At 63.5% G+C, this 113992-nt stretch carries 105 protein-coding genes (2 of these 105 running past the window's edge); 52 read left to right on the forward strand and 53 right to left on the reverse strand.

Annotated elements, in window-relative coordinates; genetic code table 11:
* A protein-coding gene (locus tag CDV44_RS18690; protein ID WP_087689557.1) for an IclR family transcriptional regulator crosses the window boundary here: on the reverse strand, positions 1-338 show its start. Its footprint begins 487 nt before the window's first position; 338 of the gene's 825 nt are visible here — the first part of the coding sequence; the start codon lies at positions 336-338; its stop codon lies beyond the left edge, outside the window.
* A complete protein-coding gene (locus CDV44_RS18695) occupies positions 335-1159 on the reverse strand; it encodes an IclR family transcriptional regulator (RefSeq protein WP_371328785.1) in 825 nt (274 codons plus the stop codon). Before CDV44_RS18695 ends, CDV44_RS18690 begins: the two co-directional genes overlap by 4 nt.
* A 293-nt stretch (positions 1160-1452) precedes the next feature.
* Here CDV44_RS18695 and CDV44_RS18700 point away from each other — a divergent pair, with 293 nt between their 5' ends.
* From CDV44_RS18700 to CDV44_RS18710, 3 genes are all read left to right on the forward strand, one after another.
* Entirely contained in the window at positions 1453-2412 is a 960-nt protein-coding gene (locus tag CDV44_RS18700) for an MBL fold metallo-hydrolase (protein ID WP_087689561.1), read from the forward strand.
* A gap of 97 nt (positions 2413-2509) precedes the next feature.
* Positions 2510-4267 carry an FAD-dependent oxidoreductase gene (locus tag CDV44_RS18705; RefSeq protein ID WP_087689563.1) on the forward strand — a complete coding sequence of 586 codons (1758 nt, stop codon included), beginning with the start codon at positions 2510-2512 and terminating at the stop codon, positions 4265-4267.
* A gap of 57 nt (positions 4268-4324) precedes the next feature.
* Positions 4325-4537: a DUF2783 domain-containing protein gene (locus CDV44_RS18710; protein WP_087689565.1), complete on the forward strand. Its 213-nt coding sequence runs from the start codon at positions 4325-4327 to the stop codon at positions 4535-4537.
* 72 nt (positions 4538-4609) lie between these two features.
* On the opposite strand, the gene CDV44_RS18715 is transcribed toward CDV44_RS18710, so the two are convergent.
* Entirely contained in the window at positions 4610-5410 is an 801-nt protein-coding gene (locus CDV44_RS18715; protein ID WP_087689566.1) for an IclR family transcriptional regulator, read from the reverse strand.
* A gap of 390 nt (positions 5411-5800) precedes the next feature.
* Between CDV44_RS18715 and CDV44_RS18720 the strand changes: the two genes are divergently transcribed.
* From CDV44_RS18720 to pcaF, 3 genes are all read left to right on the forward strand, one after another.
* A complete protein-coding gene (locus CDV44_RS18720; RefSeq protein ID WP_058377322.1) occupies positions 5801-6478 on the forward strand; it encodes a 3-oxoacid CoA-transferase subunit A in 678 nt (225 codons plus the stop codon).
* A 24-nt stretch (positions 6479-6502) separates the two neighbouring features.
* Complete coding sequence (locus CDV44_RS18725) at positions 6503-7153, forward strand: 3-oxoacid CoA-transferase subunit B (RefSeq protein ID WP_058377321.1); 651 nt, start codon at positions 6503-6505, stop codon at positions 7151-7153.
* Between the two features lie 99 nt (positions 7154-7252).
* A complete protein-coding gene (pcaF, locus tag CDV44_RS18730) occupies positions 7253-8455 on the forward strand; it encodes a 3-oxoadipyl-CoA thiolase (RefSeq protein ID WP_087689568.1) in 1203 nt (400 codons plus the stop codon).
* 203 nt (positions 8456-8658) lie between these two features.
* On the opposite strand, the gene leuA is transcribed toward pcaF, so the two are convergent.
* Entirely contained in the window at positions 8659-10371 is a 1713-nt protein-coding gene (leuA, locus tag CDV44_RS18735) for a 2-isopropylmalate synthase (RefSeq protein ID WP_087689570.1), read from the reverse strand.
* 497 nt (positions 10372-10868) lie between these two features.
* On the opposite strand from leuA, the gene CDV44_RS18740 reads away from it, so the two are divergent.
* Positions 10869-12077 carry an MFS transporter gene (locus CDV44_RS18740; protein ID WP_249277661.1) on the forward strand — a complete coding sequence of 403 codons (1209 nt, stop codon included), beginning with the start codon at positions 10869-10871 and terminating at the stop codon, positions 12075-12077.
* A 22-nt stretch (positions 12078-12099) separates the two neighbouring features.
* Here the strand turns inward: CDV44_RS18740 and CDV44_RS18745 are convergent, their stop codons facing one another.
* Positions 12100-12573, reverse strand: coding sequence for an Lrp/AsnC family transcriptional regulator (locus CDV44_RS18745; protein ID WP_058377318.1), 474 nt, complete (start codon positions 12571-12573; stop codon positions 12100-12102).
* 331 nt (positions 12574-12904) lie between these two features.
* On the opposite strand from CDV44_RS18745, the gene hppD reads away from it, so the two are divergent.
* From hppD to CDV44_RS18760, 3 genes are all read left to right on the forward strand, one after another.
* Positions 12905-13978, forward strand: coding sequence for a 4-hydroxyphenylpyruvate dioxygenase (gene hppD, locus CDV44_RS18750; RefSeq protein ID WP_058377317.1), 1074 nt, complete (start codon positions 12905-12907; stop codon positions 13976-13978).
* Between the two features lie 188 nt (positions 13979-14166).
* Positions 14167-15552 (forward strand): amino acid permease, encoded by a 1386-nt coding sequence (locus CDV44_RS18755; protein WP_087689574.1) that lies wholly within the window; start codon positions 14167-14169, stop codon positions 15550-15552.
* 184 nt (positions 15553-15736) lie between these two features.
* Complete coding sequence (locus CDV44_RS18760) at positions 15737-16936, forward strand: amino acid aminotransferase (protein WP_058377315.1); 1200 nt, start codon at positions 15737-15739, stop codon at positions 16934-16936.
* A gap of 91 nt (positions 16937-17027) precedes the next feature.
* On the opposite strand, the gene CDV44_RS18765 is transcribed toward CDV44_RS18760, so the two are convergent.
* Positions 17028-17849 carry an alpha/beta fold hydrolase gene (locus CDV44_RS18765; RefSeq protein ID WP_087689576.1) on the reverse strand — a complete coding sequence of 274 codons (822 nt, stop codon included), beginning with the start codon at positions 17847-17849 and terminating at the stop codon, positions 17028-17030.
* A 327-nt stretch (positions 17850-18176) separates the two neighbouring features.
* On the opposite strand from CDV44_RS18765, the gene CDV44_RS18770 reads away from it, so the two are divergent.
* Positions 18177-18896, forward strand: a complete 720-nt coding sequence (locus tag CDV44_RS18770) for a glutathione binding-like protein (RefSeq protein WP_087689578.1) — start codon at positions 18177-18179, stop codon at positions 18894-18896.
* 166 nt (positions 18897-19062) lie between these two features.
* Here the strand turns inward: CDV44_RS18770 and CDV44_RS18775 are convergent, their stop codons facing one another.
* The 3 genes from CDV44_RS18775 to CDV44_RS18785 form a co-directional block, all read right to left on the reverse strand.
* Positions 19063-20268 carry an NAD-dependent formate dehydrogenase gene (locus tag CDV44_RS18775; protein WP_087689580.1) on the reverse strand — a complete coding sequence of 402 codons (1206 nt, stop codon included), beginning with the start codon at positions 20266-20268 and terminating at the stop codon, positions 19063-19065.
* Between the two features lie 199 nt (positions 20269-20467).
* Complete coding sequence (locus CDV44_RS18780) at positions 20468-20974, reverse strand: GNAT family N-acetyltransferase (RefSeq protein WP_087689582.1); 507 nt, start codon at positions 20972-20974, stop codon at positions 20468-20470.
* A complete protein-coding gene (locus CDV44_RS18785) occupies positions 20971-21831 on the reverse strand; it encodes a helix-turn-helix domain-containing protein (protein ID WP_087689584.1) in 861 nt (286 codons plus the stop codon). Before CDV44_RS18785 ends, CDV44_RS18780 begins: the two co-directional genes overlap by 4 nt.
* 101 nt (positions 21832-21932) lie before the next feature.
* Between CDV44_RS18785 and CDV44_RS18790 the strand changes: the two genes are divergently transcribed.
* Positions 21933-22916, forward strand: coding sequence for a zinc-binding alcohol dehydrogenase family protein (locus tag CDV44_RS18790; RefSeq protein ID WP_087689586.1), 984 nt, complete (start codon positions 21933-21935; stop codon positions 22914-22916).
* Positions 22917-22929: 13 nt separating this feature from the next.
* Here CDV44_RS18790 and CDV44_RS18795 read toward each other — a convergent pair whose 3' ends face one another.
* Positions 22930-23853 carry a LysR family transcriptional regulator gene (locus CDV44_RS18795; RefSeq protein ID WP_087689588.1) on the reverse strand — a complete coding sequence of 308 codons (924 nt, stop codon included), beginning with the start codon at positions 23851-23853 and terminating at the stop codon, positions 22930-22932.
* Positions 23854-24088: 235 nt separating this feature from the next.
* The gene (locus CDV44_RS18800; RefSeq protein WP_371328797.1) at positions 24089-26620 is read right to left on the reverse strand and encodes a penicillin-binding protein 1A; all 2532 of its coding nucleotides are present in this window, start codon (positions 26618-26620) and stop codon (positions 24089-24091) included.
* A 274-nt stretch (positions 26621-26894) separates the two neighbouring features.
* On the opposite strand from CDV44_RS18800, the gene CDV44_RS18805 reads away from it, so the two are divergent.
* Both CDV44_RS18805 and CDV44_RS18810 read left to right on the forward strand, forming a co-directional pair.
* Positions 26895-27608 (forward strand): OmpW family protein, encoded by a 714-nt coding sequence (locus CDV44_RS18805; protein WP_087689590.1) that lies wholly within the window; start codon positions 26895-26897, stop codon positions 27606-27608.
* Between the two features lie 275 nt (positions 27609-27883).
* Positions 27884-28381, forward strand: coding sequence for a DUF2946 family protein (locus tag CDV44_RS18810; RefSeq protein ID WP_087689592.1), 498 nt, complete (start codon positions 27884-27886; stop codon positions 28379-28381).
* A 93-nt stretch (positions 28382-28474) separates the two neighbouring features.
* Here the strand turns inward: CDV44_RS18810 and CDV44_RS28625 are convergent, their stop codons facing one another.
* The gene (locus CDV44_RS28625) at positions 28475-28603 is read right to left on the reverse strand and encodes a hypothetical protein (RefSeq protein WP_256388459.1); all 129 of its coding nucleotides are present in this window, start codon (positions 28601-28603) and stop codon (positions 28475-28477) included.
* 73 nt (positions 28604-28676) lie between these two features.
* On the opposite strand from CDV44_RS28625, the gene CDV44_RS18815 reads away from it, so the two are divergent.
* Complete coding sequence (locus CDV44_RS18815; protein ID WP_087689594.1) at positions 28677-30770, forward strand: TonB-dependent receptor domain-containing protein; 2094 nt, start codon at positions 28677-28679, stop codon at positions 30768-30770.
* 43 nt (positions 30771-30813) lie between these two features.
* Here the strand turns inward: CDV44_RS18815 and CDV44_RS18820 are convergent, their stop codons facing one another.
* A complete protein-coding gene (locus CDV44_RS18820; protein WP_087689596.1) occupies positions 30814-31395 on the reverse strand; it encodes a cytochrome b in 582 nt (193 codons plus the stop codon).
* A 612-nt stretch (positions 31396-32007) separates the two neighbouring features.
* On the opposite strand from CDV44_RS18820, the gene CDV44_RS18825 reads away from it, so the two are divergent.
* Together CDV44_RS18825 and CDV44_RS18830 are read left to right on the forward strand one after the other, a co-directional pair.
* On the forward strand, positions 32008-32841 hold the full coding sequence (locus tag CDV44_RS18825) for an aldo/keto reductase (RefSeq protein WP_087689598.1): 834 nt from the start codon (positions 32008-32010) through the stop codon (positions 32839-32841).
* 152 nt (positions 32842-32993) lie between these two features.
* A complete protein-coding gene (locus tag CDV44_RS18830; protein ID WP_087689600.1) occupies positions 32994-34262 on the forward strand; it encodes an FAD-binding oxidoreductase in 1269 nt (422 codons plus the stop codon).
* A gap of 99 nt (positions 34263-34361) precedes the next feature.
* Here CDV44_RS18830 and CDV44_RS18835 read toward each other — a convergent pair whose 3' ends face one another.
* On the reverse strand, positions 34362-35363 hold the full coding sequence (locus CDV44_RS18835) for an LLM class flavin-dependent oxidoreductase (protein WP_058377303.1): 1002 nt from the start codon (positions 35361-35363) through the stop codon (positions 34362-34364).
* A 169-nt stretch (positions 35364-35532) separates the two neighbouring features.
* On the opposite strand from CDV44_RS18835, the gene CDV44_RS18840 reads away from it, so the two are divergent.
* The 3 genes from CDV44_RS18840 to CDV44_RS18850 all read left to right on the forward strand — a co-directional run bounded on the left by CDV44_RS18840 (position 35533) and on the right by CDV44_RS18850 (position 38603).
* Positions 35533-35913, forward strand: coding sequence for a helix-turn-helix domain-containing protein (locus CDV44_RS18840; RefSeq protein WP_058377302.1), 381 nt, complete (start codon positions 35533-35535; stop codon positions 35911-35913).
* Positions 35914-36083: 170 nt separating this feature from the next.
* On the forward strand, positions 36084-37154 hold the full coding sequence (locus CDV44_RS18845) for a patatin-like phospholipase family protein (RefSeq protein WP_087689602.1): 1071 nt from the start codon (positions 36084-36086) through the stop codon (positions 37152-37154).
* Complete coding sequence (locus tag CDV44_RS18850) at positions 37155-38603, forward strand: GntP family permease (protein ID WP_087689604.1); 1449 nt, start codon at positions 37155-37157, stop codon at positions 38601-38603.
* A gap of 115 nt (positions 38604-38718) precedes the next feature.
* Here CDV44_RS18850 and CDV44_RS18855 read toward each other — a convergent pair whose 3' ends face one another.
* The 5 genes from CDV44_RS18855 to CDV44_RS18875 form a co-directional block, all read right to left on the reverse strand.
* Entirely contained in the window at positions 38719-39702 is a 984-nt protein-coding gene (locus CDV44_RS18855) for a M14 family metallopeptidase (protein ID WP_058377299.1), read from the reverse strand.
* A 138-nt stretch (positions 39703-39840) separates the two neighbouring features.
* Positions 39841-41178 carry an MFS transporter gene (locus tag CDV44_RS18860; protein WP_058377298.1) on the reverse strand — a complete coding sequence of 446 codons (1338 nt, stop codon included), beginning with the start codon at positions 41176-41178 and terminating at the stop codon, positions 39841-39843.
* Between the two features lie 245 nt (positions 41179-41423).
* Positions 41424-42980, reverse strand: a complete 1557-nt coding sequence (locus tag CDV44_RS18865) for a DUF1254 domain-containing protein (RefSeq protein WP_249277620.1) — start codon at positions 42978-42980, stop codon at positions 41424-41426.
* Between the two features lie 12 nt (positions 42981-42992).
* Positions 42993-44522, reverse strand: coding sequence for a DUF1254 domain-containing protein (locus CDV44_RS18870; protein WP_249277621.1), 1530 nt, complete (start codon positions 44520-44522; stop codon positions 42993-42995).
* Between the two features lie 232 nt (positions 44523-44754).
* Positions 44755-46740 carry an alkyl/aryl-sulfatase gene (locus tag CDV44_RS18875; RefSeq protein WP_087689608.1) on the reverse strand — a complete coding sequence of 662 codons (1986 nt, stop codon included), beginning with the start codon at positions 46738-46740 and terminating at the stop codon, positions 44755-44757.
* A 467-nt stretch (positions 46741-47207) separates the two neighbouring features.
* Here CDV44_RS18875 and CDV44_RS18880 point away from each other — a divergent pair, with 467 nt between their 5' ends.
* Positions 47208-47831 (forward strand): response regulator transcription factor, encoded by a 624-nt coding sequence (locus CDV44_RS18880; protein ID WP_087689610.1) that lies wholly within the window; start codon positions 47208-47210, stop codon positions 47829-47831.
* A complete protein-coding gene (locus CDV44_RS18885) occupies positions 47828-49744 on the forward strand; it encodes a sensor histidine kinase (RefSeq protein ID WP_087689612.1) in 1917 nt (638 codons plus the stop codon). Before CDV44_RS18880 ends, CDV44_RS18885 begins: the two co-directional genes overlap by 4 nt.
* 27 nt (positions 49745-49771) lie before the next feature.
* On the opposite strand, the gene CDV44_RS18890 is transcribed toward CDV44_RS18885, so the two are convergent.
* Positions 49772-50290: a hypothetical protein gene (locus tag CDV44_RS18890; protein WP_087689614.1), complete on the reverse strand. Its 519-nt coding sequence runs from the start codon at positions 50288-50290 to the stop codon at positions 49772-49774.
* 4 nt (positions 50291-50294) lie between these two features.
* Positions 50295-51044 (reverse strand): DUF2092 domain-containing protein, encoded by a 750-nt coding sequence (locus CDV44_RS18895; RefSeq protein ID WP_249277622.1) that lies wholly within the window; start codon positions 51042-51044, stop codon positions 50295-50297.
* A gap of 257 nt (positions 51045-51301) precedes the next feature.
* Here CDV44_RS18895 and CDV44_RS18900 point away from each other — a divergent pair, with 257 nt between their 5' ends.
* On the forward strand, positions 51302-51673 hold the full coding sequence (locus CDV44_RS18900; protein WP_087689618.1) for a response regulator: 372 nt from the start codon (positions 51302-51304) through the stop codon (positions 51671-51673).
* A gap of 29 nt (positions 51674-51702) precedes the next feature.
* Here CDV44_RS18900 and CDV44_RS18905 read toward each other — a convergent pair whose 3' ends face one another.
* Together CDV44_RS18905 and CDV44_RS18910 are read right to left on the reverse strand one after the other, a co-directional pair.
* On the reverse strand, positions 51703-53115 hold the full coding sequence (locus CDV44_RS18905) for a DUF2252 domain-containing protein (protein ID WP_087689620.1): 1413 nt from the start codon (positions 53113-53115) through the stop codon (positions 51703-51705).
* On the reverse strand, positions 53100-54599 hold the full coding sequence (locus CDV44_RS18910; protein WP_087689622.1) for a diguanylate cyclase: 1500 nt from the start codon (positions 54597-54599) through the stop codon (positions 53100-53102). The genes CDV44_RS18905 and CDV44_RS18910 overlap by 16 nt, the downstream gene beginning before the upstream one ends.
* A gap of 285 nt (positions 54600-54884) precedes the next feature.
* Here CDV44_RS18910 and CDV44_RS18915 point away from each other — a divergent pair, with 285 nt between their 5' ends.
* The gene (locus CDV44_RS18915; RefSeq protein ID WP_087690728.1) at positions 54885-55802 is read left to right on the forward strand and encodes a hypothetical protein; all 918 of its coding nucleotides are present in this window, start codon (positions 54885-54887) and stop codon (positions 55800-55802) included.
* A gap of 22 nt (positions 55803-55824) precedes the next feature.
* Here CDV44_RS18915 and CDV44_RS18920 read toward each other — a convergent pair whose 3' ends face one another.
* A complete protein-coding gene (locus CDV44_RS18920; RefSeq protein ID WP_141118766.1) occupies positions 55825-57039 on the reverse strand; it encodes a hypothetical protein in 1215 nt (404 codons plus the stop codon).
* A gap of 163 nt (positions 57040-57202) precedes the next feature.
* On the opposite strand from CDV44_RS18920, the gene CDV44_RS18925 reads away from it, so the two are divergent.
* Both CDV44_RS18925 and CDV44_RS18930 read left to right on the forward strand, forming a co-directional pair.
* The gene (locus CDV44_RS18925; protein WP_087689625.1) at positions 57203-58933 is read left to right on the forward strand and encodes a mechanosensitive ion channel family protein; all 1731 of its coding nucleotides are present in this window, start codon (positions 57203-57205) and stop codon (positions 58931-58933) included.
* Positions 58934-59129: 196 nt separating this feature from the next.
* On the forward strand, positions 59130-59717 hold the full coding sequence (locus CDV44_RS18930) for a YSC84-related protein (protein ID WP_087690730.1): 588 nt from the start codon (positions 59130-59132) through the stop codon (positions 59715-59717).
* A 9-nt stretch (positions 59718-59726) separates the two neighbouring features.
* Here the strand turns inward: CDV44_RS18930 and CDV44_RS18935 are convergent, their stop codons facing one another.
* From CDV44_RS18935 to CDV44_RS18945, 3 genes are read right to left on the reverse strand one after another with little or no spacing between them, the layout of a single operon-like run.
* Positions 59727-60545 carry a CoA ester lyase gene (locus CDV44_RS18935; RefSeq protein ID WP_170936040.1) on the reverse strand — a complete coding sequence of 273 codons (819 nt, stop codon included), beginning with the start codon at positions 60543-60545 and terminating at the stop codon, positions 59727-59729.
* A gap of 20 nt (positions 60546-60565) precedes the next feature.
* A complete protein-coding gene (locus tag CDV44_RS18940; RefSeq protein ID WP_087689627.1) occupies positions 60566-61744 on the reverse strand; it encodes a CaiB/BaiF CoA-transferase family protein in 1179 nt (392 codons plus the stop codon).
* Between the two features lie 40 nt (positions 61745-61784).
* Entirely contained in the window at positions 61785-63155 is a 1371-nt protein-coding gene (locus tag CDV44_RS18945) for a 2-hydroxycarboxylate transporter family protein (RefSeq protein ID WP_249277623.1), read from the reverse strand.
* 219 nt (positions 63156-63374) lie between these two features.
* Between CDV44_RS18945 and CDV44_RS18950 the strand changes: the two genes are divergently transcribed.
* Both CDV44_RS18950 and CDV44_RS18955 read left to right on the forward strand, forming a co-directional pair.
* Positions 63375-64364 (forward strand): LysR substrate-binding domain-containing protein, encoded by a 990-nt coding sequence (locus CDV44_RS18950; protein WP_087689629.1) that lies wholly within the window; start codon positions 63375-63377, stop codon positions 64362-64364.
* A 75-nt stretch (positions 64365-64439) separates the two neighbouring features.
* Positions 64440-64931 (forward strand): Spy/CpxP family protein refolding chaperone, encoded by a 492-nt coding sequence (locus CDV44_RS18955; protein WP_249277624.1) that lies wholly within the window; start codon positions 64440-64442, stop codon positions 64929-64931.
* A gap of 170 nt (positions 64932-65101) precedes the next feature.
* On the opposite strand, the gene CDV44_RS18960 is transcribed toward CDV44_RS18955, so the two are convergent.
* On the reverse strand, positions 65102-65410 hold the full coding sequence (locus CDV44_RS18960) for a hypothetical protein (RefSeq protein WP_212677132.1): 309 nt from the start codon (positions 65408-65410) through the stop codon (positions 65102-65104).
* Positions 65411-65570: 160 nt separating this feature from the next.
* Between CDV44_RS18960 and CDV44_RS18965 the strand changes: the two genes are divergently transcribed.
* Together CDV44_RS18965 and CDV44_RS18970 are read left to right on the forward strand one after the other, a co-directional pair.
* Entirely contained in the window at positions 65571-67901 is a 2331-nt protein-coding gene (locus tag CDV44_RS18965) for a mechanosensitive ion channel family protein (RefSeq protein WP_087689633.1), read from the forward strand.
* Between the two features lie 259 nt (positions 67902-68160).
* Positions 68161-68751 carry a hypothetical protein gene (locus tag CDV44_RS18970; RefSeq protein WP_141118767.1) on the forward strand — a complete coding sequence of 197 codons (591 nt, stop codon included), beginning with the start codon at positions 68161-68163 and terminating at the stop codon, positions 68749-68751.
* A gap of 27 nt (positions 68752-68778) precedes the next feature.
* Here CDV44_RS18970 and CDV44_RS18975 read toward each other — a convergent pair whose 3' ends face one another.
* Entirely contained in the window at positions 68779-69672 is an 894-nt protein-coding gene (locus tag CDV44_RS18975) for a LysR family transcriptional regulator (protein ID WP_087689637.1), read from the reverse strand.
* Between the two features lie 100 nt (positions 69673-69772).
* Between CDV44_RS18975 and CDV44_RS18980 the strand changes: the two genes are divergently transcribed.
* From CDV44_RS18980 to CDV44_RS18990, 3 genes are read left to right on the forward strand one after another with little or no spacing between them, the layout of a single operon-like run.
* Positions 69773-71077: a CitMHS family transporter gene (locus CDV44_RS18980; protein ID WP_087689639.1), complete on the forward strand. Its 1305-nt coding sequence runs from the start codon at positions 69773-69775 to the stop codon at positions 71075-71077.
* 25 nt (positions 71078-71102) lie between these two features.
* On the forward strand, positions 71103-72461 hold the full coding sequence (locus CDV44_RS18985; protein WP_087689641.1) for an acyclic terpene utilization AtuA family protein: 1359 nt from the start codon (positions 71103-71105) through the stop codon (positions 72459-72461).
* 1 nt (position 72462) lies between these two features.
* Positions 72463-72795 carry a hypothetical protein gene (locus tag CDV44_RS18990; RefSeq protein ID WP_087689643.1) on the forward strand — a complete coding sequence of 111 codons (333 nt, stop codon included), beginning with the start codon at positions 72463-72465 and terminating at the stop codon, positions 72793-72795.
* 4 nt (positions 72796-72799) lie between these two features.
* Here CDV44_RS18990 and CDV44_RS18995 read toward each other — a convergent pair whose 3' ends face one another.
* The 7 genes from CDV44_RS18995 to CDV44_RS19025 form a co-directional block, all read right to left on the reverse strand.
* On the reverse strand, positions 72800-73954 hold the full coding sequence (locus CDV44_RS18995) for a hypothetical protein (protein ID WP_087689645.1): 1155 nt from the start codon (positions 73952-73954) through the stop codon (positions 72800-72802).
* Between the two features lie 280 nt (positions 73955-74234).
* Positions 74235-74648 (reverse strand): RidA family protein, encoded by a 414-nt coding sequence (locus tag CDV44_RS19000; protein ID WP_087689647.1) that lies wholly within the window; start codon positions 74646-74648, stop codon positions 74235-74237.
* 6 nt (positions 74649-74654) lie between these two features.
* Positions 74655-75413, reverse strand: coding sequence for an amino acid ABC transporter ATP-binding protein (locus tag CDV44_RS19005; RefSeq protein ID WP_087689649.1), 759 nt, complete (start codon positions 75411-75413; stop codon positions 74655-74657).
* Positions 75410-76393, reverse strand: coding sequence for an agmatinase (locus tag CDV44_RS19010; protein WP_087689651.1), 984 nt, complete (start codon positions 76391-76393; stop codon positions 75410-75412). Before CDV44_RS19010 ends, CDV44_RS19005 begins: the two co-directional genes overlap by 4 nt.
* 44 nt (positions 76394-76437) lie before the next feature.
* Positions 76438-77100 (reverse strand): amino acid ABC transporter permease, encoded by a 663-nt coding sequence (locus CDV44_RS19015; RefSeq protein WP_087689653.1) that lies wholly within the window; start codon positions 77098-77100, stop codon positions 76438-76440.
* Positions 77090-77770: an amino acid ABC transporter permease gene (locus tag CDV44_RS19020; protein WP_087689655.1), complete on the reverse strand. Its 681-nt coding sequence runs from the start codon at positions 77768-77770 to the stop codon at positions 77090-77092. The genes CDV44_RS19015 and CDV44_RS19020 overlap by 11 nt, the downstream gene beginning before the upstream one ends.
* 11 nt (positions 77771-77781) lie before the next feature.
* Positions 77782-78633, reverse strand: coding sequence for a transporter substrate-binding domain-containing protein (locus tag CDV44_RS19025; protein ID WP_087689657.1), 852 nt, complete (start codon positions 78631-78633; stop codon positions 77782-77784).
* 167 nt (positions 78634-78800) lie between these two features.
* On the opposite strand from CDV44_RS19025, the gene CDV44_RS19030 reads away from it, so the two are divergent.
* Positions 78801-79673, forward strand: coding sequence for a LysR family transcriptional regulator (locus CDV44_RS19030; protein WP_087689658.1), 873 nt, complete (start codon positions 78801-78803; stop codon positions 79671-79673).
* 9 nt (positions 79674-79682) lie between these two features.
* Here the strand turns inward: CDV44_RS19030 and CDV44_RS19035 are convergent, their stop codons facing one another.
* Positions 79683-80144, reverse strand: coding sequence for a GNAT family N-acetyltransferase (locus CDV44_RS19035; RefSeq protein WP_087689660.1), 462 nt, complete (start codon positions 80142-80144; stop codon positions 79683-79685).
* A gap of 74 nt (positions 80145-80218) precedes the next feature.
* On the reverse strand, positions 80219-81127 hold the full coding sequence (locus tag CDV44_RS19040) for a LysR substrate-binding domain-containing protein (protein ID WP_087689662.1): 909 nt from the start codon (positions 81125-81127) through the stop codon (positions 80219-80221).
* Positions 81128-81347: 220 nt separating this feature from the next.
* Here CDV44_RS19040 and CDV44_RS19045 point away from each other — a divergent pair, with 220 nt between their 5' ends.
* Positions 81348-81902 (forward strand): heme-binding protein, encoded by a 555-nt coding sequence (locus CDV44_RS19045; RefSeq protein ID WP_087690737.1) that lies wholly within the window; start codon positions 81348-81350, stop codon positions 81900-81902.
* Positions 81880-83505: an MFS transporter gene (locus tag CDV44_RS19050; RefSeq protein WP_087689664.1), complete on the forward strand. Its 1626-nt coding sequence runs from the start codon at positions 81880-81882 to the stop codon at positions 83503-83505. The genes CDV44_RS19045 and CDV44_RS19050 overlap by 23 nt, the downstream gene beginning before the upstream one ends.
* A 5-nt stretch (positions 83506-83510) precedes the next feature.
* Here the strand turns inward: CDV44_RS19050 and CDV44_RS19055 are convergent, their stop codons facing one another.
* Positions 83511-84359, reverse strand: a complete 849-nt coding sequence (locus CDV44_RS19055; RefSeq protein ID WP_087689666.1) for a LysR family transcriptional regulator — start codon at positions 84357-84359, stop codon at positions 83511-83513.
* Between the two features lie 119 nt (positions 84360-84478).
* Between CDV44_RS19055 and CDV44_RS19060 the strand changes: the two genes are divergently transcribed.
* Together CDV44_RS19060 and CDV44_RS19065 are read left to right on the forward strand one after the other, a co-directional pair.
* Entirely contained in the window at positions 84479-85189 is a 711-nt protein-coding gene (locus CDV44_RS19060) for a haloacid dehalogenase type II (RefSeq protein ID WP_087689668.1), read from the forward strand.
* Between the two features lie 40 nt (positions 85190-85229).
* Complete coding sequence (locus CDV44_RS19065; protein WP_087689670.1) at positions 85230-86033, forward strand: aldolase; 804 nt, start codon at positions 85230-85232, stop codon at positions 86031-86033.
* 13 nt (positions 86034-86046) lie between these two features.
* Here CDV44_RS19065 and CDV44_RS19070 read toward each other — a convergent pair whose 3' ends face one another.
* Complete coding sequence (locus CDV44_RS19070) at positions 86047-86490, reverse strand: cupin domain-containing protein (RefSeq protein WP_087689672.1); 444 nt, start codon at positions 86488-86490, stop codon at positions 86047-86049.
* A 125-nt stretch (positions 86491-86615) separates the two neighbouring features.
* On the opposite strand from CDV44_RS19070, the gene CDV44_RS19075 reads away from it, so the two are divergent.
* The 11 genes from CDV44_RS19075 to CDV44_RS19125 all read left to right on the forward strand — a co-directional run bounded on the left by CDV44_RS19075 (position 86616) and on the right by CDV44_RS19125 (position 99213).
* Positions 86616-87563: a LysR family transcriptional regulator gene (locus tag CDV44_RS19075; RefSeq protein WP_087689673.1), complete on the forward strand. Its 948-nt coding sequence runs from the start codon at positions 86616-86618 to the stop codon at positions 87561-87563.
* 188 nt (positions 87564-87751) lie between these two features.
* The gene (locus CDV44_RS19080; protein WP_058377261.1) at positions 87752-88612 is read left to right on the forward strand and encodes a VOC family protein; all 861 of its coding nucleotides are present in this window, start codon (positions 87752-87754) and stop codon (positions 88610-88612) included.
* Positions 88609-89724: a M14 family metallopeptidase gene (locus CDV44_RS19085; protein ID WP_087689675.1), complete on the forward strand. Its 1116-nt coding sequence runs from the start codon at positions 88609-88611 to the stop codon at positions 89722-89724. Before CDV44_RS19080 ends, CDV44_RS19085 begins: the two co-directional genes overlap by 4 nt.
* A gap of 178 nt (positions 89725-89902) precedes the next feature.
* The gene (locus tag CDV44_RS19090) at positions 89903-90919 is read left to right on the forward strand and encodes a zinc-binding dehydrogenase (protein WP_087689677.1); all 1017 of its coding nucleotides are present in this window, start codon (positions 89903-89905) and stop codon (positions 90917-90919) included.
* Positions 90916-91353 (forward strand): PaaI family thioesterase, encoded by a 438-nt coding sequence (locus CDV44_RS19095; RefSeq protein WP_087689679.1) that lies wholly within the window; start codon positions 90916-90918, stop codon positions 91351-91353. The genes CDV44_RS19090 and CDV44_RS19095 overlap by 4 nt, the downstream gene beginning before the upstream one ends.
* Positions 91354-91466: 113 nt before the next feature.
* Positions 91467-93128, forward strand: a complete 1662-nt coding sequence (locus tag CDV44_RS19100) for an ABC transporter substrate-binding protein (protein ID WP_087689681.1) — start codon at positions 91467-91469, stop codon at positions 93126-93128.
* Between the two features lie 24 nt (positions 93129-93152).
* Positions 93153-94145 carry an ABC transporter permease gene (locus CDV44_RS19105; protein ID WP_087689683.1) on the forward strand — a complete coding sequence of 331 codons (993 nt, stop codon included), beginning with the start codon at positions 93153-93155 and terminating at the stop codon, positions 94143-94145.
* 53 nt (positions 94146-94198) lie between these two features.
* Positions 94199-95110, forward strand: coding sequence for an ABC transporter permease (locus CDV44_RS19110; protein ID WP_087689685.1), 912 nt, complete (start codon positions 94199-94201; stop codon positions 95108-95110).
* Positions 95111-95159: 49 nt separating this feature from the next.
* Complete coding sequence (locus CDV44_RS19115) at positions 95160-96722, forward strand: class I adenylate-forming enzyme family protein (RefSeq protein ID WP_087689687.1); 1563 nt, start codon at positions 95160-95162, stop codon at positions 96720-96722.
* Positions 96719-97504: an SDR family oxidoreductase gene (locus CDV44_RS19120; protein ID WP_087689689.1), complete on the forward strand. Its 786-nt coding sequence runs from the start codon at positions 96719-96721 to the stop codon at positions 97502-97504. Before CDV44_RS19115 ends, CDV44_RS19120 begins: the two co-directional genes overlap by 4 nt.
* A gap of 50 nt (positions 97505-97554) precedes the next feature.
* Positions 97555-99213, forward strand: coding sequence for an ABC transporter ATP-binding protein (locus tag CDV44_RS19125; RefSeq protein ID WP_087689691.1), 1659 nt, complete (start codon positions 97555-97557; stop codon positions 99211-99213).
* 13 nt (positions 99214-99226) lie between these two features.
* Here CDV44_RS19125 and CDV44_RS19130 read toward each other — a convergent pair whose 3' ends face one another.
* Positions 99227-99985 (reverse strand): GntR family transcriptional regulator, encoded by a 759-nt coding sequence (locus CDV44_RS19130; protein ID WP_058377251.1) that lies wholly within the window; start codon positions 99983-99985, stop codon positions 99227-99229.
* A 5-nt stretch (positions 99986-99990) separates the two neighbouring features.
* Positions 99991-100938: a glyoxylate/hydroxypyruvate reductase A gene (locus CDV44_RS19135; RefSeq protein WP_087690739.1), complete on the reverse strand. Its 948-nt coding sequence runs from the start codon at positions 100936-100938 to the stop codon at positions 99991-99993.
* 557 nt (positions 100939-101495) lie between these two features.
* Between CDV44_RS19135 and CDV44_RS19140 the strand changes: the two genes are divergently transcribed.
* The gene (locus tag CDV44_RS19140) at positions 101496-102815 is read left to right on the forward strand and encodes an MFS family transporter (protein WP_058377250.1); all 1320 of its coding nucleotides are present in this window, start codon (positions 101496-101498) and stop codon (positions 102813-102815) included.
* Positions 102816-103008: 193 nt separating this feature from the next.
* The gene (locus CDV44_RS19145) at positions 103009-104034 is read left to right on the forward strand and encodes a MerR family transcriptional regulator (protein WP_087689693.1); all 1026 of its coding nucleotides are present in this window, start codon (positions 103009-103011) and stop codon (positions 104032-104034) included.
* 48 nt (positions 104035-104082) lie between these two features.
* Here CDV44_RS19145 and CDV44_RS19150 read toward each other — a convergent pair whose 3' ends face one another.
* From CDV44_RS19150 to CDV44_RS19200, 11 genes are all read right to left on the reverse strand, one after another.
* Positions 104083-104991: a LysR family transcriptional regulator gene (locus CDV44_RS19150; protein ID WP_058377248.1), complete on the reverse strand. Its 909-nt coding sequence runs from the start codon at positions 104989-104991 to the stop codon at positions 104083-104085.
* 37 nt (positions 104992-105028) lie between these two features.
* Complete coding sequence (gene ruvA, locus CDV44_RS19155) at positions 105029-105610, reverse strand: Holliday junction branch migration protein RuvA (RefSeq protein ID WP_058377247.1); 582 nt, start codon at positions 105608-105610, stop codon at positions 105029-105031.
* 144 nt (positions 105611-105754) lie between these two features.
* A complete protein-coding gene (locus CDV44_RS19160) occupies positions 105755-106717 on the reverse strand; it encodes an amidohydrolase family protein (protein WP_087689695.1) in 963 nt (320 codons plus the stop codon).
* Positions 106718-106780: 63 nt separating this feature from the next.
* Entirely contained in the window at positions 106781-107719 is a 939-nt protein-coding gene (locus CDV44_RS19165) for a VOC family protein (protein ID WP_087689697.1), read from the reverse strand.
* A 25-nt stretch (positions 107720-107744) separates the two neighbouring features.
* Positions 107745-108665 (reverse strand): fumarylacetoacetate hydrolase family protein, encoded by a 921-nt coding sequence (locus CDV44_RS19170; RefSeq protein ID WP_087689699.1) that lies wholly within the window; start codon positions 108663-108665, stop codon positions 107745-107747.
* 59 nt (positions 108666-108724) lie between these two features.
* Positions 108725-109126, reverse strand: coding sequence for a RidA family protein (locus CDV44_RS19175; protein WP_058377243.1), 402 nt, complete (start codon positions 109124-109126; stop codon positions 108725-108727).
* A gap of 31 nt (positions 109127-109157) precedes the next feature.
* Entirely contained in the window at positions 109158-110231 is a 1074-nt protein-coding gene (locus CDV44_RS19180; protein ID WP_087689701.1) for an Ldh family oxidoreductase, read from the reverse strand.
* A complete protein-coding gene (locus CDV44_RS19185) occupies positions 110221-110643 on the reverse strand; it encodes a cupin domain-containing protein (RefSeq protein WP_087689703.1) in 423 nt (140 codons plus the stop codon). Before CDV44_RS19185 ends, CDV44_RS19180 begins: the two co-directional genes overlap by 11 nt.
* Positions 110644-110757: 114 nt before the next feature.
* A complete protein-coding gene (locus CDV44_RS19190) occupies positions 110758-111528 on the reverse strand; it encodes an ABC transporter permease (RefSeq protein WP_087689705.1) in 771 nt (256 codons plus the stop codon).
* Entirely contained in the window at positions 111516-112376 is an 861-nt protein-coding gene (locus tag CDV44_RS19195) for an ABC transporter ATP-binding protein (protein WP_087689707.1), read from the reverse strand. Before CDV44_RS19195 ends, CDV44_RS19190 begins: the two co-directional genes overlap by 13 nt.
* Positions 112373-113404: an ABC transporter substrate-binding protein gene (locus CDV44_RS19200; protein WP_087689709.1), complete on the reverse strand. Its 1032-nt coding sequence runs from the start codon at positions 113402-113404 to the stop codon at positions 112373-112375. The genes CDV44_RS19195 and CDV44_RS19200 overlap by 4 nt, the downstream gene beginning before the upstream one ends.
* Positions 113405-113965: 561 nt before the next feature.
* Here CDV44_RS19200 and CDV44_RS19205 point away from each other — a divergent pair.
* Positions 113966-113992 carry the 5' portion of a GntR family transcriptional regulator gene (locus CDV44_RS19205; RefSeq protein ID WP_170936041.1) on the forward strand. 720 nt of this gene lie beyond the right edge of the window, so the window shows 27 of its 747 coding nt (coding positions 1-27); the start codon lies at positions 113966-113968; the stop codon falls past the right edge of the window.

Consider the following 113992-nt stretch of genomic DNA (forward strand, 5'->3'; position numbering starts at 1 on the left):
GGACCCAGCACGGCCATCGCCGCCGAGAGACCCGTGGCCTGTGCCAACGCCAGAATCTCGGGCTCGGCTTCGCCCGTTGGCGAGAGACGTTGCAAGGCCATCAGGCCCAGTTCGAGACTGAGCGCGCCGGCTTCGAAGTTGCCGTTCGCGTCGCGGCTGAGCAAGCCGGCGCGCTGAAGGCTCACCAGATGCGGATGCGCCTTGGCCGGGGCCATGCCCGCATCGCGCGCCAGACCGTTGAGTGGCAACGGGCGCGCCGCCGCGACCAACGCCTCAAGCAACGCGCCGGTGCTCTCCAGTGCCTGAATGCCGCGTTGTGGCTTCGTCGGCTCGCTCATGCCAGTTCCTCGTTGACTTGTCTTGCGATGGCGTTGGCCGTCTCGCGCAATGCCGTCGCGGCAGCCCCCTGCCAATCGACATCGAGTGCCGCCGTCGGACCGATGGCGGTGAGTGCGAGCCGCAAGCGGCCGCTGGCATCGAACACGGGCACGCACAGGCTGCTGACCGACGGGCTCGGCGTGTTCACGCTGCGTGCCATGCCGTGCGCGCGCGTCTCGTCGAGGAGTTCGGCAAAGTGGTGTTGCTCATCGGCGTTGCCCGGCATTTGCTCATGCCACGCGAGCGGCCAGCCGGCTAACGGCGTGAACGCGCAGAACGCGCGGCCGGTAGACGTCGTCGTGAGCGACATGACCGACCCCACGTGCAAGTTCACATGCAGCGGGAAGGCCGCGCGCTCGAAGTGCACGACGAGCGGGCCTTGCGGTGCCGGGGTAGAGATCGCCACACAGAAGCCGGTTTCACGCGCGAGCGCCACCACGCGCGGGACGGCGGCGCGATACGCGGGATCGTTCTCAAGATGGAGCAACGCCAGCCGCAACAGCATCGGCCCCGGCGCATAGCTGCCTGACATCGGATCGCGCTTGAGCAACCCCAGCCGCGTGAGACTCACTAGGTAAGGGTGCGCCTGCGCGGGCGGCAGACCGGCCAGCGCCGCCAGATCGCCCGGTGCCAGCGGCCGCCGTGCCTGTGCAAGCGCCTGCAACACGCGGGCGGCAACGTCCACGCTTTGCACGCCGCGCGAGACACGTGCGGGCTGGGCGCCATCGTCGTCGAGGCTGTCGGAGGCACGCGCCATGTCGCCCTTTGGAATTCGGTTCATGCAGAGGGGGAGCGGACTCCCGGAGAAAAAGTGGCCTAGATTCTAAACAAGTCGCCGCAGCATGCCCGGAAATGGGCATCTCAGGGTTCTCCCGGATGTTTCGAATCACCTGCGGCGCACTTGTCGCAACATTAGCAAATAACAACTATATTTGTCATTGACAAAAATTCAGCCCATTTCGTAAGATGGCTGCACCCTGACGCCGATCGGCCGACAGAGCATGCTTTCATGACGTGCGAGCTGCCACCCGTCGTCGGTTCATCCCCACAGACAAGACACGAGAGAGAGACAGCATGGCTAAAGCATTTGCCTCGCAAGCCGACCTGGAAGCGAAAAAGGTCACCTTCACCCAACTGTCGGAACACGCCTGGGCCTACACGGCAGAAGGCGACCCGAACTCGGGCGTCATCATTGGCGACGACGGCGTGATGATCGTCGACACGACGGCCACGCCGGCCATGGCGCAAGATCTGATCGCCAAGATCCGCACGGTCACCGACAAGCCGATCAAGTACGTGGTGCTCTCGCACTATCACGCCGTGCGCGTGCTGGGCGCGTCGGCTTACTTCGAAGAAGGCGCGCAGCAGATCATCGCGAGCCGCGGCACGTTTGAGATGATTCAAGAACGCGGCGAAGCCGACATGAAGTCGGAGATCGAACGCTTCCCGCGTCTGTTCGCCGGTGTCGAGACGGTGCCGGGCCTGACGTGGCCGACGCTCGTGTTCGAGAAGGAAATGACGCTGTTCCTCGGCAAGCTCGAAGTGAAGATTGCGCATCTGGGCTCGGGCCATACGAAGGGCGACACGGTCGTGTGGCTGCCGTCGGACAAGGTGCTGTTCTCGGGCGATCTGGTCGAGTACGACGCCGCCTGCTACACCGGCGACGCACAACTCGCCGAGTGGCCCGCCACGCTCGACGCGCTGGCGGCACTCGGTGCCGAGAAGCTCGTGCCGGGCCGTGGCCCGGCGCTCACGACGCCCGCTGAAGTCGCGAAGGGTCTCGCCTACACGAAGGACTTCGTGACGACGCTGTTCGAAGCCGGCAAGAAAGCCGTCGAACAGAAGCTCGATCTGAAGGGCGCGATGGCACTCACGCGCAGCCAGATGGACCCGAAGTTCGGTCACGTTTTCATCTACGAACACTGCCTGCCGTTCGATGTGACGCGCGCCTTCGATGAGGCCAGCGGCATCACGCACCCGCGCATTTGGACGGCGCAGCGCGACAAGGAAATGTGGGCCGCACTGCAAGACTGAGCCCACTGACCCGGTAGCAAATCAAAAGTAGAAACGGTGCCCGCCCGCGCGACGCTGACATGGCGCGCGGATGAGGCACCGGCGACGGAGACATTGCATGAGCAGCATCGATTACCAGCGCCTCACGTTCACGTACCAGCCTTGTGCCGAACAGTCGGCAGCTACGAATGGCGCGAATGGCACGAATGACACCGGCCGAACCGCCGCACCGCACCCGGTCATCGTCGTGGGCGCAGGCCCTGTTGGGCTCGCGACCGCCATCGATCTCGCCCATCAGGGTGTGCACGTGATCGTGCTCGACGACGACTGCACGCTCTCCACCGGCTCACGCGCCATCTGCTTCGCCAAGCGCACGCTCGACATCTTCGACCGGCTCGGCTGCGGCGATCGCATGGTGCAAAAAGGCGTTTGCTGGAATGTCGGCCGCGTGTTTCTGCGCGATCAGGAGGTCTACAACTTCGATCTGCTGCCAGACGCCGGACACCATCGTCCCGCGTTCATCAACTTGCAGCAGTACTACGTCGAAGGCTATCTGTTCGAGCGCGCCAGCGAGCTGCCGAACATCGAAATCCGCTGGAAGAACAAGGTCTCGGGACTCGTGCAGCACGGTACGCCCGGCGCCGCCGATGCGAGCGTGACCCTCACGGTCGACACGCCCGATGGCGCGTATCAAACGACGGCGCGCTACGTTGTCGCGGCCGACGGTTCACGCAGCCCGGTGCGCAAGCTGATCGGTGTGGACAGCCACGGCCGCACGTTCAAGGATCGCTTTCTGATTGCCGACGTGAAGATGACGGCGAACTTCCCGGCAGAGCGCTGGTTCTGGTTCGACCCGCCCTTCCATCCGAATCAGTCGGTGTTGCTGCACCGTCAGCCGGACGACGTCTGGCGCATCGATTTCCAACTGGGCTGGGACGCCGATCCCGAAGCGGAGAAGACGCCCGAGCGCGTGATTCCGCGCGTGCAGGCCCTGCTTGGCCCCGATGCCAAATTCACGCTGGAGTGGGTGAGCGTCTACACGTTCTCGTGCCTGCGCATGGACAGCTTCCGCCACGGCAATGTGCTCTTCGCGGGCGACTCGGCGCACGGCGTGTCGCCGTTCGGGGCACGCGGTGCGAACAGCGGCGTGCAGGATGCGGAAAATCTCGCGTGGAAACTGGCCATGGTGCTGGATGACCGTGCGCCCGATACGTTGCTCGATACCTATGCCCGTGAGCGCGAGTTCGCTGCGGACGAAAACATTCTCAACTCGACGCGCGCGACGGACTTCATCACACCCAAGAGCCCGGTGTCCCGCGTGTTTCGCGACGCTGTGCTGACGCTGGCACGCGATCATGCGTTCGCCCGTCAACTGGTGAACAGTGGCCGCTTGTCGGTGCCTGCGGTGTTGCACGACTCCACGCTGAACACTGCCGATCGCGACACGTTTGTCGGGCGCATGGTGCCGGGGGCAACCTGCCTCGACGCGCCGCTCTCGCGCAATGCGCAGGATGGCTGGCTATTGCCGCGTCTCGGCGGGCGCTTTGTCGCGCTGGTGTTCGGCTCGCCCGCCTCGCTGGATGCGGTGGCACTGGCGGCGTTGCAAGCGATGGCGAATGACCGCGTGCCCGTCATGCCGGTGTTCGTCACGAACGACGCCTCGCAAGCGCAAGGTGACGAGAACGTTTGGCACGATGCCCAAGGACTCGCCGCGCAGCGTTACGACGCCACGCCCGGCACGGTCTATCTGGTGCGCCCGGATCAGCATGTCTGTGCACGCTGGCGCACCCTCGATGCTGCGGCCATTGCGCAAGCGCGAGACCGAGCGCTCGGACGCGTGTCGTCAGCGCAGGCGACGATGCCGTGCGCGGCGTGAGCCGGCGCTGACACTATTCTCAACAACACACATGAATTCAGCCGGGAGGAGACACCCATGGCACTCGATACACAACCGCGCCTGACGCGCCCCGACGACTTCTACGAAGCGCTTATCGATATGCATCGCGATCTCGACGACGCACAGAGTCAGGCCGCCAACGCCCAACTGATTCTGCTGCTCGCCAATCAGATCGGCGATCACGAGACGCTGCTCTCTGCCATGCAGTTGGCGCGCGCCGGGGCATTGGGCGCCGCCGCCCGCGCTTGATCGGTACGCAGCACCAATAAAAACGGGGCGTTCGCATGGCGACGCCCCGTTTGTTTTTCTGTGGTGATTGATTTACACGACCACCATCTGCGAAATCTTCTGCGCGGCTTGTTGCAGCGGCGCCAGAAACTTCGTCTCCATCTCCGCCGCCGACGTCCGGTTCGCTTGACCGCTCACATTCATCGCGGCGATGACCTGCCCGGCCCGGTTGCGAATCGGCGCAGCAATCGAGATCAAGCCCTCTTCCAGTTCCTGATCGACCACGGCCCAGCCTTGCGCCCGCACTTGCAGGATGCGTTCGCGCAGCGCGTCCACGTCCGTCAGCGTGCGGCGCGTGTGCTGACGAATATCGGCGCGGCGCAGCGCAGCGTCGAGTTCGTCGTCGGGCAGTGCGGACAACATCACGCGCCCCATCGACGTACACCACGCCGGCAAGCGGCTGCCGATCGACAGGTTGATCGACATCACCTTGCGCACAGGCACGCGCAGCACATAGACGATGTCGTCGCCGTCGAGCACGGATGCCGAACTGCTCTCCTGCACCTGCTGAACCAGCGCTTCCATAAACGGCTCGGCCAGATTCCACAGCGGCATCGACGTCAGATACGAGAAACCCAGATCGAGAATACGCGGCGTCAGGCGGAATAACCGCCCCTCGCTGCGCACGTAACCGAGCGCTTCGAGCGTCAGCAGAATGCGCCGGGCGCCCGCGCGGGTCAGGCCGGACGCCTGCGCCACTTCTGACAGCGTCTGGGCCGGCCGCGCCGCATTGAACGCCTTGACCACCGCAAGCCCGCGCGCAAACGACTGCACATAAGAGTCGCCCGGCTTCTTCTCGGTCGGATCGCGGGAGTCGTTCGGCACAGGTGTCATTGGGTAGCTATCGGCAGGTCTGGCGGGTTGCAGGGTGGTTTGTCGGGTGACTTCTTATCAAGCGTGATTGCGCGGGTCACCGGGTGTCCCGGCGATGCACCACGATCGCGCAGACGGCAAGCGTAATGGATTTGTGCGAGCGGTTCCACCGTGCGGGACACACAGTCTCACCGAATGCGTCTCGCGCCTCCCCTGTCTTGACGCCCGACATCGGAAAGCTTACGCTGTTCTTATAGCGAATATTTGTTCGCTATAAGAACATTGTGAACCAGACGATGCCGCCGGACAAGACGTCATCGCCGCGAGACAACCGCACCGGACGGCGCGCAGGCTCTGGCTAGTCAGCCCGAGACCGCAGGTTCGTTCGACGGAACTGCCCAGGAGGCACGTGTGATCAACAAGATTTACGAATCGCTCGCCAGCGCGGTCGCCGACGTCCATGACGGCGCCACGATCATGATCGGCGGCTTTGGCAATGCCGGTATGCCCTCGGCGCTCATCGACGCCCTGATCGAACAAGGCGCGCGCGATCTGACCATCGTCAACAACAACGCCGGCAATGGTGAGACGGGCCTCGCCGCGCTGCTCAAGGCCGGGCGCGTGCGCAAGATCATCTGCTCGTTCCCGCGTCAGACCGACTCGCAGGTGTTCGACGCGCTCTATCGCGCCGGCAAGATCGAACTGGAACTGGTGCCGCAAGGCAATCTGGCCGAACGCATTCGCGCTGCCGGTGCAGGCATCGGCGGTTTCTTCACGCCGACCGGCTACGGCACGCTGCTCGCCGAAGGCAAGGAAACCCGCGTGATCGACGGCAAGCCGTACGTGCTCGAATCGCCGATCCACGCCGATTTCGCGTTGATCAAGGCGCTCAAGGGCGACCGCTGGGGCAATCTGGTGTATCGCAAGACCGCCCGCAACTTCGGCCCCATCATGGCGACCGCTGCGAAGTGCGCCATCGTTCAGGTCAGCGAAGTCGTGGAACTGGGCGAGCTCGATCCGGAAGCCGTGGTCACGCCCGGCATCTTCGTTCAACGTATCGTCGCGGTGCCCGGCACCGCGAGCGCCTGACGTCCCCTATTCCGGAGCTACGACATGAACCGACTGACCCGCGACCAGATGGCCGCCCGCGTCGCCCAGGATATTCCCGACGGCGCCTATGTGAACCTCGGTATCGGCCTGCCCACGGCAGTGGCCAATCACCTGCCGGCCGAGAAAGAAATCATTCTGCAAAGCGAGAACGGCGTGATCGGGATGGGCCCGGCCCCCGCCAAGGGCGAAGAGGATGAAGACCTCATCAACGCCGGCAAGCAGCCCGTCACGCTCAAACCGGGCGGCGCGTATTTCCATCACGCCGACTCGTTCGCGATGATGCGCGGCGGCCACCTCGACTTCTGCGTGCTGGGTGCGTTCCAGGTCTCGAAGACCGGCGATCTCGCCAACTGGCACACGGGCGCGCCCGACGCCATCCCCGCGGTGGGTGGCGCGATGGATCTCGCGACCGGCGCCAAGCAGGTGTTCGTGATGATGGAACATCAGACCAAGCAAGGCGAAAGCAAGATCGTCGACGCGTGCACCTACCCGCTGACGGGTGTGGGCTGCGTGACGCGCATCTACACGGACCTCGCGGTCATCGACGTGACGCCCGAAGGGCTGCGCGTGCGCGATATGGTCGAAGGGCTGACGTTCGACGAGTTGCAACGTCTGAGCGGCGTGACGCTACTGCCCTCGCCGGCCGTCGCCTGATATCTGCATTGCACACGATCGCCGGGAGATTCCCGGCGATTTGCATTGTTCGGCATGCATTGAGTGAATTCGAAATCCCCCATTCGGTGAGGTAGACAAATGAGTGAAGTCTTTATCTGCGACGCGATCCGCACCCCTATCGGCCGTTACGGCGGCGCACTGTCGTCGGTGCGTGCCGACGATCTCGGCGCGATTCCGATCAAGGCGCTGATGGCGCGCAACGGCAACGTCGACTGGACCTTGGTTGACGATGTGATCTACGGCTGCGCGAATCAGGCCGGCGAAGACAACCGCAACGTGGCCCGCATGTCGGCGCTGCTCGCCGGGCTGCCGCAAGACGTGCCGGGTGGCACCGTCAACCGTTTGTGCGGCTCGGGCATGGATGCCATCGGCACCGCCGCGCGCGCCATCAAGGCAGGCGAAGCCGGTCTGATGATTGCCGGTGGCGTGGAAAGCATGAGCCGTGCGCCGTTCGTGATGGGCAAAGCCGCCAGTGCGTTTTCACGTCAGGCAGAGATTTACGACACGACCATCGGCTGGCGTTTCGTCAATCCGCTAATGAAGGCGCAATACGGCGTGGATTCGATGCCCGAGACGGGCGAGAACGTGGCGACGGAATTCGGCATCAGCCGCGAAGATCAGGATCGCCTCGCGGTGCGCTCGCAAGAGAAAGCGGCGCGTGCGCAGGCTAACGGCACGCTGGCGGAAGAAATTACGCCGGTGTCGATCGCCCAGAAGAAGGGCGAAGCCATTGTGGTGGACCGCGACGAACATCCGCGTGCCACCAGCATGGAAGCGCTTGCCAGACTCAAGGGCGTGGTACGCCCTGATGGGACCGTGACCGCCGGTAACGCTTCTGGCGTCAACGACGGCGCCTGCGCGCTGCTGTTAGCAGACGAGGCGAGCGCGGCGCGTTTTGGCCTGACGCCGCGCGCCAGGATTCTGGGCATGGCGACGGCAGGGGTAGCACCGCGCATCATGGGCATCGGTCCGGCGCCCGCAACAATCAAACTGTTGGCGCGGCTCGGCATGTCACTCGATCAGTTCGATGTGATCGAACTCAACGAAGCGTTTGCGAGCCAGGGCCTGGCCGTGCTGCGTCAGTTGGGTGTCGCTGACGACGACCTGCGCGTCAATCCGAACGGCGGCGCGATCGCGCTGGGCCATCCGCTCGGCATGAGCGGCGCACGTCTGGTGACGACGGCGATGTATCAGCTAAAGCGTTCCGGTGGCCGCTTTGCGCTGTGTACGATGTGCATTGGGGTCGGCCAAGGCATCGCTATCGCCATCGAAGCGATCTGACCGGGCAGGACTTGTTCCCCCTACCCTGTCACACCGCTTGATTTCTGTGGCCGGGGCGGTCGCACGACACTGGGTAAGTGTCGTCGCGCCGCACCGGTGTCCCGCTCGCACGATCAGCGCTCAGCGGTACACGTCTGCCTCAAATTCCCTGCTGGACTACGTGTCTCCTCAGTTCCTGCCTGAGTTTTCTGTTTGAAAAAGCCTCAGACGGCCTTGGCGACATCGCGCATCACGGCGTCGAAGAACGTGGCCTTCGCATCGGCTTCGCTGCGGTCATAAGCGCGGTTGATACCGCTGATGACCGCACGGATCGAGGCCGTCGTGAGATTCGCATCGATACCCACACCGAACGCGCTGCCGACAATCGTTTCGCCCGCCATTTCAGCAATGGCGATGGCACGGGCATCGGCACCTTGCGTCAGCGCGCGCTCTTCGTAGTGCTGCACACGCACCGGCGTACGCATGGCGTTCATCAGTGCGTCGAGGGGACCGTTGCCGGCACCCGACACCGTCGTGCGTTGCCCATGGATGTCGATGGTCACGGCGATCTGTTGACGGCCGTCGCGCTCCGAGAGTGTGTGACCGACATAAGCCACCGGTTCGGCCGCTTCCACATATTCCTTCTGGAACAGTTGCCAGATCTGCGCTGCCGTGACTTCGGCACCGGTCTCGTCGGTGTAGCGCTGCACGGCCGAGCTGAAATCAACTTGCAGGCGGCGCGGCATTTGCACCCCGTACGACTGTTCGAGCAGGAAGGCAATGCCACCCTTGCCCGACTGGCTATTCACGCGAATGATCGAGTCGTAAGTGCGGCCCAGATCGCTCGGATCGATCGGCATGTACGGCACTTCCCAGAAGGTGTCCGGCTTCTGTGCGGCGAAGCCCTTCTTGATAGCGTCCTGATGCGAGCCCGAGAACGCGGTGAACACGAGATCGCCCACGTACGGGTGGCGCGGATGCACCGGCAATTGCGTGCATTCTTCCGACGTGCGGGCAACTTCGTTGATGTTCGAGAAGTCGAGGCCCGGGTCCACGCCCTGCGTGTAGAGATTCAACGCGAGCGTGACGAGATCGACGTTACCGGTGCGCTCGCCGTTACCGAACAGGCACCCTTCGATACGATCGGCACCGGCCATCACGGCCAGCTCGGCGGCGGCCACTGCCGTGCCACGGTCGTTGTGCGGGTGCACCGAGAGAATCAGCGAATCGCGATGCTTGAGGTTGCGGTGCATCCACTCGATCTGATCGGCGTAGTAGTTCGGCGTGCCGATTTCAACGGTGGCGGGCAGGTTGACGATGCACTTGTGGTCCGGCGTCGGCTGCCAGACATCGAAGACCGCGTCACAAACTTCTTTGGCGAAATCGAGTTCGGTGCCCGTGAACGTTTCGGGGCTGTATTGCAGGGTCCAGCGGGTATCGGGGGCGGCGTCGGCGCAACGCTTGATGGTCTTGGCGGCTGCGACGGCCAGCGCTTTCACGCCCGGCTGGTCGAGGTTGAAGACGATGCGGCGGAATTCCGGGGCCGTGGCGTTGTACAGGTGAACGATGGCGCGCGGTGCGCCCTTGAGGGCGGCGAAGGTGCGCTCGATGAGATCGTCACGTGCCTGCGTGAGCACTTCGATTGTGACGTCGTCGGGGATGTGACCGCCCTCGATCAATTCACGCACGAAGTTGAAATCGGTTTCGGAGGCGGACGGGAACGCGACTTCGATTTCCTTGAAACCGATCGCGACCAGCATCTTGAACATGCGCATCTTGCGCTGCGCGTCCATCGGCTCGAACAAGGCCTGATTGCCGTCGCGCAGGTCGGTGCTCATCCAGATCGGTGCACGCGTGATGGTGCGGCTCGGCCACTGTCGGTCCGGAATGTTGACCGGAGTGAAGGCGCGGTACTTGGTAGCGGGGTTGTTCAACATGGCGTGTCTCGATTGTCGGAAAAAGTGGCAACCGGACGACGCTTGAGCGCAAAAAAGCTACGACCTCCGGTTGGATGAACCGGGGCTCAGATCGGCGTAACTGGGGAAAATCAGCGGTGCTTCAGAGGAAATTCAGACGATGCACGCGCGCAGCAACGGACCAAGCCCGGTGGAGCGGGCTAGTAGTCGTAGCGAGAGGGAGAATTGCGCGGTGATCATGTGCTGCATAAGATCACAGATATTCCCGGGCTGTCAACTATCGTGTGTCGCCTTGCGATAATCCCCGGCGGCCACGTCGGCGGCCCCCGGTTGCCGCTTTGCGTCGATTCCGATAATGTTCCGGCGATGGGATAACCGAAGCCTAGCCTCGAAACCCGACGGATCGATACGCTCAACCGTCGCGCCAATCCCGGTGTCGCACGGTGCGTGTCATGACATCGGAGTCTTCATTGGCCTCCCCCACTTCATCGACGTCACCAACGACGGCACTCGCGCCCATGGCGGCAACGCCGCATAGCGCCGCCAAAGTCTGGCTGCTCGCGCTCACGGTCTTTCTCGTGGGTATCGACGAAAACATCTGCATCGGCATCTTGCCCGCGATCTCGCAAGGGCTCGGTGTCTCGATGGCCTCGGCCGGCCAACTCACCACCATCTTTTCTGCGGTCTTCGCGCTGTGGGCCTTCACGATGGCCGCGTGGCTCTCCCGGCATGCCCGGCGCCCCGCGCTGATCGTCGCGTTGCTGGTCTTCACGCTCAGCAACCTCGCAGCCGCGGCCGCCCCGGGTTACGCCGCGCTGTTCGTGGCACGCATGGCCATGGCCGCGAGTTGCGCCACCATCGTGCTGCTCTGCTCGCGGCTGGCCACCGAAATCACGCCGCCCGAGTTTCACGGGCGCGCCGTGGGCATCATCTTCATGGGCATCAGCGGGTCGCTGGTGCTCGGCGTTCCGCTCGGCATGACGCTCGAACACTGGGCGGGATGGCGTGCCGTGTTCGCCGTCATCGGTCTGGTCAGTGCGCCGCTCATGATCGTGCTCTGGCGCGCGTTGCCGCTCACGCAGCCCGCGACTGCGCTGACGCTGCGAGCGTATGTAAAAGCGCTGGCGCAGCCTCGCTTACTCGCCGCGCAAGGCGTGTCGATTGCGATGCTTGGCGGGCACTTCACACTGTTCGCGTATCTCGCACCGTATCTTCAGAAAACCCTCGCGCCGTCGCCCGATGGCCTGAGCCTGCTGTTCGTCGCGTTCGGGGTGGCAGGCGTAGCCGGTGCATGGCTCGGCGGGCTGGGCTCGGACCGGGCAGGCGCCTCGCGTGCGCTGCTCGGATGCCCGCTGCTGTTTCTCGTCGCGATGGCCGGTGTGCCGCTGGCCGCGATGCTGGGCGCCGGGAGCGGTGGCATGGGTGTCACGGGTATCGATAACGCGTGGCACGTGGCGATCTTCGTCGTCGCGATGATGGTCTGGGGCTGTCTGTCGTGGTCGATTTCGCCCGTAGTGCAGAACTTCCTGATTCGCAGCGCGCCGCAGCAAGCCGATGCCAACGTCGGCGTGAACGTGGCAGCCATGCACGTCGGCGTGGCGCTCGGGGCGGGCGCAGGCGGTGCGCTTGTCGATGCGAACGCGTTGATGCTCACCCCGTGGGCCGGATGCGCGCTCGTCGTGGTGGCCGTGGCGCTCGCGGCATTCGCCGTGCGGGCGCGGCGATAGCGATAGCGAGATCAGGGGTCGCTCAGGACGCCAGCGGCACCGCCGACGTACACTTGATTTCATCGAGGCAAACGCTCGACTTGACGGCGCTCACGCCCGGAATCCGCATCAGCGTATCGAGCAGAAATTCGGACAACCCCTTCAGGTCGCGCGCCACCACCTTGAGCACGTAATCGATATCGCCGGTCACGGAAAAGCACTCCTGTATCTGCGCCAGCTCCGCGACCAGTCCCTTGAAGTTCGACAGGTCACGAATATGCCCGCGCTCCATCGTCACGTGGACAAACGCCACGACGCTGAAACCCAGTCGCTGCGCATCGAGCCGCGTGTCGTATCCCTTGATCACCCCCAACTCTTCGAGGCGGCGATGGCGGCGCAATGTCTGCGCCGGCGACAGCTTGATGGCCTCGGCCAATTCCAGATTCGAAATCCGTCCGTGCGACTGCAAAATCGCCAGCAGCCGGACGTCGATCCGATCGATCTCGATGTTATGCACTTTCCCCTCCTTAAACCCGTCAATTTAGAAATATTAATGCATAACATAGGGTTTCCCTGTGCCTTTTACGAAATCCTATTTTGCGTTGACGCACTTACACTGGGCCCCTCAAATCGATGCAGTGCACGCACGATGGCTGGCACTACGCAGGTTTCGGGAATTAAAACGGCAGGGGACAAAATCCCGACCGGGCGGTCAGCGATTCACAATTTTATTGCGTAAATTGTGAAGCGGGACCGGTTCGAGAAATCCGTCTTCCGAAGCCAGGCGCACAACCACCGGGCCGGGCACGCGTCCAACGAAACATCCACCTCACAAAGCCGAGACGATCATGGCCGACCTGTTTGACAACCCGATGCAATTGATGGGCTTCGAATTCGTGGAATTCGCGTCGCCCACCCCGAACCTGCTTGAGCCGATCTTCGAGCAGATGGGCTTTACGCTCGTGGCCCGCCATCGTTCGAAAGACGTGGTGCTTTATCGTCAGGGCGAGGTTAACTTCATCGTCAACCGCGAGCCGAACAGCCCGGCGGCCTACTTCGCCGCCGAGCATGGCCCGAGCGCCTGCGGCATGGCCTTCCGCGTGAAAGATTCGCATCAGGCCTACGCCCGCGCGCTGGAACTCGGCGCCCAGCCGGTCGAGATCGCCACCGGCCCGATGGAACTGCGTCTGCCGGCCATCAAGGGCATCGGCGGCGCGCCGCTGTACCTGATCGACCGCTTCGAAGAAGGCAAGTCGATCTATGACATCGACTTCGAATTCATCGAAGGCGTCGATCGTCACCCGGTCGGCCATGGCCTGCGCCTGATCGATCACCTGACGCACAACGTCTATCGCGGCCGTATGTCCTTCTGGGCCAACTTCTACGAGAAGCTGTTCAACTTCCGCGAAATTCGTTACTTCGATATCTCGGGCGAGTACACCGGTCTGGCGTCGAAGGCGATGACCGCACCCGATGGTAAAATCCGCATTCCCCTGAACGAAGAATCCGCCAAGGGCAGCGGCCAGATCGAGGAATTCCTGATGGCCTTCAACGGTGAAGGCATTCAGCACATTGCATTCCTGACCGACGACCTGATTCAGGTCATCGACAATCTGCAAATGGCCGGCGTACCGCTCATGACGGCACCGAACGACTTCTACTATCAGGCGCTCGAAACGCGTCTGCCGGGTCACGGCCAGCCGGTCGGAGAGCTGAAGTCGCGCGGCATTCTGCTCGACGGCACGACCGAAGGCGGCAAGCCGCGTCTGCTGCTCCAGATCTTCTCGAAGACCCTGCTGGGTCCGGTGTTCTTCGAGTTCATTCAGCGCCGGGGCGACGACGGCTTCGGCGAAGGCAACTTCAAGGCGCTGTTCGAATCGCTCGAACGCGACCAGATCGCGCGCGGCACGCTCAAGGTCTGAGTCCAGGGGAGACAACCGGCGCCCCGTGCGCCGGGATGACGGTCACCTCTTCGGGGGGTGACCACCAAGAACACGGCGACGGTGTCATAAGCACCGCGCCGTGGCGGCTCAACGCTTCCGGTCCGTTCCTACCGAACGGAGACAGAGAAGCGCGCCGCATGGCATCGAAGGTAGGGTAAGGAACAGACATGTCCGCCAATGCAGCACAAGAAGGCTCGCTCCACCGCGGCCTGAAGAATCGTCACATTCAATTGATCGCCCTCGGTGGCGCGATCGGCACCGGCCTCTTTCTCGGCATCGCCCAAACCATCAAAACCGCTGGACCGTCCGTACTGCTTGGCTACGCCGTTGCCGGTATCGTCGCGTTCTTCATCATGCGGCAACTCGGTGAAATGGTCGTCGACGAACCCGTCGCCGGCTCGTTCAGTTACTTCGCCAACAAGTATTGCGGCCAGTTCGCGGGCTTCGTCTCGGGCTGGAACTACTGGGTGCTGTACATCCTCGTGTCGATGGCCGAACTCTCGGCCGTCGGCATTTACGTGCAGTACTGGTGGCCGGCGATCCCGACGTGGGTCTCGGCACTCGTGTGCTTCGGCATCATCAACGCCATCAACCTGTCGAGCGTGAAGTCGTACGGCGAGATGGAGTTCTGGTTCGCCATCATCAAGGTCGCCGCCATCGTCGGCATGATCGGGTTTGGCGGCTATCTGCTCTTCTCGGGCAATGCCGGCCCCGACGCCAGCGTGGCCAACCTCTGGCAGCACGGCGGGTTCTTCCCGAACGGCGTGTCCGGCCTTGTCATGGCGATGGCCGTGATCATGTTCTCGTTCGGCGGGCTCGAACTGGTGGGCATCACTGCGGCCGAGGCCGACGACCCATCGCGCACCATTCCGCGCGCGACCAATCAGGTGATCTACCGCATTCTGATTTTCTACGTCGGCGCCCTCGGCGTGCTGCTCTCGCTGTATCCGTGGGAGAAGGTCGTCTCCGGCGGCAGCCCGTTCGTGCTGATCTTCCATGAACTGAACAGCAACTTCGTCGCCAACGTGCTCAACGCCGTGGTGCTGACCGCCGCCCTGTCCGTCTATAACAGCGGCGTGTATTGCAACAGCCGCATGCTCTACGGTCTGGCCGGTCAGGGCAACGCGCCGCGCGCGCTGCTCAAGGTCAACGCCCGTGGCATTCCGCTCGCCGCGCTCGGTGTGTCGGCCGCAGCGACCGCACTGTGCGTGGTGATCAACTACTTCATGCCCGGCAAGGCGTTCGAACTGCTGATGGGTCTGGTCGTCTCGGCCCTCATCATCAACTGGGCCATGATCAGCGTGATCCATCTGGTGTTCCGCCGGGCCAAGGCGCGTGCCGGTGAAACCACGGTCTTCAAGAGCCTGTGGTACCCGTTCACGAACTACGTGTGCCTCGTCTTCCTCGCCGGCATTCTGGTCGTGATGTATCTGATCCCCGACCTGCGCATCTCGGTCTATCTGATCCCGGTCTGGCTGGTCGTGCTCACGCTCGGCTACCGCCTGCGCCAGAAGCGTGCGGCCGCTGGCGTGCCCGCCACGGCGGCCCGCTGACGCGAAGCGTCACCCACGCAAACGAAAGCCCACCCCGCGCGCACGCCGCGCGGGGCATGTCCCGGACCCCGGACACACACGGGGGCACCGCACTAGCGGTATCATCGACGTTTGCGCTCGCGCGCCGGCCAGTTTCCCGTCTTACCGAATCTCTCTCGTTATCTCCGTTATTCCAGGACCTGCCATGTTCGAACATATCGATGCCTATCCCGGTGACCCGATCCTCTCGCTCAACGAGAATTTTGCGAAGGATCCGCGTACCGACAAGGTCAACCTGAGCATCGGCATCTATTACGACGACGATGGCCGTCTGCCGGTCATGCAAGCGGTGCGTCAGGCCGAAGCCCTGCTGCTGGCCGAGGTGGGTCCGAAGCCGTATCTGCCGATGGCAGGCTTCGCCAACTATCGCGACGCCGTGCAGGCCCTCGTGTTCGGCGACGACTCGCCGGCCCGCACCGAAGGCCGCATCGCCACGGTGCAGACGCTCGGCGGCTCGGGCGCGCTGAAAGTCGGTGCCGACTTCATCAAGCGTTACTTCCCGGGCGCACAGGTCTGGGTGAGCGACCCCACGTGGGACAACCACCGCTTCATCTTCGAGCGCGCCGGTTTCACCGTGAATACGTACCCGTACTACGACGAAGCCACGGGCGGCCTGCAATTCGAAGCGATGGTCGACGCCATCGACAAGCTGCCGGCACGCAGCGTCGTGCTGCTGCACGCTTGCTGCCATAACCCGACCGGTGTCGATCTGAACGACGCGCAGTGGGTGCAGGTAATCGAGGTGCTCAAGAAGCGCGAACTGCTGCCCTTCGTCGACATGGCCTATCAGGGCTTCGGCTCGGGTCTGGACGCCGATGCGTTCGTGATTCGCGAACTGGCCCGTCAAGGCGTGCCGGCCTTCGTGGCCAATTCGTTCTCGAAGAACTTCTCGCTGTACGGCGAGCGTTGCGGTGGCCTCTCGGTGATCTGCGAATCGGGCGAAGCGGCCGAGCGCGTGCTGGGTCAGCTGACGAGCGCCGTGCGTTCGAACTACAGCAACCCGCCGACGCATGGCGCGAAGATCGTCGCCAAGGTGCTGAGCACGCCGGAACTGCGCAAGTCGTGGGAAGACGAACTCACGCAGATGTGCCAGCGCATCACACGCATGCGCGGCGCGATCCATGAGGGTCTGCGCGGTCACGTGCCGGACAACATGCTCTCGCGTTATCTGGAACAACGCGGCATGTTCACGTACACGGGCCTGTCGGCGGCGCAAGTCGACGTGCTGCGCGACGAACACGGCGTGTATCTGATTCGCTCGGGCCGTATGTGTGTTGCCGGTCTGAACGAGAAGAACGTCGGCGTCGTGGCCGAGAGCATCGCCAAGGTGCTGAACAACGCGTAATCACGCGTCGCGCTTTACCGCTACAAACACAGAGGGACGGCAACTGCCGTCCCTTTGTCGTTTCACGCCAGCGTAAATCGCCGGGCGTCGGCTACTTCCGCAGAAACGCCAGCAGATCCGCGTTGACCTTCTCGGCTTCCACCGTGCACATGCCGTGCGCGCCGCCCGGGTAGATCTTCAGCGTGGCGTCCTTGATGATCTTCGCACTCAGCTTGCCCGCGTCGTCGATCGGCACGATCTGATCGTCGTCGCCATGCAGGATGAGCGCCGGCACGTCGATCTTCTTCAGATCGTCGGTGTAGTCCACTTCCGAGAATTCCTTCACGCACAGGTATTGGCCCAGATGCGAGCCCCACATGCCCTGTAGCCAGAACGCATCGATGACGCCCTGCGACTTCTTGGCATTCGGCCGGTTGTAACCGTAGAACGGCACGGCCAGATCCTGATAGAACTGCGAGCGATTGGCGGCCACATTGGCGCGAATCTCGTCGAACACACCGATCGGCAGCCCGTTCGGATTCTTGTCGGACTTGACCATGATGGGCGGCACGGCGCCGATGAGCACCGCCTGTGCGGCACGGCGCGTGCCGTGACGGCCGAGATAGTGCGCCACTTCGCCACCGCCCGTCGAATGGCCGACGAACGTCGCTTCCTTCAGATCGAGCGAATCGACCAGTTCCGACAGATCGTCGGCGTAGGTGTCCATATCGTTGCCGGTGCCGGGCTGATCCGAGCGCCCGTGGCCGCGGCGATCATGGGCGATGACGCGATAGCCGTGCTGCACGAGGAACAGCATCTGCGCATCCCAGGCGTCGGCACAAAGCGGCCAGCCGTGTGAGAAAACGACCGGGCGGCCTTTGCCCCAGTCCTTGTAGTAGATCGTGGTGCCATCTTTCGTCTTGAATGTGCTCATGGTTCGGTCCTTGCGCGAATGCTTTGAAGAACGACAGAGAGAACAACAAAGAGACGACGACGTGCGTGCCGTTCGCCGGTCAGACCCCATCCACCTGCGGGGCGAGATTTCTCGAAAGTGAAGGCTTTCCATTTAAGTCTCCATCCGCCGCACATTCAAGCTGAAATTTCTTGTCGGCCGAATGCGCGTTCTTCACCGAACTGCCGTACGTCTGTCACATCCAGTGCGCCCGCGCCGCCGTCTGCAAGCCTTTTCACTTGGCGTTATATTGGCTGTCCTGCGGTGACATCCGCCGCCCATTCAGCCGCCTTCGAACGCCTCGATCCCATGACCGACCAGTCCGCCGATTTGTCCCAGTTTCCGATCACCCGCAAGTGGCCCGCCGCACACCCCGAGCGTCTGCAACTGTATTCGCTGCCCACGCCCAATGGCGTGAAGGTCTCGATCATGCTCGAAGAGATCGGCCTGCCCTACGAGGTGCATCTGGTCAGCTTCCAGACCGACGATCAGCTCACGCCCGAGTTTCTCTCGCTGAACCCGAACAACAAAATTCCCGCGATCCTCGATCCGAACGGCCCCGACGGCAAGCCGCTGCCGCTGTTCGAGTCGGGTGCGATCCTCTGGTATCTGGCCGAGAAGACCGGCAAGCTGCTGCCCGCCGACCCGGCCGCGCGTTATCAAACGCTGCAATGGCTGATGTTCCAGATGGGCGGCATCGGCCCGATGTTCGGGCAGGTGGGTTTCTTCCATAAGTTCGCGGGCAAGGACTTCGAAGACAAGCGCCCGCGCGACCGTTATGTGAACGAAGCCAAGCGTTTGCTCGCCGTGCTCGACGCGCATCTGGCCAATCGCACGTGGATTCTCGGCGACGAGTACACGATTGCCGATATCGCCACGTTCCCGTGGATTCGCAATCTGGTCGGCTTCTACGAGGCTGGCGATCTGGTCGACTTCGCGCAGTTCAAGAACGTGAAGCGCGTGCTCGACGCCTTCGTTGCGCGTCCGGCCGTGGTGCGCGGACTCGATATTCCGAAGCGCCCCGCCTGAACCAGCGCAGGAAAAAAAAGGCCGGTGCATCGCGAAGATGGCCGGCCTTGGAACGAGACTGAGCTCGAGGAGATACTGCCACCGCCGGACGTCGACCGACGACCCGGCGGTTACTGCGGAACAGCGGAACTGCGGAACAGCAGGAACTACAGGAAGCGATGAAGGATTACGCCGACTTCTTGAAGCGAGCCGCTTCTTCCGAGCCGCCCGTGGCGTTGCCTGCGCTGTACGAGTGCGCACCGACACCGGCAAGCTTGCCGCCCTGCACGATCAGGTACTCGTTGCGGATCGGACGGTTCTCGAAATAGCACTCCAGAATTTCACGCGTGCCTGCGGCGTAGCGCGTTTGTGCCGACAGGCTCGTGCCCGAGATGTGCGGCGTCATGCCGTGGTGCGGCATCTGGCGCCACGGGTGATCGGCCGGGGCCGGTTGCGGGAACCACACGTCGCCACCGTAGCCGGCGAGTTGGCCGCTTTCCAGTGCGGCGGCCACCGCGTCGCGGTCGCACAGCTTGCCGCGTGCGGTGTTGATCAGGTACGCGCCGCGCTTGAAGTGCTTCAGGCTGTCGGCGTTGATCATGTGTTCCGTTTCCGGGTGCAGCGGGCAGTTCAGCGTCACGACGTCGCACGCCTTCGCGAGGCTTTCCAGACTCGTGTGGTGCGTGAGGTTCAGTTCCTTCTCGACCGATTCCGGCAAACGGTGACGATCGAGATAGTGCAGATGCGTGCCGAACGGCTTCATCAGGCGCAGCACGCGCAGACCGATACGGCCAGCGGCCACCGTCCCCACGTGCATGCCTTCCAGATCGTATGAACGCTCGACGCAATCGGCGATGTTCCAGCCGCCCTTGAGCACCCACTGATACGACGGGAGATAGTTACGCACGAGTGCGAGCGTGGTCATCAGCACGTGCTCGGCAACGCTGTTGCTATTGCAGTAGGTCACTTCCGCGACCGTGATGCCGTGTTCCATCGCGGCTTGCAGATCGGTGTGGTCCGAGCCGATGCCGGCCGTCACGATCATCTTGAGTTTCTTGGCGCGCTTGATGCGCTCGGCGGTCATGTACGCGGGCCAGAACGGCTGCGAAATCACGATTTCCGCATCGGCCAGCTCACGGTCGAGCACGCTGTTGTCGCCGTCTTTGCTCGACGTCACCACCAGTTGGTGACCGTTCGATTCGAGATACTTGCGCAGGCCCAGTTCGCCGGACACGCTACCGAGCAGAGCGCCCGGCTGGAAGTCGATACCCTTGGGCGTCGGCAGGGTCTGACCGTCCGGGTAGCACTCGATCTTCGGCAGATCGTCGCGGGCGTAGGTCTTGGGGTATCCGGTGACGGGATCGTCGTACAGTACACACACAATCTTGGCCATGATGTCTCGCTCCTGAGGTTGTTGTCTGCTTAGGCGACGTAACCAACGTAGGGTGTCGTCGCTGCATTGAGGCCAATGATCGGTGCAGGACGCATCGATGGAAAATCGTTCCGACCGATCGGTTGATCGGTCCGGCCTATCAAACTCAGGGGAAATCGCGGGAACTGGCGAGCGCGGCTATCTTGCAGCCGTCATGGGGTCACGATGTGGCGTTGAACGCGTCGTGATAGCGCACGGTGCCCGATGGCGTCGAACCGTCGAACGACACCGTCTGGAAATTCTCGGGCGGTACGCCCGGCAAGATCACGCCGGGGTTGGCAGCAAAGCCGAAGCGCCCGTAGTACAGCGGGTCGCCAAGCACGACGCAACCGGCCGCGCCGCGTTGCCGCAATGCGTCGAGTGCCGCGTGCATCAGCCGGCTGCCGATGCCTTGACCTTGACGGTCAGGTGCCACGGAAATCGGCCCCAGACCGTACCAGCGCGGGCTGCCGTCGGAGATCGTCACCGGTGACACGGCCACATGCCCCACGATGACGCCGTCCTCTTGCGCAACCAGCGATACCGACAGTTGCTGCGCGCGACGCAGTGCGTTGACGATGAACTGCTCGGTGTGATCGGTGTGCGGTGCGTCGAGAAACGCTGCCGTCGTCAGCGCTTCGATGGCGGCCGCGTCGGCGGGCGTTTCGTTGCGAATATGAAGTGTCATGGGCTGGATTGTAGACGCTCGTCGCTCGCATATCGCCCCGGCGTCGTTCCCATCGCGCGGCGGAACATGTCGATGAATGCGCTGACATTCTCGTAGCCGAGATCAAGGGCGATGGTCGTGACGGACACGCCCGCTGCGAGTTGTTCGAGCGCGCGCAGCAAACGCGCCTGCTGGCGCCACTGCGCGAACGTCATGCCCGTCTGCGTCATGAAATGCCGGCTCAGCGTGCGCGGCGCTACGCCAGCCCACGCGGCCCACTCCTCCAGCCGCCGGGCATCCGACAGGTCGGCCGCCAGCGCATCGGTGATACGCACGAGTCGCGGGTCTTCCGGCAGCGGCAGCCCGAGCGATGCCGGCGGTGCCGCTTTCACCTCGTCGACGATCACTTCGGCGATACGGGTCTGCGCAGCGTCGAGCCCATCGCTCGCTGGCGTGCCGGACCATGTCGCAGCACGCCGTACCGCTTCACGCAGCAGCGCAGACGTGCGGATGGCTCGCGGCGCGGGCGGTAGTTCACTACAGCGCGCCTCCTGAATGAAAACACTCCATCCCGAGAACGGACCGTAAGAGCGCACCGAGTGCACGTAGTGTGGCGGAATCCAGATCGCATGGATCGCAGGGACGACCCACTGGTGTTTATCGAGCCCCACCGAGACCAGACCGGTCAGCGCGCCCATCAGTTGCCCGTGCGCGTGACGATGCGGCGACTTCTCGCGCGCTTCCGGCTGCGTCAATTCCCCGGCCGCCAGAAATGGCGCGGCGGGTGAAGTCAGCAGATCCGGGCGAACGATGGGGATGGGGGCGGGCTTAGGGGCGGGCTTAGGGGCGGGCTTAGGGGCGGGTATAGACGCAGGCATGGCCGAAACTCCGTATCGAATGACATTTATACCGGAGTCGGGTCGCATCCGCACGCCTAGACTGAGGCCGATATCCCTATCGTCACCGTGAAGGAACTGCCATGAAAGCCGCTATCGTCAAAGAAATCGGCCACCCGCCCGTCTACGCGGATTTCGGCGCACCGCAGCCGTTGCCCGACCATCATCTGATCGACGTCAGCGCCGCCGCATTGAGCCGGGTCACGCGCTCGCGCGCCGCCGGGGCGCATTACTCGTCGTCGGGCGGCTATCCGTTCGTGGCTGGCGTCGATGGCACGGGGCGTCTCGAAGATGGCCAGCGGGTGTACTTCTTCGGGCCACCTGCGCCATACGGTGCCATGGCGGAACGCAGCCTCGCCCGCGCGTCGCAGTGCATTGCGCTGCCGGACGATCTGGACGACGTCACCGCAGCGGCCATCGCCATTCCCGGCATGTCGTCGTGGGCCGCGCTCACCGAGCGGGCGAAGTTCGTCGCGGGCGAGACGGTGCTGATCAACGGCGCGACAGGCGCCTCGGGGCAGTTGGCGGTGCGCGTCGCCAAGTATCTGGGCGCAGGAAAGGTCATCGCGACGGGGCGCAATCCGATCTCGTTGGCTGCGCTCAAACAGGCCGGTGCCGATGTCGCGGTTTCACTGGTTCAGGACGACGATGCGAAAGACGACGATGGCTTGAGTCATGCGTTCGCACCGCACTTCGCGCAAGGCGTGGATGTCGTGCTCGATTACTTGTGGGGTGCCAGCGCGCGGGCGTTGTTGATCGCCGCCGCTAAACACTCGCCGGAAGGGCAGCCGGCCCGCTTCGTTCAGATCGGGTCGGTCGGTGGCAGCGACGTGGTGTTGCCGGGTGCCGTGCTGCGCGCGAGCGCGATCACGTTGATGGGCAGTGGTATCGGCAGCGTGCCGTTGCCACGGCTGCTGCACGCCGTGAAAGAAGTGCTGCATGCCGCATTGCCCGCCGGATTGCGCATTCCCACGGCGGCGATTCCGTTGGCCGAACTGGGTCAGCATTGGGCGCAGGTCGATAGCCCCGTGCGTACCGTCTTCACACTCGACGCGTCGGCAGGCTGACGTTGCCGTATTCCTACACAAGCGCCGGCGCAGGCAACAAGCCATCGAGCCGCGATTGCAGATCCACCGAGCGGAACGCGGTAATGGCCGCGTCCAGCAGCGGCGGACGCGGCTGACGCTCACGCAGAATCAAACCGATCTCGCGATGCAGCGCAGGCTGCAATGGCACCGCGTGCAACTCGTCGCGCATCTCCGCCAGACACAACACACTGTGCGGCACGATGCTGTACAACCCGGCGCAACGTACATGGGCATAGAGCGCCATCAGCGAATCTGTTTCGACACGCGGCGACGCCGATGTCCCGGCGCGCGCCAGCGCCGCATCGATGCCCTGACGGCACTGCATATTGCTGGTGAGCAGACAAAGCGGCAGCTTCGCGGCTTCATGCCATGAGAGCGTGGTCCGGCCTGCCAGTGCCGTCTCATCGCGAGCGATCAGCACGTAGCGCTCGCGAAACAGCGGGATGGTTTCGAACTCGCGCAGTCGCGGATCGTCGAGATAACTGAGTCCGACATCGAGATCGAGCTCGGCGAGCTGGCGCAGCGCCTGCGTCGCCGACAGCGTGTAGACCTCATGGCGCATGCCGGGAAATTCCCGCAAGCACGCATCGGTGAGCAGCGGTACAAGCGGCAACGCCGTGGGAATGGCGCCGATACGCAGGCAACCGGCCACCTCGCGACGGCTCGCACTGGCCTCTTGCCGCAACCCTTCACAGTCGGCCAGCACCTGACGCGCCCAAGCCAGCACACGCTCTCCCTCGGGCGTGAAGCCTTCGAAACGGCGGCCCCGCCGCACGATGGGCAGGCCGAACTCCTCTTCGATGCTGCGGATCGCGCCCGACAACGTGGGCTGCGACACGTTGCACAACTCGGCCGCGCGACGGAAATGCTGCGCCTGCGAAAGCGCGACGAGATAACTCAACTGCCGGATAAACATGGCTGACGTCCTCCCCCGATGTGGCCGGGGAGGCTCGTTTCATCCCCGCTATATCGTCATGAATATAGCGCATGCCATGACGCGGCAGTCATGAGAATCTGGCATAACTGTTATGGCAATTTCGGCCGACCGGGCGGCAAGCCCGGTGGCCTGGTCGAGTCCATTACTGGGCCCCGTATTGAGCGCACTGCTGAGCGCACTACTGAGCCCTGTACTGAACCTCTTACTGAACCTCTTACTGCGCCGAGGCGGGTGCAGAGCCGGACGGCGTTTGCGGGATGACCGGAACCGACATCGGCGGCGCAACGCCCGAGGTCGCGCCCGGGCCGTCCCACTCGCCCGGTACACCGGGGATCGTCGTGCTGCGCGGTGCGATGGCGGCCGACGCGGCGTCCGGCTGTGCCAGCACCGCCGAGGCCACCGGCACCGGCAGCGGGCCGCTGTCGAGCGCCGTGCTGGCCGCGCCGGGTGCCGATGGGGACGGCGCCGGGGCAGGCCCCGCCTGACGCTTCACCGGTGCTTTCGGCTTAGGCTCCGGCGCAGTTTTCTTCGCGAACAACGCCGTCACCCAGTCACTCGCACGCGTCCACCAGTCGCTGTACCAGTGATGATTGTCCGGCGCTTCGAAGCGGGCGTTCGGATCGATGAGCTTCGCGCGCAGCGCACGCGAGACCACATCGCCCACGATCGGCAGCGCACTGTGCGCGCCCTGCCCCCAGTAGTCGCTGCGCAACGTGATGCGGCTGTCATTGAAGCCCACCCACGCCCCGGCCACCAATTGCGGCTGCATGAGGATGAACCAGCCGTCGGCGTTGTCTTGCGTCGTACCGGTCTTGCCCGCCACATCCGCGCGAATGCCGAAGCGCGTGCGGATGGCGTTGCCGGTGCCGCGATTGATCACGCCGCGCATGGTGTCGAGCAGCGTGTAGTCGTCGGCTTCGGAGAGCGCGCGTTCGGGACGCGCCGGGGAGAACGTGGCCAGCACGTCGCCCTCGCTGTTGGTGATCTCGGTGACCATGGTCGGTTCGCGATACTCGCCGCCGTCGGCAATCGTGCCATAGGAGACCACCATCTCCTTGAGCGACACCGGGCTCGTGCCCAGCGCCAGCGACGGCACCGGATCGAGCTTGCTTTCACGCACGCCCATTGCACGGGCCAGCCCGACCACGCGCGACGGCCCGACTTCCTGCATCAATTGCGCCGTCACGGTGTTGCGCGATTGCGCGAGCGCATCGCGCAATGCCATCGGCTTGTTCGTCGGTGCCGTATCGTCGCTCGGCCGCCAGATTTCGCCACCGGCCAGCGGAATTTCCACCGTCTGATCCACGATGGTGTCTTCCGGCTTCGCGCCCTTGATGAACGCCGCGCCGTACACGAAAGGCTTGAACGTCGAGCCCGGTTGACGACGTGCTTGCTGCACGTGATCGAAAGGATCGATCGTGAAGTCGCGGCTGCCTACCCACGCGCGAATCGACCCCGAGCGCGGGTCGATAGCGAGGAAGCCCGCCTGCACACGCGTCTTGGTCGCGCGCAGGTTCTGCATGAACGTCTTGTCGGCGAGCAGACGCTTCATGGCGGCGTCGGGCGCTTCGCCACCGGCCACCGCATTGCGATACTCGGCGGACTCGCGCACGAACGACTGCACCAGCGCCGTACTGTCACGCCAGCCACCGCGTGCCGACCAGTTCGCGTCCGCGATGCCTTGCAGCTGGTTGGCCTGACGCGTCAGCGCCTGCGTGGCCATCGTCTGAAGCCGCGAGTCGATGGTGGTGTGCACCACCAGCCCGTCGGAATAGATGTTGTAGTCGTTGCGATCTGCCCATCCGATCAGCCACTTGCGCAACTGCTGCGCGAAGTGCGGTGCCGGGCCCGGCTCTTCCGTCTGACGCTCGAAGTTGATGCGCAGCGGGCGCTTTTGCAATGCCGCCAGTTTCGACGCATCGAGATCGCCGTACTTCACCATTTGCGCGAGCACGGTGTTGCGACGTTGCAGCGCGCGCTCGGGATTGATCACCGGGTTGTAATAGCTGTTGCCCTTGAGCATGCCGACGAGCGTGGCCGCTTCGACCACATCCAGTTGGTCGGCCGACTTGTCGAAATACGTGCGCGCCGCCATCTCGATGCCGTACGCGTTGTACAGGAACGGCACGGTATTCAGATACGTCTCGAGAATCTCCGGCTTGGTGTACAGCGCCTCGATCTTGAGCGCCGTGATGGCTTCCTTGAGCTTGCGTGTCAGCGTGGGCGCGCGGCCGATCGCATCCGGATACAGATTACGGGCGAGCTGCTGCGTGATGGTGGAGCCGCCCTGCCGGTCGCCCGAGAACGTATGCAACGCCGCCGACGCCGTACGCTTCAGATCGATACCGTGGTGTTCGTAGAAGCGATGGTCTTCGGTCGAGACCAGCGCCTTGATCACGTTGGGCGATACGTCCTTGAGCGCGACCCATTCCCGATTGGACGGCCGGAACTCGGCGAGCAGCCTGCCGTCGGCAGACAACACCTGCGCGGGCTGGTCGACCTTGGCGCGGCGAATGTCGCGGATACCGGGCGTGAACGGAATCAGGATCAGCGTGTAGGCGATGAACAGCGCCGGGACTGCCGCAATGGCGATCAGCACGCCACGGCGCGTGGGATGGCGCAGGTGGTGCCAAGCGCGGGCAGCGAACGGTTGCAGGCGTTGCAGCAGCGGTTGCAGCAGACGAAGACCATGCCGGCCCGCTTGGGCGATGGCATGCAGCAGCGACGAAATCAGGCGCTTCACGATGGGGGAACGCGTGGCAAAGTCCGCATCCTACCAAAACGGGGAGGACGGCCGGCGTTGGCGGGTTCGAGCGGCGTGCTCGCTCACGAGGCAAAGGGAGACACGCGCGGTGCTCTCGGTGACGGCGATGTTGCGCCCGCGCGACTGAGCGCACACGAATGCGCGACAGTTTGTCGCACTGCCATGAAGGGTTTTCGCGCGCTTGATACGCATCAAGTTCCCCGCAGAGAGGCGCTTCTACCATCGGTCGTGCTCACTCACGACTTTGGAAATCATCATGAAGCACTCCCTCGGCACCACGGCCATCGCCGCCGCAGTGGTTGCCGGTGCCGCGTTCTTCAGCGCAAGCGCTAAGGCACAGGCTACCGACACCACCAGCACCAACAACACCACGAGTGCCGTACAGCCGAAGACGTTCGGTTTCATCAAGGACAGCTCGCAAGGCATCTACGCCGGCGACATCCTCGCGCGTGTTCGCGCCATCGGCATCCTGCCGGATTCGCATGCGAGCGGCAGCGTGCTGCCCACGCTGGGCGTCACGGTGAACAACGCCATCGTGCCGGAGCTCGACTTCACGTACATGATTCTCGACAACGTCGGGGTCGAACTGATTCTCGGCATGTCACGCCACCAACTCACGTCGAACCTCGGCCATCTGGGCGGCGTGAACGTGCTGCCGCCGACGCTGCTGTTGCAATACCACTTCAACCACGCGGGCAAGGTGCGCCCGTATGTCGGCGCCGGTATCAACTACACGCGCTTCTGGAACAGCAGCCTGAACGCGGGCGGCACGCCGATCTCGATCAAGAACCATAGCGTCGGTCCGGCCCTGCAAGCGGGTGTGGACATCCAGATGACGAAGAACATGTTCTTCAACATCGACATCAAGAAGATCTGGATGAAGACCGACACGTCGCTGGCCGGCACCGATCTCGGCACGCTGCACATCGATCCGCTCATCGTCGGCGTGGGCGTCGGCGTGAAGTTCTGACGCGCTGGCGGACGAACAAGGGACGAACGATGCACGGATAGCAGGACCGATTCCGGTGTAAGGTGCCGCTTCTGCCGGGGGGCAGGCGGCACCTCTTTTTTGGCCGGTATTACCCTGCAACTTCCCGCGCTGTCGGCCCGAGGAATGCGATGCGTCAAATTGTCGCGTCCTCCCTACATGAGAACGCAAAACATTTACGTGCCGCGACGACAGCCCCTACAATGCCTGGTTCCCTGAACGTACACTTTACGTAACTACGTAACTTCGGCCCAGACATGCGCAAGCTCCGCCAGCATCGCGTCGCTATCGGGATCGCCTTACTGGCGATCCTGCTGGCAGCGCTCATGCCGGCGATTGCGCAATGGCGTGCGGCCATGCAGAAAGACCCTTTCGCGGTCTACTGCACGGTACAGGGCACGCAGGCTGCGCTTGGGACAAACAGCACCCCGCGCGCCGACGCACAGCGCGCTGCGGTGCACGATGGCCATTCCGGCCACGACGACGCCCAGGCACCGCCCGCGACGGGCGACGCGACCCAACTTCACAGTGCGCATGACGGCCCGGATCACTCGCTGGCGTCTGCCGAACACTGGGAAAAGTGCGGCTACTGCTCGCTCTGGTCGCACCAGACGCTCGTCACCACCGATTTCATCACCCTCCCCACTGCCGCGCCGACAGGCACCGCCGACGCCCCCCGCGTGCTGGTGCCGTTCTATCCGCGCGCCCGTTTCTCCGCAGCTCTGGCGCGTGCGCCACCCTCTCTGACCCTCTGATCACGTCGTATTCCTGCTAACTGGCGAGCTGCCGGCTGGTGGTGATTTTCGACGGACTGCTTCCGCCGTATTGCTGTCGACGTACTGCTGTCGTCACACGTCATGCCCCGGCAACGACGCTCGATCCGTCGCGCCCTTTTCGCTCGTTACGTGAAGGTGCGCAGGATCGTCGTCGCTCGCGCTGCGCTGCTTGCGCGAGCCGTCGGCATTCGTGCGCGACATGCATTACCTGCGCCATTGCACACGGCAATCTTGATCATTGAGCGACGGCTTACCCGTCGCCAGAGAGACACTCATGCTACGTCCCATCACACAGAAGCCGTTGCAAACGGCCATCGCACTCGCCCTCGCTTCGCTGGGCGGCAATGCACTCGCCCAGACATCCGGCGCGCCGGTCGCCACGCTGCCGACCACCACGGTCAATGCGCCCGCTGAATCGTTGACGTCCCCCAGCGTTGAAGAGCAGAAGGCCAACCTGTTCCAGACGGCGGGCTCAGTCGCCTTCGTCGACGCCGACGCGTACCAGAACACCTACGCATTCAACCTGCGCGACGTGCTCAAAGACACCCCCGGCGTCTACGTGCAAAGCCGTTACGGGCAGGAACTGCGCCTGTCGATTCGCGGCTCGGGCATCGCGCGCGGCTACCACGTGCGCGGTCTCGACATCCTGCAAGACGGCATCCCCACGAATCTCGCCGACGGCAGCGGCGACTACTACCAGATCGACCCGCTGGGCCTGCGCTCGACTGAAATCTACAAGGGCGGCAACGGCCTCGCCTACGGCGCCACCACACTGGGCGGCGCACTGAACTTCGTCACGCCCACCGCCTACACCGCCGAGGCACCGAACCAGTTCCGCATCGATGGCGGCAGCTTCGGCAATGTGCGCGCCAGCGGCCAGATGTCGCGCATCTTCGGGCCGCTCGATGCGCTCGCGACCATTACCGTCAACCGTGCCGACGGGTATCGCGATCATGACAAGGGCACGTATGCCCAGTTCAACGCCAACATCGGCTACAAGTTCTCGCCGCGCGTTGAAACGCGCTTCTTCTTCGGCGCCTATATCGTCGATCAGAAGCTGCCCGGCACGCTCTCGTTGTTCGACGCACTGAACAACCCGACCAAGGCAGCGGCATCGGCCGTCTCGGGCGATCAGGCCCGCAACACGCGCACCGAGCGGATCGGCAACCTGACGACCATCCGTCTCGACGTCGGCCAGTTGGACATCGCCTCGTGGGTGATTCACAAGAGCCTGTACCACCCGATCTTTCAGGCGCTGGATCAGGACGGCTGGACGTACGGCATCGCACCGCGCTATACCGCCAACCTCACGCTTGCCGGCATGCGCAACGACCTGATCGTCGGCGCCCGCTTCTTCGGCGGCAACACGCAGGCCGATCAGTACGTCAACGTGAACGGCAATCGCGGCGCGCAAACACTCAACTCACGGCAAAGCGCGTACAACTATGAGGCGTACTTCGAAAACCGCCTGTTCTTCCTGCCGACGGTCGGCCTGATGATCGGCGCCAAGGCGTATCGCGATGTGCGTCAATATGTCGACTACGGCGGCCTGCCCGGCGATCCCAACTACCGTTCGACGAGCGCCGCGTACTCGGGCGTGAATCCGAAGATCGGTCTGCTGTGGGAACCGCGCAAGGATGTGCAGGCGTTCATCGACATCACGCGCAGCGCCGACGTGCCCGACTTCACGGACCTGTCGCAGACCTTCGGCGCGACCTCACGCTTCGTGCCGCTGGCGGCGCAGCATGCGTGGACAGTTGAAGCCGGCACGCGCGGCAAGCTCGGCGGCGTCGCGTGGGACGTCACGGCCTACCGCTCGCTGGTGCGCGATCAACTGCTGCAATACACGACGTCACCCGACATTCCCGCCTCGACGTTCAACGCGAACAAGACGGTGCTGCAAGGGCTGGAAGTCGGCGCATCGTTCGATCTGTTCAAGGACGTCGTCGCAACCGGCGATCGCATCACGCTGTCGCAGATCTGGAACTACAGCGACTTCCGCTTCCGCAACGATCCGCAGTACGGCAACAATCACATCGCCGGGGTGCCGACCAACGTGTTGCGCACGACGTTGGGCTACGCGCTGACCAATCGCTTCCAGATTGCTGCGTCACTCGACTGGGTGCCGACCGGTGCGTGGGTCGATTACGCGAATACGATGCGGGTGCCGGGCTACACGCTGATCGGCTTGCAGGCGTCGTACCTCGTGCAACGCGGCGTCACGTTCTACGTCGATGCCCGCAATCTGACCGACAAGCGCTACGTGTCCGACTTCAGTACCGTGACCGACGCGCGCACGGCCAACACTGCCGTGTTCTACCCGGGGGATGGGCGCAGCGTCTTCGCCGGCGTTCGCTTCACCTTCTGATGCGCTGATGTTCTGACACCTGGCACCTGCGGCGCGCGCTGAGTCAGAGCATGCGCCGCAGGGTGTTGTCCCGGCGGAAGTAGTGATGCCACAACGCGGCCAGCGCATGCAAGCCGATCACCCAGTAGAACGCCGTGCCGATCGTCTCGTGAATCTCCTTGATCGAGCGCCGCGTCGCCACGTCTTTGTCGATGAATTGCGGCAGTGCGATATCCAGCCCCGGAATCGTCAGCACATGTCCGCCTGCGTTGAGCGTCAGGAATCCCAGAATCGGCTGCGCGAAGATGAACAGGTAGAGCGCAAGATGCACAACGGCCGACCCCGTGCGCACCAGCCAACCCTGATCGGGTAGCGCGGACGGCGCGCCCTTCACCAGACGCCACAGCAAGCGCGGCACGGCCAGCACCAGCGCCGTCATCCCCGCCCATTCGTGAATCACCATCGACAGCGCCCGGGGTGCACTGCCACGCGGCAGATAGCCCTTGGCAATCACGGCGGCGTACGCCACTACGATCAGCAAGGCAATCGCCCAGTGAAAAAAGATGGCGGGCGGCGTATAGCGGTCAAACGGCGCGAGCGCTGCGACGGATTGGCGGGACGGATCGGACTTGATCGCCTTGTCCATATTCGGGGGACTCCTTTTCTGACGACGGCAAAAACATTATCACTTCGCACCTGTGACGCGAAAAGGTCTCAATTGTTACTTCAAGTTTCTCCTAAAGATTAAGAATCCTCCTCCTCACCATTGGGTCATCCATGCTGAAAATACGCCTCGCGAGTCGGCAACCGCATTACCCCTGCTGGCGAGCACGCAAGGCACCTGCCGTGCCATCGCACCGAATAACCCTCCTTGGCCGGCTTCCACTCGGCCGGCCTTAAGCCCCGCTTGCGGGGCTTTCTTTTTTGCCGTCTGCCCGAACACAGGCCCCTTCACCGGCCCCCACTTCAGGTCCGACGCACACAGCCAAAGCCACTCCCGAGCCGTCTCGCTGCGTAGCAACATTTGCCGTGCGCATCGGTGAGGCAAGCGTATCCCGACGACGCAGCCAAAAGTCTGTGAACTATCCGAGAGAAATCGCGACCGAAGGGAATAGCGGTGTTTTCCGTATCGTGTTTCGGAGTTATCCGAGCAAAACACTCGGACAGCGCCGCAAAGTGTTGCGAGAACCCCTCATTGCGCTGGTCATGCCTCGACATCCGGGTCGATAATGGCCATCAAAACCATGGAGGACACGACATGCGAACGGTCACTTTTCAGAACGGAGAGGCAGTGCCCGTGCTGGGACAGGGCACCTGGATGATGGGAGAGAAACCGGAGCGCCGCCGCGAAGAGATTGCGGCACTGCGTCACGGCGTCTCGCTTGGCATGACGCTGGTCGACACCGCCGAGATGTATGGCGAAGGTGCCACCGAGCGTCTGGTCGGCGAGGCACTCGACGGCCTGCGCGATCAGGTCTTTCTCGTGAGCAAGGTCTATCCGCACAATGGTTCGCGACGCGGCGTAATCGCGGCCTGTGAGCGCAGTCTCGAACGGCTGGGCACGGATCGCCTCGATCTCTACCTGCTGCACTGGCGCGGTACCGTGCCCCTCGAAGAAACGATCGAAGGTTTCGAAGCGTTGCGCGACGCCGGCAAGATTCGGCATTGGGGCGTCAGCAATTTCGACACCGACGACATGGAGGAGTTGTTCGATACGCCGGGCGGCGACGAGTGCGTGACGAATCAGGTGCTGTACAACCTGTCGCGGCGCGTGCCGGAATACGACCTGATTCCATGGCTTGCCGAGCGCGAGTTGCCGGTGATGGCGTACTCCCCCATCGAACAGGGACGCCTGCCGACCAGCGGCATACTCGGTGACATTGCGCGCGCGCACAACGTGGCACCGCTTCAGGTCGCGTTGGCGTGGGTGTTGCATCGACCGGGGGTCATCGCCATTCCCAAGGCGAGTTCCGAAGCCCACGTCGGCGCGAATCGCGCTGCCCACGATCTCGTACTGAGTCCCGAAGAACTCTCGGCGCTCAACCATCATTTCGAAGCGCCATCGCGCAAGCGGGCACTGGAGATGATCTGAAGGATCGACCTCGGCGTCCACTCAGCGTCCGCTCGGTGTCCGCTCAGCGCCCGGCCACGCAGGTGTGCGCCGGGCGCTATTTTTGACGGGCGCCGGACACGCGTATCCGACGCAGTACACTAGCCGCTTTCGTGCTTTCGCAGGACTGCTTCATGAATGATTCGCGTCCGGTCGTCGTCATCGGCGGCGGCCTGGTCGGCGTGTGCACCGCCGCCTATCTCCAGCGAGCGGGTCTCCCCGTCGTGATTGTCGATCGACAGTCGGCACGTCAGGCAGCGTCGCTCGGCAATGCGGGCTGCATCAACGGTTCCTCCGTCGTCCCCATCGCCATGCCCGGTGTGCTCTGGCAGGTGCCCGGCTGGTTGCTGCAACCGGATGGCCCGCTGGTGCTGCGCTGGTCGTACTTGCCGCGCATGGTCCCCTGGTTGATGCGATTTGTGGCGGCCAGCCAACCCGCCCGGGTGGCAGCGCAAGCGCGCGCATTGCGTGCGCTGCTCGGTCCAGCGCTCGACGCCTATCAGCCCTTGCTCGATGATGCCAACGCGAACGATCTCGTCACGCGACGCGGGTATCTCATCGCCTACTCCAGCGAGAGCGGCATGCAGGGCGACGAAGGCGGCATGGCGTTGCGCCGCGAGAATGGCGTACAGATCGAGACACTGAACGCCGCTGCGTTACGCGAGTTCGAACCCACGCTATCGAATGACTTCGTGGGGGCCCGCTACATCAGCGAGACGGGCCACACGTCGGACCCGGGGGCGTTGCTCGCCCGTCTGACGGCGCAAGTCGTCGCACGCGGCGGACGCATCGTCGACTCGGCGGCCAAGGCCATCGAGACCAACGGTTCACAAGTCGTTGCCGTTCACACCGAAGCGGGCCGCGAACAAGCACGCGCGGTGGTTGTGGCAGCGGGTGCATGGTCCGCGCCCTTCGTCCGGCAGTTGGGCGACGGCATCGTGTTCGACACCGAGCGCGGCTATCACGTGGAGATACCGGCGCCGGTAGAAATGCCGTCGCGTCCGGTGATGTGGGCAGAGGGAAAACTGTTTGCCACGCCGATGACTGGCCGCCTGCGCGGTGCCGGCACGGTCGAACTGGCTGGCCTGCAAGCGCCGCCGAACTGGCGTCGCGCCGACTTGCTGCTGCGCCAGTTGCACAAGATGTTTCCGGGGGCTGTGGCCGGCGAAAAGTCGACGCAATCGGTCGACGGTGCGCGGTGGCAAGGTTTCCGGCCCAGCACGCCGGACTCATTGCCAGTGCTGGGTGCCGCATCGAAAGTACCGAACGCCTTCTACGCGTTCGGCCACGGCCACGTCGGTCTGACGGCCGCCGCGTCGACCGGACGCGCCGTCGCTGCGCTGGTGGCCGGCGAGCGTCCGTTGCTGGACCTCTCGCCGTTCTCGATCGGGCGCTTCCGCTGATCGATTCGCGAGGATCGGCGGCGGCCGATCCTCGTTGCGCGCACAGGCGACGTCACGCGTAACGCTGACGCCATCGTCCGCATCGCACCTCTCCCGTCATCAATCCTTCCAGACCGACGCCACGATGTCGCACGACCGCAGGCGCAACGCCGGATCGTAGATATCGGTCACGAGCATGAGTTCGTCGGCCTGCGTGCGCTCGACAAGCTCCGAGAGCCCGGCCTTCACTCGCTCGGGGCCACCCACCACCGACACGCCGAGGAATGCCTCGACCGAGTGCTGCTCGGCGGGGTCCCAACGTTGATCCATGTCGTTGACCGGCGGTTGCAGCTTCAGGCTCTGCCCTCGCATGAGCGCCAGAATCTTCTGCTGCGAAGACGTCGCAAGGAAGGCCGCCTCCTCATCCGTCGGGGCCGCTATCACCGGTGCCCCGATCATCACGTAAGGCTTGTCGAGCACCGCAGACGGACGGAACAGCTCGCGATACAGGCGCAGCGCGTCAAAGAGGAAGCGCGGCGCAAAGTGCGAGGCAAACGCATACGGCAGCCCCAGATGCGCCGCGAGTTGTGCCGAGAACAGTGACGAGCCCAGCAACCACACGGGAATATCGCTGCCGGCACCGGGGGTCGCCACGAGCCGCTGCCCCGGTTGTGCGGGCGCGAGCAATGCACGCAGCTCGGCCACCTGTTCCGGGAAATCGTCGCCATTGGACAAGCGGTCGCGACGCAACGCGCGCATGGTGGCCTGATCGGCACCGGGCGCACGTCCCAGTCCGAGATCGATACGTCCGGGGTACAAGGCCGCAAGCGTGCCGAAATTCTCTGCGACGACCATCGGCGGGTGGTTCGGCAGCATGATGCCGCCCGAGCCCACGCGAATGCGCGACGTCTTGCCCGCGACATGGCCGATCAGCAACGCGGTCGCCGAGCTGGCAATGCCGTCCATGTTGTGATGCTCGGCCAGCCAGAACCGGTTGAATCCCAGCCGCTCGACATGCTGTGCCAGTTCGGCGGATTGCTTGAGGGCTTCGGCCACCGTGCCACCGGCGCGCACCGGCACCAGATCGAGGATCGAAAGGGCCGTTTTCGACAAACTGCTCATGAGGGTCTCCATTCACGTGACGTGTCGGATAAGCGCAAGCGGCCAGCCTTCCAGCCGTAGGCCCGGCGCTTTGCAATGGGTGACACGCACTATCGGCTCAAAGTATAGTGACGAAGGGCCGAAATCCCCAGTAGGCACCTTTCAGTTGAATAGTCACCATTTGGTTACCATGGGCAAGTCCGAACCCTTCGTTTTTGAAGAAACCTGCGTGCCGCGCCGCGTGCTGGAGCTGTTCAGCGTCAAATGGACGAGCATGGTTCTGTACGCGTTGCAGTGCGGCACGACGCGCACCGGCGAGTTGCAGCGCCGCCTGCCGGGTATCTCGAAGAAGATGCTCACGCAGACCTTGCGCGAGCTTGAGCGTGACGGGCTGATCCATCGCGAGGTCTATGCCGTCGTGCCGCCGAAGGTCGAATACTCGCTCACGCCGCTGGGCGAGCTGTTCATCGAACCCATCGAAATGCTCTACCGCTGGGGCAATCAGCACGCCGACGTGCTGGCCCAACTCAGCCTGCGCCGCGGCAAACCGCCGCAGATCGACGAGGCGTAACCGCCCGCGTCCAACCTTCCCAACGTGTCCACCCGTAAGGTTGCCGATTTCACGGTTATCTGAGACAGTGGCTTTGTTGCACCGCAAACAACGTAGCGTCTGCAACCGTACTCTCGTTCCGACCCACGCGGCCAGCGCCCGTCAGCGCGGCGCCGCATCGCCGAGGGATCATGCCGCGCGCTCCACGAGACAGTACCCCGCGTCACCCGAGTACCACCTCACCACTTCCCATTGACCTCGCGCTGCAAGGCGGGGGCGCCCACGGTGCGTTCACCTGGGGTGTGCTCGACCGTTTGCTCGAAGCAACCACCCACACGGCATCGCTGCGTATTGAAGGCATCTCCGGCACATCCGCCGGCGCGATGAATGCCGCCGTACTCGCGACCGGTTTCGCACGCGGCGGCCCCGATGCCGCACGCGGCGCCCTTGAGCAATTCTGGCGAGACGTTGCGCACGCCGGCCGCTTCAGTCCACTGCGCCGCACACCGCTCGACGTCGTGCTCGGCCGCTGGTCGCTCGACAACTCCCCGTTCTTCGTCCTCTTCGATCTCGCCGCACGTGTGGTGTCGCCCTACGATCTCGCGCCGCTGGAATACAACCCGCTGCGCAGCCTGCTAGCCGATCACATCGATTTCGACGCCATCGCCACTTGCCCGATCCAGCTGTTCATCACCGCCACCAACGTGCGCACCGGGCGAGGACGTGTCTTTCGCAATGCCGAAATCACGTCGGATGTGCTGCTCGCCACCGCGTGTCTGCCGATGCTCTACCGCGCCATCGAGATCGACGGTGAAGCCTATTGGGACGGTGGCTACGCGGGCAATCCGACGATCACCCCGCTCGTTCGCGAAACCGTCTCGCGCGACACGATTCTCGTGCAGGTCAACCCGGTCGAGCGCGCAGAAGTCCCACGCTCCGCGCGCGAGATTCTCAACCGGGTGAGCGAAGTCTCGTTCAACGCCACGTTGCTCAAGGAACTGCGCATGATCGCGGTGCTGCGCCAAGTGGTCGATGCCGGTACGGCAGAGGGCCGCCGCTGGGCGCAAATGCGCATGCATCGCATTGCGAGCGACATGATGACCTCGCTCGGCTACTCGTCGAAACTCTCCGCCGAGTGGGACTTTCTGGTGATGCTGCGCGACGAGGGACGCCGTTGTGCCGAGACCTTCCTCCAACAACACGGCACGGATCTGGGCGAACGCTCGTCGCTGGATCTGGACGCGCTCATGGAGTCAATCTGAATGGAGCTTGCCGGCATTCTCATTGGTCTGTTGCTGCTGGTCTGGCTGGCCTATCGCGGTTGGAGCGTGTTGCTGCTGGCCCCCGCCGCCGCCATGCTCGCTGCGGCGCTCTCGGGCGAACCCGTGCTCGCGCACTGGACCCAGACGTTCATGCAGAACGCGGCACGCTTCGTCGCGCAGTTCTTCCCGCTGTTCCTGCTGGGCGCGCTCTTCGGCAAGCTGATGGAAGACAGCGGCGCGGTACGCGCCATCGCTGCCTTTCTCACCGACAAGCTTGGAGCACGTCGCGCCATGCTGGCCGTTGTGCTGGGCGGCGCGCTGGTGACCTACGGCGGCGTGAGCCTGTTCGTAGCGTTCTTCGTGCTGGCACCGATGGCACATGCGCTATTTCGTGAGGCAAACATCCCCGTACGTCTGATGCCTGCCGCGATTGCGCTGGGCACCTCCACGTTCACGATGTCGGCCATGCCGGGCACGCCCGCCATCCAGAATGCGATCCCGATGCCCTTCTTCGGCACCACGCCGTTTGCCGCGCCGGGGCTGGGACTGATGGCGTCCGCCATCATGCTGGCCGTCGGTCTGTGGTGGCTGACATGGCGCGAGGCACAGGCTCGCCGTGCAGGCCATGGCTATGCCGATAACGAAGTGTGGGACAAGCGTGCCGACCCTACTGTCGTGCGCGAGCGTGCCAGCGTTGCCCGTGAGTTCGACCCGGCAGAAATCGAACAGGGACATCGCAACGAAGCGCTGCCCGGCATCCTCACTGCCGCGTTGCCCCTCGTCGTCGTAATTGCCGGCAACTTCGTGATGAACGTGCTGGTGTTCCCGCGCCTCGATGCGAGCTATCTCGCCGAACCCCGCTGGGGCGGCATTACGCTACAGAGCGTCGCGGGGGTCTGGGGTGTTTGCGTCGCACTCGCGAGTGCAATTCTCGTGTTGATCGCGTTGCAGTGGCGACGCCTTCCCGCACTTCGCAAAACCATGGACGCGGGCGCCAACGCGTCGGTGCTGCCGATCATGTGTACGGCAAGCCTCGTCGGCTATGGTGGCGTAATCGCCGCGATGCCCGGCTTCGAACTCGTACGCGACTGGGTGTTGTCGATCGACGGCGGCCCGCTCGTCTCACTCGCGCTTTCGGCCAATCTGCTGGCGGCCATCACGGGCTCGGCCTCCGGTGGTTTGACGATTGCCCTCGACGCCCTCGGCCCCGCGTATGTGAGCCTTGCCGCACAGCACGGCATCGATCCAGCGCTGATGCACCGCGTGGCGGTCATGGCATCGGGCACGCTCGACAGCCTGCCGCACAACGGTGCCGTGGTCACGCTGCTGGCCGTATGCGGCAGCACGCACCGCGACAGCTATCTCGACATCGTCATGACCAGCATCGTGAGCGCGCTGATCGCGTTGGTCGCCGTGATCGTCGTCGGCTCACTGGCCGGGTCGTTCTGACGGGTTCTGCTGTCACTTCGTCCGCCGTCAAACGACAAAGGGGCCGGCAAATTTGCCGGCCCCTTGTCACATCCGATCGTCAGACAATCGGCGGTGCATCACACGTCGTGTTCGCTCAGCGATCCAGCAAGCGGCCGAGTCGCATCATCGTGACGTTCACGCCAAGGTGGCGCATCGACGGCTGCACGATCACGCAGTTGTCGTAAGGCGTGACGATGACCTCGTCGCCATCGCGGGCGATTTCCGTCCCGGCCTTCTCGATCACTTCCAGCCCCGTGAACGGCTGCGAAAAACGGAAGTCCATCGAACGTGCCACGACCGGCTGCGTGATCTCGACAAACTTCTGCTTGGCCGGCTTGGTCTGCGTGAGAAATTCGGCAACGTCGGCTTCCGCCACCACACCCGCGTGCAGCAGGAAACGCACTGCCGAATCCAGCGCCACATCGCGTGCGCTCTTGGCGAAGTGCTGGCCCGTCTCGATGAGCAGCGCGTTCTTCGGGCTGGCCGTGTCGCCAAAGCCGCCGTAGTCACGCATGCGCGTGCCGTTGGCGTGGCCCTTGTCGATGATCACGTGCTCCGGCGTGCCCAGCTCTGCTGCCAGCGCAATCGCCTTCTCCAGCGGGCCGGTCATCATCAGCGGTGCCGAGGCTTCGTGCATCGAGTGGATGTCGAGCAGCAGATCGACCGTGTCGATAAACGGACGCATGGCGCGGGCACGCGTGAGTTCGCGGCTCTGACGCTCACCGTCGAGTGCCGACGGCGTCCAGACACGGTTCATGTCTTCATCGAGAAAACGCGTCGCGTCGGCGTTCTCTGCGCTGAACTGTTCGTAGGCGTCGATATTGCCGAAGCCCAGCGACAGGCGGCCCGTGACCGGACGCAAGCCCGATGCGAGCAACGTATCGACGGCAATGGCGCCGCTCACTTCGTTGCCGTGCGTGAGCGCGAGAATCATCACGTGCTTGCCGGGCTTGCCGCTATCGAACGTATGCAGATAGTCGATGCCGGTGTTGCCTTCGCGCCAGCGGGTAATGTCGGGGAACGAGACTTCGATGGGGTACGCCGGCAGGGCGGCGCGGATCGCTTCGAGCGTGGTCATGAAAAGACTCCACAGGGGATGCCGAAAAAGGCCGACGACGCTGCCACAGGGGAGGCGGCAGGCGTCGTCGTTGCGGCAAAAATCAGTACAAGAAACTCAGTACGACAAACTCAGTACAACAGACTCAGTGCAACAGACTCAGGCAGCCTTCGACGCACGCGAGGCGCGGTGCGGAATACCGGCAATCTTGCCGGCACGCACGCGGCGGCCCAGCGCGATCACGGCGCTGATACTGAGCACAGCGGTGGCCATCACATAGAAGCTCGGCGCGAGCTTGCTGTGGGTGGCGTCGATCAACCACGTGACGATCAGCGGGGCAAAACCGCCGAACAACGTCACCGAGAAGTTGTACGACAGGGCCAGACCGGTGCCGCGCGTGCTCGTCGGGAAAATATCCGCCAGCAGGGCCGGCAGCGGCGCGAGGCTGACCGCGATGAGCAAGCCCACCAGCGCCTGCACCATGAGCAACGTCTGGAACGTCGGATACAGGTTAAGCAGCACGAACAGCGGGTAAGTCGTCACACCCACGAGAATCAGCGCGATCAGCATCACGCGGATACGGCCGAAGCGGTCCGACAGATGGCCGACCACGGGTGCGGCGAGCATCAGCATCAGGCCCGTCACTACCGCACCGACAAACGACGACGTCGCCGGAATGTGCAGTTGCTTGACGGCATACGTCGGCATGTAGAGCTTGTGGACGTAGTTGAACGCCGTCGCAGCGGCCACCACACCGGCGCCGAGCAGCATATTGGCGCGGTCACGGCCGAACACTTCACGCAGCGGCGACTTCTCGCGTTGCTGTTGGCTCAGCTTCTTGAAGTCGGCCGTCTCGTCGATATTGCGGCGAATGTACAGACCGACCGGGCCGATGAGCAGACCCACGGCGAAGGCGACACGCCAGCCCCAGGCACTCAGTTGATCGGCGGTGAGCAGCATGCTGAGCAGTGCGGAGACACCGGCGGCGAGCACCGTGGCCAGACCTTGCGTCGACATCTGCCAGCTGGCGAAGAAACCGCGACGCTTGGCGTCGGCATGTTCGACCATGAAGGCGGTGGCGGCACCGAATTCACCGCCCGTCGAGAAGCCTTGCAGCATGCGGGCGACGATGATGATCAACGGCGAGGCGATACCGATCTGCGCATACGTCGGCGCAAACGCGATCATGGCGGTGCCGAGCATCATCAGGCCGATCGACACGGTGAGCGAGGCTTTGCGGCCGGCGCGGTCGGCGTAGCTGCCGAGCACGATCGAGCCGAGCGGACGCGTGACGAACGAGATACCGAACGTGCCCACGGAGAGCAGCAGCGAGGTCGTGGCGTCGTGTGAGGGGAAGAACAACTGACCGATCACGATGGCGAAGTAGCCATAGATCAGCAGGTCATAGAACTCGAGTGCGTTGCCGATACTCGCGGCGCAGATTTCACGCCACGGGTTGTGGGGCGCCGGGGTGGCGGCGCGGGAATTGCTGGTCATGCCTGCTCCTCTGGATCCGCTGGCGTTGGGGATAGTGTAGGTGCCGTGCGCGCGTCGCACGCGGACACCGAGCCAGTCTCAGGAAGCGGAGTGTAGGCGGCATAAAAACGGTCTTCGTGCCGTTTCGGCACGCAAACGTGCTGATTGGGTGGCGGGGGGGCCATTGATGAAAAACAACGAACGCCGTCAGGGATTTCGGTAAATCTCCACGCAGAGCCCCCGCCCCTTGTTACCTTGTCACCCAGTTATTGAGAAATGCGTTTGACGTCGTCAGGCTTCCACGTTTGGTCGAAGAACGCTTTCTTTGGGCTATAGAGCCGCAGGATGATGAAGTACCCCTTGTCCGGGACGGTCTGCACCCAATTGGCCTCTTTCCCGGGCGGTGCCTTAGGACCAAAGAAGAGGTCAAACGAGCCGTCGGCATTCGGCGCCGGTTTGTCCATCGAGTTCAGGGATGGCAACGGCTGTCCGTTGTCGAGCCCTGACGCCGTGATCGGGTCATACACCGTGACGGACCAGAAGTTGGCTGCCGGCACGTTGGGCGGCAAATGGAGCTGATACGTCGCACCGCCTTGCAGGTAGTTGCCGTCTGAGTCCCGCCACGTCGAAGGATACTTAGCGCCCTTCTCGACCATATCCACCACCATGCCCGGACTGGCCGCATACGCCGTTGTGAAATAGGCATTGCGCTGAATCAGGTTGGTGAACGTTCCGCTTGCCTGGAATTGCGGATTCTGTCCTGCGAATACGTTTTCCCACTGCCGATCCGAGTAATACCGTCCGCCCGGCTGGGTACTCAGACCGTCCCAAATCTCCGTCTTGCCCATCTTGAACGCCGTGCGGGCCGCCTTGTCCAGAAGCGCGCGTTGTCGCGCCGTCGGCTGAAACGGTTTGCCCTTCTGTATGCCGATCGCCGCCATCATGCCGCGCCAATCCATGTCTGCCGGGTCGACACGCTCCTGCTCGACAAACCGCGCCAGCATGTCGAAGTAGGCGCCATCGTGAGCGAACAACATGTCAGCCGGCTCGGTCGATCCGTTCGGAAACTTCATCGGCGTGGCCGACTCCCGTTTGCCGTACGGATAAATGCGCGCCGCGGCAACCAGATCATTAGCCGGCTTCAGATCCTTGGGGTCCGAGAAGAACACGCGGAAGAATACGAGCACGTTGTCAGTCCGAGATCGATACACGTAATAGCCCTTCGGTATCGGACGATCGTAGTTCCAGGGGACGATCAGATACTTCCCCCCCTTGCCACCGTCCGGACCGACAAACCCGAAGTCGCCGCTGTACGCTTTGCCGGCGATGGTTGGGCCGGTCAGCGGGCGCTGGAAAAAGTCGTCCAGAATACCCTGCGTATTCGGCGGCACCTCAACGACGATCGGACCGTCCTTGGCCAGGTTCACGTACCCCATCGCGTAGAGACAGTCCGAGTTGGGTGTGGTCACCTTCGTCTTCGCGTTGAGCCGCTGCTTCCAGACAGGCAACACGTTGTATCCCGCACCGTAAGTCTTCTCCGACCCTTCCTTCATCGCGTACAGATTCACGGCCGGCAGCGACCACAAGTAGACCTGGACCGCCCGTTGAAAATACAGCTCTTCGCTGAGTGCCTTCGCCGACTCTGCGGTAGGAAAGTCCCCCGCGAACGGTGCCGAGGCCAACGCGTCGCGACTCGCCTCCAGCGTCTGTGCGAGCGCGCTCTGCGCAGACGCGTTGGCAGCGTATGCAGTCATGCCCGTCAAGAGGACAGTAATGGCGCCCGCCAACAGACGCGACGACTGATTTTGCTTGTTCGATTTCATTTGTCCACCTGATCAAGAGGCCAGTTGAAAGTCAGCTAATCTGAAGGTCTTGTTGTTCAGCGCGGCCGTCGGCCCATAAAGGCGCATGGCAGGCAGCGGGCGCTTTCCGGAGGTCGGAATCCAATTCGATTCAAGCCCGGCCGGGGCGCGGGGGCCGACGTAAAGCGTTACGCCGCCATCGGCATTGCGCTTCATGGTGTCCAGATCGTAGGAGGAAAGCGTCGTGCGGTTCGACTCGCTGTAAATGAACGCGTTGGTTGCGCGGTCATAGACAGTGAGCGCCCAGAATTGCTTGACGGGCATCTGCGCGGGAACGTCGAGCTTGTATAGCTTTCCCGCCTCGAGAAGATTGCCGTTGCTGTCCGCCAGCGCCATCAAATACTGCGTCGCCGGGTCAGCGCCCAGCACCTGTGGCATGTAAGTGCACCAGAAGTACTCTGCCGCGCGATTGATCAGATCAATCCGGTCGTCGTAGACGAAGGTGAACCGCTTGTTCTCATCGCCCTGTAGCAGCGAGGCGTAGTGCCGGTCGGGCCAAAACAGCTTTTCCCGCGGGAAGTGGTCGTACCAATATTGCAGGTAAAACCAAGCGTCGATAGCCGCCTGACGCATGGCCTTCTTCGTGACGTCGTCCGGCGCAAATGGCTTGCCCTTCTGAATGCCCAGCGACGTGAGCATTCCCATCATGATCTTGTCCTGCGGGTTGACGGGCTCTACGCTCATGATCGCGTGCATGTCGTCGAAATGACGCTCGTCGAAATACGGCAGCGTCGGGTAGCGCTCTGAAATGGGATCAATGAAGCGCTGCTTCGGGGGACTTTCTGCCTCGGACAAGTAATACATCCGCAACCGCTGCGCATATCGATAGGCATCTGTCGCGCTCTTGCCCGGTGCACGCACCGAGCGGAACGCCAGCGCGATTCGGTAGCTGGGCGAGGCGACATGGAGATAGTGCTTGGGCACCGCGCCTTTGTAACCCGGGGCAGTGAACAGAAACTTCGCCCCTTTGCCCTTGTCCAGTCCCGAAGGGCCGACGTCTGCGATCGTAAATTGCCAGGCGTCGACGACTTGCCCATACACACTTCCTTCGGCGCCGGCCGCAGGCACCTCCAGCACCACGGGCCCCTTTCTCAGGTCGGTAAAGGCCGTGATGTACGGCGTCGTGCTATTTGCCGTGATGGCTTCGAGCTTCGGGGTCGCCGGGGCCGAATAGGAGATGATGTCGTTGTCTTTGACGCCAAGATTCTCAAAGGCTGCCCGCCGAAAGCTATAGATGGCGATCGCGGGCATGTTCCAGAGCACCGCTTCAAATGCCCGTTGATACTTGATCTGGTAGTCGAAGTCCTTGATCGACGGGGACGAGCCGGCCGGCGGCTGACCGCCCGAGGGCTCCATCGGACTGCCCGCCCCAGATGCCAGACCACCCGGCGCTCCCTCTGCGGCGACGGTGGGCGCCCCGCCTGTTGCGGCCAAGCCGGCGACGACGGCCATACTCATGCGGTGAAACTCTCTGCGCGACACGGTCATTGCTCCGCTCTCCATGCAGTCTCCACCCTCCGGCGGATAAGTCATTGACTTGACGGTCCAGCCTGCGCAAAGCATCAAATACTTTGCAAGGCGCTGCCATTAGGAGAAGGGGCAACCAAGTTGCACTTTGGGGCAATATCGGCGTATTGCCTTTGAAAACACGCCGATATCCCATTGCAGAAAAAAAGCCCGTACGCACATCGCATACGGGCTCAGGAGACTCACTACCAGCCTTACACCGGGTTGATCACGGTTCAGCGATCGTGAACCAGAAGTCGAACTTGTCGTACAGACCGAGCATCTCCTTGAACTTCGCCCGGTCGCCATCGAACTGCACCTGCCCGCTTTCCGCGAGATTCCCCAGCTTCAGCTTGCCCAGCGCAATGTCGTCCAGCGTCGTGCGATTCAGCGAGATGTTGGCATCGGCCTTCTGCAACACGGTGTCCTTGCTGTAGTTCATCACGCCGTTCTTGACCGTCAGCGCGTACTTTTCCTTGGTGTCCGGGAAAGTCACGTTGAACGCATACGCCTTGTCCGCTGCCTTGGGTCCGTTCAAGTGAATCGCGAGGAAGTCCAGGAACATCTCGGTCGTCATGCCACGAATGATGTCGGGCGAGGACGTATTCGGCGTGGCCACCTTATGCACACCGCCTCGAAGTTCCTGTGCGCCGCTCAGGTAGAAGTTGCGCGCCGGCCCCGATTCCGCCTGATACCCCAACTGCTCCAGCGCAGCGGCTTCGAGATTGCGGGCGGCCTGATTCGTCGGCTGCGCGAAGACCACCTTGTTCGTCAGTTCGGCAGCCCAGCGATAGTCACCCTTGTCGAACGCCGCCTTGGCGCCCGTGAGCATCTTGTCCGCACCGATCAGGTCCACGTACCGCTTCGCTTCATCGGTCGGCGCATACGGGTCGAAATTCGCGGGATTACCATCCCACCACCCAAGGTAGAGCTGATACGTCGCGCGCACGTTGTGCTTCAGATTGCCGTAATAGCCGCGGCTATAGAATTCTTTGGCCAGCGAATCGGGCAACTGGAACTTGTCCGCGATCTCGTGCATCGTCATGCCCTGATTGGCCATGCGAAGCGTCTGATCGTTGATGTAACGATAGAGGTCGCGTTGCTTCTCAAGATGCTGCACCACACGATCGTTACCCCATTGCGGCCAGTGGTGGCTGCTGAAGGACACGACAGCGTCGTTGCCCCAGAGGCGAATCGTCTCGTCAAGGTAATGGGACCACTTCTGCGCGCTCCGGACCTTCGCACCACGCAACGTGAGAATGTTGTGCAGCGTGTGCGTCGCGTCCTCGGCCAAGTCGATCGCCTTGAACTGCGGGAAGTAGAACAGCATTTCCGCAGGTGCCTCAGTACCTGGTGCCATCTGGAAGACGATGTCGACGCCGTCGATATTCAGCGTCTCGCCCGTTTTCTTGATGAGCTTGCTCGGCTCGAACAGCGTAATCGTGCCGGCTGCCGTCGTGAGACCGAGGCCACCGCCGACGTTACCCTTCGGATCCTTCGGCAGCAAATTGCCGTACATATACGACGCCCGTCGACTCATGACGGTGCCGGCGAACACGTTTTCGCTGACCGCTTCTTCCATGAAGCCCTCGGGCGCCACCAGCGGCACCTTGCCCGAGCGCACGTCCTTTTCGTCGACCACACCGCGCACACCGCCGAAGTGATCGACGTGACTATGCGTGAAGATCACGCCGGTGACCGGGAGCTTCTCCACCTTGCTGTTGACGAGATCGAGTGACGCTTTGGCCGTCTCGACGGACGTCAGTGGATCGATCACGATCCAGCCGGTCTTGCCACGCACGAACGTGATGTTGGCCAGATCGACGTTGCGCACCTGATAGATACCGTCGACCACCTTGAACAAGCCTTGCGCCGACAGCAACTGCGATTGCCGCCACAAACTAGGGTTGACCGTCGGGGGCGCCTCACCCGCCATGTTCTTCTTTAGGAAGTCGTACTGAGAGAGATCGATCACCGTGTTGCCTGCGGCGCCCTTGACGACAGGATTCGGGAGTTCAGCAATGAATCCTCGTTGAATGTCCTCGAAGTCCTGCTTGTTGGCGAAGGGCAGGAAGTTCAGCAACTTCTGATTCGCGTCGCGCGTGGCCGCCGTTGCATCGGCAGGCTGCGGTGGCGACGACTGCGCATGCGCCACGGTCCCGGCAAGGGTCGCGGCAACAAGCGCCATCACGGCAACTACGAACTGGCGTTTCATGAGTCCTCCGCAAAGACATTGGGTGAGCGTTATGACATCCGGCCAAATAACCACGGAAGTCATTCTCAACATTTGCCTGCGGCTAAAACATAGGTACATGGGGCAAAAATCATGTCCATTTTGGGCAATCAGAAATTAATTCATCTGCAAAATTTTCACTCGGCGAGAATCACAAGCAGTGAAATCGCGAATCACCAAGCACCTGTCACTTCACGCCAAAAGCCACGCCACCACACCGCCCCATGCCGAACTCTCTTTACGAATTTATTCAGAGATGCTATCAATTGAACTATCTTGAAATTCTAGATATGGCGCCTCTGGATCACCCCAAAAAATTGAATCGTTATTTATTATTCAAAACACAATAATTTAAATTACCCACGTCGGAATTATTCCTACACACCGGCGAACATTCTTTCAACTCCCGGGGGAGATTTCTTTCAGCGCGCGAGCCAAGCGGAGATACCATGAATGCCAGTCGTGAATCGGTTGTGCATGTTGTCGATGACGACGCCTCCATGCGGTCGGCACTGACACGCCTGTTGTGTGTGTCGGGTTATGACACAAAGGAATATGCGTCCGCGGGAGAATTCCTCGTGAGTGAACCGGACGATCGCCCCGGTTGCGTTCTCCTCGATCTTGAGTTGGGTGGCCCCAACGGCCTCGACCTGCAACGCGCGCTCCGGCGTCAGGCGTCGGACCTGCCGGTCGTGTTCATGAGCGGCTACGGCGACGTGGCGCGCTCCGTCGAAGCCATGAAGGCCGGTGCCGTGGATTTCCTTATCAAGCCGTTTGAGCGCGATGCCCTGATGCGCGCGGTGGAAACCGCCATCAGCCTCGTGCCGCGTAAGTCGACACCGTCTTGTACGGACGACGTCCAATCCACGCTGAGCGGACGTGAACAGGTGGTGCTGCAAGGCATCACCAAGGGGCTGCGCAACAAACAGATCGCCGCAGAACTGGGGCTCTGCGAGCGGACCGTCAAAACGTGCCGCGCGGAGATCATGCGTAAATTCCGCGCCACGTCACTGGCAGAGCTGCTCCGGCACACCGAGAAGCCAATCTCCGGCGTGGCCGTACAAATGTCGTGACCGGCATCGCCGGCCGCGCCATCCGGGGGACCGTATCACTGGTGATATTCACCATGTGCGGTCTTGTGACGCCCACGGCGTCAGGCGCGGAGCCGCCAAAAGTGGTGTTGCTCACCGGCGGTGACCCCCTGCAAGCGGCGGTGCTCATGCAGGCGCAGGCAATCCGCACCGTCTTGAACGCCGAATTGCCGCTAGGCAGCGAAACCTTCCTTGATACGCTCGACGGTCTTCGATTCGGTGCCGACCGGCTCACGCCAGAACTCGTTGCCCTGCTGCGCAAGAAGTACGACAGCGAGCACATCGATCTTGTGATCGCCATCGGCAACTACGCGGCCGAGTTTGCCCGCACACATCACGCGGCCATCTGGCCGGGAACGCCTGTGCTGGTCACCAGCGTCCCGGAAGCGTGGCTAAGACGGACGGGCGAATTCCCGTCTACGTTCGTGATGATGCCGTACCGCATCGAGATCGGAAAAACACTGACCATCGCCGAGTCGCTTCAGCCCGAAGCCTCCCATTTGGTTGTCATCGGGGGAAGCGCAGAGGTGGACGCGCGGTTCTCCGACGAAATCGTCGAAACGGCGGCACAGCGCCGCGAGAAATGGAGGTCGATCGAGCGATGGGAGGGATTGTCGGTGCCGGAGCTTCGCAGCCGGCTGGCCAAACTGGATAAGCGCACCACCGCAGTCCTGTATGGAACCCAGTACCGGGACCAGGGCGGCAGGCGTTACTTTCCCTTCGAACTGGTCAACCGAATCGCCGAGGACGCCCCGGTGCCCATCTACGGGTGGTACGCCAACTATATCGCCCAAGGGGCGGCGGCCGGCGCGGTGTATGACCTCGAAGAAAACGGCCGCATGACGGGCGAGATAGCCGCGCGCATGCTCATGGGGGACAAGACCCTCCGAACCGGCGCAGTAGCACCGGCGTTACCTGCACGATGTATCGCCAACATCGCAGTGCTACACCGTCTCGGCATCTCCGAACGGTCTCTCGGCCCGGACTGCAAGTGGCTCAACGTCCCACATCCGCCCTATCGGGAGTACTGGAAGGAAATGGCGGTGGCGCTTTTCGTCATTGGCGCGCAGGCTTTTACGATTGTCGCCATGCTCAGGCAGCGACGCGAGCGGCGCATCGCCGAACGAAAAGCCGCGACGCGTCATGCCGATCTCACGCGGGCATCGAGAATTGCGACTGTGGGCGAACTCAGTGCATCGATCGCGCATGAAGTCGGGCAGCCGTTGGGGGCCATTCTCAGCAACGTTGAAGCGGCGGATTTGATGATGCAGGCCTCCGGCAACAGTGACACCGAGCTGCGTGAGATTCTGACCGACGTCAGACGCGATGCCCTGCGCGCCAACGACGTGATCGTGCGCTTGCGCGCGTTGCTCCAAAAGCAGGCCATCACGTTCGCACCGGTCACATTCGACACCGTGCTCGAGCGCGCGACTTCGCTAGTACGCCCGGAAGCGCGTCGCCGCGGCATCGTCGTGCACACCCGGTTCGGCACGAACGAGGCGCAAGTGTTCGCGGATCAAGTGCAGTTGCAGCAGGTACTGCTCAACTTGGCAATCAACGCGTTGGACGCGATGGAAAATGCCGAGCAGCAGGATCGCGAGCTGTCGATCACGACACGTGCCGCCGGCGAGGGTCTCGAACTCGTCGTTTCGGATCGAGGCATCGGCATTCCGGAAGACAATGCCGATCAGCTATTCGAAGCGTTCTACACGACCAAGGAGCGCGGCACCGGGCTTGGCCTCTCGATCGTGCGCTCCATCGCCGAAGCCCACCGGGGGGGGGTGTCTGCACGACGCAGAACCGGCGGCGGCACCGAATTCGTTCTCTGGCTCCCGCTCGCCTCCGAGATGCTCAATCCTGCGCATCGCACCGACATCGAGACGACGAGCGCCTGATCAGCCAGTGCGCTCGCCCTCGTCTGCTCAATACGGTGCGGCAACCACCACGAACTGCGTGCCTTGCGGCTGATACCAGGTGCCGCCGCATTGCTGATAAATCATGCCGCGATAGTTGACGGGCACACAATTGGCCGGCACTGATCGCACCACCGATCCGATCACGGCAGCGGTCACGCCGACGGCCGCGGTGACCGCTACGGCAGTCGCCACCGGATGATAGTCATCGTCCCATCCGCCGTGATAGCCACCGTGGTTGTCGACGTTCACGTTCACATTTCGATCGACATTCACGTTGTTCACGCTGGTATTGCGCACGTTGCGCGTTCGCGCATCGGCCTGACGATTGCCTGCATTCGGACGCTGTGCGTTGCGCTGCCCGGCTTGATGATCACCGGCGCCCTGCCCGCGCGCATGCCCGCCACCACCACCGCCGCCATGACCACCACGGCCCGCCGCGATCGATGGCGAAATCGCGAGGGTGGAAAAGGCCAACAGCGTCGCGGCAACGCACGCCGTCAGAGAAGGGGAGAGATTTTTTTTCATCTTGTCACCCCTTGCTGGCCGGCAGCTTGAGCGCTTCGATCTGCTTCGCGCCGGGCGGCGGGCGGAATTGGAACGTCGACGGTGTCATGGAAGCGCTGGGTTTCCATGACAGAACAGACACCGACTGCGGCCGAGCATCGTCGTCCGTGCGAGTCACGACGATCTTGCGCGGCAACGGCTTGTCCCCGCTCGTGATCCATATCTGCCAGTCGATACCCGCTTGCCGATAAGCGTAGTGATCGCAAAGATCGTTGCCGACATAGTCTTGTCCCGCAAACATGGCGGAATCGAATTTCCGGGTCTGCGCTTCAGGCGTTCCCCATGCGAACAGATCAGCGAGCGGAAGCTCTACGCCATAGCGCGAGCGCAGCTCCTTGATGAGATCGGCCAGCGTTCCCTTGAAGGGCACGGATGCGTAGTACTTCTGCTCGGGGGCATACAACGTGGCGGTCTTGCCGTCATAGATGATCTCGCGCTCGCTGCGCGCGCTTCTCATGATCGCGCGCAGATGCTCCGGCCTGTCGACTTCGAGCGTGGCCTGCGCGCCATGTTGAAGCTTCTGCCCATCGGCCAGCACGCGCTCGCCCGTCAGATCCGTAGACACGCGAAAGCGCTTGAGCGATTGCAGGTAGCTTCCCATCGTGTGAAGTGCCTGCACCGCCTCCGGGTCGACGGCATCGGCCTGCGCCGAAGCCGCACTCGCGGGTGTGCCTTGTGCCCATGCGGCGGGTGCCGCGCCTGTCGTGAGCAACATCAAAATTGCCAATGCCTGTCGTCTCATCGTCGCGCCTCAAATCAAGGAGATATCCGTGGCTTCAGAGTGCCGGACACGGTGGATCGCGCACGCGAAACTCGACCGCAACCGCCCTAAGGTCAATGTAGCGGGCAAGGTCCGCCATGCCTAGGCGATTGCCCCAAATTGCCCGACAGGGTATTAGCGTTGCCCCAAGTCCCGATGGCGGTTGCGTTGCATTCCAAAGAAAAATGCCTCCATAGGGACACGACCGCCTCATGAACACACCAAGGAAACTCATCGCGATTCTGGAGGACGACACCGGCATGCGTCGCGCCGTCGAGCGCCTGTTGAAACTCTACGGATTTCGCACGCGGTCGTTCTCGGGAGCCGACGACGTGGGGTTGGTCCAGTGCGTCGGCAGCGCCTATTGCGTGATCTCCGACGTACAACTGCCGGGCACGTCCGGGCCTGCGTTCTTTGCAACGCTGCCGCCCCCGCGTCCGCCTGTCGTATTCGTCACGGCATACGACAACGCCAAAACTCGTGCCGACATCCGGCGTATCGGTGTCGCCGAAGTCCTGACCAAACCCTTTCTCGGCAGCGATCTGCTCGCGGCCATCGAGCGGGCGGCACACATCTCGTCGTGATTCGCCCGCGCCGCCGCTTTGGATCCCCTTCAGATACGAAAATCGGCGGCCATGTCTTCGTCGCTACGTGCGACAAGCTTCCCCGAACGGATGGCGCGCATGAACGCGTCGTAGTCTTTTTGGTTTTGCCCGGCGTAGTCCAGCGCATACGACGTCATGGATTCTGCCAAACGCTTGGCGTCGCCGATGTATGAAGAAATCTCTACGGCGAGCCCACCCGACTTTGCATGCGCTCGCGCGAGCGCCCAGCCGCAGATGCGGGCATAACCCTGCAAGATCGTGTCGTTCATCCGCTCGACTTCGGCCGAGACCTTCATATCGCGCAATTGCCGAAAGTAGAAATGTCTCCCGTTCGGACCGCTCGTCCATCCGAGAAAGGCGTCACTCGCCGCCTGAAGCAGTCGCTGCCCGGCCACCACGCGCAGGCCTTGGTGATGTACCTTCCCTGCGGGGAAGTACCGGGAGATCACCGATTCCTTGGCTTCCTTGACCTGAAGGAACAGCGGCTTGCCGTGGGCGTCGACGAACAGCATTACCAGACAGAACGTGCCGACGCTGCCCACACCCACGACCTTGAAGGCGATGTCCTGAAGCTGGAACTGATCGATGAGCGCTCGCCGGTCCACCGGCAGCGTGCCGACATATTCATTGAACGCCTGTGCGAGTTTTCCCTTCCACGCTTGCGTGTCCGACCACGCGTGCGAACTGCCTAACAGCGAGCTCGGCCCAGACGGATGAAACAATGCCGGGGGGGCGTCCTGAATCACCCATCGCCCGTCCTGCTGCACCGCCATCTTGTCGAGCATCGCCTCGTGCGAGCGCCCCGCGGCCTTCTCGGCCGTTTTGCGAATCAGCCGTCGCCCCTCCGCTGTCACGGCCGCTTCGGCCATGCGGTCGAACGTCACGATTTCGTGCCAAAGATCGAGGGCGCTATAGCCCGCGTACTCCTGCATGCGCTCGCCATATTCACGCACGGCCGATGTCACGACATCACGGATCGTGCCGCGATCGATGCCCATGTGGTCACCGGCAATCGCAAAGCTGGCGGCAAGCCGTTTGAGATCCCACTCCCAGGGCCCCGGCGCCACCTCGTCAAAGTCGTTGAGATCGAAAACGAGCTGCCGCTCCGGCGTGGCGAAACCGCCAAAGTTCATGAGGTGCGCATCACCGCAGATGGGGAACGTGAAACCCGTGGTCGGCGTTCTGGCCAGATCGTGCGCTTGCAGCACTGCGCTGCCCCGATAGAACGTGAAGGGCGAGACTGACATGCGCCCGTATCTCAGCGGTACCAGTGCATCGACACGGCCGGCGCTGTTCTGCCGCAGCAGTGCGACGGGATCGCGGTCCACGTTGCCGATTTCGCCTTGCCTCGAGCGAGGCGTACGCTCACGCGCGAGTTTGCCTGCCGCTCTCCTTTGTTCCAGTGTCAAATCGCCGGGCATGGGTCACCTCCAGAGTTTGCGTGGATGAATACGCGATCGCGCCCCTCGCGCTTCGCCGAGTAAAGCGCTTCGTCCGCGGCTTGCAGGAGCAAATCCGGGGTGCCCGTCGGCATCGCCCCTGTGCCTGCAATACCGATGCTGATGGTCACGCGTCCGTGCTCGCTGCCTTCGTGCGCAATCGCAGCGGCACGCACGGTCGCTCTCACACGCTCGGCGACGTCGCGCGCGCCGCCGGCATCCGTCTTCGGCAAGATCACCATGAACTCTTCGCCGCCGTACCGCCCGGCAAAATCGCCGGGACGCCGGATCGAGTCCGAGATCGCATGAGCGACGGCTACGAGCGCGTCGTCGCCCGCCGGGTGACCGTACCGGTCGTTGAACGTCTTGAAGTGATCCACGTCGATGAACAGCAGCGACAGCGGCGTTCGCTCGCGTACCGCGCGCCGCCATTCCCTGTCATAGGCCTCATCGAGAGTGCGCCGGTTGGCGAGTCCGGTCAGCGGGTCAGTGCTGGCCATTTGTTGCAGCGCGGCTTCGGCCTGCTTCCGGCGCTTGCCCTGACGCCTCAGCAAAATGCTGAGCACCACGCACGCGGCACCCAGCCCGGCAGTCAGACCGGCGACCCAGAACGCCCGCTTTCTCCATTCGGCATAGATCTCGCTTCGGGGCGCGCGAATGTCGATCTGCATCGGCACCCCCGGAAGGGGCTGCCGAATGTATAGGAAATCGCCGTCGGCACCTGAGGACGTCTGTGCATCGCCGTCATCTCTCGCATCCCCGGGCTCCCAGCCATTGAGCACGGCGCCATCGCTACGAAGGAGCGAGACGACGCCCTGCTTCCCGGGGGCGAGCCCGGCGAACAGGTGCGCGAAGTAGTCGGCGTCGACAGTCACGATACTGGCGCCCGCAAAGCCGCCATCGGCACGACGAATGCCGTGCGTCAGCAGCAGCCCCTTGCCGCTGCCCTCGGGACATAACGGTGTAGACATGGACACCGTCAACCCACCGGCCTCTTCCCGCCGCTCAGCGTCGACGATCTGCTGCACCCGTGTGCGATCGAAGCATGTCGCCGATGGCAACGCTTCGAATACCGCCTCGCCGGCGTCATTGACGATGACCGCTTGCGCGTAAGTCGACGCCTGCACACCCGTCGACCGGTCCGTGGACACGACACGACCGAAACGTCCGAGGCAGTTGGCCAATTGCGCGCTGGGATCCGCGCGCCCCGCAACGCCGAGCGCATCGAGCGCCTGCGTGCAGGCCGAAATGTCGCCGCCCACCACGCGTGCGGCGAGAAGTGCCACGCGCGCGTTCGCATTGCGCGCGTCGTCGCGCACCGCCACGCGTCCCTCATAGAGCAAGGTTGCACGTACGCCGATAACCATCACCACCGCGATCCCCACCGCTACGAGCGTCAGGCCGAGCGGTCCGAACCGTTGACCAAACCTTCGTGACGAAGCCAGTGACGTGTGGGGGGAATTCATGTGCCTGCGAACCCTGTGATCGACGCGCCCTCATTCTTTTCGCTATCGGAGCTCGGGGCTATCGGGACTGAGGGCAAGTCATCTGCCCATCGGGGCAATGCCATTGCCCTCCCCACCGATGGCCCAAGCGCGAGGCGAACGCGACAATGACGCACGATGGCGAATGCAACGCGATTTCCACCGCGCAAACCGGCGATGTCAATGACGGGACTGACGAGAACGAAAAGCAACGGATGCGCGGTGCCGGTGGCTAACGGCCGCCGGCACATTGCCTCGCTCGTGACGATGGCTTGCCTGACATTGACCGCGCCAGCGGTGCTCGCGCAATCGCCGCCGCTTCGCGTCGGAACCGATGTGAAGAGTCATGCGAACAGCGTGCTTGCCATCATGAGCTACACCACCGTGCCCGACGTGACGACGAGTTCGCTCTCCATCAACAACGGCTCCACCGGGAACCCCGGGTTCTGGCAGACGCAGTTGGGCGGCGGCTTCACGCTCAGCCGCTCGTTTCCGCTATATCTGGAAGGTACGTTGGCCTATAGCCGGTACGACCCCACGTTCGTGGCCTCGGACGGCACGGAACATCGCTCACTCCCCGTACGCTGGAACACCTTGAGCACGACCATCGGCGTGGGGTGGGATTTCCGGCTCTCTGACGAACTGGTGCTCCGCCCGATCTTCAACAGCAGTCTCGGGCGCGTTGTCAGCGATCTTCGGGTGGGCGAAACGTTGCTCAATCGTGCAACGGACCTCAATGCTCAGTTTCTCGACAGCGGTGCGTTGAACGCCTACGGACTCGGCGGCTCGCTCATGCTCGATTTCGAGCACTATCGCGAGGCGTACGAAATCGATGTCGAATTGCGCCTGACCAATATCCACCTGCGCAGCTTCGGGAGTTCGGCAGCGGGCGTTCAGGGCAGCGCCAATGCGCAGCAGGTGAGCTTGTGGTCGCGCTGGCGGGCGCCAACGGGTTTGCGCGCGCTCGACCGCCCGGTCCGCTACGTGCTGGAAGCCGCTTACTCACAATACTTCGGTGATAGTGCCGGCGTGCTGGGTTTTAACAATCTGACGTCGCTCGGTGTGGGACTGGAACTCGACAGTAGCAAGTATCCGGTCGTCGTGACCCGCACGCGGCTGATGGCCCGCTACGTATTTGGCCATAACGTGCAGGGTGTCTCGTTCGGATTCGCCATGAGTTTCTGACGCCGCTCGACGCTCAAGTCCGTCAAATCAACGCCTTGAAGACCTTGCCCAACACGGCGGACAACGGCAACTGCATCGCCGCGACATAGAGCATCGGCAACGCGGCCGGTACGACGATCGCAACGACGGACAACTTGCTCAGCGGGATCGAGCGCATGTGGACCACGGCGTCGTAGATGGCATGGACGTCGGCCACGGGCCCCAATTCCGGTGCATCGAGTATTTCGGGGCGGCCGACGTCGCGATGCAAAATCCAGCGCTGATGCACGAGCCGGTCGTGATGCGCCACCAGACTGCCGTATTCGAAGGCCGCCCGGCGCTTGAGCCGGCCGAGCGGGATACCCAGCGGCAGCAACGGAATCAGAAAGACGACCGAAATCAGCACGGCACTGGATATCAGTAACACCTTCATCTGCAAGGGATTGGCACCGTGATACACGACCTCGTGGGCAAACGACGAGGCGACGACAGCGGAAATGGCAAACGCCACCGGGCTGAACATGAATGCCATGTGCTCCACGAAACTGAGGCCGCCCACGCGATCCGGGTGTGACGGCACGAGTGCCAACGGAAGCTTGCCGATCTTGAGCAACAGCACGAACAGCAGACATACGCGCCATAGCCACGCGAGCAGCAACACCGTGAACAGCGGACGAATGACGAGCACGAACCACCAACCGCCGAAGGTGATGTCACGCACCCCCTCGCCTTGATTCATCCACGCCAGATCTTCCGCGCGACCGTACAGCGCGCCGATGGTCGAGCAAGCGATCGCCGCGGCGAAAATAACGACCCACGGCAGTGAGCGATCACGCAGCTGCGCCACACGCGACAACTGCCGCCGAAATTCCGGGGCGGTCTGCTCGGTGACAACGCCGCTGTCGATGAAGTATTTGAGCAGCGGCGGCATCATCTTCTGCGCCACACCTTCCGCAGCCACCATCAACGGAATGGCGACGAGGCACCGCACATGAATGCCGAAATGCGCGGCGAGGGTGTCGTCGCCGGTGCCTTGCAACGCGCGGCCTGTGAGTACCGCCCACACGGCCAGCGGCAACCAGGTGACGGCGGCGAAGATCAGCGCTCTGCGCCATGCCCCCATGCCGACAGCGGGAATGAGCCGCACACGCCGTTGCAGGTGAAAGCCCAGATCGCCCTGCACGAGAGACATATCCACGTCCGGCGTTGGGTCGGACTGCGAGGATTGCGCGTCGGCAGGCCGAATTCCATTCCCCATGAATACCTCCTTGCCGGGTGTGCCGTGAGGTGGTGCAGGCCCGTAGTCTTGCGCCGGATGCGCGAGCGCGCCATCGGGGTTTAGGGCAAGCATTTTGCCCCCCGGGGCACGTCGGTTCGCGCGAAAATCGCCACAGGTCCGCTGTGACAATTCAGGAGCGCCCATGATGACCTGCACTGTCGCACCCGCGACTCTCCCTGGCATCTCGCGCGACAAGACGATACGGTCGTCCTGCCGGAAACTTGTCTCGCGCTCAACGTTCTTCCTGATGTCGTTGGCCATCTGTCTGGCGATGGCCTTGGCTTCGCCAGTGGTCCACGCGCAAGCGTCACGGCCTGCCGCCGCATCGGACGCGTCTGCCGCCGACCTCCGTTACATGGATCGCCCCATCGCGACATTTCGCGCGTCGCTCAGTGGCGCCACACCGCAGCAGCGGGCCGATCGCTCCTACGCCGTGCTGGACGGGTTGCCAGAGAGCGTTCTGAGTCTTCCCACGCAAGCCGTTCAGGCATCGATGGGACAAAACCACGGTGTCGTATTCCGTCGCGGCGACCGCATTCTTTTCGCGCTGCTGGCGGGCGATGTCGACGAAGCCGACGACCGCCCGTTCGAGGTCATCGCTCAGGAGACGCAGGTGCGCCTTGATACTGCGTTAGCCGCCAGACAGGCGCAATTGCACTGGCCGAACATCATTCGCGGCATCCTGTTTTCCCTGCTCGCGACGGTCGTGCTGGGCGTCGTGGTCTGGATCGCCGGCCGGCTGCAAACCCGGCTCCAGACGCGCATCCAATATGCCGTCGAGGCCCATTTGCTTCGACGCACGTCGCAAACTTTCGACTGGACCGGTTCGGCGTTCCAGTTGGCGCGGCAGATCGTGCAACTGCTTTTTCTCTTCTTCGTGGCCGCGCTGATCTATGTCTACCTCATCTATGTGCTGGAGCGCTTTCCCGTCTCCGAACCCATGGGCGAGCGCTTGAGCAGCTTTCTCTGGGACTTGTTGAACACGTTCGCGCTGGGCATCGTCAATGCGATTCCCGGACTGATCGCCATTGCCGTGATATTTCTTCTCACGCGCGCGCTGCACAATCTCATCAACAACGTCTTTTCAGCGATTCAGCAACGTCATCTCAATATCCCGGGTCTGCATCCCGACACCGCGGGCGCGTCCCGCCGCATTGTTGCCATCGTGGTCTGGGCGCTTGCACTGACGTTTGCTTATCCTTACTTTCCGGGCGCGCAAAGCGACGTGTTCAAAGGCTTGAGTGTGCTGCTGGGCCTCATGATTTCGCTCGGTTCGGCGGGCATCGTCAATCAATTGATGAGCGGCATCGTCGTGACATACAGTCGCGCGTTTCAGGCGGGCGACATGGTGCAGATCGGCGACACGGCCGGGGTCGTGGTGAGCGTGGATACCTTGTCGGTCAAGCTGACCAATGTGCGCCGGGAAGAGGTCACCATTCCGAACGCCGTCGTCGTCGGTGCCATCGTGCACAACTTCTCGAGCCGCGACGGCAAAGCGCCGGCACTCGTCGTCACATCGGTGACCATCGGCTACGACACGCCATGGCGGCAGGTGCAGGCAATGCTGAGTCTGGCGGCGGCACGAACGAAAAGCGTTGCCCAATCGCCGGCGCCATTCGTTCTGCAACGCTCGCTCTCGGACTTCTATATCGAATACGACTTGCATGTCGCGCCGGTGAATCCTGCGCAGCGCCTCGTCATGTTGAGCGAACTGCATAGTCAGATCGTCGATGTGTTCAACGAATATGGCGTGCAGATCATGTCGCCCCATTTCGAAGAACAACCGGAGATGCCGGTCGTCATTGCGCGCGAAGGTTGGGCGCCTTCCCCCGCACAGGAGAGCGCCGGTCCCCATGGTGCAAACGAGACCTGACGTCGAAATCTTGTGCTGCCCCGACGGGCAATCGGTGCTGCCCCAACTACCAATGGCAACTCGCGGTCACAAATCTGACACTCTCAGACAAGTGCCCCTGAGATGAATGGCAGGGACACTTCCGCCGTTTCCGTGGGCACTGGCGCGCGGGGCTCGGCTCAATCTGCGGGCGCATCAAAAAAATTCGGAGATCACCATGCAAACTCGCCGTCAATTTGTCGGGGCTTCTGTTGTCGCAGCAGCGCTGGTTGCAGTCCTCTCGGGATGCTCGACGACAGGCAACTCGCCAGCCACACCCGAAGCCAACAATTCACGCAAGCAGTCCATCGACGCCGCAGCCGACGGCACGCTTTCGCGACTGTTTTCGACGGTTTCCGGTTCGCGCGAACTGGTGGGCAAGGCACAAGGCGTGCTGGTGTTTCCCTCCGTCATTCAGGCCGGTGTGATCGTGGGGGGACAGCACGGTGACGGTGTTCTGCGCGTCGGCACGCGCACGAGCGGGTATTACAGCGTCTCGTCGGCTTCCGTAGGCGCCCAGTTGGGGATGCAATCGAAGTCGATGGTTTATCTGTTCATGACACAGGAAGCGCTCGACAAATTCGTCAATTCGAACGGCTGGTCGGCCGGTGCCGACGCTTCTGTGGCCATCGTCAAAGTGGGCGCCAATGGTCAGATCGATACGACGACGACCAGTCACCCGGTCGAAGCGTTTGTCATGACCAACAGCGGACTGATGGGTGACATTTCGCTTTCCGGGACCAAGATCAGCCGATTGGATCTGTGAGCTGACACTTCACCCCGGCAAGCTGACCAAAATCTCCCGCGCCTTCGCCAGTACGGGCGCATCCACCATCTTCCCGTCGAGCGCGACGGCGGCCCCACCGCTCGCCTCGGCCGCCGCGACCACGCGCCGGGCCCATGCGATGTCGTCGTCGCGCCACGCAAACGCGGCGTGCACGGCAGCAATCTGTTTCGGATGAATGCACAGCTTGCCGCGAAAGCCGAGACGTCTCGCGCGGCGAGCTTCCTGCTCGATCACGTCCGCGTCATCAAACACCGTGGTCACGCCGTCCACCGGCGCGCCAATGCCTGCCAGCCGCGACGCCAGCGTCAGTTGCGAGCGGAAGTAGAGCAACTCGTCGCCGTCGCCTTCGATGCCGATATCGAGTTGAAAGTCGATTGTGCCGAACATCAGCCGTTCGACTCGGGGCGACGCCGCGATGGCATCGAGCCCGCCGAACGCACGGGCGCTCTCGATCAACGGTACGATGCGCAACGCGTCGTGAGCACCCGTGGCTGCTGCGATCAACGTGGCGGCGTCTTCCGCCTTCGGCACCACCAGACCGGCCACACGCGGCAACGCCGCGAGCGCGCGCACGTCGTCGGCGAACCAGTCGGTCGTCACCGCATTGATGCGCACATAGATGGGGATGTTTCCCGCGGCTGCCTCGCCCGCCAGCCACTCACGCACCTGCGCACGGGCAGTGATTTTGCCGGCAAGCGGCACGGCATCCTCGAGATCGACGATGACGGCGTCGGCGCCCGCAGCAAGCGCCTTTTCGAATCGCTCGGGACGATTGCCCGGCACAAACAACCACGAACGCAATGACATGATCGGTATCTCCTTGCGCGTCAGACCGCGTGCCCGGCGTGCATCTCGGCGATCTGCGCGGCCGTGAGACCCAGCTCGGCGAGAATCGCGTCGGTGTGTTGCCCCAGCGCGGGAATCGGGTCCATGCGCGGCGCGAACGACGCCGGCACACCCGGCGGCAGTGGTGCTGTCACCGGACCGTTCGGCGTCTGCACTTGTGTCCAGCGACCGCGTGCCGCCAATTGCGGGTGATTCCACACGTCGTGCATCGAATTCAGATTGGCATTGGCAATGCCGACCGCATCAAGGCGCGCGACCAGCTGCGCCGCGCTCAACTGCATGAACACGTCATTGATGATGGCGCGCAAGACCTCGCGATTCTCAAGCCGCAGCGGGTTCGAGCGGAAACGGTCATCGTCGGTCAGTTCGGGCTTTTCGAGCACCTTCTCGCAGAAAACCTTCCACTCGCGCTCGTTCTGCAATCCGAGCATTACCGTCTTGCCGTCGCCGGCCGCGAACGGCCCGTACGGGAAGATCGTGGCGTGCGCGGCACCGGCACGCGGCGGCGGGTTCTGGTCGTCGATCGCGTAATACAGCGGAAAGCCCATCCACTCGACCATGCACTCCAGCATCGATACGTCGATGCGGCAGCCGCGTCCCGTCTTCTGGCGTTGCAGCAGCGCCGACAGAATGTTCGTGTACGCGTACATCCCCGCCGCAATATCGGCGATCGAACAACCGGCTTTTGCCGAGGCCTCAGGCGAGCCCGTCACCGACAGGAAGCCCGATTCGCTCTGGATCAGCAGGTCGTAAGCTTTTTTGTCGCGATACGGGCCATCCGGGCCGTAGCCCGAAATGCCGCACACGATGATCTGCGGATACTTCTCTGCCAGCGCCTCATAGGACAGGCCGAGCCGGTCCGCCGCGCCCGGTGCAAGGTTCTGCACCAGCACGTCGGCGTCGGCCAGCAGGCGGTGCAACACGTCCTGCGCGGCGGGCTGCTTGAGGTCGAGCGACAGACTCTCTTTCGAGCGGTTGGTCCACACGAAGTGCGACGACATGCCTTCGACGCGCGCGTCATAAGCACGGGCGAAGTCGCCGACGCCAGGGCGCTCGATCTTGATGACGCGGGCGCCGAGGTCGGCCAGTTGACGGGTGCAGAACGGCGCCGCTATGGCGTGTTCGAGCGCGATGACCTTGATGCCGTCGAGTGGCCTCATGACAACGATCTCCGGAGGAAAGTGAAAAACAGGTAGCGCGTCAGACGATCTTGGCGAGCACGATCAGGCTCAGCGTGATCGTGATCGCGCCGCCGATACGGGTGGCAATCTGCGCAAACGGCATCAGGCGCATGCGGTTCGCGGCGGTGAGAATCGCGACGTCGCCGGTGCCGCCGAGGCCGCTGTGCGTGCCCACGACAATCGCGGCGTCGATCGGGTGCATGTTCATGCGGCGCGCCACCACGAACGCAGTCACCATCAGCGTGGCCACGGTCGCGACAATGGTCACGAGCGTCGGCACGTTGAACGAATCGATGATCTTCTGCCACGGGGTAATAACCACGCCGATGGCGAACAGCAGCGGATAGGTGACTGCCGTCGCGAAGAATTTGTAGACCACGCCCGCGCCCCGCTCCAGACGCGGCGAGAACACGAAGAACACTTTGGCTGCGACCGCGAGCACCAGCATCATCACCGGCCCCGGGAGGCCCAGCGTGTTCTGCGCGAGCATGCCGACGAAGTACAGACATACGGCGATCATGCCGGCGGCGGCAATGTCGGTGGCGTCGATTGGCGCGGTGGACTTGGTGGTTTCCGGCAGGTCGTCGTCCCCCGAGCGCATCAGTTGGCCGTTACCCGTCAGCGACGGATAGCGCTTGCCGATCGCATTGAGCACGCCGGAGAACACAATCGCCGTCACGTTGCCGAGCATCACGGCCGGCAACGCTTGCGCGAGCAACTCACCCGCCGGTTGGTGCAGCACTTCGGAGTAGCCGAGCGTGAGCGGAATGACACCCTCGCCCAGACCACCGGACATGACCGGAATCACGACGAAGAACACGGTGTGGAACACGCCCATGCCGAGCAACGTGCCCACGGCCGTCCCGACCGCACCTGCGAGCAGCGAACCGGCAACCAGCGGCACGAAGATGCGCAGGAAGCCGCCGATCAGCACCTTGCGGTCCATGCTCAGAATGCTGCCGACGATGATCGCGGGAATGAACAGATACAGGAAGTTGCCGGCCTTCCAGAAGTCGACGATCGGCTTGACCACGGCAGGCGGCAGCGCATGCGTGAAAACCAGATAAGACGGCAGGAACGTCACCAGAATCACCGGGCCACCGATGCTGCGGAAGATCGGGATGCGTTGGCCGATTTCCATGCACGTGAAACTGCACACGGCGAGCAATGCAATGATCGGCGAGAGCTCTGCCGAGAGTTTGCCGGTGGCGGCGGTCGCGATCAGGGCGAGCGCCAGCACGATATGCACGGGTAGCGGCACAATGCCGATACGCATATCCATAAGGCGCCACCAGGCGTCGCGAAACCGATGAGCCGTGCCGGTCGGGGAAAGGCCGTCCGAGGGCGCATGCTCGGCCGTGCCAAGGGGGGTGCGTTCACGCATCTGCATTTGTTCTGTCTCCGATTTATGCGTTTTCCTGCCGCACTATAGGCGCGCGAAAAGCCGGAGAGGAAATACTGAATTCGGATACGGGCATAGGCTAAACCTATGGCCAAACGCCAAAATAGTTCTCGCGGACTAAGAATTTCGACTTCGATCGCCATTTCATCGGAACGCATATAGGGGTACGCTATGACCCACTCCCCCTACTCCTTGCCCCCAAAGCTCATGGATGTCCGGCAACTGCGCAACTTCGTGGCCATCGTCGATAGCGGCAGCCTCTCGAAGGCGGCCGAACGGCTGCTGATCGCTCAACCGTCGCTGAGTCAGCAGTTGCGCACGCTCGAAGAGGAATTGCAGACGCAGTTGCTGATTCGCAGCGCGCAAGGCGTCGTGCCGACCGATGCGGGCAAGACGCTGTATCGCCATGCACGCGTCGTTCTGCGGCAGATGGAGCAGATTCGCGAAGAGGTTCGCGAGGGGGGCGGCAGCGAAGCGGGTCCAGTGGCTGTGGGCTTCCCGACGACGATTGCCGCGATTCTCGCCGTGCCGCTGTTCCAACGCGTGCGCACGCAATATCCCGGCATTCGGTTGCAGATTTTCGAGAGCATGAGCGGCTACATCAGCGAGTTGCTTGCCAACGGCCGGTTGGATCTCGCGATGCTGTTTCGCGATTCGGAAACGCGCGGCATCTCGGTCATGCCGTTGTTCGACGAGGAACTGTATGTGATGGGCGGACATCTGGTCTGCCCGGAGATAGACGCTGACGCAGACACCGCCCCCGGTGCCCGCGAACATAGCAACGATGTCGCGAGCGGCACCTGTGAACTGGCGCGGCTGGCGAATGTGCCACTGGTAGTCCCGAGCGCGTCGAACGGCTTGCGCCTGCTCATCGAGCGCAGCTTCTCGCAGGCCAACGTCGAGTTGAACATCGTTGCCGACATCGATTCGCTGCCCACGCTGATCGATATCGCGCGCGCCGGCGACGCGTGTGCGATCTTGCCTGCGTCGGCACTCGCCCCGCGCGACCCCGCGCTACGGCCGAAGGCGCTGCGCATTGTGTCGCCGCAGATGGTACGACCGGCCAGCGTGTGCTGGTCGAACTCGCTGCCGGTAGGCTCAGCCACGCTGGCCGTGCGGCAATGCATTGCCGACCTGATCCGGGAATTACAAGCCGACGGTCATTGGACAGGGATTACCCTGCGTGCACCGGCGTAACTTCGTCGGTTACCGAACGGACCGGCGGCGATATTGCGGGCATCGTGGGTCTGTAAAGTCACACGGAGCCCCGTCATGGAACAACCGTCATCCCCCGATTCACCGAATACCACCCGTTGGATTGCCACGACTACGTGTCTCACGCTCGCGATGGCTACCCCCTTCGCACAAGCGGCCCCGATGCAAGCGGGCGCGGGCACACCGGGACAGCCGCACCTCATGAACATGGCCGCGCGCTCACGTATCGAAACCCGTATTGCCGATCTCCACACGAAGTTGCATATCACGCGCACTCAGGAAGGTCCGTGGAAGGAGTTTGCAGACGTCATGCGTGCCAACGCAGACGCCATGACGACGCTGGCGCAATCGAGAAAGGACAATCAGAACCGGATGACTGCGCTCGACGACATGAAGTCGTACCGTGATCTCGCGCAGATGCATGCCGACGGGGTCACCAAACTAGTGCCACCGTTCGAGGCGCTGTACAACAGCATGACCGACGCGCAGAAGGCGAATGCGGACGCCGTCTTCAGATCCGCAGAACATCACGCATCGCCGGCAAAATGACATGCCAACGCACGGGCATGACTCCCCGTGCGGGTGGACAACCTGCTTGAGCCTGCGAACGTCAGATGAATTGCGCTGATACGGTAATCAGCATGAGTGTGATGAACAACAGCGTTTCGTAAGACATGACGACCTCGCCGAACGATACCTGCAAAGGCAACCGTTCGTTGTCAGTGCTTACGGTTTTGCTTGTGATGATCCTGTGAGCGCGTCTTGCCGTCGTCGACATGTGCCGCCTGATCGCCAGCGGCGTCCAGAGGCGGTGTGTCGTGGGCATGCACGGGCGGCGTCGCGGGTGACTTCCCGGCGCGTTTCGAATGGGTAATTTCCGGGGGATGTTGATTCGACCACATCTTTTCGGGGAACTTGTTCTTTTGCCCGGGAGGCGCAAGCATTCGCTTGTCCCTTTTCTGCCCGGTGCGTTGTTTGCCTGATTTGTCCATAGTGCTCTCCAGCGTGACGGCCACCGAGATCGACAACCGTTGATGTCGTCGATACTGACCGGCTTGGCAGGCGGCGTCTGTACGCCACCGTGCGCTAAGCGTCGAACTATTTGGCAGAAGTCGTGGTCATGTTAAGTTGTGCCCATCGCCCCCTATGACGGGCTTGCGCTTCGGCGTGCCCCGTTCTGTCAAACCAATGCGACACGTCTTTTTCGGCTGGCTGCTTACTTTCTTCGTCACGGCTGCACATGCGGCCACGCCTGTCACACCTGCAAGCGCGCCCGCGGCGCTCCAGCCAGCATCGGCGGCGCAGGCCAACACGGCACCCGCGCTGACCCCGCAACAGGCCCAACAGGCGCTCTCCGTGCTGGAGAATCCGCAAGATCGTGCGCGAGTGGAAACGACGCTGCGGGCCATTGCCGCCGTCGGCGCCTTGAGCGCACCGCCCGCAGTGGCGAGCGCCCCCGCCGCTGCATCGTCTTCGGCGGCAGCACCAGCCACCGCTGCGCCAATCGCCTTGCAGTCGAATGGACTGGCGTCGATGCTGGTGCATCAAGGGTCTCGCTGGGCGACGCAAATCGGCGCCGGGTTGCGTGAGTCGCTGCACTCGCTGCTCGACGTCGGTTCCGTCAACGGCTGGTGGCGCGACACCGTGGGTCATGCCGACGCGCGTGCCGACCTGCTGCATGCGGTGCTGATCATTCTCGCGGTGCTGATGCCCGCGTTCGCGATCGAATGGGTCGCAAGGCGGCTGTTACGCCGTTTGCTGAACGAACTCGCTGCACGCCACGATTCCGCGACACCATCGGACACATCATCTGCGACCGAGAGCCCGGAGTCACGAGGCCAAGGCCACGCGCAGCAACACAAGAACCTGCTGGGGCGCATGCCGCGCGCGTTCGTCACGCTGCTGCTACGCCTGTTGCCACTGCTCGTCTTCGCGGGCGTTGCCAGCCTGATGATGTCGTTGCTCGTCGTCGACGGTACGCCGGTGGAAGCAGCACTCGGTTCGCTCATCGATATCTATGTGATCTGCCGACTCATTACGCTCGTCAGCCGGTTGTTCTTCCAGCCCGACGCGCCGCAACTCCGGCTGCTGCACATGGGCGACACCGGGGCCGCGTTCGCTCAACGCTGGATCATGCGTATCGCGTTGGTTGTCGGTGTCTGCACGGCATTGGTGGAAATCGCCGCCAACTTCGGTCTCAGCGATGCGGGCCATGTGGCGTTGCTCAAGACCGTCGCCCTGATCGGCCACCTGCTCGTGTCGGTACTCATCATTCAATGCGCGCGCCCCGTCGCGACACGCATTCGCACTTATTGCGCAAAGCATCCGTCACTCGCCATGGTCGGTGGCACGCTGGCGAGCGCATGGGCACCCGCGTCGATCTTCGTCGTGATGGCGCTCTGGTTCATCTGGGCGCTCGACGTGCACAACGGCTATCGCGTGTTGATTACGCTGGGCGGACGCACGCTTGCCGTCATCATCGGCATGCGCCTGCTGTCCATCGTCCTGTTCGGCGCACTCTCACGCGCGTTCGAGCGGCGCGACGAAGACCGCACGCTCGTCCACCGCCACGCCTACCGTTATTACCCGCTGGTCCGGGGCGTCATCTCGGTCATCGTCGGCATCATCAGTGTGGCGCTGTTGTTGCAGGTGTGGGGCGTGCCGGTCTGGCAGACCTTTGAATCGAGCACCATCGGCCATCGTCTGGCCTCGGCCCTGATCACCATCGCGGTGGCCGCCGCCATCGCACTCGTCGTGTGGGAAGCCGCGAACATCGCCATCGAGCGGCGTCTTCAGCAATGGACACACCAGGGCGACGTGATGCGCGCTGCCCGCCTGCGCACGTTGTTGCCGATGCTGCGCGCGTTGCTCTTCTCGTGCATTGCGCTCGTGGTCATCCTCACAGGCATGAGCGAAATCGGTGTGAACATCGGCCCCCTTCTCGCCGGTGCCAGCATCTTCGGCGTCGCGCTCGGCTTCGGCTCGCAGAAGCTGGTGCAGGACTTCATCACCGGCATCTTCCTGCTGATGGAGAACGCATTGCAAGTCGGCGACTGGGTCACCCTCGCGGGCGTCTCGGGCACCGTGGAATACCTGTCGATCCGCACGGTCCGGTTGCGCGCGAGCGACGGTTCGCTGTACACCGTACCGTTCAGTTCGGTGACCACCGTCAACAATACGAATCGCGGGCTGGGCAACGCGGCGGTGAAAGTTAGCATTGCCTACGGAGAAGACATCGACCGCGCGGTCGCCACGCTCAAGGAAATTGGTGCTGCACTGCGAGAGGATCCCGCGTACCGCGACGGCATCAAGTCGGACTTCAGCTACTGGGGTGTCGATCAGGTCGATGGCGCGGCCATCGCGCTCAGCGGACAAATGCAGTGCACCGACACAACGCGCTGGGGCGTGCAACGCGAATTCAACCGTCGCATTGCCGAGCGCTTCCGCGAGCAAGGCATCCGTATCGCCAACCCGCAGCGCAGCATGGTGGCGTTCGAGGACGGTGCGCCGCATCAGTAAATTCCCGCACTCCTAATCCCGCGCATCACGCCGGAGGCAGGCACCACGGGCCTGCCGGCCCGGCGTTCGGTTCGAGCACCGACGCATCAGCACAAATTGGGGTGGCGAAGCGCGATTGGCTGACTACAATTTGTACGTGCAGTCCACAAGATAAGCACTGATACGAAGCAAAACATCCGGACGCTCGCTCGCAAGGGCGATCAGTCAGGAAGCAGGGGCCCTCACGTGACGTTTCAACCGCTCCAGGGGAGGCATGTCCATGACGTGCCTAAACGAAACGATTGTCGGCGCAATGCTCTTTTCGCTCGGCGGATTCGCGTTCGCTGGCGGACCCGGCACAGACTCATCCGAAGGGATGATGGTGGCAAACATTGCCCCTATCGCCTCGATGTCGCCGGAGACCGCTGCGTTGGCTCCCGAGCCTCGCCACTTCCTCCACCGCTTCGAGACGACGCCACAACCACCGGCGCCCACTGCCTCGAACGAGGGTCCTGCACTCTTCCCCTTCACGCCGTCAGTCGCGCGCATCGACGACACTGTCGACAGTGCGTATGTCGTGCCGCCGGGTTACGACGTGCGCCACCTCACAGGGAACGCCACTGCATCGCCGGGACAACCTCCCGGGCAGGCGACGGGATCCACCGGGACCAGCGCGCTTCGCGGGCTGCCGTCATCGGTCGCGCAAGTCTCCATCGTTCAGTGGAACAACGAAGACTCGAAGCTCGGCTCATCGCCCCAGCGCGGCTTGCAAGTGCGCACTGACGACTGGGTCGTCTCGGCGAGCGCACGGGTTGCCCTGTTCCGCTCCCACGACACCGGCGCCACCATCTACGTGCGACGACGCTTCTGAACGCGTCGCACCGGTCAGCATCACGGCTCAGTTCGACGAGAGCCGGTCGATCATCATTGCGACGAAGGTATCCGCCACTGGCGGCAGCGTGCGTCCACGCTTCTTGATCAAAGCAATCGGACGCAGGAACGCGGGATCGTCAATCGTCTTCACGCGCAACTCAGGCTCGGCCCTCACCTCACGTGCCGACGCGGGCAGAATCGTCACACCGAGTCCGGCACGCACCATCGCGACGGCCGTCATCATGTAAGTCGCTTCGCAGGCAATCTCCGGCGTGTGACCCGCGTTGGCGAAAGCACTGTCGACTACCGCCCGCACACTCGTGCCTTGCGATGTCAGGACAAGCGGTTCGCCCGCAAGATCGGCCAACGTGATGCGTCTGCGGCGTGCCAGCGAATGCTGTTGCGGCAACACGGCCACCAGCCGATCGCCGCCCGCATGCAACACTTCAAACGCGGGGTCGTTCAACTCACCGCCTGTCAGGCCGATATCGACTTCTTCATTACGCACCAGCGTATTCACCACACCGGCGACCGCGTCGCGCACATGAAACCCGGCGCGCGGCACGACGGCCTTCACTTCCTGAATCAGCTCGGGCAACACGCTCGCCGCGAACGTGGGCAAGCACGCGATGCGCACTGTACCGGTTGATCCATCGCCCAGCGAGCGCGCGTCGACCAGCACCTGCTCCATGTCTTGCAGTGACTTTTGCAACAGCGGCAACAGATCGCGTCCCGTCGGCGTGAGCGCCACATTGCGACTATTGCGATCGAAGAGCCGCACGCCCACCGTCTCCTCCAGCCGACGGATCTGCACGGTCAGTGCCGGTTGCGACAAGTGCAGCCGTGTGGCCGCCCGCGTGAAGCTGCCGGTCTGTGCAACCGCGATAAAAGCACGAATGTCCCGAAGGTTCAGATCCATTATGGTTTGCAATGACTGCAATCAAATCATTTCAATTGATTTATCACAGCCCCGAACTTACGCTCCATCGCATTAAAAGACAATATTTGGAGACAAGCACATGCTGCCATTACTGGGGCTGGCGACCATCGTCGTGCTGCTCGGCGCGATTCTCTCGAAGCGGATGTCGCCGCTCGTAGCACTCATCATCGTGCCGATCGTGGCGTCGCTCATCGGCGGGTTCGGCTTTCAGACCAGCAAGTTCGTGATCGACGGGCTCAAGAGCCTGGCACCGGTCGTGGGCATGTTTGTCTTCGCCATTCTTTATTTCGGCACGATCACCGACGCGGGCACGCTCGACCCGATCATCGACCGCATTCTGCGCGCTGTGGGTACACGCCCCAGCCGCATCGTGGTGGGTACGACGTTGCTGGCGCTGTTGATTCACCTCGACGGTTCGGGTGCGGTCTGCTTCCTTGTCACCATCCCCGCGATGCTGCCGCTCTACGATCGCCTCGGGATGGACCGGCGCGTGCTGGCCGCCGCCGTGTCGATGGCCGCAGGCATCAACTTCCTGCCATGGACGGGGCCGATGATTCGTGCGTCGGCATCGCTGCATCTGCCCGTGTCGAGCCTGTTCAATCCGTTGATTCCCGTGCAGGCGGTCGGACTGGTGTTCGTGTTCGGCATGGCGTACTGGCTGGGCCGTCGCGAGGAGAAGCGTCTGGGTCTGACTGGCGGCAGTGCTTCGGTGCCGGTACCCAAGCGCGAACTCACACCAGAAGAACAGGCGCTGCGCCGACCCAAGAACTTCTGGTTCAACATCGTGCTCACCCTGATCGTGCTCGGCACCATGGTCGTCATGGGCGAGAAGATTCCGCCGGCGATCATGTTCATGGTCGGCCTGTGTATCGCGCTGATGGTGAACTATCCGAACGTCGACATGCAGCGCAAGCGCATCGACGCCCATGCGCGTGCCGCCCTGATGATGGCGGGCGTGTTGCTCGCTGCCGGCGTCTTTACCGGTGTGATGCAGGGCAGCGGCATGCTCAAGGCGATGGCGCAGGCCGCCGTCGGCTTTGTGCCGCCGGAGATGGCCGGACACATTCCCGTGGCGCTCGGGCTGATGTCGATGCCGCTGAGCATGCTGTTCGACCCCGACTCGTTCTACTTCGGCGTGTTGCCCGTGATTGCCGAAGTGGCCGGTCAACTGGGTGTACCGGCGGTGCACGTCGGTCAGGCCGCCTTGCTGGGTCAGATGACGACCGGTTTCCCGGTCAGCCCGCTCACGCCGGCCACTTTCCTCGTCGTGGGCTTGTGCGGCATCGACCTCGCCGATCATCAGAAATTTACGTTCCCGTTGTTGTTCGGTGCGTCGATCGTCATGACGATCGCGGCCGTCGTCCTCGGCGTTTTCCCTATCTAAGCAGTCATCACCGGATGCTATTCGCATGACAGCCCATCAAGACACTGGCCGCATCCGGATCGGCGCGGGCGCGGGATATTCCGGCGACCGCATCGAACCGGCCGTCGAACTCGCGGAACATGGCGCCCTCGACTATCTCGTCTTCGAATGCCTCGCCGAACGCACGATTGCCATCGCGCAACAGGCACGGCGCCGTGACCCGCAACAAGGCTACGACCCGCTGCTCGAAGCGCGCATGCGCGCAGTGCTGCCCGCCGCAATGCGCAACGGCGTGCGGATCATCTCGAACATGGGCGCGGCCAATCCGTTGGCGGCTGCGCAAAAGACGGCACAAATCGCCCGCTCGCTCGGACTCGATAACGTGAAGGTCGCTGCCGTCACCGGCGACGACGTGCTCGACGTGGTCATGCGCAGCGACCTGAATTTTGAAGAGTCCGGTGAGCCTGTCGCGGCCTACCGTGATCGCATCGTGTCGGCCAACGCCTATCTGGGCGCTGCGGGTATCGTCGACGCGCTCGCCGCGGGTGCCGACATCGTGCTGACCGGCCGCGTCGCGGATCCGTCGCTCTTTGCCGCACCGCTGATTCACGCGTTCGGCTGGCGCATGGATGACTGGCACACGCTGGGTCAGGCGACCGTTGTGGGCCATCTGCTGGAATGCGCGGGGCAAGTGACCGGCGGCTACTTCGCCGACCCGGGTGTCAAGGACGTGCCGAATCTGGCGCGTCTCGGTTTCCCGATTGGCGAGGTGTCGGCCGACGGCTCCGTGGTCATCACCAAGGTGCCGGGATCGGGGGGCCATGTGACGCCCGCGACTTGCAAGGAACAACTGCTGTACGAGATTCACGATCCGCGCCGGTATCTGCAACCCGACGTCGTTGCCGATTTCTCTGAAGTCGTCGTGAGGGAAGAAGCCACAGACCGCGTGCGAGTCACTGGCGGGCAAGGCACGCCGCGCACCGGAACGCTGAAGGTGTCTGTCGGCTATGTCGACGGGTTCATCGGCGAAGGCCAGATATCGTATGCCGGCCCCGGTGCCGTGGCACGGGCGAGGCTCGCCCTCGATATCGTTCGTGAACGACTGGCGTTGACCGGCGTGCAGACGAGCGAACTCCGCTTCGACCTGATTGGCGTGAACGCCCTGCATGGCGAAACAGCAGGTTCACACCATGCGCAACCCTACGAAGTGCGGGTGCGCGTGACGGGACGCACGGCGTCGGCCGAACAGGCCGTACGCATCGGCAATGAAGTGGAAACGCTGTACACGAATGGCCCGGCAGGGGGCGGTGGCGTGACCAAGTCGACGCGCGAAGTCCTCGCCGTGCAATCGGTGCTGTTGCCGCGCGAACACGCGACACCGGCGTTCTCCTTTGTCGAGGCCTGAGATGAAACTACGTGAACTGGCGCACTCGCGCACCGGCGACAAGGGCAACACGCTGAACGTCTCCGTCATCTGCTACGACACGCAGCACTACGAGCACTTGCGCGCCGCGCTCACCCCTGCCTACGTGAAAGCCTTCCTGAGCGATGTCGTGCACGGCGACGTGGTTCGCTACGAACTGCCCCGTCTGGCCGCCTTCAACTTCGTGTTGGGCAACGCGCTGGGCGGAGGCGTCACGCGCTCACTCGCGCTGGACGCCCACGGCAAGTCGCTGAGTTCGGCACTGATGGATATTGAAATCCCGGACGTGCCGGCAGCACCGGCGGCACCGGCATGAGGCCTCAGTAGTCGTCTTCGTCCGTGTCATCTTCCGAGAGATCTCGCTCGTCGTCGGAGGTATCGCTGGTATCGTCCTCGGAATCGTCGCCGAAGTTCAGCTTCAGCGGGCGGAGGTCTTTCGACGGTATCTTGGTGGAAGAGAACCCGTGGTGCGTCTTCACGTGCCCCACTGGAACGCGATGATCGTCGGTGGTTACGATGTACCTGCCGTCGCTCGTCGTGGCGATGCCCTTGCTGATGCGGTGTGGTGACATGCTGTAGGCCGCCTTCGTCCCCGGGGTCATGGGACCGCCGCTGAGAAAGTGGGAATGAAGACGGTCACTGACGCGGATATTGTTGGTCGAGTGGCTGCCGAGATCCGGAATATTGCCGTGCAACGCGTTCACCTTTGACAGGAACGGGCGCAACAACGAGACATCCTTCGTCGACTTGGACGATGACCATATCTTGACGACACGATCCCGTTCGTCGCGGAAGTCCTCGATTTGCTCTTCGACCATCTGCTTGTAACGTGATGGCAAAAGGCCCTTGACGTCGCCTTTCAGATTGAGCCGCTTGCGCTGCTCGGTCGCATCAACGAGCCGGTCCGTCCAGCGGACCAGATCCAATGCCGTCTCCTTTCCGGTCCCGAACAGCAGCACGCTGGAGCGAATGTCGGAGAACGGCATGCGATGCGGCATGGCGAGGTCGAAATCGCTGAGACTGATATCGCTTTTGTCCTTGCCGCTTTGTACCGACGCCGTGCCCTTGGCAAGCTCATAGGCCTTCTTGGGAAACGAAGGGCGCGAGAGCTCGCCGTCGTCATCTTCCTTTTCATACTCCTTGGCGAGGGTTGTGATGAATTCGTCGAGGTCGTCGTATTCGTACGGCGCCCCGCCCTCGCCCGCCATGTCCTTGATGTGCGAGCGCCAACCGCGCCGCCACAATTCGGAACGCTCATCGCTGTCGATCTCTTCGATCAACTCCCTCGTGGTATTACCCCCCGGCTTCGTGAATTCGTCCTCGCCAATCTTGATGACGCGCTGAATCACCGGCATACGACTCACCGCGCCAACCGGAGGACCGCCGACAACGCTTCGCTGCGCGGTCGTACGGGGGCTGCCCTCGATCAAACTGGCCAACGCCCGGCCAGCTTCACCGCGCGCACTGCGATCCATCAATTGCCGAATCCGGCCTTGGGATTGACTCTCAGGGCGAAGATCAGACTGAAAGGAGGCACGACCGCCCGCCGGTCTGTCGGCCGGCCGTCCCATCCCATGGCGTGCGTCACGCTCGGACTCGGTTGCCCTTTTCATTCGACGGTGTCCTCGTGGTTATCTGCCCGCATCCGGCGCATCGCGCCAGAGCCGGCTCCCCGCGACAATACCCCGGCTTACCGATAAACCAGCGAGGCAAACCACTGTTTGAATGGTTTGCTCCACCGCGCCGCCCGCAGGCTTATGCGCCCGGCTTCACCGCCGTCACGTCGATCTCGACCAGCCATTCCGGGCGCGCCAGCGCCTGCACCACGATGCCGGTCGACACGGGGAATACGCCTTTGAGCCACCGCCCCATCACCAGATAGACGGCCTCGCGATAGCGCGGGTCGATGATGTAGACGGTGACTTTGCAGATGTCCTCAAGCTTGCTGCCGCATTCTTCGAGCAGCATTGCCACGTTGGCCATCGCCTTCTCGGTCTGCGCCGTGACGTCACCAATGCCGACGGACTCGCGTGTGTCCAGATCCTGACCGATCTGGCCGCGCAGATAAATGGTGTTGCCCGCGACTACCGCCTGACAGAGATCGTTGTCGAGCTTCTGCTCCGGATACGTTTCGCGGGTGTTGAATTTGCGGATTCGGGTGTGCGTCATGAGCGTTCAGTGCGTCAGAATTTTCGAAAGGAAGCGTTTGACGGCCGGGTTGGCGGTGTCCTGAAAGAACGCGCCGGTCGGGCAGTCTTCGACGATGGCGCCGTCTTCCATGAAGACCACGCGATGGGCCACGCGCCGGGCGAAGCCCATCTCGTGCGTGACCACCATCATCGTCATGCCGTCGCGGGCGAGTTCCACCATCACGTCGAGCACTTCGTTGACCATTTCGGGGTCGAGCGCCGAAGTCGGTTCATCGAACAGCATCGCCTTGGGGTCCATCGACAACGCGCGCGCAATCGCCACGCGCTGTTGCTGACCGCCCGATAACTGGCCCGGATACTTGTGCGCGTGCGCCGACAGCCCCACACGATCGAGTAACGCACGCGCTTTGGTGCGCGCGGTATCGGCGTCGCGTCCCAGCACGATCTGCTGGGCCAGCGTGAGGTTGCGCGTCAGGTCCAGATGCGGGAACAACTCGAAGTGCTGAAACACCATGCCGACCTTGCTGCGCAGGTTCGGCAGGCGTGTCGTCTTCGCCATGAGCGACACGCCATCGACCACGATGTCGCCCTTTTGAATCGGTTCCAGCGCATTGACGGTCTTGATCAACGTCGACTTGCCCGAGCCCGACGGCCCGCAGACCACGACAATCTCGCCCTTGTTCACTTGCGTCGAACACGCCTTCAACACGTGGTGCGTGCCGTACCACTTGTCGATACCCCGGATGTCGATGACCGGCTCGGCTGAACTCGCTTGCGGGTTCATTTGCCGGCCTGCTTGTCGGTGGACTTGTCAAAATACCCCGCACGGATCGAAGCGCCGATCAGGTTGAGGATCAACCGTCCGGCCGTCACGCACGAGATCAGATTCGCGTCGTCCTTCTCGGGCTGAATCTCCACGATGTCCATGCCCACGACGCGCCCCTTGCGCACCAGCCCGTGAATCAGCTTGCGCGCCTGTACGAAGGTCACACCGCCCGGTGCCGGTCCTGCCACGGCGGGCATCGTCGACGGGTCCAGCCCATCCGCATCGATCGTCAGGTAGTAATTGCCGCCATCGGGAATCCGGTCGAGCACCGCATCCATCCCGATATCGTGCAACTCGTAGGCCGTGACCAGCTCGGCACCATAGGCGCGTGCGGCCACCAGTTCGGCTTCGCGCCCGCTGCCCTGAGCGCGCAGGCCGATCTGGATGATGCGATCCACGTGCGCCATTTCCGAAGCACGGCGAATCGGGCTCGACAGCCCTTCACGCACGCCGTTCACTTCGTCGCGCCAGTCCAGATGCGCATCGATATGCACCAGCGTAATCGGCCCCTTCTGATCGAGCCCGCGCAGCACCGGCGTGGTGATGCCGTGATCGCCGCCGAGCACGATGGGCATGGCACCGCCCGCCGCGATCTTGCGAACGGCCGCTTCGGCACGTGCATAGTGCTCGCCCGGCTTCGTCAGGTCGGGAATGATGTCGCCGCAATCGACAAACCGCACGTCGGTGCGCCCCTGCAACAACGGCCCATCGATGTCGAAGTCGTAGTGATCGGGTTTGCGCGCCACGCGATCCGTCGCCTGACGAATTGCGGAGGGCGCATTGGTCTGGTCGTTGCTGAAGTCCGACGCTGCATACGGCGCGCCGTACGGCATGCCGAGCACGGCAATATCGGCCTTCAGGTTGTCGATGTCGAGATCGAGTTCCGAATACAGCAACGTCGGGTGGCCGATTCGCGGCGCAACGGTATAGGTAGTCATCGTGTTGTCCTTGGTGGTGACGTTCGAGAGAGGTCGCAGTGCCGTCAGACGTGGCGGGCGCGTCGTCCGATCACGGTCTCCAGACGCCGCCCCACGCTGGCCAGCACCACACTGCTGACCCAGTAGAGCAACGCCGTGGTGCCGAGCACTTCGACGTAAGCAAAGGTATTGGCGGTGAGCAGATTGCTCTGGTAGGTCATCTCCGGCAGGCTCATCACCGAGAAAATGGCCGAGTCCTTGAACATCATGATCACGAGGCTGGTCGTCGGCGGCACGAGAAAGCCGAACAACTGCGGCGCGACGATGTGGCGCTGCGTCTGCCAGTACGTCATGCCGAGAGAGAGCGCCGCATGGGTCTGGCCACGCGCCACACTGCGCAATGCGGCGCGCAGGATTTCGCAGAAATAACCGCCGGTGTAGAACGCCGTGCACCCCACTGCGACCGTCATTGCCGATGCGCCGATGCCGAGCTTGGGCAGCCCGAAGAACGACAGGTAGACGAGAATCAGGTAAGGAATGTTGCGCACCAGTTCCACGTAGGCGAGCGCCACGGGCTTGAGCAACGTGCGGGATTGCGTGGCATACGCGGCCACGATGCCGATGAGAATGCCCAGCGGAATGCCGATCACGCTGACCAGCGCGCTGACACGCAGCCCTTCCAGCAAGACCGGGACAGCGTCTCTGACGATGGTGAAATCAATGACCATGGGGCAGCATCCTCGACACCCGGCGTTCGCACATGCGCGACGCTGCCGAGATGCAGAACAGAATGACGAAGTACACCGCTGCGGTGACCGCGAACACTTGCAACGGCAGATCGGTTTGCAATGTCGCGTTGCGCGCCACGGTGGCCAGCTCGGGCACGGCGATGATCGACATCAGCGACGACGCCTTGAGCAGAATCGTGAACTCGCTCGTGAGCGGCGGAATCGCCCGGTAGATCACCTGCGGCAGCAGCACGTGACGCCAGACGTACGGCGCACGCATGCCCAGCGCATACGCGGCGGCACGCTGCCCCGGCGAGATCGTGCCGAGCGCACCGCGCAGAATCTCCACGATGTAGGCGCTCGTGTTACACGCCAGCGCGGCGATGCCTGCGGTGATCGGCGAGATCGAGATATCGAGCATCGCCGGCACCATGTAATACGCGATCAGCATGTGAATCAGCGCTGGCGTTCCACGAATCAGACTCACCCACAACACCACGAACGAGCGCACGGGCGCGAAGGGCGCGATGCGCGCAATCAGCAGCACGATGCCGAGCGCCATCCCGATCACGAACGCCACAGCCGACGCGCCGATGGTCACGGCCGTGCCCGAGACCACACCCTCGAGAAACGGAGCAATGACGCCGCTTTTATCGATCCAGTCCAGCATGGCGGCGGCCGTCAGATCGCGCCAGCAGGCAGATAGTTTTCGCGCGGCGTTTCCATCGGTGCGCCAAACCACTTCTTCTGCAAGACGGCCAGTTTGCCGCTCGCCCGGAACTCATCGAGCGAGTCGTTGATGAACTTGCGGATTTCAAGATCGTTGGGGTTGGCGACCCATGCGAGCAGCTTGGGCTGACCGATTTCACCCGCAATGCGAAACACGTTGGGTTGCTTGCGCATCTGCACGGCGGCGATGTTCGAGGGCATCAGCGCGACGTCCACGGTCTTGTTCGACAGCGCATTCGAGACATCCGGGTACGCCTGAAACAGCTTGGTCCCCGCGTAGCCCTTGCCGGTCTTTTCTTTCAGTTCCTTTTCGAACTCGTCGGCGACCGGCTGGGACGATGAGCCCATCTGCGTGCCCACGGTCTTGCCGCCGATGTCCATGTCGCGTTTGATCGACATGTCGTCGGCGCGCACCATCAGCACCGAGCGCACGACACCCACCGGCTGGCTGAACGCAAAGCGCTTGGCGCGCTCGGGCGTGATGCCCACGCTCGTCGCGACGAAGTCGAACTTGTGCGACATCAGGCCCGGCAGCAAGCCTTGGAACGGCAGATTCATCTGTTCGAGCTTCACGCCGAGTTTGGCGGCCATCAACTCGAGCACGTCGTGACCGTAGCCGACCACCTGCCCGTTTTCGACATATTCGAACGGCTCATACGCCGCTTCCGTGCCGACGGTGAGCTTGCCGCGCTTCTTGATGTCGGCCAGCGTGCCGCCCTCGGCAAACGCCAGCGTCGGCAGCGCGAACACCGCGCCCGAGGCAAGCGTCGCCTTCACAAAGGATCTTCTGGACCAGGTCTTCATAGCGTGCCTCGCGTTGTGGGGTGTTGTTGAATCTGTCCGGCCGTACGGGTCATGACGACCTCATGTCAGGGGCCTTGCAATTCACTGTATGCGGGCAAAAAGATCATGAAAAATGATTTTTTTATTGGTATGGTTGCAAAAAACGTAACCTCTCCAGGAACCGATTCATGGCAGGACGGGACTTCAACGAACGGGACTTGCGCTCCCTGCGCATCTTCTGTGCCGTGGCGCAGGCCAACGGCTTCGCGGCGGCGGAAAAGCAGTTGAATATGTCGAAGGCGTCGATCAGCCGTCACATCCGCGACGTGGAAGAGACGCTGGGCGCGCGGCTTTGCGAGCGCGGCCCATCGGGTTTCGTGCTCACCCACGCGGGCAAGGTGGCGCTGGAACTGGCGCGTGATGCGCTCAAGTCGCTGGAGCGGATTCGCCCCGAGATCGACGCGGTGCGTGGCGTGCTGTCGGGCACGTTGTCGATTGGCATGGTCGAGCACATCGTGTCGGATGTGGGGTGCCATATCCCCGAGGCATTGGCCGAATTCAAGGCGCAGGCGCCGGACGTCAAGGTCGAACTCACGGTGATGACCTTCAACGAACTCGACCTCGCCTTGCGCGAGCGCCGGGTGCAGATCGCCATTCGGGGGATGTACCGGCGCGAAGCCGGCTTCAACTACCAGCGGCTCTTTATCGAACGCCATCAGCTATTCGTGGCACGCCATCGCTTGCGCGATGCGAGCACGTTACCGCTTGTCTATCGCTCGCAGCCGTTCGTGCACGAGGCACTCAACACACTGGGGCTCACACGCGGCCCGGCGGCGTCGGGGCTGGAAGCCGTCGCAATGCTGGTGCTATCCGGGCATTACGTCGGGCTGTTGCCGCAGTATTACGCGTCACTGTTTTCGAAGCGGCACGCGCTCGTGCGGGTGCCCTCGGGGCCGGAGTACGAGAACACGATCAGCGCCATCACCGAAACCTCACGGCCGCACACACGCGCGCTGGACTTGTTTCTGGAACTGCTCGCCCGCTTTCATCCGGACGAATGACGGCAGGCGTCAGACCGTCGGCGCGAATTGGCGGCGGTACTTCACGAACCCGCGTTTGATATCACCGGCAAACCCTGAGCGCTCGAAGAACCGGTGCGCCTCGGCCCGGGCGACGGAGCTGAGCAGCATCATCTTCGAGCAGTGCTGCGCGAGACAGAATCGTTCGACTTCACAGAGCAGCGCACGGCCGACACCACTGCCACGGCACTGCGTATCGACCACGATGTTCTCGATGACGGCAAACGGTTGATCGGCATACATCGCGTCCGGGCAGACGGTGACGATCACCGTGCCGCGCACCATGCCATCCACGTCAGCGACGAAGAGCCGCGTGCGCGTGTCTTGTGCAAGCGCCTCGATTTGCGACGTCGTGACGTTCACCCTGTCGTCGTCGACCAATTGGCGATAGAGCGTCTGAAGGGCACCGCGATCGGCGGGTGTGGCAATACGAACGAGCGGCGCGGAAGGCATGACGGATCAATACGTGAACGGCAACGCGAATAGCGAGAGCAGAGACGATACCGACCCGATGTGACAATCGCCACTCACTCTGCCCGATCGAACAGCGCGTACGACGTAATAGCCGGTGTCCGGGTGATTTGGGCAATCAGGCGCGACACCGCGAGCGACGGCTCGAAGCTGCGGAAAACGGCAGAAATTTCAGAGTGAATCGGCGGTCCGGCCAACGGCTTGAAGACCACGCCCGGAATCGCCGTCGCACCGACCAGCACGTCCGGCACGATCGCCACGCCCTCGCCCAGCGCCACTTGCGAGAGCACCGCTACCAGCGAGCCAGGGGTCGTCGTGCCGACGGGCGTAAAGCCACCCCGTCGCGCCACTTCGTAGGTGCCCAGCGGTTGCTCGGGCACGATGAAGCGCTCGTTCTCCAACGCATCGGCATCGACGGCACCGGGCGGCGCGGCCAGTGCATGACCGGCGGGCAACGCCACGCAAAAGCTGTCGCGAAACAGCACATGCGCGCGGTGGCGGGTATGCAGATTCATCGGCATGCGCAGCAGTGCAATGTCGATACGGTTCTCGACAAGCATCATCGGCAACTCGCCCTGCGGGACTTCACGCGCGGTGACGATGACACCGGGCCACGCCTGCCGAAACGTCGCGAGTTGTGACTGCAACACGCCGGAGAAGACGGCCGAGCCTGCATAGCCGATCTCCACCCGCCCGGTCTCGCCACGGCCCGCCCGCTGCCCCGCGAGTACGGCCCGCTCGGCTTGTGCAAGCACCTGTCGCGCTTCCAGCAAGAACATCTCTCCGGCCGGCGTCAGCCGCACGTCGCGTCGACTGCGCACAAATAGCTGCACGCCCAAATCGCGCTCGATGTCCTGAATCTGCACGGTCAGCGTGGGTGCGGCAATGTCCAGCGCCTGTGCAGCGCGGCCGAAATGCAGCGTCTGGGCAAGCGTCACGAAGTAGCGAAAGTGCCGAAGTTCCACGAAGTCCTCATCGTTGGCAAGGGTTGCCCGCCATGCTACCGCGCCCGCCGTTCACCCGTCACCGTGCATTTCATTAGGCTGAACCTAATAACTTCGCCGCCGCCCGGCAATGACTCCCGCGCCCTCGCGTGATCGAATGACGACATGCGAATCGCCCACAACTAACGTCGCGCGTTCGCATGCTTTTGTCACCTTTGCAGGGAGTTTCATGATGATGTCGATGTCCCGTTTCAACACGCTCAATACCACTAAGACCCGTCGTGCAGCACAAGCCATTGCCGTGTCGATCGCCTTGTGCGCGGGCGCAGTCCCCCTCGTCGCGCGTGCCGCCGAACTGCCCACGCGCCCGGTGCTCACGCTCGACGCAGCCCAGAACGTCATTCGCGCCGCGCAAACCAAAGCCGCAGCCGAAGGCTGGCCGTGCGTCATCTCGGTCGTCGATGCCGGCGGCCTGCCCATCGCGCTCGTGCGCATGGACAACGCCGCCGTCCCGGCGGGCGTCGATCTCGCACCGGGCAAGGCGCGTACCGCCGCCCTGTTCCGCCGCCCGAGCGGTGTGCTCGAAGATGCGCTGAACGGCAGCCGTCGCGCAGTGGGCACAGCACCCGGCTATGTGCTGATGCGCGGCGGTCTGCCGCTCGTGGTGAACGGCACGGTCGTGGGCGCCATTGGCGTATCGGCCGACACGCCGCAGCACGACGAAGAAATCGCCAAGGCCGGTGTCGACGGCCTGACACAACCGGATAGCAACCATGGCAACGTCCAAGTCCGCTAATTCAGGCAGCGCCGCCACGTCGCCGGAAGGCTCGGCGACGGGCAGTCTCGCGCTGTTGCTGACGGCCTCGACCGGCTGCGCGATGACGGTGCTCGACACCAACGTCGTCGGCGTGGTGCTGCCCACGATCTCCGCGCAGTTGCACGCGAGCTTCGCCGACGTGCAGTGGGTCATCGGTGCCTATGTGCTGTGCTTCGCCGCGTTGTTGCTGCCCGCCGGGTCGATTGCCGACCGCTTTGGCCGCCGCCGGGTGTTTTTGTGCGGCATCGCCGGTTTCGCGCTGGCCTCGCTCGCGTGCGGTCTCGCGCCGACCGCGCAATGGCTCTATTTTTCTCGTGCCGCGCAAGGCGTCGGGGCCGCCTTCCTGCTCGCGCCCGCGCTCGCCATCATCGGTCATGGGTTTCATGAGAAAGAAGCCCGTGCCCGCGCATGGGGCTTGTGGGGCGCGGTGATGGGTCTGACGATGGTGCTCTCGCCGCTCATCGGCGGCATCATTGGCGACACGTTGGGCTGGCGCTGGGCGTTTCACGTCAACGCGCCGATTTGTGCAGCGCTGGCGTTTGCCGTCGTGCGCATCGTGCCTGAATCGAAAGCGCAGGTGCAGCGCCCTGTCGACGTGCCCGGCATCGCGTTGTTTGCCTCGGCGATGTTCTGCGTGACATGGGCGTTCATCGTCGGCCCGGCGCAGGGATGGACCAGCCCGGGCATTCTGCTGCGCATTGCAGCGGGCGGTGCGTTGTTCATCGTCTTCGCGATGGTGGAGCGCGCACGTGAGCATCCGATGCTCGACCTGTCGCTGTTCCGCTCGTGGCCTTTCGCCGGTGCCACGCTCGCCATGTTCTCTTACGCCGCGTGTGCGCAAGTGATGGCCTCGTTGTTGCCGCAGTTTCTCCAGAACGCGCGGGGCGAGACGGTGCTGGGTGCCGGTATTGCGATGCTGCCGTTCGCCGTGGCGATGTTGCTGCTGCCGCAAGTGGGAAAACGTCTGGCGGCATGGCTGCCGTCGTACCGGATTCTCGTGATCGGGTTGGGACTCACCGGCGTGGGCAATCTGGCGATGTCGTATGTGTCGTCGCAGGGTCTGGCTCATTCGACGTTATCGCTGATGCTCGCGATGTTCGTACTCGGCAGCGGTGGCGGTTTGCTCAACGGTGAAACGCAGAAGGCCATCATGGGCACGATTGCGCGCGAGCGCGCGGGCATGGCCTCGGGCATCAGCACAACGTTCCGCTTCTCGGGGATCTTGCTCGGCTATACCGCGCTGGGCGCCGTCCTCACGGCGGGCGTGCATCGCAGCGTCGCGGCGCATTTGCCGCAAGTGCTGAGTGCAGCGCCGGCCGCTGGCGTCCACGACGTGGCCACCCGGCTCGATTTCGCCGATGCTATTTCGGCAGGCGACTTTGCGCAGGCCCTGCATCTGTATCCGGCTGCACTCAACACTGCGCTGCTCGATGCAGGTCGTGTGGCGTACAGCAGCGGCTTCAGCGGCGCATTTCTTGCCGCTGGCATCTTCGCGTTCCTGTGTGCGCTGGCCGTGCAAATGAGCATGGGCCCCGCTGACGCGCGCGAGCGCCGGGGCGAGTCGGCGTCGGAGGCAGCGTGATCGCGTTACGCCATCACCGTATGACGTAGAAAATCGGCCAGCACGCGTTGCGACGCCGATGCCGGACCGCCACCGTCGATCAACGCGATTTCCGACGGCGGTGGCGGGGGCAGCGTGTCGCATACCGTGTGATCGTCGAGCAGCGCACTCTCGGGCAGCACCGATACGCCGAGTCCTGACGACACCGCCGCCTGAATCCCCGTCAGGCTGTGACTGCCGAACGCAATGCGCCACGGCCGGTGCTGCGCATCCAGACTGCGAATGGCGCGCTGCCGATAGATGCATCCCTGTGGAAACAGCGCGAGCGGCACCGGCGCATCGGCGAAGGCCTGCGCCCCTGCATCGGCCGCTATCGCCCAGACCAATCGTTCGGGCCACGCGGCAAGACACTCCCCTTGTCCGGGCTCGCGTTTCACAAGCGCCAGTTCAAGATCACCCGACGCGAGCCGCTGACGCAGATCCGTACTCATCCCCGCCAGCACTTCGAGCCGGATATCCGGCTGCGCCCTCACAAACTGCGACAGGATGTCGGCCATGCGTCGCGCGTCGAAGTCTTCAGGCATGCCCACCCGTACCGTCGTCACGCGGTTATCGCTCTCCATCGCATCGAGCGCCTCGGTCGAGATCGCCAGCAACTTGCGCGCATATTGCGCCAGCAACTCGCCACGCGGCGTGGGCGTGACCAGCACACCGGAGCGATCACGCATCAGCAGTTGCCGGCCCAAATCGTCTTCGAGACGGCGAATCTGCTGACTCACGGTCGACTGCGTGCGGTGCACCCGCTCGGCCGCGCGCGTGAAGCTGCCCTCGTCCACAACGGCGACGAGTGTTCTGAGCAAGCCAAGATCGAGCATGGCGGCACCATATTTACATTATCGATAAGTGATGCATTTTAATTTAATTTCAAAATATGATGCAGTCGCCATACGCTGGCGGTGTTCCCATCGATAACGCGCTTCCCCCGCCACCCGCCATGTCCCTTTCGCTCAAGCAAAGCTCCCGGCCGCAATGGCTCACCTTCGACTGCTACGGCACCTTGATCCAATGGGATGAAGGCTTGCGCAATGCCGTCGAGTGCATTCTCGCGAGCAAGCCGGATCACCGGATCGCCACGCGCGACCTGCTCGCGCGATTCGATCATCACGAGCACCGGCTCGAGCAAACGCCGCCGTTCCAGCGTTTTCGCGACGTGGCCGGTGAAGGCTTGCGGCTTGCCCTGCAAGACCTCGGGCTGCAAGCCTCGCCGCAAGACATCGAAGTGCTGACCGGCAATATTTCGGCGATGCCGCCGTTCCCCGAAGTCGTCGCCACGCTGGCCGCACTCAAGGCGCGCGGCTACCGGTTGTGCATCGTCTCCAACACGGATGACGACATCATCGCGGGCAACGTAGCGCAGCTCGGCGGCCATATTGATCGCGTGATCACCGCGCAGCAGGCCGGGGCGTACAAACCGGACCGGCGCCTGTTCGACCACGCGCATGCGCAGCTCGGCGTGACGAAGGAGGATGTGGTGCATATCTGTGCCAGCCCGCATCTCGATCATGCGGCGGCACGCGACATTGGCTTCCGCTGCGTCTGGATCGATCGCGGCACGGGCCGCCAGCGCCTGCCCGATTACACGCCCGACGCCACACTTCCCACGCTCGACGCCGTGGTGCCGTTATTCGACGGATGCGGCTGGTAACGCGCGCGACGCCAGCCCCTTCGCTCATGGAGACGACGACATGGCACACACGCTGACCCTGAACAACGGTGCGACGACATCCCCGCACGGCCGTACGACAGACATTGATCTCGACGCCCCCGCCGTACGCACCGCCCGCGAAGAACTCGCGGCGTGCTTTCGGCTGGCGGCCGTGCACGGTTTCGAAGAAGGCATCTGCAACCACTTCTCGGCCATGCTGCCCGGCAGTGACCGGTACTTTCTCGTGAACCCGTTCGGGCTCGCGTTCGAGGAAGTCACGGCGTCGAGTCTGCTGGTCTGCGATCTTGACGGCAGTGTCGTCGCAGGCGACGGTGTGCCCGAGGCCACGGCGTTCTACATCCATGCGCGGCTGCATCGTGCCAACCCGCGCGTACGCGTCGCCTTCCACACGCACATGCCGTGGGCTACCGCACTCGCAATGAGCGAAGGCGAGCCGCTCGTGTGGGCGGGGCAAACGGCGCTGAAGTTCTACGGCCGTGTAGCACTCGACACCGACTACAACGGGCTCGCGCTGGGCAATGAGGAAGGCGACCGCATCGCCGCAGCAATGGGCGACGCGGATATCGTCTTCATGAAACATCATGGCGTGATGGTCGCGGGGCCGAACATCGCAGAAGCGTGGGACGACCTCTACTACCTCGAGCGTGCCTGCGAAGTGCAATGCAAGGCCATGAGTACCGGGCGCGAACTTCGCCCGGTGCCCGAAGCCATTGCACGCCGTACCGCCGCCGAGATGCGCGCAGGCGACCCGCACAGTGCGCGGGCCCATCTGGATAGCGCCATGCGGCGGCTGCGCGCAGCGGGCGTGCCGTTCGACCAGTAATTCGGGGGCGGGATTACAACCCCAGAATCACCTGCCGGTAGGTCTCGCATACCCTACGCACCGCCTCGGGCTCGTGCGGCACCGGCAGCGCCGCCATGGCGCGGAAGAACGCGTCGTGACGCGCGGGCGTCGACACCAGCAGCATGCGGGCGGGCGTGTCGGCGTCGTTCGTGAAGCCGTGCACGTCGCCCTTCGCGACGTTGACGGTGTCGCCAGCGGCGACGTCTTGCGTCGTCTCGCCCACCGTGAATCGCAAGCGCCCCTGCGTGAGAACGAACGTCTTTTCCTCATCGAGCGAACGATGCATCGGCGCACCGCCGTTCGGGTTGACCGTCATGTCCATGATGGTGAGATCGCGCGCGCTGCCGTGGCGGGGCGTGCTCACGCCTTCGATCAGGCGGACCTCCATGTTGGCGAACGACACGGTGTCGGCATGCGGATTGAATTCGGATTGCATGAAACGTCTGGCTCCTTTTGCGGAAAGTTAAGCTCACGCACGGTGAGATTCACCTGCATTCTGCCGATTCGCCATCTGCACGATAAGCCGTCTAAAATTGGCAAGACTTGCCAATTGAATGGACAATGGATCTCAACGCCACCCTCGCCTTCGTGACCGTCGTAGAGTGCGGCGCCTTCTCGGGCGCGGCGCGTCAGCTGGATATTCCCCGCTCAACGGTCAGCGCCCGTGTGGCGGCCCTCGAAGCGCATCTCGGTGCGGTGCTGTTGCGCCGTACGACACGGCGTATCGCGTTGACCGACGACGGGCGCGCTTACTACGACCGTGTCGCCCCGGCGATTGCAGCGCTGCGCGAGGCCGAAGATCAGGGTGTCGCGAGTGTGTCGGGTGTGACCGCGCTCGCCGGGTCGATCCGCATGAGCGTGCCATTCGACTTTCCGTTCGATACGTTGAGCGAAGCCGTCGTCTCGTTTCGGGCCGCACACCCTCAGATTCGCTTTGACATTCTGGTCGACGACAGCGTGAGCGATTTCGTGGACGACAACCTCGATATGGCGATTCGCGGCGGCAACCCGGGCGGCGATCACGTCATCGCGCGGCGCATTGCCTCCTTCCGCTTCGGGAGATTCGTCAATCCGGCCTATGGAAAGGCTGAGACGCCCGACGCGCCTCAACTGGCATTCAGAAGCCGCGCCGCCCCCGCCGCGCTGCCCCGCTCAGCTGCGCTGAATGCGCCCGCTCATCCGGCGGTGGCGACCAACAGCTTCGCTTTGCTCAAGCAGTTGGCCCTCAAGGGGGCCGGCGTCGCCGTCCTGCCCGAACACGCCTGCGAGCCCGAAGTTGCGCGCGGTGAACTCGTGCGTTGGGCGCTCGCCACACCGGCGGACAAGTCCTCGCCAACGTCCTCGCAAGCGGGCCTCTATCTCGTGTACCCTTCACGGCGCGAACTGAGCCCCCGCGTCAAGGCGTTCTCCGACCATCTCGTGAACACCCTTGAAGCTCATGGCGCCCATGAAGCCCCTGCCGAGGCGCCCGGCGTCGTGAGCGCCTCACGATCCCGCCCGCGTCGCTAAGCAAAGCAAAAACGGTCAGTTTGCCCGGCGGACACTTCCTCCTAGAATGGACGCGTCGTCCTATTTCTGCCGGGAGCTGTCGTGTCCAGTCGTATTGATCAAGGCGTTGCCTTCGCCGCCACCCTCGTTTCGTTCATTTCATCCCCGCTGATCCAGCGCCGCCAACGCCACAGCAACGGGGGCCGCGCATGAGCCAGATCCCTGCCCCGGTCCTCGATCACGTTGTCATCAACGTCAAAGGCGAACTCGAAGCCTCCGTCGACACCTACCGCCGTCTGGGCTTCGCCCTGACCGAGCGCGGTCACCATTCGCTGGGCACGAGCAACCATCTCGCCATCTTCGGCGAGAACTATCTCGAACTGCTCGGCTACGAGGCCGGCAAGTCGACCGCCCGCCCCGACGTCACGCAGGCCCCGCTCGGCCTGACCGGACTCGTCTTCAAGACGCAAGACTCGCACGCGCTGCATGCCGGTCTCGAAGCCCGCGGCGTCGCCGTGGAAACGCCCGCCGAATTCTTCCGCCCGGTGCGCCTGCCCGACGGCACCACGCAAGATGCCCGCTTCCGCACCGTGCGCCTGTCGACGGAACTCGTGCGCAACGGCCGCACGTTCTTCTGCCACCACTTCACGCCCGAACACGTGTGGCGCGATGAGTGGCGCGAACACCCGAATGGCGTGACCGACATCGTCGGCTTCGTCATCGCGTCGCCGAACCCTGCCGTGACCGCTGCCCTCTACGACCGCGTCTTCGGCCCGGGCGTGCTCACGGCCTCGGGTCACGACGGCTACGCGCTGCAAGCCGGCCGCGCACGCGTGCAATTCGTCACGCCCGCTGAAGCCGAGCGCCGCTTCGGCAAGGTCGAGACAACGCAAGACGGCAGCGAGCGCAACGTCGCACTGATTCTGCGCACGCGCTCGCTCGCCCAAGTACTCGCTACGCTCAAGGAAAACCGCGTGCCGTCGACAACACTGGCCGACGGCAGCGTGCTGGTCGCCGCCGCCGATGGCTTCCACGTCGCACTGCAATTCATCGAGGGAGATCTGGCATGAGCCAGCAACCCACTTGGTGGCAGGCGTTCGGCGTGGACTATGCGGACGCGCGTCAACGCTTTCGCACCGCGGCCGATCACGCGGGCGCCGACCTCAGCACGTACGTTCATCCGGACGCGAAAGCGCCCGATGGCAGTGAACTGAGCATTGACGTCGCCCGGCTCGGCCCGGCTCGCGCACCGCATCAACTGCTCGCGATCAGCGGCACGCATGGGCTCGAAGGCGGCGCAGGGTCTGCCGTGCAAACGGCATGGCTCACACACGCCGCCCACTCGCTGCCCGCCGACGTCGCCGTGACGTTTGTACATGCGCTCAATCCCCACGGCTTTGCCCATGCCACGCGGACGACCGAGCACAACGTCGATCTGAATCGCAACTTCGTCGACCATGCCAAGCCGTATCCGCAGAACGCCGCCTACGCGACGCTGCACGAGCATCTGATTCCGCTGGAATGGACGACTGACGGCCTGGCGCAAAGCGCACGCACCATCGATGCGTTTCGTGCCGAGCAGGGTGCCGACGCCCTGTTCAACACGCTGGCAAGCGGCCAGTACACGCACCCGGACGGCCTGATTTATGGCGGCCAATCGCGCGAATGGTCGAACGTCACGCTCCAGACGATTATCGAGCGCGACCTGTCGCAGGCGCAGCGCATCGGCCTGATCGACTGGCACACGGGTATTGGCGAGTACGGCGAGCCGTTCTTCCTTTGCTTCAACGGCGAAGACAGTGCCGAGCAACGCGAAGCCGCCCGCTGGTGGGGTGCCGAACGTGTGCTCGATCAACGGCCGCACGGCCTGCGCCGCCCCGACTATCAGGGGCTCGTGTTCCGTGGCGTGGAGCAATTTGCCAAAGGCCGCCCGGTCATCGGGGCCGTAGTCGAATTCGGCACGCGTGGTTCGAACGCCAGCGTCGCCAACCGGCTCGATCAATGGCTGCGCTCGCGTGCACCGGCCAAGCCCGACGCCTTGCGCGACCGTCAATTGCGCGCGGACGTGCTCGACGCGTTCGTGCCGGTGTCGTCGGTGTGGCGCAACAGCGTGCTCACGCATGGCTTGCAAATCACGGCGCAGGCCATTCACGGACTGGCGAGCGCGCCTGAAGCCCCATGAGCGTCTGACCTTCCTGATACGAACCCAGCCAACCCCGACTCGGTGCCCCGCGGCTCAAGCCACATAAGCCGCGTCCTGCATCGATAGACACCAACAGGGTTCGTTTCCCGCTTTCCTTTTTAAATGATCGGCGACTGCCCGAGGGCGTCGCTCACCCTGAAACTGACGAATCGCCACTATGAAAGCCATTGTCCTGCGTGAACACGGCGGCAACGACGCCCTCCGTCTCGAAACCGATTTCCCCGATCCCGTGGCCGGTGACGGCGAAGTGGTGCTGCGCGTGCGCGCCTCGTCGCTGAACTATCACGACGTGTTCACCCGTCGCGGCATGCCCGGCATCAAGCTGCCGTTCCCCGTCATCATCGGGCTCGACGTCGCCGGTGAAATCGCCAGCATCGGCCCGGGCGTCGACGGCTGGCAAGTCGGTGAGCGCGTGCTGGTCGACCCGATCAATCGCGTGACCGGCGGCCTCGTAGGCGAGACCACCCACGGCGGTCTGGCCGAACTGTGCCGCGTTCCGGCGCACCAACTCGTGCGCCTGCCGGACGCCGTCTCGTTCGACGACGCCGCAGCATTGCCGGTGGCCTATGGCACTGCGTTGCGCATGATGCAGCGCATCGGGCAGGTGAAAGCCGGTGAGCGCGTGCTGATTCTCGGCGCCAGCGGCGGCGTCGGCGTGTGCGCCGTGCAACTCGCCAAGCTGGCCGGTGCAGAAGTGATCGCTTGTGCAGGCTCGGTCGAGAAAGGCGAGCGTCTGCGCGAAATCGGCGCGGACGACATCATTCTCTACACCGAAGAAGACTTTGTGGAAGTCGTGCGCACGCGTTACGGCAAGGCGGCACGCCGTCGCGGCGCCGGTAACAACGGCGGCGTGGACGTCGTGGTGAACTTCACCGGCGGCGACACGTGGACGCGCTCGCTGCGATGCCTGCGCCAAGGCGGCCGAATTCTGACGTGCGGTGCCACTGCCGGTTTCGATCCCAAGGAAGACCTGCGCTTCATCTGGACGTTCGAATTGCAAGTGCGCGGCTCGAACGGCTGGGAGCGCGAAGACCTGCACGAACTGCTCGACCTCGTGGCCTCGGGCAAGTTGCGCGTGCTCGTCGACAAGAAGTGGCCGCTGGAACAAGGTGCCGACGCCCTCGCCTCGCTGGAAAACCGCCAGATCGTCGGCAAAGTACTGGTGGCCGCATGAGCACCGCCGCCACCCCCGCCACCCTCTCCGCCGAACAGGTTCAGCAGGCGTTTGACAAGTCGACCTTCATCGCGTGGCTTGGCATGCGCGTGACCGGCATCGACCATGACGCGCAAACGCTCGACGTCGAGATTCCGTTTCAAAACGCGTTCGAGCGCGGCTCGGGCACCCGTCAGTGGCATGGCGGCCCGCTCGCGGCCGTGATCGACACGGTCGGTGACTTTGCCGTGGGCATGCTCGTCGGCCGCGGTCTGCCGACGGTCAATTTCCGCGTCGATTATCTGCGTCCGGCCATCGACACCGATCTGCGCGCCGTTGCCCGCGTGCGCCGCCTCGGCAAGAGCATCGGCGTAGCCGACGTCGATCTCTTCAATTCGCAGGGCGGCCTCGTGGCCATCGGCCGCGCGAGCTACGCCACGCTGCCACCGGCCTGAAGCGACGACCTGAAGCATCGATCTGAAGCGACGAAACCCGCCGCAACGACATTCGCCACACGTATCAAGGCACCAGCGCAAACGCGTGAGTGCCGCGTTTTCCGGAGTTCATCATGCGCAATACCCGGGGCATGTCCCGACGCCACTTCCTCTACCGCACCGCTGGCGGCACGCTCGCCACCGCCGCTGCCACTGTTGCCGGCACCACGGGCTGGCTGATCTCGCCGACGCGTGCCGTGGCGGCCGATGCGCCGGGTGCTGCTGTCCCGCGCCGTGGCGGCACGCTCGTGGCCAGTTGGGGCGGGCTCGAGCCGCAGGCGCTGTTTGTGCCGGGCGGTGGTGGCTCCAGCCCGTTCATGACCTCGACCAAGATTCTCGAACGCCTGCTGAAGATCGACGAGAAGCTGGCGTTTCAGCCGGTGCTTGCGACCGACGTGCGCGCCTCTGCCGACTTCAAGACCTATACCGTCGCGCTGCGCCAGAATGTGCGCTGGCACGACGGCACGCCGTTCACTGCCGACGATATCGTCTACAACGTGCAGGAACACTGGAAGCCGATCTCTGCGGGTGTCGCGCTTAAGGCGCTCAAGCGTGTGAGCGCGGTCGATGCGCATACCGTGAAGCTGGAATTCACCACCCCGGTGCCGGAGTTCTTCTTCAAGTCGATTCTCGCCGGTCAGTATCAGGTCGTCGTGCCCAAGCATCTGTATGCGGGCAAAGACATCATCACGAACCCGCTCAACAACACGCCCGTCGGCACCGGCCCGTGGAAATACGGGCAATGGGTGCGCGGCAGCCACGTCGCGTATTCCCGCAACGAGCAGTACTGGAACTCGGCGCAGCCGTATCCGGACAAGCTGATCATCCGCTGGTGGGGCGACCCGGCGTCGCGCGCCGCCGCGCTGGAAACCGGCGAACTCGGCGTGGCATTCTCGAACCCGGTGCCCGGGCGCGAGATCGACCGTCTGGTCAAGACCGGCAAGATCGTGCTCGATACCAAGGGCTATGAAAACGCCGCGTGGACGGTCACCGTCGAATTCAATCAACGACGCGAACACGTCAAACGCCGTGAAGTCCGGCAGGCGCTGCTGCTCGCCATCGACCGCAAGTTCATCATCGACACGATCTACTTCGGGCGCGGCAAACCGGCGGTGTCGCCGATCTTCCGCAGCAACCCGCTGTTCTTCACCGACGACGTGCCCAAGTATCCGTTCGACCCGGCCAAGGCCAACGCGCTGCTCGATGCCGCCGGGCTGCCCAAAAAGAACGGCTCGCGCTTCACTATCAATCTCGTCGCCGCCGCGTGGTTCGAAGAGAACGCGAAGCTCGGCCAGTATCTGAAGCAGGCATTTCAGGACGTCGGCATCACCGTGAAGCTCGATTCGGTGGACCGTGCCACGGCACTCAAGCGCATCTACAGCGATTACGACTACGACATCGCCGTGTCGAACTTCACCGCGCCGCTGGAGCTGGTGCCGGTGGTGACGCAATTCTTCACGACGGACGGCATCGTCAAGGGCGCGGCGTTCCGCAACGCGACGGGCTATTCGAACCCGGCCATGGATGCGTTGGTCGACCGGCTCACGGTCGAGACCGATAACGCCAAACGCAAGCAGCTCGCGCACGACTTCGCCCGTCTGGCGGCCACCGATGCGCCTTTGGTGCCGCTCGTCGAGATGGAATCGTTCACGCTCTCGCGCACCAACGTGCGCAGCGCCACGACCAGTGCCAACGTGCAGGGCGATGCGCTCGCCGACGTCTGGCTTGCGTCGTGACGGCTCGATGAGGAGGCGACTGCCATGGTGACGCGTCTGTTGTTCCGCCGTCTGGTGCAGGCCGTGCCGCTGCTGCTTGGCGTCATCGTCATGAACTTCTGCCTAATCCAGTCGGTGCCCGGCACGCTGCTCGACGTGATGACCGCCGAGCAGCAGGTCACCGACCCGGCATTGATCGAGCGCCTGCGCGTGACGTATGGCATGGACAAGCCACTGTGGGAGCAGTTGCTGCATTACGTCAACGCCGTCGCGCATCTCGATCTCGGCTATTCGTATCGTCACAACCTGCCGGTGTTCGACGTGATCATGGCGCACCTGCCGGCCACGCTCGTGCTGATGCTCGCCAGTCTGGTGATCGCCGTGCTGGTCGGTGTGACGGCAGGGGTCGTGGCGGCGGTGAACGTCAACACTTGGCGCGACACGCTCGTCTCGGCCGCTGCCGTGGTGTGCTTCGCCGCGCCGAGTTTCTGGCTCGGCATCATGATGATCATTCTGTTCTCCGTGAAGCTCGGCTGGTTTCCCGTGGGTGGCATGACGACCATCGGCATGGACTACGGCACCGGTGTCATCGGCGCGTGGCATGCGTCGCTCGACGTGCTGCATCACCTCGCACTGCCCGCCCTCACGCTGGGCCTTTTCTACGCGGCCACCTATGCGCGCGTCATGCGCGCGTCGATGCTCGAAGTCGCTCGGCAGGATTACGTGCGCACGGCACTCGCCAAAGGTCTTACACGCCGTGCAGTGATCGTGCGGCACATGGTGCGCAATGCCATGTTGCCGGTGGTCACGCTGCTCGGCCTGCAATTGGGCACAGTGCTCGGCGGCAGCATCGTCGTCGAAGCGGTGTTCAGTTGGCCCGGCATCGGCGGCGTGCTGTTCGACAGCGTGATGAGCCGCAACTACCCGGTCGTGCTCGGTCTGCTCGTGCTGAGTTCGGCGCTCGTCATCGTCGCGAATATCGCCGTCGATCTGCTCTACACGCGACTCGATCCCCGCATCCGGACACAAGCGTCCTGAGCGGCTCGCTCGCGGCACTTCAAGGTACTTCCAAAGCCCCCGGCTACACGCTTATGACTTCTTCCGCCGATCCGACACTCGATGCGCTTGCCCCGGCCGGTGCCTCCGGTGGCAAAGCCCGAACCAGGCGCGACCACCGCGCGTGGCAACAATTCCTTCGTCATCGCGGCGCCGTGGCGGGCGCGGTGTTGCTCGCGCTCATCGTCATCGTCGCGTTGGGGGCGGGATGGTGGTATCCGGGCGACCCGCTGCGCATCGTGGCAGCACCCGAACTCTGGCCGTTCGAGCAATGGCAATACCCGCTCGGCACCGACGCGCTCGGACGGGACATTGCCGCCCTGCTCGCCCATGGCGCACGCGCCACGCTCGCCATCGGGCTCGTCGCGAGTCTCGCCGCCACGGCGATTGGCGTGAGCATCGGGGCCATGGCGGCGTGGTGCGGCGGCTGGCTCGACGAAGTGCTCATGCGCTTCACCGAACTGTTCCAGATCGTCCCCAACGTGGTGTTCGTGCTGACCGTCGTGGCGATTCTCGGCCCGCGCATCGAGAACACGGTGATCGCCGTGGCGCTCGTGTCGTGGCCGCCCATTGCGCGGCTGACACGCGCCGAATGCCTCTCTTTCAAGTCACGCGAGTTCGTGCAGGCGTGCCGCACGGTCGGCCTGTCGCCGTGGCGCATCGCCCTGCGCGAAGTGCTGCCCAATGCGCTGCCGCCCGTGCTCGTGATGGGCACGCTCGTGGTGGCCGGCGCGATTCTGTACGAGTCGGTCATCGCGTTCCTCGGTCTGGGCGACCCGAACGTCGCGAGCTGGGGCCGCCAGATCGGCGAGGGCCGCACGCTGATCCGCTCGTCCTGGTATCTGTGCGCCGAACCCGGCATCGCGATCATGCTCGCCGTACTCGCGCTGAACCTCGTCGGCGACGGCCTGAACGACGCCCTCAATCCGTCACTGCGCAAACGCTGATTCCGCGACTTTGCGCTGACCTTGTTACCTCTTTTGTTGCCTGAACGTCATGACTCACCGCTGGCATAACCTCGGCGACCTCGTCGACCGAACCCTTCCTCTGGACACGCCCGCCATCGTCGACCTGCGCGATGCGGCCCGTCCGGTCACGTACACGCACGCCGATATTCACCGGCTGGCGGGCGGTGTCGCCGCCACGTTGCGCGCGCGCCGCCTGCCCGCTGGCGCGCATGTCGCTATCGCCTCGCTCAACCGCGCGGAGTTCCTGATCGCCTACTTCGGCATCATGCGTGCCGGATACATTGCCGTGCCGATCAACATCAAGCAGTCGCGCGAAATTCTCGACTACGTGATTGATGACGCAGACATCGCCCTCTCGTTCGTCGACGGTGCCCGCCGCGAGGCGCTCGCTGCGCGCGTGCCCGTGATCGACTTCGACGACGCCGGTCCGGAAGGCTTCGCGGCGCAAGTGCAGCCGGCCGACTTCCCGTCCGTGCAACCGCAGGATGACGACGTCGCGCAGATGCTCTACACGTCCGGCTCGACGGGCAAGCCCAAGGGCGTGCCGCTCACGCATGCGGGACAACTCTGGGCGCTGGCCGTCAACTACGCCAAGCCGAAAGACCCGGCGGCAGAGCGCTATCTGCTCGCGCAACCGCTCTTTCACATGAACGGTCTGTTCATGGCGAAGCGCGCGTTCTCCGTGAACGGCACGATCGTGATTCTGCCGTCGTTCGACGTGCCGTCGTATGTCGACGCACTGGAGCGCTACCGCATCACTGTACTGACCGCCGTGCCGACGATGTTCGCGCGTCTGATCAAGGACCCGCAGACGCTGGCCGGGCGCGATTTCCCGGCGCTCGCACGCGTCATGCTCGGCTCAGCCCCCATGAGCGTGGCGCTGCTCGACCGCATTCAGGCCGCATTCCCCAAGACCCACATCCACCACGGCTACGGCACGACGGAAGCGGGGCCGAGCATCTTCGGCCAGCATCCCGATAGCATCCCCCTGCCCCCGCTCGCCCTCGGCTATCCGATCTCGCCCGACGCCGTGAAGCTCGTCGACGGCCTCGATGCCAACCAAGGCGTGCTGTGCATGCGCAACCCGGCGGTCATGCATGGGTATCACCGTCTGCCGGAGAAGTCGGCACAAGTGCTCGATGACGGCTGGTATTACAGCGGCGACGTGATGCGCCGCGACGCCAATGGGTTCTTTTACTTTGTCGGTCGCGCCGACGACATGTTCGTCTGCGCAGGCGAAAACATCTATCCGGTCGAAGTCGAGAAGCTGCTCGAAGCGCACCCGGAAGTTCGTCAGGCCAGCGTGGTGCCGTTGCCCGACGAAGAGCGCGCTGCCGTGCCCGTCGCGTTCGTCGTGCGCCAGCCGGGCAGCACGCTCACGGTTGAAGCGCTCAAGCAACACGCGCTCGCCAACGGCCCGGCCTATCAGCATCCGCGCCGCGTCTCGTTCGTCACCGAACTGCCTTGGGCGGGCACCAACAAGGTCGATCGCCACGCGCTGCTGCAACAGGCGCGGGCGCTGGAATCTCAAGGCGGTTGGAGCGACAGCCGTCACAACAACACCCAAACCTCCGGAGCCCTCACGTCATGACGCTCGTCCCCCCGACAGACCCCATTCGTCTCGACGGCAAAGTCGCGCTGGTCACCGGCGCAAGCCGTGGTATTGGCCGCGCGATCGCCAAGGCACTGGCCGCACGCGGTGCTACGGTCGCCGTTCATTACAACGCCGCAAAGCAGGATGCGGACGATCTCGTTGCAACACTCACCACCAGTGGCGCGAAAGCCTTCGCGGTAAACGCGGATCTGTCCGCAGCGGATGGCGCGAGCACGCTTATCGAGCGCTTCCTTTCCGCGCTAACTGAACGCGATCTCGCACCGAAGTTCGACATTCTCGTGAACAACGCTGGCGTGGGCTTGCGCGCGCGCATCGATGCCGTGACGCCGGAAGACTTCGACCGCGTGTTGCAAGTCAACCTGAAATCGCCGTTCTTCCTCACGCAACGGGCACTGGGCGCACTGCGCGACGGGGGGCGGATCGTGAATGTGTCGTCCATCGGCACACGCGCTGCCTATCCCGAGATGAGCGTCTATGCGCCGGCGAAAGCCGGACTGGAAGCGTTCACGCTGCTGCTCGCCGCCGAACTGGGCGCACGCGGCATCACGGTCAACGCCGTGTTGCCCGGCGCGACCGCTACCGATCTGAACCGGCGCGCGAGCGACCCGGTCGCGAGTCAGGAGATCGCCCGCACGGTCGCCCTCGGGCGCGTCGGTGAGCCCCGCGATATTGCGGACATCGTGGCGTTTCTCGCCAGCGACGCCGGGCGCTGGATCACCGGCCAATGTATTGACGCGAGCGGTGGTCAGCGCCTCTGAGCGCTCACCAACGACTCGCGGCCCCTTCGCGAACTTCACGGATCGTCACCATGACCTCTCTGCTCGACGTCGAACATCTCACCCTCGATCTGCCGCCCAATGCAGATCGCCGTCATGCACTGCACGACGTGTCGTTCTCACTCGGGCAGGGCGAAATCCTGTGCATGGTGGGTGAAAGCGGCTCAGGCAAGTCGATGACCGCCAGCGCGCTGCTGGGGCTGCTGCCCTCTGGCGTACAGGCCAGTGCCGGACGTATCGCGTGGCACGGCGAAGGCAATCTGCTGACGTTGCCCGAAGCCGAGCGCCGCCGGTGGCGAGGCTCGCGCATCGGCATGATCTTTCAAGAGCCGATGACTGCGCTCAACCCGCTGCGCACCATCGGCGATCAGATCGCCGAGGTCTATCGCACGCACACGCGGCTGCCCGGCAGTACCATCCGGGCGCGCATGCTCGACTGGCTCGATGCGGTGCAGATTCCGTCGCCCTCCGACGCCGCGAAGCGATACCCGCACGAACTCTCCGGCGGGCAGCGGCAACGCGCCATGATTGCAATGGCGCTTGCACTGGAACCCGAATTGTTGATTGCCGACGAGCCGACTACCGCGCTCGATGTGACCACGCAAGCGCAAATCCTCACGCTCATTCGCGATCTTCAGCAACGCAAGGGCACCGGCGTGTTGTTCATCACGCACGACTTTGGCGTGGTTGCCGAGATTGCCGATCGCGTCGCGGTGATGCGCCACGGCAAGATCGTCGAACAGGGGACGGTCGATGCAGTGCTCACACGCCCATCGCACGACTACACGCGTGCATTGATTGCAGCGGTGCCTGAGTTGCCGTTGTTCGAGCCATCGTCAGCACGGGGTGGCCACACGCCACACACACCGGACGTCACGCCACCGGTGCTGCGTATCGAGAAAGTCCAGAAGTCCTACGGCAAACATGGCTGGCTCGGCAAGAAGCACCTTCACACGGCCGCCTTGCGAGATGTGAATCTGCAAGTGGGCAGCGGTCAGACGCTCGGGATCGTCGGTGAAAGCGGTTCGGGCAAGTCGACACTGGCGCGAACGATCCTTCGATTGGTGACGCCCGACGCCGGGCGCATTCTCTATCGCGACGCGGACCTCGCGCCAGAATCTCTCGATGCCGCTTCGCGCGTGAAGGGGCTCGATATCCAGATGGTGTTTCAGGATCCGTTCAGTTCGCTCAACCCGCGCCGTCGCGTCGGCGATATCGTCACGCAAGGGCCGATGGCGCGTGGTGAATCTCACCAGCAGGCCCATGACCATGCACGCGAGTTGTTCGAACTTGTGGGGTTATCTGCCGACGCACTCGATCGCTTTCCGCACGAATTCTCCGGAGGACAGCGCCAGCGCATCGGGCTCGCTCGCGCATTGGCCATGCGGCCCAAAGTGCTGGTGGCCGATGAACCGGTCTCCGCGCTCGACGTCTCCGTGCAGGCGCAGGTGCTGCGACTGCTCGCACGGCTCCGATCGGAGCTTGGCCTGTCGATGGTATTCATCACGCACGATTTGCGCGTGGCAGCGCAATTGTGCGATCACATCGCGGTCATGAAGTCGGGCAACGTGGTCGAGTATGGCGATACGTCGGCGATCTTCGGCGCGCCGTCGCATCCGTACACGCGCTCGCTGCTCGATGCCATTCCGGGGCGCGGCTGGCGCGACGCACCGTCGCTCTCCGCTGCCTGATCCGGAGATGAACCTACTTGCGCAATTCGGCGATGGAGAAGTACGGCAGCCACGCACCTGCCGTCGACAGACTGGCGAACACCTGTTCCTTCGTCTGCGCAAGGAAGGTCTCGATATGACGGCGGGCGAGCGCTTCGGCGCGCGACGGGTTGCTCGCCGCGAGCGCCGAGATGATGCTTTCGTGATCGCTCTCGATGCGGGGCCGGATGCCCTGCACGCCAAAGCCCAGCGACACCAGCCGTTCCATATCGTCCATCAACCCGGCCAGCGTTCGATACAGCCGGGCGTTGCCGCTGGCCGCCGCGATCGTCAGATGGAATTTTCGGTTGGTGTGCAGAAACCAGTCGATCTGATGGCCGATGGGCTTGTGTGCATTGGGGGCTTCGCAAGCATCGTTTAGACGCTGTAGCAGGTCGGTGTCGACGTTGCCGCAGGCCAGCCGGGCGGCCATGGGCTCAAGCTGCGCGCGGAGGTTGAAGATCTCTTCGACGTCGGCCAGCGTGATCGGCGCGATGCGATAGCCTTGCCGGGGAATCGCACGCGCGAACCCTTCGTGCACGAGCCGTACGAGCGCGACCCGGCAACTGGCACGGCCAATCTCGTAGCGGCGCATCAGTTCCGCCTCGCTGATGATCGTGCCCGGCATGATCGCGCAGGCCAGCACGTCGCGCCGGATGCGTTCATACGCTTCTTCGCCGCGTGCGATGGCGGCGACGTCGGCGGGTGCCGGGTCTCCCCCCGCGTCGGGTGAAGCATTCGATGAGAATTTCATGGGCGTCAGTACCCTCGCGTAGCGTCGTAGACAAACGGCAGTGGCGCGCCTCGCAAGTGCGCTCCGAGCACATCGGCCACCTGCCGCGCCCGCGCCGCATACGACACGGTGGAGGCGATGTGCGGTGTGATGACGATCTTCGGATGCCGCCGCAGCGCGTCGCCGGGGGGCAGCGGTTCGAGATCGAAGACGTCGAGAACGGCCGAGCGCAATCGGCCGCTGTCGAGGGCGTCGAGCAACGCCTGCCGGTCCAGATGCGCGCCGCGCCCGACCTGAATCAGGCTGGCACCGGTGGGCAGACGAGCGAATAGCCCGCGATCCAGAATGCCCCGCGTCGCGGGCGTATCGGGCAGGAGATTGATCAGAATGTCGGTCTGCGACAGCATCGCGTTGCGCTGCGATTCACCGGCAAAGACATTCACGCCGTCGAGCGATTTCGGCGTGCGTGCCCAGCCGTTCACTTGGAAACCATGGACGCGCAGCCGCGTCGCCACGGCACGGCCCAGTTCGCCCAGCCCCAACACACTGACGCGGGTGTCGCGGGCGAGCCGCCCCGTGCGCGCGTTGGCCCACTCGCCATCGCGCTGCGCGGCAATCAGTACCGGCATGTCGCGCACGATGGAGAGCGCCGCCCACGTCACGTAGTCGCTCATGCGCTCGCGCGTTTCGTCGGTCATCATGCGTACGATCGGCACATCCGCCGGCAACGCCGGGTCCGCCAGAATATGGTCGACGCCCGCTGCCGCGCTCAAAATCAATCGCAATTTCGGGTAGTCGGCCAGCCGCCCGTGATCGGGCTGAAACACGAGCGCGTATTTCACGCAGCGTGCATCGACGAAGGGATCGTCCCAGCCGTACACCCGCAGTCCGGGCATCAGGCGAGCGAAATGATGCTGCCACTCCGTGAGCGCCGCCTCACCGCCCGACTTGATCAATAACGTATCGCCTTGCATGACTTCACTGCTGGTTTGCTTCTGGCCGAATCGGGCCAAATCGGACCACTTCGGACGGCCCGCACGCGTGAGGGCCAACGGACGAAGTAGCCCTTCATGGTAATGACCCGCCCGCGTGCGGCTAACCAATGGATATCGAAAAGCAAATAAGTGCCCGAGAGAAATAAGCTTTGCATCCGGGTCATAACGGTTCGCAGCGGTTGGCAGCGGTTCACAACGGCTCGCGCGCCCGGCCCCGTCTCGCATGGCGAGAAATTCAAAGAATTTTTGCGCCCTCGTACTCCCTGCCGAAACAGGCCGTCACCCTGTGCAGATCACCGCCTGACGCGGTTGATCACCATGCTGCAACGCAACAATCCCGGCGATTATTTCCAATTCCGAAATGATCAATCCGGCGCGTGGGCATTGCCCCGGCCTGCGGGTAACCGCTATAGTTGCCCCGCCCCCGCGACGCGATGTGCGGATTCGTTAATGTGTGAAGTGCATATTGGATGGACCCATCGCATTTGCGTCATGTTGCAACGTGATTAACGCGATGCCGCACATCGCCAATAGAAATGAGAGACACAGTCACAACGAGCGCCGACACCACCAACGCCCCGCCCACGCCGGAAGAAGTGCGCAAACGCGTCTTCGCCATCGTGGCGGCCTCGTCCGGGAATCTGGTCGAGTGGTTCGACTTTTATATCTATGCGTTCTGCGCGATCTACTTCGCGCCGGCGTTCTTCCCGAGTTCCGACCCGACGGCGCAGTTGCTCAACACGGCGGGTGTGTTCGCGGCGGGCTTCCTGATGCGCCCGATCGGCGGCTGGATCTTCGGCCGTATCGCCGACCGTCAGGGCCGCAAGAACTCGATGGTCATCTCCGTGATGATGATGTGCTTCGGCTCGCTGCTCATCGCCGCGCTGCCCACGTACGCCAGCATCGGCAACTGGGCACCGGCGCTGCTGCTGTTCGCACGTCTGCTGCAAGGTCTGTCGGTCGGTGGCGAGTACGGCACCACGGCAACCTACATGAGTGAAGTCGCGCTCAAGGGCCGTCGCGGCTTCTTCTCGTCGTTCCAGTACGTGACGCTCATCGGCGGCCAGTTGCTCGCCGTGCTCGTGGTCGTAGTGCTTCAGCAGTTGCTCGACGAAGCCGAACTCAAGGCATGGGGCTGGCGCATTCCGTTCGTGGTCGGTGCGATCACGGCCGTGGTGGCGCTCATGCTGCGCCGTACGCTGCACGAAACCTCGACGGCTGCCAGCCGTACGAATAGCGAAGCCGGCACGCTCGCGGGTCTGTTCCGTAACCACAAGGCCGCGTTCTTCACGGTGCTGGGTTACACGGCCGGCGGCTCGCTGATCTTCTACACGTTCACGACCTACATGCAGAAGTATCTGGTCAACACGGCCGGCATGCCGATCAAGACCGCCAGCTACATCATGACGGGCTGTCTGTTCGTGTACATGTGCATGCAGCCGATCTTCGGCATGCTGTCGGACCGTATCGGCCGTCGTAACAACATGCTGCTGTTCGGTTTTCTCGGTGCGATTGCCGTGGTGCCTATCCTGACGGCGCTCAAGACTGTGCAAAGCCCGATCGCGGCGTTCCTGCTGATCTCGCTGGCCCTGGCCATCGTGAGCTTCTACACGTCGATCAGCGGCATCGTGAAGGCCGAGATGTTCCCGACGGAAGTCCGTGCACTGGGCGTGGGCTTGGCCTACGCGGTCGCTAACGCGATCTTCGGCGGCTCGGCGGAATACGTGGCCCTCGGCCTGAAGAAGGCCGGTCAGGAGCCGACGTTCTACTGGTACGTCACGGCCATGATGGTGATCGCGTTCTTCGTCAGCCTGCGCTTGCCGCGTCAGGCGAAGTACCTGCATCACGAGCATTGATGCCGCAAACCGGCGCGCTGGGCTCGCGCCGGTCTGTCACTGCATGACACGTCCCGCCTCCCCGGCGGGACGCTCAGCCTCCCGCCTTGCTTCAGTCCCCCTTCCCCCGAATCAGTCGCATAAAATCCCTTGACCCTCACGTTACGTGAGCCTTCAGCCTTGTCTTACGCCAGAAGATGATGGGAGTGCCCGGATGTTGCTCAAAGTCGGTGAATTAGCCAAACGTAGCGGCCTGACGGTGCGCACGCTCCACCACTACGACACGCTCGGCCTGCTCACGCCTTCGGCGCGCTCCGATGCCGGTTATCGACTCTACGACCGCCACGACGTTGCCCGCCTGCACCAGATTCAGGCGCTGCGCCGTTTCGGGATGTCGCTCACCGACATCGGGACTTGGTTGGCAAGACCCGACGTTCCGCTGGCCTCGCTGATTACCCGCCAGATCGACATGCTCACGCATCAGATCGACGAGGCCGCCCGGCTGCGCGACCGGCTCACCGGCTTGCGCACGCAACTGGACAGCGGCGAAGCGCCGGATCTTGCCGAATGGCTGACAACGCTGGAGTTGATGACCATGTACGACAAGTACTTCACGAAAGACGAACTCGCCCGCCTGCCGCTGTATCAGAACGACGTCGCGCGCGAGACCGAATGGCCCGCACTGGTGGCCCATGTGCAGGCGCTGATGGCAAGCGGCGACACGCCGCAGAGCACGGCGGCGCAGGCAGCCGCCCGCCGCTGGATGGCGATGGTCGAGCGCGATACGGGCGGCGACGCCCGGCTGCTCGCCAAGCTCAATCACATGCACACGACCGAATCGCAGATGGTGACGCAAACGGGCATCACGCCCGAACTGATGCGCTTCGTGCAGGAAGCCTTCGCGCAAACGAAGTTCGCGATCTACGCGAAGTACCTCGACGAGGATGAATTCCGCTTCTTGCAGGCGAACTATCTGACCTACACGTATGAATGGCCCGTGCTGATTGGCGAGCTACGCGATCATCTGGAAAAAGGCACGCCGCCGCAGTCGCCCGACGTCCAGACGCTCGTGCAACGGTGGATGACGTACTTCCGCTCGTACGCGGGCGACAATCCCGCGACACACGCGAAGATCCGAGCTGCCCATTTGAACGAGCCGGAATTGATGGCGGGCACGTTGGTCGATGCGCGCCTGATCGATTACCTCAAACAAGGCATGGCGTCGCTTCGGCCGCAATAACGGTCGGGCGTGATCGGCGACGCAGAGGAAGATGAGAGGTCGGCGCGCTCAAGGCGCGTCGTCGGCGTCGCGCTGGGCGGCCTGCCAGATGGCATCGAGCACGTGATGCGGCTGGTGGCGCCGCCGGTATAACGCAATGTCGAAACCAATCTGCCAGTCTTTGCCACCGACGATGGCGAGCGTCCCCCGGCTGACGTCGTCGGCCACCAAGCGCTGCGGCAGCCATGCGATGCCCGCACCGCGCCGTGCCATCGCCAGAATCGCCTCGTAGGAATCGGCCTGATAGACAGGCTTGAGCGTCGGCCGGTTCGGCATTTCCGCCAGATGGCGCGCCAGCACGGCGCGCAGGGTGAGCGTGCGGGCAAACGCCAGCCATGGAATCGGTGTCGGCCCGGCCGCCAGACGGTATTTCGCGCGCCCCTTCGCGTCGAGCGCGCTCACCGGCACCAGCACCTCACGCGACACCGTCAGCCAGTCGAAGCGCTCGCGATCGATGAGCAATCGTGTGTGCGGGCTCGAATAGACGAGCAGCAGATCGACCTCGCCCGACGCCAGCCGCAGAATCGCTTCCTCGGCGCCGCTGGTCGAGAGCGTGGCCGTGAAAAAGCCGATGCGCGAGGCCGTCGCTTCATACCAGTCGGGGAAAAACGTCGCGGCCAGCGTGCGGCCGGTCGCGATCTTCAGGTTGTTTTCGAGCGTGGGGGCGGCGTCCTGCAAATGCGTGCGGGCGCCGTGCAGAATTTCAAGCGCGTTGGTCGCTGCATCGAGAAAAACAGTACCTGCGGCGGTGAGTTCGAGCGGCTTGGTGCGCTCCACGAGCCGGGTGCCGACCCATTCTTCCAGCGCACGAATGCGCCGCCCGAACGCCGGGTGCGTGACGAAACGGTTCTCGGCCGCCCGCGTAAAACTGCGCGTGCGGGCGAGTTCGACGAAGTCTTCAAGCCACCGGAGTTGCATGCCGTTTCCTCACGCCAACAGGTTTGCGAGCGTCAGATCAGCCCTTCGAGAGCGACTTGAGCGCGTGCCGGATACCGTCGGACACGCTCGTGCCTTCCGGCACCGTCTTAACGGCGGCGAGCGCTTCCTTGTCGGAATAGCCCAGTGCCAGCAGCGCGTTGACCACATCGCTCTTGTGATCGTGCGGCTTCGCGGTACCGGGCGCCGTGCCCAGTTCTGCGCCGAGCTTGCCCTTGAGTTCGAGCAGCAGACGCTCGGCAGTCTTCTTGCCGATGCCCGGAATCTTGACCAGACGGCCCGACTCTTGCAGCGTCACGGCCTGCGCAATGTCGGCCACGCTCATGCCCGAGAGGATCGCGAGCGCGGTGCGTGCGCCCACGCCGGAGATCTTCAGCAATTCGCGGAAGGTGTTGCGCTCGTCCACGGAGCCAAAGCCGAACAGCAGTTGCGCGTCCTCGCGCACGATGAACTGCGTGAGCAGCGTCACACGCTCGCCAACGTTCGGCAAATTGAAGAAGGTGCTCATCGGCACCGAGATTTCGTAGCCAACGCCCTGACAATCGACCAGGAGATGCGGCGGATTCTTTTCCAGCAAGATGCCGGAGATGCGGCCAATCATTGACGCCCCGAGAGAGTGACTTTTCAGGCGGCAAGTGTAGCAAACGGCGGGCGTGACGCGGGGGCCAGCTTTCGGCGCCCCGGCCAGCATGGGTTACGACGACGCACGCCCGGCAGCAAACCGCGCAATGTCGTCCGAAAACGCTCAGCGCAGGCCGTCGAGCAGCTTGTGCGCGTTCTCCGTACGGATAGCCTCGGCCAGCGCCGGGTCGGCGTCGGCCAACTGCGTGTGCGGTGTGAGCAGCCCCATCGGGAACGGCCAGTCGGAGCCGAATAGCACATGGTCTCGCCCGAACACCGATGCGCTCAGCGCAAGCGCCTGCGGATCGTGCACGATGCTGTCGACATAGAAGCGCCCGAGCGTCGTGCGCGGCGTCGGCAGCGACGTATCGACGCCGGGCCGGGCCGTCCGGTAGCCGCGCTCGTACCGGCCGGCGAGTATGGCTGTTGCGCCACCGCCGTGCGCCAGACAGAAGCGGATCTTCGGATGCCGTGCGGCGACGCCGCCAAACACCAGATGCGAGGCCGCCACGGCAGTCTCCACCGGGTTGCCCATCAGGTTCTCGAGATAGAAGTTGGCGAGGCGCGTGTCGCAGCAATGGCCCGGATGCAGGAACACGAACGCCCCCTGCCGGTCGAGCACACGCCATAACGGTGCATAAGCGTCGTCGGACAGCGTGCCGTCGTACCCGCCAGCCGCCGCTGCGTAACGCGTCTCCCGAGTATTTGCCGCCGCGATTTCTTGCGCCAGTTCGGGATGCTCAAGCGGCAGATGCACCAGCGCGGAGAGTCGCGACTCGTGCTTCGCACAAACATCGGCCAGCGCATCGTTGACATACCGGCACCAGACACGCGCGCCCTCTTCAGCGAGATGCGCGCGATATAGCGGCGGGGGAATCGACACCCACGCGCGCTCGATGCCTTGCTCGTCCATCCACGCGATCAGCGATTCCGGCGAGAACAGTGCGCCGATGCCGACGATGTGACCGTCGACGTCGAGCTTGCGCTGCGAAGCGTCCCAGCGCACGCCGTCAATGCCCAACAGCCGCGATGGCTCGATGGGGGCGAGGTGCGCGTGTACATCCAGCGCAATGCGAGGTATTGCCATGGCCCTTGCTCCGGTTGTGTTGCCCACTGCCGCATGCCGGTCATCTGCCGGCTTCAGCGACGATCAGCGTGGCTCCAGATTCGCGTTCATGTCCTTGCCCCAGAACTCGGGCGACCAGCGCGGCCCCCACGTGTAAGGCAGGTCATTCCAGTCGCGACACACCCACGCGCTGGTGATCTTGTCCATGTCGGCGTAGAACTCGACCCAACTGCCCCACGGGTCGCGCACGTAGTGAAACAGGTTCGACGCGATGGCGTGCCGCCCCGGCCCGAACCCGTCGCCATAGCCGGCGTCACGCATGCGCCACGCGCCGTAGCCGATATCGTCGAAGCCCGGCACCTGAAAGCTCGCGTGCTGAAAGCCCCGGTGCGTGCTGTTGATCAGCCCGAAGCAATGGTGGTCGATCACGCCCACACCTGCCGCCATGAACGCCACTTTGCCCGCCGCGCGGTCCGTCGTTCGCAGGCCGAGAACATCCGCATAGAAGCGCTCGGCGCGCTCCCATTCGTTCGTGAAGATCAGCAGGTGACCGATACGCAACGGTACGCGCGACTTGTCCAGCGTTTGCCACAGATTGACGTCTACCCGCCGCGACTCGCCGCCGAAGTTGTACGTCGGCATCGCCACGCGCGGCAGGGCTTGCGCCGCCGCGGGCAGCAGATGAATCCACGTGCCCCACGGGTCTTCGAACCACAGGCCCTCGCGTTGCCAGTCACCGGGCGCTTGCGTGTGCACCTTCAGACCGTTGGCTTCGATTTGGGTGACGAAGGCGTCGACGGTGTCGGGCTCGATACGAAACGACAGATGATGCAGCCGCTTCTGATCGCCGCGCGTGAGGACGATTTCGTCGCCGCTGCGGCCGAGGCAATTGCACAACAGCGCCCGCCCGTCGGCGGACGGCGTCACGTCGAGACCGAACGTGCCGTAGAACTTGCTCGCGCTCTCCAGATCCGGCACCGTCATACCGAAGCCATTGAGTCCGCTGACTGCCACCTTATCCATGAGAATCCTCGTCGAGTTGCCGTCGTCAGGCCTGTACCGGTGCGTCGATCTTCACACCGGATTCGCCACGCAGATTCGCCTTCACCAGACGATTGCGCAACTCGCCCAGCCCGCTGCCGCGCACGATGACGTCGTCGCCTTCGTGCAGGAAAATCTGCGGCTCGCGTGCGTTACCCACGCCACTCGGCGTGCCGGTGAGCAGCACATCGCCCGCGCGCAAGGTCATGCCGAACGACAGTTCCGCGATGAGCTCAGGAATGGAGAAGGCCATCTGCGCCGTGCTGGCCGATTGCAGCACGGTGCCGTTCACCACGCATTCGAGATGCACGCGTGCCGGGTCGATTTCGTCGGCAGGCACCAGCCACGGGCCGAGCGGCATCGAGGCGTCGATCGACTTCCCCTTCAGCCATTGGCCGCCGTGACGGCGTTGCAGATCGCGTTGCGATACGTCGTTCGCGAGGCAATAGCCCCACACGTGCTCCATCGCACGTTCCACCGGAATGCTGCGGCCCGTTTTTCCGATCACGACAACCATCTCGGCTTCGTAATCCCATTTGGCGGAGACGGTGGCGTCGTAAGCAATATCATCGTACGGGCCGAGGACGGTGTCGGGCCCCTTGGTGAAGAACGTCGGCGCCGTCGGCTTCGGCACATCCTGCCCGTCGCGCTTGCCCTTGCCTTCTTCGAAGTGATCCCAGTAGTTCCAGCCCGTACACAGCACGTCACGTCGAAAACGCGTGATGGGGGCGAGCAAATGCGCATCGATTGCCGGCACGCGCTCGGCCTGTGCCGCCGTGGCGTACTCGCGCGCCTGCGCAAGTGCAGGGGCACCGCCTTCGATCAGGGAAACCATATCGCCCATGGCGACTGGCAGCAGCACCCATGCGTCGTCGTGACGAATGGCGATACGTTGTTGATTCTTGTGAAGCAGCGTAGCGAAAGCCATGACGTGTCTCAGTTGTCTCGCGTTGTCTTGCAGGATTCGAATCGCATCAAGAAAAGCCGTCAGGCGTTGGGCAATACGGCGATCGCATTGATTTCGATGAGATAGTCGGGCGACACCATTTTCGTGACCTCGACCATCGTCGATGCGGGCAGTGGCGGACGGAAGTATTCGCGACGCACTTTGTGAATGGCTTCGAAGTGTTCCATGTTGCGCACGTACACATCCACACGGCACACGTCATCAAGCGTGCCGCCCGCAGCGGTCACCGCATTCTTGATGTTCTCGCACACCTGACGCGTCTGCGCTTCGATGTCGCCGACACCCGCAATGCTGCCGTCGGGGCAACGTGCCGTCATGCCCGAGATGAACACAAGCTTGCCGCGTGCCTCGATGGTCGTTGCCTGCGAGAAATGCCCATTGGGTGTGCGCAGGGCGTCGGTACTGATCTGTTCTTTTGCCATGATGAGAGTCCTGTTCTGCTGCGGGAAAACGTCAAAGGGATTGCCATGCGGCAGGCACGTCGATGCCGGCCGCGCGCGCGAGTTCGCTCAACTGTCTGGCCGTATCAGCTGACACGGGGCACTGTTCGCAGTGGTCCTGCGCGAACTGCCAACTCTGTTCGCCGGGACTGAAGACGCGGGCGACACCCGGTGCAGGCTGCGATTCGCGCACGGCGCGCGCGAAATCGCTGGCACGTTGTGCGAGCGGTTGTTGCAAGCCGAAGTGCGAGGGATCGATAGCGAGAAATGCCTGAGCGCTGCCGTAGGGCGTGGCGGTGTCGCCATACAGCGGCTGTACTTCGTTGCCCACTGCGCCGTCAGACAAGCCGCCGCACAACAGATCAACCATGAACGCCAGCCCGAAGCCTTTCGGCCCCGCGGCCGGCAGTAACATGCCGGCAATGGCGGTCGCCGGGTCGCGGGTCGGTGCGCCTTGTGCGTCGGTGGCCCAGCCGTCGGGAAGGGTTTTGCCAGCGCGTTCCGCGAGCCGAATCTTGCCCATCGCGCTGGCGCTCATCGCCATGTCGAGCACCACCGGCACATCGTCGGCATGAGGCATGGCGATGGCGAGCGGGTTGTTGCCGACACGCCGTTGCGCACCGCCGGGGGCAGGCATCAATGGCCGCGTGTTGGCCATGGCGATGCCCACACATCCCGCATCCGCCATGCGACGCGCCCAGTAGCCCGCTTCGCCGAAGTGAAATGCGTTACGCACGGTCACCATCGCAAGGCCATATTCCCGCGCCCGAACGGTGGCGAGATGGCAGGCCTGATGCGCGCTCAATTGGCCGAGCCCATTCGCGGCGTCGAGCACCAGCGTGGTCTTGCCGTCGTGCACGATCTGCGCTTCGTCGGCAGACGTCACCGAACCTGCCTTCATGCGCGCCAGATACATCGGCACCAGCATGACACCGTGCGACGCCTTGCCGCTGATGTCGGCCGCTACCAGTGCGTGCGCGACGATCTCCGCGCCCGCCGCCGACACGCCCGCCGCCGTGAACAACGCGGCGATCAGCGTGTGCAGTTGCGCGGGCGGCAGACCGTCAGGAACGTGTTCAGTGGGCATCGCGCTCGTCCGTGTACCAGTCAGGCTTTTGCGGGTAATGCGGACCATCGTAAATCTCGACCACGATGGTTTCTTCATGTGCCATCGTCGGGCCGTGCACATTGCCTTTGGGGTTGCAGTAGAAGCTGCCGGGCAGCAGCGTCACACCCGTAGACGTGTATTCGTATTTCCCGCTCAGGCAGTACATGAACTGGTTCGACGCATGCGAATGCGGTGCCGGAATACCCGCGCCTTTCGAGAACTTGATGAGCGCGATGGATGCGCCGGTGGCCTCGTCGCGCCAGAACATTTTTTCGGCAATGCCCGCGAGCGACTTGTCGCGCCACGGCATCGCTTCGCTGTGCAGCAGGATCTCGGCAAGCGAGGGCATCGGGGCACCCGTGGGTGCGGACTGGCGGTCTTCACTGCTCATGGAGCGATCTCCCTGTATGACGTATCGGACGTATCGGACGTATCGGTGCGCCGGTGTGCCTGCACAACGGCGCGGCTTTTGATGCGTAACCTTTCAGTGCGGCTTCCGCTCCTGCTACGCGGCCTCGGCGGTATGCGGCAGCCACGGTTGCAGCGCCACTTCGATCAGCGCGACGGCGCCGTACAACCCAAGCCCCAGAATCGCGAGTGAGATCAAGGCGGCGAACGCCAGCGGCGTGTTGAGTTGCGAGTTCGCCACGAGCAGCAGATTGCCCAAGCCCTCGTTGCTCCCCACGAACTCACCGATCACCGCACCGATGACCGCCAGCGTCACCCCGATCTTGGCCCCCGAGACGATGTGCGGCAGCGCCGCCGGCATCTGGATCTTGGTGAATATCTGCATGCGCGTGGCGCGCAACGACGTCGCCAGTTCCAGCAGGCTCACCGGCGTGTTACGCAGCCCGGCAGCGGTATCGACCACGATGGGGAAGAACGCCACCAGCCAGACGAGCGCCAGCTTCGATTCGATGCCGGTGCCCAGCCACACGAGAATGATCGGTGCGAGCGCGACTTTCGGCACCGACTGCATCGCGATGAGCAGCGGATAGAACATGCGATTGAGTACGGGGGAATTCGCGATGACGAAGGCGATGGGCACGCCCACGATGAACGCCAGCCCGAAGCCGTAAATGCATTCCTGCAAGGTCACCCAGCCTTGCGAGACGAGCGCGGCACGGTCGCTGACGAACGACTGCGCAATCTGGGCAGGCGTGGGCAACACCGCGATGGAGACGTTGAACATCGTGACGTAGAGCTGCCAGAGCACGATGACGAAGACGATGCCCAGCGTCGGATAGGCCACGGCACGGAGATTCACTTTTGACATTTCACGACTCCCAGCGACGCGCTTGCATGGCGCTCGTACGCGGTGAATTGCGGCGTGAAGCGCATTTCTTGCGTGCGCGGATACGGCAGATCGATGTCGATGCGCTCGGCAATCTTCGCCGGGCGGCGGCTGAACACGAGTACCTGATCGGAGAGGTAGATCGCCTCGGAAATGCTGTGCGTGACGAACATCACCGCAGCGCGGGTGTGCTCGCGCACGTTGAGCAGCAAGTCGTGCATCTCCATGCGGGTGAAGTCGTCGAGTGCACCGAAGGGCTCATCCATCAGCAACAGGCGCGGCGCGTGAATCAGCGCACGGCAGAGCGCCACGCGCTGCTGCATGCCGCCGGAGAGTTCGTGCGGCCGGGCGTCGGCAAACGATGCCAGACCGACAAGCTCAAGCAGTTCTCGTGCCCGTGACTTGGCTGCGGCGTCGGCGCGCCCGAGGATTTCCATCGGGAACAACACGTTGGTCAGTACGTTGCGCCACGGCATCAGATTCGCACTCTGGAACACGATGCCGAAGTCGCGCTGCGCGCCGGTAATCGGCTGGCCGTCGATGCGCACCACGCCGGTCGTCGGGCGAGTCAGCCCGGCGACCACACGCAACAACGTGGTCTTGCCGCAACCACTCGGCCCCAGCAGCGCGACCAGCTGGCCCGCTTCGAAACTGCAACTCACGCTCTCCAGCGCGACCGTCTGCGCATTCTTGCCGCGCGGCGGGTAGACCTTGCTCACGCCTTCGATTTCGGCGAACGGCTGGGAAACACGTTGAACAGCGGGTTGAGCAGCGGGAGCCGCGCTGGCTTGAGACGCAATGGCGTGCGCGGCGTCGCGAGGTGCGTTCATGCGCCCACCTTCGGTAGAAATTCTGTCGTGTACAACTCGGCCGCGGTGGGGGCCTTGCCGGTGATGCCGATGTTCTGCGCGATGAAGTCGAGGCTGCGTTTCATGCGATCGGCGTCGATCCAGCCCAACCCGTTCTGCTGGGTCGCCGGGCTTTGCGCGAGCGTGGCGAGCAACTTGATTTCGCCCACGGCAACTTCGTGATTGAGCCCCGGCACGTAATTCGCCATAACAGTGGCGGCGCCCTCGGGATCGGCCAATGTGTCGCGCCAACCCTGCATCGCCGCCTTGACGAAAGCGCGCACGGTGTCGGGCTGCGCCTTGATCATTTCGTCTTTCACCAGCAGGCCGTTGGCGTACAACTCCAGCCCGTTGGCCGCGAGCAGCAACGTGGTCAGTTGCCCCGGCGGCAAGACTTTCTCGATGCCTACCTGACTGAAGATGAAGTTCTCGATGGCCGGCACCTTCTTGCTCAGCAGCATGCTCACGCGCGCCGAGCCGTCGACGTTGACGAACTTGATCGACGCCGGGTCGAGCTTGTGCTGCTTCATGAAGCCCTGAATCACCTTGGGCGAGAAACTGCCCGCGCCGCTGGCGACTTCGAGACCGGTGAGCTTGTCGGGCGAGCCGGCGTTGGCGCCTGACGCGAGCGAGAAGATGGCGTAGGGCGCGCTCTGGTAGTTCATCGCCACGAAGCGCGCGCTGCTTGCGCCGCGAGCGCGGGCCAGTGCCAGCGACACCACATCGGAAAACGCAAACTGCGCGATCCCCGATTCGAGTGCCTGAATGGCTTGGGCGGTGCCCTGCCCCGGCACGATCTTGACGTTCAGACCGGCTTGTTTGAAGTACCCCTTGCCGAGGGCGACGTACCACGGCGCGTGACGTCCGAGCACCGTGAAATCGAGCGACAGGGTGAGCTCGCCCGGCGGCTTGTTCTGCGCGTGCGCGCTGCCCCACGACCCCGCCATCCAACCCGCTGTCGCGGCCCCGATCGCCTGTACTACCTGCCGACGCTTGCTGTTCATTGCCATTACCCGACTCCCAAGGAGATACCAGCCGATGACACTTGCACGCCAATGCTCACGCCCCGCTGCGGGTAGGAACTACACCCTTCACACTTCCCAGAAAAGCAGTTGTGTGCGCTTGCGGGTCGTAATATAGTGTGTGAAATGTTGTGTGATATGTTACAGAATTGCAACCGGAAAATTATTCATGTCGAGGTTTCTGGGTCGTGAAGCGATGTCGACGCGGCTTCTGAACATTGGCGGCGTGGTTCGGTGCGCGCTGCATCAGTCGATGCGTCAGACGGTACGCCGGGCGTTGCGGTTATGCCGTCGCGCGGCAGTCGGGCTGCTGACGCGGCGCCTCAACGCTGCCAGTGTGTGCGGCGCGTCGCTGGCCGCATGTCGACAGCGGCAGACGCGAGATGGCGCTGCGATAGAATGCGCGCAGCCTGTCGTGGCCGATGCAATCGCCACCTGGCGCGACGTACGCCGCTCGGTTGCCCTCGCGCAACTGGCCATTTGCCTGACCCCGAAGTGGCATCGCCGCGCTTGCCTGCCCCGCAGGCGTCATTCCGTTGGAAAGAATCGATGAAAAGCTTTAAAGAGATGCCCGCC

Origin of the sequence: Pandoraea sp. PE-S2R-1 (genome assembly GCF_002179865.1) — a bacterium.
In the GTDB taxonomy this organism is placed as follows: domain Bacteria; phylum Pseudomonadota; class Gammaproteobacteria; order Burkholderiales; family Burkholderiaceae; genus Pandoraea.

Excerpts from the sequence above, each read along its gene's own strand:
- CDV44_RS18695 (WP_371328785.1), bottom strand. The coding sequence starts at position 1,159 with ATGAACCGAATTCCAAAGGGCGACATGGCGCGTGCCTCCGACAGCCTC.
- CDV44_RS18700 (WP_087689561.1), top strand. The coding sequence starts at position 1,453 with ATGGCTAAAGCATTTGCCTCGCAAGCCGACCTGGAAGCGAAAAAGGTC.
- CDV44_RS18705 (WP_087689563.1), top strand. The coding sequence starts at position 2,510 with ATGAGCAGCATCGATTACCAGCGCCTCACGTTCACGTACCAGCCTTGT.
- CDV44_RS18710 (WP_087689565.1), top strand. The coding sequence starts at position 4,325 with ATGGCACTCGATACACAACCGCGCCTGACGCGCCCCGACGACTTCTAC.
- CDV44_RS18715 (WP_087689566.1), bottom strand. The coding sequence starts at position 5,410 with ATGACACCTGTGCCGAACGACTCCCGCGATCCGACCGAGAAGAAGCCG.
- CDV44_RS18725 (WP_058377321.1), top strand. The coding sequence starts at position 6,503 with ATGAACCGACTGACCCGCGACCAGATGGCCGCCCGCGTCGCCCAGGAT.
- pcaF (WP_087689568.1), top strand. The coding sequence starts at position 7,253 with ATGAGTGAAGTCTTTATCTGCGACGCGATCCGCACCCCTATCGGCCGT.
- leuA (WP_087689570.1), bottom strand. The coding sequence starts at position 10,371 with ATGTTGAACAACCCCGCTACCAAGTACCGCGCCTTCACTCCGGTCAAC.
- CDV44_RS18740 (WP_249277661.1), top strand. The coding sequence starts at position 10,869 with ATGGCGGCAACGCCGCATAGCGCCGCCAAAGTCTGGCTGCTCGCGCTC.
- hppD (WP_058377317.1), top strand. The coding sequence starts at position 12,905 with ATGGCCGACCTGTTTGACAACCCGATGCAATTGATGGGCTTCGAATTC.
- CDV44_RS18755 (WP_087689574.1), top strand. The coding sequence starts at position 14,167 with ATGTCCGCCAATGCAGCACAAGAAGGCTCGCTCCACCGCGGCCTGAAG.
- CDV44_RS18760 (WP_058377315.1), top strand. The coding sequence starts at position 15,737 with ATGTTCGAACATATCGATGCCTATCCCGGTGACCCGATCCTCTCGCTC.
- CDV44_RS18765 (WP_087689576.1), bottom strand. The coding sequence starts at position 17,849 with ATGAGCACATTCAAGACGAAAGATGGCACCACGATCTACTACAAGGAC.
- CDV44_RS18770 (WP_087689578.1), top strand. The coding sequence starts at position 18,177 with ATGACCGACCAGTCCGCCGATTTGTCCCAGTTTCCGATCACCCGCAAG.
- CDV44_RS18775 (WP_087689580.1), bottom strand. The coding sequence starts at position 20,268 with ATGGCCAAGATTGTGTGTGTACTGTACGACGATCCCGTCACCGGATAC.
- CDV44_RS18780 (WP_087689582.1), bottom strand. The coding sequence starts at position 20,974 with ATGACACTTCATATTCGCAACGAAACGCCCGCCGACGCGGCCGCCATC.
- CDV44_RS18785 (WP_087689584.1), bottom strand. The coding sequence starts at position 21,831 with ATGCCTGCGTCTATACCCGCCCCTAAGCCCGCCCCTAAGCCCGCCCCT.
- CDV44_RS18790 (WP_087689586.1), top strand. The coding sequence starts at position 21,933 with ATGAAAGCCGCTATCGTCAAAGAAATCGGCCACCCGCCCGTCTACGCG.
- CDV44_RS18795 (WP_087689588.1), bottom strand. The coding sequence starts at position 23,853 with ATGTTTATCCGGCAGTTGAGTTATCTCGTCGCGCTTTCGCAGGCGCAG.
- CDV44_RS18805 (WP_087689590.1), top strand. The coding sequence starts at position 26,895 with ATGAAGCACTCCCTCGGCACCACGGCCATCGCCGCCGCAGTGGTTGCC.
- CDV44_RS18810 (WP_087689592.1), top strand. The coding sequence starts at position 27,884 with ATGCGCAAGCTCCGCCAGCATCGCGTCGCTATCGGGATCGCCTTACTG.
- CDV44_RS28625 (WP_256388459.1), bottom strand. The coding sequence starts at position 28,603 with ATGTCGCGCACGAATGCCGACGGCTCGCGCAAGCAGCGCAGCGCGAGC.
- CDV44_RS18815 (WP_087689594.1), top strand. The coding sequence starts at position 28,677 with ATGCTACGTCCCATCACACAGAAGCCGTTGCAAACGGCCATCGCACTC.
- CDV44_RS18820 (WP_087689596.1), bottom strand. The coding sequence starts at position 31,395 with ATGGACAAGGCGATCAAGTCCGATCCGTCCCGCCAATCCGTCGCAGCG.
- CDV44_RS18825 (WP_087689598.1), top strand. The coding sequence starts at position 32,008 with ATGCGAACGGTCACTTTTCAGAACGGAGAGGCAGTGCCCGTGCTGGGA.
- CDV44_RS18830 (WP_087689600.1), top strand. The coding sequence starts at position 32,994 with ATGAATGATTCGCGTCCGGTCGTCGTCATCGGCGGCGGCCTGGTCGGC.
- CDV44_RS18835 (WP_058377303.1), bottom strand. The coding sequence starts at position 35,363 with ATGAGCAGTTTGTCGAAAACGGCCCTTTCGATCCTCGATCTGGTGCCG.
- CDV44_RS18840 (WP_058377302.1), top strand. The coding sequence starts at position 35,533 with ATGGGCAAGTCCGAACCCTTCGTTTTTGAAGAAACCTGCGTGCCGCGC.
- CDV44_RS18845 (WP_087689602.1), top strand. The coding sequence starts at position 36,084 with ATGCCGCGCGCTCCACGAGACAGTACCCCGCGTCACCCGAGTACCACC.
- CDV44_RS18850 (WP_087689604.1), top strand. The coding sequence starts at position 37,155 with ATGGAGCTTGCCGGCATTCTCATTGGTCTGTTGCTGCTGGTCTGGCTG.
- CDV44_RS18855 (WP_058377299.1), bottom strand. The coding sequence starts at position 39,702 with ATGACCACGCTCGAAGCGATCCGCGCCGCCCTGCCGGCGTACCCCATC.
- CDV44_RS18860 (WP_058377298.1), bottom strand. The coding sequence starts at position 41,178 with ATGACCAGCAATTCCCGCGCCGCCACCCCGGCGCCCCACAACCCGTGG.
- CDV44_RS18865 (WP_249277620.1), bottom strand. The coding sequence starts at position 42,980 with ATGAAATCGAACAAGCAAAATCAGTCGTCGCGTCTGTTGGCGGGCGCC.
- CDV44_RS18870 (WP_249277621.1), bottom strand. The coding sequence starts at position 44,522 with ATGGAGAGCGGAGCAATGACCGTGTCGCGCAGAGAGTTTCACCGCATG.
- CDV44_RS18875 (WP_087689608.1), bottom strand. The coding sequence starts at position 46,740 with ATGAAACGCCAGTTCGTAGTTGCCGTGATGGCGCTTGTTGCCGCGACC.
- CDV44_RS18880 (WP_087689610.1), top strand. The coding sequence starts at position 47,208 with ATGAATGCCAGTCGTGAATCGGTTGTGCATGTTGTCGATGACGACGCC.
- CDV44_RS18890 (WP_087689614.1), bottom strand. The coding sequence starts at position 50,290 with ATGAAAAAAAATCTCTCCCCTTCTCTGACGGCGTGCGTTGCCGCGACG.
- CDV44_RS18895 (WP_249277622.1), bottom strand. The coding sequence starts at position 51,044 with ATGTTGCTCACGACAGGCGCGGCACCCGCCGCATGGGCACAAGGCACA.
- CDV44_RS18900 (WP_087689618.1), top strand. The coding sequence starts at position 51,302 with ATGAACACACCAAGGAAACTCATCGCGATTCTGGAGGACGACACCGGC.
- CDV44_RS18905 (WP_087689620.1), bottom strand. The coding sequence starts at position 53,115 with ATGCCCGGCGATTTGACACTGGAACAAAGGAGAGCGGCAGGCAAACTC.
- CDV44_RS18910 (WP_087689622.1), bottom strand. The coding sequence starts at position 54,599 with ATGAATTCCCCCCACACGTCACTGGCTTCGTCACGAAGGTTTGGTCAA.
- CDV44_RS18915 (WP_087690728.1), top strand. The coding sequence starts at position 54,885 with ATGGCTTGCCTGACATTGACCGCGCCAGCGGTGCTCGCGCAATCGCCG.
- CDV44_RS18920 (WP_141118766.1), bottom strand. The coding sequence starts at position 57,039 with ATGGGGAATGGAATTCGGCCTGCCGACGCGCAATCCTCGCAGTCCGAC.
- CDV44_RS18925 (WP_087689625.1), top strand. The coding sequence starts at position 57,203 with ATGATGACCTGCACTGTCGCACCCGCGACTCTCCCTGGCATCTCGCGC.
- CDV44_RS18930 (WP_087690730.1), top strand. The coding sequence starts at position 59,130 with ATGCAAACTCGCCGTCAATTTGTCGGGGCTTCTGTTGTCGCAGCAGCG.
- CDV44_RS18935 (WP_170936040.1), bottom strand. The coding sequence starts at position 60,545 with ATGTCATTGCGTTCGTGGTTGTTTGTGCCGGGCAATCGTCCCGAGCGA.
- CDV44_RS18940 (WP_087689627.1), bottom strand. The coding sequence starts at position 61,744 with ATGAGGCCACTCGACGGCATCAAGGTCATCGCGCTCGAACACGCCATA.
- CDV44_RS18945 (WP_249277623.1), bottom strand. The coding sequence starts at position 63,155 with ATGCAGATGCGTGAACGCACCCCCCTTGGCACGGCCGAGCATGCGCCC.
- CDV44_RS18950 (WP_087689629.1), top strand. The coding sequence starts at position 63,375 with ATGGATGTCCGGCAACTGCGCAACTTCGTGGCCATCGTCGATAGCGGC.
- CDV44_RS18955 (WP_249277624.1), top strand. The coding sequence starts at position 64,440 with ATGGAACAACCGTCATCCCCCGATTCACCGAATACCACCCGTTGGATT.
- CDV44_RS18965 (WP_087689633.1), top strand. The coding sequence starts at position 65,571 with ATGCGACACGTCTTTTTCGGCTGGCTGCTTACTTTCTTCGTCACGGCT.
- CDV44_RS18970 (WP_141118767.1), top strand. The coding sequence starts at position 68,161 with ATGACGTGCCTAAACGAAACGATTGTCGGCGCAATGCTCTTTTCGCTC.
- CDV44_RS18975 (WP_087689637.1), bottom strand. The coding sequence starts at position 69,672 with ATGGATCTGAACCTTCGGGACATTCGTGCTTTTATCGCGGTTGCACAG.
- CDV44_RS18980 (WP_087689639.1), top strand. The coding sequence starts at position 69,773 with ATGCTGCCATTACTGGGGCTGGCGACCATCGTCGTGCTGCTCGGCGCG.
- CDV44_RS18985 (WP_087689641.1), top strand. The coding sequence starts at position 71,103 with ATGACAGCCCATCAAGACACTGGCCGCATCCGGATCGGCGCGGGCGCG.
- CDV44_RS18990 (WP_087689643.1), top strand. The coding sequence starts at position 72,463 with ATGAAACTACGTGAACTGGCGCACTCGCGCACCGGCGACAAGGGCAAC.
- CDV44_RS18995 (WP_087689645.1), bottom strand. The coding sequence starts at position 73,954 with ATGGATCGCAGTGCGCGCGGTGAAGCTGGCCGGGCGTTGGCCAGTTTG.
- CDV44_RS19000 (WP_087689647.1), bottom strand. The coding sequence starts at position 74,648 with ATGACGCACACCCGAATCCGCAAATTCAACACCCGCGAAACGTATCCG.
- CDV44_RS19005 (WP_087689649.1), bottom strand. The coding sequence starts at position 75,413 with ATGAACCCGCAAGCGAGTTCAGCCGAGCCGGTCATCGACATCCGGGGT.
- CDV44_RS19010 (WP_087689651.1), bottom strand. The coding sequence starts at position 76,393 with ATGACTACCTATACCGTTGCGCCGCGAATCGGCCACCCGACGTTGCTG.
- CDV44_RS19015 (WP_087689653.1), bottom strand. The coding sequence starts at position 77,100 with ATGGTCATTGATTTCACCATCGTCAGAGACGCTGTCCCGGTCTTGCTG.
- CDV44_RS19020 (WP_087689655.1), bottom strand. The coding sequence starts at position 77,770 with ATGCTGGACTGGATCGATAAAAGCGGCGTCATTGCTCCGTTTCTCGAG.
- CDV44_RS19025 (WP_087689657.1), bottom strand. The coding sequence starts at position 78,633 with ATGAAGACCTGGTCCAGAAGATCCTTTGTGAAGGCGACGCTTGCCTCG.
- CDV44_RS19030 (WP_087689658.1), top strand. The coding sequence starts at position 78,801 with ATGGCAGGACGGGACTTCAACGAACGGGACTTGCGCTCCCTGCGCATC.
- CDV44_RS19035 (WP_087689660.1), bottom strand. The coding sequence starts at position 80,144 with ATGCCTTCCGCGCCGCTCGTTCGTATTGCCACACCCGCCGATCGCGGT.
- CDV44_RS19045 (WP_087690737.1), top strand. The coding sequence starts at position 81,348 with ATGTCCCGTTTCAACACGCTCAATACCACTAAGACCCGTCGTGCAGCA.
- CDV44_RS19050 (WP_087689664.1), top strand. The coding sequence starts at position 81,880 with ATGGCAACGTCCAAGTCCGCTAATTCAGGCAGCGCCGCCACGTCGCCG.
- CDV44_RS19055 (WP_087689666.1), bottom strand. The coding sequence starts at position 84,359 with ATGCTCGATCTTGGCTTGCTCAGAACACTCGTCGCCGTTGTGGACGAG.
- CDV44_RS19060 (WP_087689668.1), top strand. The coding sequence starts at position 84,479 with ATGTCCCTTTCGCTCAAGCAAAGCTCCCGGCCGCAATGGCTCACCTTC.
- CDV44_RS19065 (WP_087689670.1), top strand. The coding sequence starts at position 85,230 with ATGGCACACACGCTGACCCTGAACAACGGTGCGACGACATCCCCGCAC.
- CDV44_RS19070 (WP_087689672.1), bottom strand. The coding sequence starts at position 86,490 with ATGCAATCCGAATTCAATCCGCATGCCGACACCGTGTCGTTCGCCAAC.
- CDV44_RS19075 (WP_087689673.1), top strand. The coding sequence starts at position 86,616 with ATGGATCTCAACGCCACCCTCGCCTTCGTGACCGTCGTAGAGTGCGGC.
- CDV44_RS19080 (WP_058377261.1), top strand. The coding sequence starts at position 87,752 with ATGAGCCAGATCCCTGCCCCGGTCCTCGATCACGTTGTCATCAACGTC.
- CDV44_RS19085 (WP_087689675.1), top strand. The coding sequence starts at position 88,609 with ATGAGCCAGCAACCCACTTGGTGGCAGGCGTTCGGCGTGGACTATGCG.
- CDV44_RS19090 (WP_087689677.1), top strand. The coding sequence starts at position 89,903 with ATGAAAGCCATTGTCCTGCGTGAACACGGCGGCAACGACGCCCTCCGT.
- CDV44_RS19095 (WP_087689679.1), top strand. The coding sequence starts at position 90,916 with ATGAGCACCGCCGCCACCCCCGCCACCCTCTCCGCCGAACAGGTTCAG.
- CDV44_RS19100 (WP_087689681.1), top strand. The coding sequence starts at position 91,467 with ATGCGCAATACCCGGGGCATGTCCCGACGCCACTTCCTCTACCGCACC.
- CDV44_RS19105 (WP_087689683.1), top strand. The coding sequence starts at position 93,153 with ATGGTGACGCGTCTGTTGTTCCGCCGTCTGGTGCAGGCCGTGCCGCTG.
- CDV44_RS19110 (WP_087689685.1), top strand. The coding sequence starts at position 94,199 with ATGACTTCTTCCGCCGATCCGACACTCGATGCGCTTGCCCCGGCCGGT.
- CDV44_RS19115 (WP_087689687.1), top strand. The coding sequence starts at position 95,160 with ATGACTCACCGCTGGCATAACCTCGGCGACCTCGTCGACCGAACCCTT.
- CDV44_RS19120 (WP_087689689.1), top strand. The coding sequence starts at position 96,719 with ATGACGCTCGTCCCCCCGACAGACCCCATTCGTCTCGACGGCAAAGTC.
- CDV44_RS19125 (WP_087689691.1), top strand. The coding sequence starts at position 97,555 with ATGACCTCTCTGCTCGACGTCGAACATCTCACCCTCGATCTGCCGCCC.
- CDV44_RS19130 (WP_058377251.1), bottom strand. The coding sequence starts at position 99,985 with ATGAAATTCTCATCGAATGCTTCACCCGACGCGGGGGGAGACCCGGCA.
- CDV44_RS19135 (WP_087690739.1), bottom strand. The coding sequence starts at position 100,938 with ATGCAAGGCGATACGTTATTGATCAAGTCGGGCGGTGAGGCGGCGCTC.
- CDV44_RS19140 (WP_058377250.1), top strand. The coding sequence starts at position 101,496 with ATGAGAGACACAGTCACAACGAGCGCCGACACCACCAACGCCCCGCCC.
- CDV44_RS19145 (WP_087689693.1), top strand. The coding sequence starts at position 103,009 with ATGTTGCTCAAAGTCGGTGAATTAGCCAAACGTAGCGGCCTGACGGTG.
- CDV44_RS19150 (WP_058377248.1), bottom strand. The coding sequence starts at position 104,991 with ATGCAACTCCGGTGGCTTGAAGACTTCGTCGAACTCGCCCGCACGCGC.
- ruvA (WP_058377247.1), bottom strand. The coding sequence starts at position 105,610 with ATGATTGGCCGCATCTCCGGCATCTTGCTGGAAAAGAATCCGCCGCAT.
- CDV44_RS19160 (WP_087689695.1), bottom strand. The coding sequence starts at position 106,717 with ATGGCAATACCTCGCATTGCGCTGGATGTACACGCGCACCTCGCCCCC.
- CDV44_RS19165 (WP_087689697.1), bottom strand. The coding sequence starts at position 107,719 with ATGGATAAGGTGGCAGTCAGCGGACTCAATGGCTTCGGTATGACGGTG.
- CDV44_RS19170 (WP_087689699.1), bottom strand. The coding sequence starts at position 108,665 with ATGGCTTTCGCTACGCTGCTTCACAAGAATCAACAACGTATCGCCATT.
- CDV44_RS19175 (WP_058377243.1), bottom strand. The coding sequence starts at position 109,126 with ATGGCAAAAGAACAGATCAGTACCGACGCCCTGCGCACACCCAATGGG.
- CDV44_RS19180 (WP_087689701.1), bottom strand. The coding sequence starts at position 110,231 with ATGCCCACTGAACACGTTCCTGACGGTCTGCCGCCCGCGCAACTGCAC.
- CDV44_RS19185 (WP_087689703.1), bottom strand. The coding sequence starts at position 110,643 with ATGAGCAGTGAAGACCGCCAGTCCGCACCCACGGGTGCCCCGATGCCC.
- CDV44_RS19190 (WP_087689705.1), bottom strand. The coding sequence starts at position 111,528 with ATGTCAAAAGTGAATCTCCGTGCCGTGGCCTATCCGACGCTGGGCATC.
- CDV44_RS19195 (WP_087689707.1), bottom strand. The coding sequence starts at position 112,376 with ATGAACGCACCTCGCGACGCCGCGCACGCCATTGCGTCTCAAGCCAGC.
- CDV44_RS19200 (WP_087689709.1), bottom strand. The coding sequence starts at position 113,404 with ATGGCAATGAACAGCAAGCGTCGGCAGGTAGTACAGGCGATCGGGGCC.